Annotated in this window: 91 protein-coding genes, 6 tRNA genes and 1 pseudogene (2 of these 98 cut by a window edge); 41 read left to right on the top strand and 57 right to left on the bottom strand. The window is 52.1% G+C overall.

What is annotated here, in order from left to right; genetic code table 11:
* The 9 genes from murJ to ispG form a co-directional block, all read left to right on the top strand.
* Positions 1–1,005: the 3' portion of a murein biosynthesis integral membrane protein MurJ gene (gene murJ, locus IPQ00_04010; GenBank protein MBL0239723.1), read on the top strand. Its footprint begins 741 nt before the window's first position; only the last 1,005 of its 1,746 coding nucleotides appear in the window; its start codon lies beyond the left edge, outside the window; the stop codon is at positions 1,003–1,005.
* Positions 1,002–1,505: a gamma carbonic anhydrase family protein gene (locus IPQ00_04005; GenBank protein MBL0239722.1), complete on the top strand. Its 504-nt coding sequence runs from the start codon at positions 1,002–1,004 to the stop codon at positions 1,503–1,505. Before murJ ends, IPQ00_04005 begins: the two co-directional genes overlap by 4 nt.
* 151 nt (positions 1,506–1,656) lie before the next feature.
* Positions 1,657–2,991 carry a histidine--tRNA ligase gene (gene hisS, locus IPQ00_04000; protein ID MBL0239721.1) on the top strand — a complete coding sequence of 445 codons (1,335 nt, stop codon included), beginning with the start codon at positions 1,657–1,659 and terminating at the stop codon, positions 2,989–2,991.
* Complete coding sequence (locus tag IPQ00_03995; protein MBL0239720.1) at positions 2,988–3,542, top strand: tyrosine-protein phosphatase; 555 nt, start codon at positions 2,988–2,990, stop codon at positions 3,540–3,542. The genes hisS and IPQ00_03995 overlap by 4 nt, the downstream gene beginning before the upstream one ends.
* Positions 3,543–3,566: 24 nt before the next feature.
* Entirely contained in the window at positions 3,567–5,249 is a 1,683-nt protein-coding gene (gene sulP, locus IPQ00_03990; protein MBL0239719.1) for a sulfate permease, read from the top strand.
* 16 nt (positions 5,250–5,265) lie between these two features.
* Complete coding sequence (locus IPQ00_03985) at positions 5,266–5,874, top strand: DUF1572 family protein (protein ID MBL0239718.1); 609 nt, start codon at positions 5,266–5,268, stop codon at positions 5,872–5,874.
* A 52-nt stretch (positions 5,875–5,926) separates the two neighbouring features.
* Positions 5,927–7,105, top strand: coding sequence for a 1-deoxy-D-xylulose-5-phosphate reductoisomerase (locus IPQ00_03980; protein MBL0239717.1), 1,179 nt, complete (start codon positions 5,927–5,929; stop codon positions 7,103–7,105).
* Between the two features lie 83 nt (positions 7,106–7,188).
* Positions 7,189–8,613, top strand: a complete 1,425-nt coding sequence (gene rseP, locus IPQ00_03975; protein ID MBL0239716.1) for an RIP metalloprotease RseP — start codon at positions 7,189–7,191, stop codon at positions 8,611–8,613.
* A gap of 5 nt (positions 8,614–8,618) precedes the next feature.
* The gene (ispG, locus tag IPQ00_03970; GenBank protein MBL0239715.1) at positions 8,619–9,728 is read left to right on the top strand and encodes a flavodoxin-dependent (E)-4-hydroxy-3-methylbut-2-enyl-diphosphate synthase; all 1,110 of its coding nucleotides are present in this window, start codon (positions 8,619–8,621) and stop codon (positions 9,726–9,728) included.
* Between the two features lie 91 nt (positions 9,729–9,819).
* Here ispG and IPQ00_03965 read toward each other — a convergent pair whose 3' ends face one another.
* The 5 genes from IPQ00_03965 to miaA form a co-directional block, all read right to left on the bottom strand.
* A complete protein-coding gene (locus tag IPQ00_03965; protein ID MBL0239714.1) occupies positions 9,820–10,260 on the bottom strand; it encodes a DUF2752 domain-containing protein in 441 nt (146 codons plus the stop codon).
* A gap of 32 nt (positions 10,261–10,292) precedes the next feature.
* Positions 10,293–11,324, bottom strand: a complete 1,032-nt coding sequence (locus tag IPQ00_03960) for a hypothetical protein (protein MBL0239713.1) — start codon at positions 11,322–11,324, stop codon at positions 10,293–10,295.
* A 35-nt stretch (positions 11,325–11,359) separates the two neighbouring features.
* Complete coding sequence (tmk, locus tag IPQ00_03955) at positions 11,360–12,037, bottom strand: dTMP kinase (protein MBL0239712.1); 678 nt, start codon at positions 12,035–12,037, stop codon at positions 11,360–11,362.
* Complete coding sequence (hfq, locus tag IPQ00_03950) at positions 11,992–12,225, bottom strand: RNA chaperone Hfq (protein MBL0239711.1); 234 nt, start codon at positions 12,223–12,225, stop codon at positions 11,992–11,994. The genes tmk and hfq overlap by 46 nt, the downstream gene beginning before the upstream one ends.
* An 85-nt stretch (positions 12,226–12,310) precedes the next feature.
* Positions 12,311–13,264, bottom strand: coding sequence for a tRNA (adenosine(37)-N6)-dimethylallyltransferase MiaA (gene miaA / locus IPQ00_03945; protein ID MBL0239710.1), 954 nt, complete (start codon positions 13,262–13,264; stop codon positions 12,311–12,313).
* Positions 13,265–13,298: 34 nt separating this feature from the next.
* On the opposite strand from miaA, the gene IPQ00_03940 reads away from it, so the two are divergent.
* The 12 genes from IPQ00_03940 (at position 13,299) to IPQ00_03885 (ending at position 25,762) form a co-directional block, all read left to right on the top strand.
* On the top strand, positions 13,299–13,952 hold the full coding sequence (locus tag IPQ00_03940; GenBank protein ID MBL0239709.1) for a lysoplasmalogenase: 654 nt from the start codon (positions 13,299–13,301) through the stop codon (positions 13,950–13,952).
* 65 nt (positions 13,953–14,017) lie between these two features.
* Entirely contained in the window at positions 14,018–16,348 is a 2,331-nt protein-coding gene (locus IPQ00_03935) for a GH92 family glycosyl hydrolase (GenBank protein MBL0239708.1), read from the top strand.
* 15 nt (positions 16,349–16,363) lie between these two features.
* Positions 16,364–16,876, top strand: a complete 513-nt coding sequence (locus IPQ00_03930) for a barstar family protein (protein ID MBL0239707.1) — start codon at positions 16,364–16,366, stop codon at positions 16,874–16,876.
* A gap of 596 nt (positions 16,877–17,472) precedes the next feature.
* Positions 17,473–18,792: a DUF389 domain-containing protein gene (locus IPQ00_03925; protein ID MBL0239706.1), complete on the top strand. Its 1,320-nt coding sequence runs from the start codon at positions 17,473–17,475 to the stop codon at positions 18,790–18,792.
* 51 nt (positions 18,793–18,843) lie between these two features.
* Positions 18,844–19,515 carry a response regulator gene (locus IPQ00_03920; GenBank protein MBL0239705.1) on the top strand — a complete coding sequence of 224 codons (672 nt, stop codon included), beginning with the start codon at positions 18,844–18,846 and terminating at the stop codon, positions 19,513–19,515.
* Positions 19,508–20,887, top strand: coding sequence for a HAMP domain-containing protein (locus IPQ00_03915; protein ID MBL0239704.1), 1,380 nt, complete (start codon positions 19,508–19,510; stop codon positions 20,885–20,887). Before IPQ00_03920 ends, IPQ00_03915 begins: the two co-directional genes overlap by 8 nt.
* Positions 20,888–20,985: 98 nt before the next feature.
* Positions 20,986–22,386, top strand: coding sequence for a glycosyltransferase (locus IPQ00_03910; GenBank protein ID MBL0239703.1), 1,401 nt, complete (start codon positions 20,986–20,988; stop codon positions 22,384–22,386).
* A gap of 94 nt (positions 22,387–22,480) precedes the next feature.
* The gene (locus tag IPQ00_03905) at positions 22,481–22,858 is read left to right on the top strand and encodes a PepSY domain-containing protein (protein ID MBL0239702.1); all 378 of its coding nucleotides are present in this window, start codon (positions 22,481–22,483) and stop codon (positions 22,856–22,858) included.
* A 93-nt stretch (positions 22,859–22,951) separates the two neighbouring features.
* Positions 22,952–23,719: a hypothetical protein gene (locus tag IPQ00_03900; protein MBL0239701.1), complete on the top strand. Its 768-nt coding sequence runs from the start codon at positions 22,952–22,954 to the stop codon at positions 23,717–23,719.
* A gap of 29 nt (positions 23,720–23,748) precedes the next feature.
* Positions 23,749–24,534 carry a hypothetical protein gene (locus IPQ00_03895; protein MBL0239700.1) on the top strand — a complete coding sequence of 262 codons (786 nt, stop codon included), beginning with the start codon at positions 23,749–23,751 and terminating at the stop codon, positions 24,532–24,534.
* Between the two features lie 184 nt (positions 24,535–24,718).
* Positions 24,719–25,144: an OsmC family protein gene (locus tag IPQ00_03890; GenBank protein MBL0239699.1), complete on the top strand. Its 426-nt coding sequence runs from the start codon at positions 24,719–24,721 to the stop codon at positions 25,142–25,144.
* Between the two features lie 222 nt (positions 25,145–25,366).
* Positions 25,367–25,762: a DUF3224 domain-containing protein gene (locus tag IPQ00_03885; protein MBL0239698.1), complete on the top strand. Its 396-nt coding sequence runs from the start codon at positions 25,367–25,369 to the stop codon at positions 25,760–25,762.
* 8 nt (positions 25,763–25,770) lie between these two features.
* On the opposite strand, the gene IPQ00_03880 is transcribed toward IPQ00_03885, so the two are convergent.
* The 3 genes from IPQ00_03880 to IPQ00_03870 form a co-directional block, all read right to left on the bottom strand.
* Positions 25,771–26,628, bottom strand: a complete 858-nt coding sequence (locus IPQ00_03880) for a type II restriction endonuclease (GenBank protein MBL0239697.1) — start codon at positions 26,626–26,628, stop codon at positions 25,771–25,773.
* Positions 26,629–26,802: 174 nt separating this feature from the next.
* On the bottom strand, positions 26,803–29,130 hold the full coding sequence (locus IPQ00_03875) for a SpoIID/LytB domain-containing protein (protein ID MBL0239696.1): 2,328 nt from the start codon (positions 29,128–29,130) through the stop codon (positions 26,803–26,805).
* A gap of 34 nt (positions 29,131–29,164) precedes the next feature.
* Positions 29,165–31,582, bottom strand: a complete 2,418-nt coding sequence (locus IPQ00_03870) for a hypothetical protein (protein ID MBL0239695.1) — start codon at positions 31,580–31,582, stop codon at positions 29,165–29,167.
* Positions 31,583–31,606: 24 nt separating this feature from the next.
* Between IPQ00_03870 and IPQ00_03865 the strand changes: the two genes are divergently transcribed.
* Entirely contained in the window at positions 31,607–32,440 is an 834-nt protein-coding gene (locus IPQ00_03865) for a 1-acyl-sn-glycerol-3-phosphate acyltransferase (GenBank protein MBL0239694.1), read from the top strand.
* 12 nt (positions 32,441–32,452) lie between these two features.
* Here the strand turns inward: IPQ00_03865 and IPQ00_03860 are convergent, their stop codons facing one another.
* Positions 32,453–33,271 (bottom strand): hypothetical protein, encoded by an 819-nt coding sequence (locus tag IPQ00_03860; GenBank protein ID MBL0239693.1) that lies wholly within the window; start codon positions 33,269–33,271, stop codon positions 32,453–32,455.
* 344 nt (positions 33,272–33,615) lie between these two features.
* On the opposite strand from IPQ00_03860, the gene IPQ00_03855 reads away from it, so the two are divergent.
* From IPQ00_03855 to IPQ00_03835, 5 genes are all read left to right on the top strand, one after another.
* Positions 33,616–36,021: a 3-hydroxyacyl-CoA dehydrogenase/enoyl-CoA hydratase family protein gene (locus IPQ00_03855; GenBank protein MBL0239692.1), complete on the top strand. Its 2,406-nt coding sequence runs from the start codon at positions 33,616–33,618 to the stop codon at positions 36,019–36,021.
* A gap of 66 nt (positions 36,022–36,087) precedes the next feature.
* Positions 36,088–36,651: a DNA-3-methyladenine glycosylase I gene (locus IPQ00_03850; GenBank protein ID MBL0239691.1), complete on the top strand. Its 564-nt coding sequence runs from the start codon at positions 36,088–36,090 to the stop codon at positions 36,649–36,651.
* A gap of 19 nt (positions 36,652–36,670) precedes the next feature.
* The gene (gene ybaK, locus IPQ00_03845; protein MBL0239690.1) at positions 36,671–37,156 is read left to right on the top strand and encodes a Cys-tRNA(Pro) deacylase; all 486 of its coding nucleotides are present in this window, start codon (positions 36,671–36,673) and stop codon (positions 37,154–37,156) included.
* A 77-nt stretch (positions 37,157–37,233) separates the two neighbouring features.
* Complete coding sequence (locus IPQ00_03840; GenBank protein MBL0239689.1) at positions 37,234–38,412, top strand: acetyl-CoA C-acyltransferase; 1,179 nt, start codon at positions 37,234–37,236, stop codon at positions 38,410–38,412.
* Between the two features lie 156 nt (positions 38,413–38,568).
* Positions 38,569–40,338, top strand: coding sequence for an acyl-CoA dehydrogenase family protein (locus tag IPQ00_03835; protein MBL0239688.1), 1,770 nt, complete (start codon positions 38,569–38,571; stop codon positions 40,336–40,338).
* A 76-nt stretch (positions 40,339–40,414) separates the two neighbouring features.
* Here the strand turns inward: IPQ00_03835 and IPQ00_03830 are convergent, their stop codons facing one another.
* Positions 40,415–40,744 carry a hypothetical protein gene (locus IPQ00_03830; protein MBL0239687.1) on the bottom strand — a complete coding sequence of 110 codons (330 nt, stop codon included), beginning with the start codon at positions 40,742–40,744 and terminating at the stop codon, positions 40,415–40,417.
* A gap of 338 nt (positions 40,745–41,082) precedes the next feature.
* Here IPQ00_03830 and IPQ00_03825 point away from each other — a divergent pair, with 338 nt between their 5' ends.
* The 5 genes from IPQ00_03825 to IPQ00_03805 all read left to right on the top strand — a co-directional run bounded on the left by IPQ00_03825 (position 41,083) and on the right by IPQ00_03805 (position 45,851).
* Positions 41,083–42,240: a chorismate mutase gene (locus tag IPQ00_03825; protein ID MBL0239686.1), complete on the top strand. Its 1,158-nt coding sequence runs from the start codon at positions 41,083–41,085 to the stop codon at positions 42,238–42,240.
* 19 nt (positions 42,241–42,259) lie between these two features.
* Positions 42,260–43,369, top strand: coding sequence for a 3-deoxy-7-phosphoheptulonate synthase (locus tag IPQ00_03820; protein MBL0239685.1), 1,110 nt, complete (start codon positions 42,260–42,262; stop codon positions 43,367–43,369).
* A gap of 198 nt (positions 43,370–43,567) precedes the next feature.
* Complete coding sequence (locus IPQ00_03815) at positions 43,568–44,419, top strand: 3'-5' exonuclease (GenBank protein ID MBL0239684.1); 852 nt, start codon at positions 43,568–43,570, stop codon at positions 44,417–44,419.
* Entirely contained in the window at positions 44,416–45,216 is an 801-nt protein-coding gene (locus IPQ00_03810) for a site-specific DNA-methyltransferase (GenBank protein MBL0239683.1), read from the top strand. Before IPQ00_03815 ends, IPQ00_03810 begins: the two co-directional genes overlap by 4 nt.
* Positions 45,217–45,299: 83 nt before the next feature.
* Positions 45,300–45,851, top strand: coding sequence for a hypothetical protein (locus IPQ00_03805; GenBank protein MBL0239682.1), 552 nt, complete (start codon positions 45,300–45,302; stop codon positions 45,849–45,851).
* Here the strand turns inward: IPQ00_03805 and IPQ00_03800 are convergent.
* The 12 genes from IPQ00_03800 to rpiB all read right to left on the bottom strand — a co-directional run bounded on the left by IPQ00_03800 (position 45,844) and on the right by rpiB (position 54,747).
* The gene (locus tag IPQ00_03800; GenBank protein ID MBL0239681.1) at positions 45,844–46,566 is read right to left on the bottom strand and encodes a 16S rRNA (uracil(1498)-N(3))-methyltransferase; all 723 of its coding nucleotides are present in this window, start codon (positions 46,564–46,566) and stop codon (positions 45,844–45,846) included. The genes IPQ00_03805 and IPQ00_03800 overlap by 8 nt on opposite strands.
* The gene (locus IPQ00_03795) at positions 46,566–47,144 is read right to left on the bottom strand and encodes a hypothetical protein (protein ID MBL0239680.1); all 579 of its coding nucleotides are present in this window, start codon (positions 47,142–47,144) and stop codon (positions 46,566–46,568) included. Before IPQ00_03795 ends, IPQ00_03800 begins: the two co-directional genes overlap by 1 nt.
* Positions 47,145–47,177: 33 nt before the next feature.
* Entirely contained in the window at positions 47,178–47,663 is a 486-nt protein-coding gene (locus tag IPQ00_03790; protein ID MBL0239679.1) for an adenylyltransferase/cytidyltransferase family protein, read from the bottom strand.
* A 13-nt stretch (positions 47,664–47,676) separates the two neighbouring features.
* Positions 47,677–48,663, bottom strand: coding sequence for a hypothetical protein (locus tag IPQ00_03785; GenBank protein ID MBL0239678.1), 987 nt, complete (start codon positions 48,661–48,663; stop codon positions 47,677–47,679).
* A 95-nt stretch (positions 48,664–48,758) separates the two neighbouring features.
* Positions 48,759–49,733 carry a VCBS repeat-containing protein gene (locus tag IPQ00_03780; GenBank protein MBL0239677.1) on the bottom strand — a complete coding sequence of 325 codons (975 nt, stop codon included), beginning with the start codon at positions 49,731–49,733 and terminating at the stop codon, positions 48,759–48,761.
* Between the two features lie 219 nt (positions 49,734–49,952).
* Positions 49,953–51,518, bottom strand: coding sequence for a S8 family serine peptidase (locus tag IPQ00_03775; protein MBL0239676.1), 1,566 nt, complete (start codon positions 51,516–51,518; stop codon positions 49,953–49,955).
* Positions 51,519–51,620: 102 nt separating this feature from the next.
* Positions 51,621–51,696 (bottom strand) — tRNA-His (locus IPQ00_03770).
* A 54-nt stretch (positions 51,697–51,750) separates the two neighbouring features.
* Positions 51,751–51,824 (bottom strand) — tRNA-Arg (locus tag IPQ00_03765).
* Positions 51,825–51,876: 52 nt separating this feature from the next.
* A complete protein-coding gene (locus tag IPQ00_03760) occupies positions 51,877–52,554 on the bottom strand; it encodes a (d)CMP kinase (GenBank protein MBL0239675.1) in 678 nt (225 codons plus the stop codon).
* Positions 52,555–52,683: 129 nt separating this feature from the next.
* On the bottom strand, positions 52,684–53,715 hold the full coding sequence (locus tag IPQ00_03755) for a low specificity L-threonine aldolase (protein ID MBL0239674.1): 1,032 nt from the start codon (positions 53,713–53,715) through the stop codon (positions 52,684–52,686).
* Between the two features lie 11 nt (positions 53,716–53,726).
* Positions 53,727–54,296, bottom strand: a complete 570-nt coding sequence (locus tag IPQ00_03750) for an NAD(P)H-dependent oxidoreductase (protein ID MBL0239673.1) — start codon at positions 54,294–54,296, stop codon at positions 53,727–53,729.
* A 1-nt stretch (position 54,297) separates the two neighbouring features.
* Positions 54,298–54,747, bottom strand: a complete 450-nt coding sequence (gene rpiB, locus IPQ00_03745; protein MBL0239672.1) for a ribose 5-phosphate isomerase B — start codon at positions 54,745–54,747, stop codon at positions 54,298–54,300.
* 309 nt (positions 54,748–55,056) lie between these two features.
* Between rpiB and IPQ00_03740 the strand changes: the two genes are divergently transcribed.
* Positions 55,057–56,463: a trypsin-like peptidase domain-containing protein gene (locus IPQ00_03740; protein ID MBL0239671.1), complete on the top strand. Its 1,407-nt coding sequence runs from the start codon at positions 55,057–55,059 to the stop codon at positions 56,461–56,463.
* Between the two features lie 20 nt (positions 56,464–56,483).
* On the opposite strand, the gene dnaJ is transcribed toward IPQ00_03740, so the two are convergent.
* The 5 genes from dnaJ to IPQ00_03715 all read right to left on the bottom strand — a co-directional run bounded on the left by dnaJ (position 56,484) and on the right by IPQ00_03715 (position 69,372).
* Positions 56,484–57,590, bottom strand: coding sequence for a molecular chaperone DnaJ (gene dnaJ / locus IPQ00_03735; GenBank protein MBL0239670.1), 1,107 nt, complete (start codon positions 57,588–57,590; stop codon positions 56,484–56,486).
* 268 nt (positions 57,591–57,858) lie between these two features.
* Positions 57,859–62,157 carry a DNA-directed RNA polymerase subunit beta' gene (gene rpoC, locus IPQ00_03730; GenBank protein MBL0239669.1) on the bottom strand — a complete coding sequence of 1,433 codons (4,299 nt, stop codon included), beginning with the start codon at positions 62,155–62,157 and terminating at the stop codon, positions 57,859–57,861.
* A 23-nt stretch (positions 62,158–62,180) separates the two neighbouring features.
* Positions 62,181–62,831: a hypothetical protein gene (locus IPQ00_03725; GenBank protein MBL0239668.1), complete on the bottom strand. Its 651-nt coding sequence runs from the start codon at positions 62,829–62,831 to the stop codon at positions 62,181–62,183.
* An 8-nt stretch (positions 62,832–62,839) separates the two neighbouring features.
* Positions 62,840–68,161, bottom strand: a complete 5,322-nt coding sequence (locus IPQ00_03720; GenBank protein MBL0239667.1) for an RHS repeat-associated core domain-containing protein — start codon at positions 68,159–68,161, stop codon at positions 62,840–62,842.
* A gap of 50 nt (positions 68,162–68,211) precedes the next feature.
* A complete protein-coding gene (locus IPQ00_03715) occupies positions 68,212–69,372 on the bottom strand; it encodes a VCBS repeat-containing protein (GenBank protein MBL0239666.1) in 1,161 nt (386 codons plus the stop codon).
* A 108-nt stretch (positions 69,373–69,480) separates the two neighbouring features.
* On the opposite strand from IPQ00_03715, the gene IPQ00_03710 reads away from it, so the two are divergent.
* Entirely contained in the window at positions 69,481–70,212 is a 732-nt protein-coding gene (locus IPQ00_03710) for a hypothetical protein (GenBank protein ID MBL0239665.1), read from the top strand.
* 194 nt (positions 70,213–70,406) lie between these two features.
* Here IPQ00_03710 and rpoB read toward each other — a convergent pair whose 3' ends face one another.
* From rpoB to ettA, 21 genes and pseudogenes are all read right to left on the bottom strand, one after another.
* Positions 70,407–74,855 (bottom strand): DNA-directed RNA polymerase subunit beta, encoded by a 4,449-nt coding sequence (rpoB, locus tag IPQ00_03705; GenBank protein MBL0239664.1) that lies wholly within the window; start codon positions 74,853–74,855, stop codon positions 70,407–70,409.
* Between the two features lie 399 nt (positions 74,856–75,254).
* Positions 75,255–75,641, bottom strand: a complete 387-nt coding sequence (gene rplL, locus IPQ00_03700) for a 50S ribosomal protein L7/L12 (GenBank protein ID MBL0239663.1) — start codon at positions 75,639–75,641, stop codon at positions 75,255–75,257.
* 252 nt (positions 75,642–75,893) lie between these two features.
* Positions 75,894–76,631, bottom strand: a complete 738-nt coding sequence (locus IPQ00_03695) for a 50S ribosomal protein L10 (GenBank protein MBL0239662.1) — start codon at positions 76,629–76,631, stop codon at positions 75,894–75,896.
* 22 nt (positions 76,632–76,653) lie between these two features.
* Positions 76,654–77,346, bottom strand: a complete 693-nt coding sequence (locus IPQ00_03690) for a 50S ribosomal protein L1 (GenBank protein MBL0239661.1) — start codon at positions 77,344–77,346, stop codon at positions 76,654–76,656.
* A gap of 107 nt (positions 77,347–77,453) precedes the next feature.
* Positions 77,454–77,879 (bottom strand): 50S ribosomal protein L11, encoded by a 426-nt coding sequence (gene rplK, locus IPQ00_03685; GenBank protein MBL0239660.1) that lies wholly within the window; start codon positions 77,877–77,879, stop codon positions 77,454–77,456.
* 49 nt (positions 77,880–77,928) lie between these two features.
* Positions 77,929–78,489, bottom strand: a complete 561-nt coding sequence (nusG, locus tag IPQ00_03680; protein MBL0239659.1) for a transcription termination/antitermination protein NusG — start codon at positions 78,487–78,489, stop codon at positions 77,929–77,931.
* A 19-nt stretch (positions 78,490–78,508) separates the two neighbouring features.
* Positions 78,509–78,751 carry a preprotein translocase subunit SecE gene (gene secE, locus IPQ00_03675; protein ID MBL0239658.1) on the bottom strand — a complete coding sequence of 81 codons (243 nt, stop codon included), beginning with the start codon at positions 78,749–78,751 and terminating at the stop codon, positions 78,509–78,511.
* A gap of 24 nt (positions 78,752–78,775) precedes the next feature.
* Positions 78,776–78,851 (bottom strand) — tRNA-Trp (locus IPQ00_03670).
* Between the two features lie 84 nt (positions 78,852–78,935).
* Positions 78,936–79,088, bottom strand: coding sequence for a 50S ribosomal protein L33 (gene rpmG, locus IPQ00_03665; protein ID MBL0239657.1), 153 nt, complete (start codon positions 79,086–79,088; stop codon positions 78,936–78,938).
* Between the two features lie 70 nt (positions 79,089–79,158).
* Complete coding sequence (gene tuf, locus IPQ00_03660; protein MBL0239656.1) at positions 79,159–80,346, bottom strand: elongation factor Tu; 1,188 nt, start codon at positions 80,344–80,346, stop codon at positions 79,159–79,161.
* A gap of 45 nt (positions 80,347–80,391) precedes the next feature.
* Positions 80,392–80,466: transfer RNA gene (locus IPQ00_03655), tRNA-Thr, on the bottom strand.
* Positions 80,467–80,483: 17 nt separating this feature from the next.
* Positions 80,484–80,559: transfer RNA gene (locus IPQ00_03650), tRNA-Gly, on the bottom strand.
* A 45-nt stretch (positions 80,560–80,604) separates the two neighbouring features.
* A tRNA-Tyr gene (locus tag IPQ00_03645) sits at positions 80,605–80,692 on the bottom strand.
* A 107-nt stretch (positions 80,693–80,799) separates the two neighbouring features.
* Positions 80,800–81,687 (bottom strand): site-specific tyrosine recombinase XerD, encoded by an 888-nt coding sequence (xerD, locus tag IPQ00_03640; GenBank protein ID MBL0239655.1) that lies wholly within the window; start codon positions 81,685–81,687, stop codon positions 80,800–80,802.
* 21 nt (positions 81,688–81,708) lie between these two features.
* Entirely contained in the window at positions 81,709–83,469 is a 1,761-nt protein-coding gene (locus IPQ00_03635) for a DUF4173 domain-containing protein (protein ID MBL0239654.1), read from the bottom strand.
* A 301-nt stretch (positions 83,470–83,770) separates the two neighbouring features.
* Positions 83,771–84,151 (bottom strand): transcriptional regulator, encoded by a 381-nt coding sequence (locus IPQ00_03630; GenBank protein MBL0239653.1) that lies wholly within the window; start codon positions 84,149–84,151, stop codon positions 83,771–83,773.
* Between the two features lie 102 nt (positions 84,152–84,253).
* The gene (locus tag IPQ00_03625; GenBank protein MBL0239652.1) at positions 84,254–84,877 is read right to left on the bottom strand and encodes a hypothetical protein; all 624 of its coding nucleotides are present in this window, start codon (positions 84,875–84,877) and stop codon (positions 84,254–84,256) included.
* Positions 84,878–85,005: 128 nt separating this feature from the next.
* Positions 85,006–86,040: a cytochrome d ubiquinol oxidase subunit II gene (gene cydB / locus IPQ00_03620; protein MBL0239651.1), complete on the bottom strand. Its 1,035-nt coding sequence runs from the start codon at positions 86,038–86,040 to the stop codon at positions 85,006–85,008.
* A 13-nt stretch (positions 86,041–86,053) separates the two neighbouring features.
* On the bottom strand, positions 86,054–87,412 hold the full coding sequence (locus IPQ00_03615) for a cytochrome ubiquinol oxidase subunit I (protein ID MBL0239650.1): 1,359 nt from the start codon (positions 87,410–87,412) through the stop codon (positions 86,054–86,056).
* Positions 87,413–87,824: 412 nt separating this feature from the next.
* Complete coding sequence (locus IPQ00_03610; GenBank protein MBL0239649.1) at positions 87,825–88,667, bottom strand: hypothetical protein; 843 nt, start codon at positions 88,665–88,667, stop codon at positions 87,825–87,827.
* A 33-nt stretch (positions 88,668–88,700) separates the two neighbouring features.
* Positions 88,701–90,387, bottom strand: a pseudogene (gene ettA / locus IPQ00_03605) (energy-dependent translational throttle protein EttA).
* A gap of 144 nt (positions 90,388–90,531) precedes the next feature.
* Here ettA and IPQ00_03600 point away from each other — a divergent pair.
* Positions 90,532–92,343, top strand: coding sequence for an SLC13 family permease (locus tag IPQ00_03600; protein MBL0239648.1), 1,812 nt, complete (start codon positions 90,532–90,534; stop codon positions 92,341–92,343).
* Positions 92,344–92,421: 78 nt separating this feature from the next.
* Here the strand turns inward: IPQ00_03600 and IPQ00_03595 are convergent, their stop codons facing one another.
* From IPQ00_03595 to IPQ00_03560, 8 genes are all read right to left on the bottom strand, one after another.
* Complete coding sequence (locus IPQ00_03595) at positions 92,422–92,994, bottom strand: hypothetical protein (GenBank protein MBL0239647.1); 573 nt, start codon at positions 92,992–92,994, stop codon at positions 92,422–92,424.
* A gap of 14 nt (positions 92,995–93,008) precedes the next feature.
* Positions 93,009–94,121 carry an o-succinylbenzoate synthase gene (menC, locus tag IPQ00_03590; GenBank protein ID MBL0239646.1) on the bottom strand — a complete coding sequence of 371 codons (1,113 nt, stop codon included), beginning with the start codon at positions 94,119–94,121 and terminating at the stop codon, positions 93,009–93,011.
* Between the two features lie 558 nt (positions 94,122–94,679).
* A complete protein-coding gene (locus tag IPQ00_03585; protein ID MBL0239645.1) occupies positions 94,680–96,404 on the bottom strand; it encodes a hypothetical protein in 1,725 nt (574 codons plus the stop codon).
* Positions 96,405–97,031: 627 nt separating this feature from the next.
* A complete protein-coding gene (locus tag IPQ00_03580) occupies positions 97,032–97,538 on the bottom strand; it encodes a hypothetical protein (protein ID MBL0239644.1) in 507 nt (168 codons plus the stop codon).
* A 139-nt stretch (positions 97,539–97,677) separates the two neighbouring features.
* Entirely contained in the window at positions 97,678–98,034 is a 357-nt protein-coding gene (locus tag IPQ00_03575) for a helix-turn-helix transcriptional regulator (GenBank protein ID MBL0239643.1), read from the bottom strand.
* Between the two features lie 147 nt (positions 98,035–98,181).
* Entirely contained in the window at positions 98,182–100,335 is a 2,154-nt protein-coding gene (locus IPQ00_03570; protein ID MBL0239642.1) for a VWA domain-containing protein, read from the bottom strand.
* A gap of 56 nt (positions 100,336–100,391) precedes the next feature.
* Positions 100,392–102,467, bottom strand: a complete 2,076-nt coding sequence (locus IPQ00_03565) for a VWA domain-containing protein (GenBank protein MBL0239641.1) — start codon at positions 102,465–102,467, stop codon at positions 100,392–100,394.
* Between the two features lie 136 nt (positions 102,468–102,603).
* Positions 102,604–102,756 (bottom strand): hypothetical protein, encoded by a 153-nt coding sequence (locus IPQ00_03560; GenBank protein ID MBL0239640.1) that lies wholly within the window; start codon positions 102,754–102,756, stop codon positions 102,604–102,606.
* A gap of 147 nt (positions 102,757–102,903) precedes the next feature.
* Between IPQ00_03560 and IPQ00_03555 the strand changes: the two genes are divergently transcribed.
* The 6 genes from IPQ00_03555 to IPQ00_03530 all read left to right on the top strand — a co-directional run bounded on the left by IPQ00_03555 (position 102,904) and on the right by IPQ00_03530 (position 110,109).
* A complete protein-coding gene (locus IPQ00_03555) occupies positions 102,904–105,204 on the top strand; it encodes a transglycosylase SLT domain-containing protein (protein MBL0239639.1) in 2,301 nt (766 codons plus the stop codon).
* A 106-nt stretch (positions 105,205–105,310) separates the two neighbouring features.
* The gene (locus tag IPQ00_03550) at positions 105,311–105,769 is read left to right on the top strand and encodes a (2Fe-2S)-binding protein (GenBank protein ID MBL0239638.1); all 459 of its coding nucleotides are present in this window, start codon (positions 105,311–105,313) and stop codon (positions 105,767–105,769) included.
* 1 nt (position 105,770) lies between these two features.
* Positions 105,771–107,951, top strand: a complete 2,181-nt coding sequence (locus IPQ00_03545; protein MBL0239637.1) for a xanthine dehydrogenase family protein molybdopterin-binding subunit — start codon at positions 105,771–105,773, stop codon at positions 107,949–107,951.
* Between the two features lie 27 nt (positions 107,952–107,978).
* Positions 107,979–108,611 carry a hypothetical protein gene (locus tag IPQ00_03540; GenBank protein MBL0239636.1) on the top strand — a complete coding sequence of 211 codons (633 nt, stop codon included), beginning with the start codon at positions 107,979–107,981 and terminating at the stop codon, positions 108,609–108,611.
* Positions 108,612–109,517: an XdhC family protein gene (locus IPQ00_03535; GenBank protein MBL0239635.1), complete on the top strand. Its 906-nt coding sequence runs from the start codon at positions 108,612–108,614 to the stop codon at positions 109,515–109,517. It begins immediately after the preceding gene.
* The gene (locus tag IPQ00_03530; protein MBL0239634.1) at positions 109,504–110,109 is read left to right on the top strand and encodes a nucleotidyltransferase family protein; all 606 of its coding nucleotides are present in this window, start codon (positions 109,504–109,506) and stop codon (positions 110,107–110,109) included. The genes IPQ00_03535 and IPQ00_03530 overlap by 14 nt, the downstream gene beginning before the upstream one ends.
* Here the strand turns inward: IPQ00_03530 and IPQ00_03525 are convergent.
* Positions 110,096–115,343, bottom strand: partial view of a carboxypeptidase regulatory-like domain-containing protein gene (locus IPQ00_03525; GenBank protein MBL0239633.1) — the 3' portion only. The gene runs 467 nt beyond the window's last position; the window shows 5,248 of its 5,715 coding nt (coding positions 468–5,715); the start codon falls outside the window, past its right edge; its stop codon occupies positions 110,096–110,098. The genes IPQ00_03530 and IPQ00_03525 overlap by 14 nt on opposite strands.

The following is a 115,343-nucleotide window of genomic DNA, read 5'->3' as shown; positions in this document are numbered from 1 at the left end:
GGCGGAGCTCAATTGGCGATGCAGATACCGTCATTGCTGAAGATCGGGTTCCGGTTCTCGCCTGTAATGAGCTTTGCGGACGAAGGTCTCCGCAGAGTCGCAATGCTGATGGGGCCGGCTATCATCGGCACGTCTGCGGTCCAGATCAACGTGATGATCAATACGTCACTTGTATCTGGCATCGACGGTGCTCAGGGATGGCTGAACTACGCATTTCGGCTAATGCAATTCCCAATCGGCCTTTTTGGCGTAGCTGTGGGAACGGCGGCGATTCCGGTGATGTCGCGTCTTGCGAGCGAAGGAAGAACTAAGGACCTTCGTGATACGATTTCTTCGTCGCTAAACCTCGTATTCCTAATGACGCTACCATCGGCGTGCGGTCTAATCGTGCTTGGCGAGCCGATCATAAGACTCATTTACGAGCGGGGCGCTTTCAAACCTCTCAGCACTCCGATGACCGCGTACGCACTTGCGGGCTATGCGATCGGCCTGACGGGTTACGCAGCAATCAAGATCCTCTCGCCCGCTTTCTATGCCCTCAACGATGCAAAAACGCCGATGATGATCGCTATAGCATCCATCGCAGTGAACTTCTTCGGCGGCTACATCTTGCGCGAGTGGTTCTCGCATTACGGCGTGACGCCGGAAACTCCGCACGGTTACGGCCACGTCGGCGTGGCCCTTGCGACGTCGATCGTCGCTCTTGTTAACTTCTTCGCCCTCGCCCTGCTGATGCGAAAGCGGATCCAGCGTCTCAATGGCCGCCATATTTTCACTTCGTTCCTCAAGATCGCGGCGGCTTCGACGGTGCTGTCGGTAGTCTGCTACTTCAGCTACCATTTCATCTTTGATCGGTACGGAACAGGGACGTTCTCGATCAAGCTCGCCGAGGCGTTTATCCCGATCGGGCTTGGTGGCATCGCATTCGTCATTGCGGCCAAGTTGCTGCGTGTAGCCGAACTCGAGCAGGCGTTCGGAATGTTGCGGAGGAAACTGGGCCGATGATATACGGATTCAATGATACGTATCCTAAGATCCACGGGTCCGCACACATAACACCCGACGCGATCGTCATCGGCGATGTGGAGATCGGCGAAGATTCAAGCGTTTGGTTTGGTTCGGTCATCCGCGGTGATGTAAATTACATCCGCATCGGTGCCCGGACGAACGTACAGGATATGACGATGATCCACGTCAGTTCGAAAACGCACTGCACCATCGTCGAGGACGAGGTAACGATCGGCCATCGCGTCACTCTGCACGGCTGCCACATAGAGAGTGGCTGCCTGATCGGCATCGGAGCGATTCTAATGGACGGCGTTCGCGTCGGTGCCAATTCTCTGGTCGGTGCCGGATCCTTACTGACCCCGGGCACTCAAATACCGCCCAATTCCCTTGTTATCGGCTCGCCCGCCCGCGTAAAACGCGAACTTACGCCCGACGAAATCGGATTCCTCGATCGATCGTGGCGAAATTACGTGGAACTCAAAGAGCATTACAAATAAAGCTAATAGAAATAATCTCCCGTAGAGAATTGCCGATCAGCGTAGACTTAGAAACCCTCAGTACTTGTTTTTGTGAGTCATCCGCGTTTAATTGCGACTATTTCCCAATTCTACTCTCCGCGTCTAAGCATCTGTGCGGTAAAATAATCAAATGGCAAGTACCAAACCAGCCCGCGGAATGCGCGATTTTCTGCCGTCGGACGTTAGAAAACGCAATTACGTAATCGGAATCATCCGAGAAGTTTACGAATCCTACGGATTTGAGCCGCTCGAAACGCCGTCGATCGAAAATATCGAAACGCTAATGGGCAAGTATGGCGAGGAGGGCAATCAACTCGTATTTAAGATACTCAAGCGCGGCGAAAAGCTCGATATTGCCGGCGGCGAAGCCGGACTGGCGGACCTCGCCCTGCGTTACGACCTGACTGTTCCGCTGGCTCGCGTCGTAGCTAACAATAAAAACGATTTGCCGAAATTTTTCAAACGCTATCAGATACAGCCTGTGTGGCGTGCCGACCGTCCGGCACGTGGGCGATTTCGGGAGTTTTACCAGTGTGACGTTGACGCGATCGGTTCGGCATCGATGGTCGTCGAAGGCGAGATTTTATCTGCCGTTAGTGATATTCTCACTCGACTCGGATTCGAAGATTTCACAATCAGGCTTAATCATCGCCAGGTGCTGACCGATATTTTAGACACAGCGGGCGTACCAGCCGAATTACACACGGACGCTCTAGTCGCGATCGATAAGCTCGACAAGATCGGCACCGAAGGCGTTGCCAAAGAGCTATTGGATCGCGGAATTTCAGACAGCGCCTCAGAAATGCTGATCGGGATATTTGAAAAGACGACGGAGATCCTCAATCAGGAGCACGATATCAACCGCACGATCGTCGCCAACCTTATAAATATTGTCAGTAACGAGTTGCTTACCGAGGTCGGACTGATTCTCAAATATGCCGAAAAGGCTCCCATCGTCATCGATCCGAGCCTTGCCCGCGGCCTTTCTTACTACACCGGAGCGATAATGGAGATCACCGTACCCGACCTCGCCGGCAGTCTCGGCGGCGGCGGCCGATATGACGGGCTGATCGGAATGTTCGGCAAAGAGCAGATCCCTGCGTGCGGCTTTTCGCTCGGGCTCGAGCGCATCCTTGTCGTGATGGAGGAAAAAGGAATGTTTCCGGCTGAGATCGCCGCGTCGCGTGCCGCCGATGTGATGGTCACGATCTGGGACGAAGATTCGGTCGCCGATTCGCTAAAGCTAGCTCGACAACTTAGGAAGCAAGGCCTTAGCGTTACGGTTTACCCCGAGGCCGACAAACTTGGCAAGCAGTTCAAATATGCCGATGCGATCGGTGTCCCTTTTATATGTATGATCGGCGACGAAGAGCGAAGTTCTCGGAAAGTTAAACTTAAGAATATGCAAAGCGGCGAGGAATGGACACTGAAGGCCGCCGAGATCGGAGCGATAATTGCACTATGAACGCCGTATTGAAGCACATAATGCTCGCCGTGATAGTGTCCTTCGCAATTACTCTGTCTGCCTACAGCCAGTCGAATCTTAAATCCAAAGATCTTCCAAATCTATACAAGGTCAACGAGACGCTCTATCGTGGCGGCCAACCGACAGAGGCAGGGATCGATCAGCTTAAGTCGATGGGCATTCGGACGGTTATCGACCTCCGCGATAGCGACGAGCGTGCAACCAACGAAAGCTTATGGGCGAAAGCCGCGGGCCTGACATTTATCAATATTCCGCTGAGCAACTGGTTACGTCCGGGGGACAAAAAGATCGACGCCGTCCTCAAACAAATTGCCCTCGCAGGCAATCAACCGACTTTTGTCCACTGCAAACGTGGATCCGACCGTACCGGAACGGTCATCGCCGCATTTCGCATCTCAAATGATGGTTGGACCGCCGACCAAGCGACCGCCGAAGCAAAAAAGTTCGGCATTGGATGGTGGCAATTCTGGATGAAAGACTTTATTGGCGATTACTATCGCGAGCATAAAAGTAGCCAACCGGTAAAATAGTCCCGCACCTCGTCTAACGAAACAATGCATCGCAAACTCCAACCCAAACTGCTCTCTATCCTTCGCGAAGGCTACACTAGAAAGCAGTTTCAGGGCGACTTGCTGGGTGGTTTGACGGTCGGCGTTGTGGCTCTACCACTAGCGATTGCTTTTGCCATTGCATCGGGCGTGAAGCCCGAGCAAGGACTCTACACAGCGATATTCGCGGGTTTTGTGATCGCTGTACTTGGCGGTTCACGGGCACAGATCAGCGGACCGACAGGTGCGTTCATCGTAATAATTTACGGCATTGTTCAGAAATACGGCTACGACGGCCTCGTCGTCGCCACGCTGATCGCCGGCGTTATACTGATAATAATGGGTCTTGCCCGAATGGGGGCATTCCTCAAGTTTGTACCGTATCCGGTCGTCGTCGGCTTTACGTCGGCGATCGCTATAATTATTTTCTCGTCGCAGTTGAGCGACTTTCTCGGTCTCAAGATCGACAAGGTGCCGGCGGATTTCGTTTCTAAATGGATCGCGTATTTTCAGAATATAGGCACTGTCGACCCGTACACGATCGCAGTAGGAGCGGCATCGCTTGCTATAATCCTGCTCTGGCCGTTCGTCACGCACCGCGTGCCCGGACAACTTATCGCGATCCTGGTGCTTACCGCGGTCGTTCACTATTTAGGTCTTCCGGTCGACACTATTGCCTCGCGGTTCGGCGGCGTGCCGAGTGCCCTGCCGACTCCGCATCTGCCGGTCGTCACGTGGGAGTTGGTCCAACAGATGTTCTCGCCGGCACTGACGATCGCCATCCTCGCCGCTCTCGAATCACTGCTCTCGGCAGTTGTCGCAGACGGTATGACCGGCACGCGGCATCGCTCGAATATGGAGTTGGTCGCTCAAGGTGCCGGTAATATTGTATCTGTCATATTCGGCGGTATTCCCGCAACGGGAGCGATCGCCCGAACGGCTACAAATATCAAAAGCGGCGGAACGACGCCGGTCGCAGCAATCGTTCACTGTGTATTTCTTCTGCTTGTACTGCTGTTAGTCGGCAAATGGGCGGCGATGATCCCGATGGCGACATTAGCGGCGGTGTTGATCGTGGTCGCTTATAATATGAGCGAGTGGCGTCAGTTCGTTCACTTGCTCAAAAGCCCGAGAGGCGATCTCGCCGTATTGATGGCGACGTTTTTGCTGACACTGTTTATCGATCTGACGATGGCGATACAGGTCGGCATTCTGCTCGCGGGATTCTTGTTCCTTCAGAAGATGTCGACCCAGACGCACGTTGATCTGATCACCGAAAACCTTCGCGATGAAGAGGGCGTTCACGAAACGCGCGATATGTCTCGGGTCGAGATTCCCAGCGGCATCGAGGTCTTTGAGATCTACGGCTCACTATTTTTTGGCGCGGTCAGCCAGTTTAAGGAATCGATCCGCATTATCGCCAAAAAGCCAAAGGTGCTCATACTCCGAATGCGCTATGTCCCGACGATCGACGCGAGCGGCATTCACATTCTCGAGGAGTTGGCCGAGGAGGCCCGGGACAATGGTTATGTGATCGTCTTTTCCGCAGTTTCACGCAGCGTTTATCGCGTGATGCGAAAAAGCGGGTTTGTTGACGCCATCGGGCGCAAGAATTTCGGCGGCGACATCTACGCGGCTATAGAGATCGCCCGGGATTATCTCGGCAAGGACGAATCTGACGCGCTGTAGAATATATAATAAGGCAATGAGCGAAGCGAATTTCAGAATCTACTTATCCGACGCCGTCCGGTCGTTCCGTAATTATAAGGAGATGGCTGAGCGTGCGATCGAGCAGATCGATGACGAGGAGTTTTTCAGGCAGATAGACCCCGAGGCAAATTCGATAGGGGTCATCGTCAAGCATATCGCCGGAAACCTGCGTTCGCGTTGGACTGATTTTTTAACAACTGACGGCGAAAAGGATTTTCGCGACCGGGACTCGGAGTTTGAGGCGATAGGCGACACGCGTGAATCTCTGATGGCCGATTGGGAGTTGGGTTGGCTCACGCTTTTCGAGTCTATCGAACCGCTCACAATTGACGATCTCGTCCGATCGGTAACCATCCGCGGCGAACCGCATTCGATCATCGAGGCGATCAATCGCCAGTTGACGCATTACGCCTATCACGTCGGCCAGATCGCTTTTCTCGCAAAGCATTTTAGGTCTGCGGAATGGAAAACGCTGAGCGTGCCGCGAAATAGATCCGCCGAGTTTAACCGGTATCTCGCCGATCAGCAGGCGGCCGGCCGCGACAAGACCGACCGTTTCGAAGCTCCGATCGAATTCATCAACAAAAGCTCTGGCAATAAGTAATTGAAGGCGGACAAAAACGCCCCTTCAAATATGCTAATCTATTAGTTTGCTTATGAAGCATATCTCAATCCTCGGCTCGACCGGTTCGATCGGCTGCAACACATTAAAGGTTGTCGAGCATCTCGGCGATATTCGCGTTGCCGCAATGGCGGCGGGGCGAAATATTACCCTATTCACCGAGCAGGTCGCGGCCTTCCAACCCGAACTCGCCGCCTGTGCTGACGACAGTGGTGCCGAGCAACTCGAACGCGGACTTCACTCGCTTGGATCATTCAAACCACGGATCTTGGTCGGCGAAGAAGGTTTGAACGCGGTCGCAACCCACGAACGCGCCGAAACGGTCGTCTCGGCGACGGTGGGTGCGGTCGGATTTGTCCCGACGCTCCGAGCGATAGAAGCAGGCAAACGCGTCGCACTTGCTAACAAAGAAACACTTGTGATGGCCGGCGAACTGATGACGGCGGCCGCGGCCGCGTCCGGTGCCGAGATCTTACCGGTGGACAGTGAGCATAACGCCATTCACCAATGCCTCAGAGGCGAACGCCCGAACGAAGTTCGAAGGGTGATCCTGACCGCCTCAGGCGGGCCGTTTCGCACTTGGACACGTGAAAGGATCGCAGCAGCGACCCGAACTGAGGCACTTAATCATCCAAACTGGAGTATGGGGGACAAGATCACGATCGACTCCGCCACACTGATGAACAAAGGTCTCGAGGTGATCGAGGCAAAATGGCTATTCGGCTTGGATGCCGACCGGATCTCGGTCATTGTTCATCCTCAGTCGGTGGTCCACTCAATGGTCGAAATGGTCGATGGCTCGCTCATTGCTCAAATGGGTGTGACCGATATGAAGCACGCAATTCAATACGCATTGACCTACCCGGATCGGATGCCCAACTGCCTGCCTCCGCTTGATCTGGCCGCGATCGGCAAGCTAGATTTCGAAGACCCTGATACGGAGAAATTCCCCTGTCTCGCGTTGGCATTTGAGGCGATGCGAGTGGGCGGCACGATGCCCACTGCATTGAATGCCGCTAACGAAGTGAGCGTGGACGCATTTCTTGGAGGGAAAATTTCGATTGACCGGATCGCCGAGATAAACCGTAAGGTTATGGATCTGCACAGTGTCAGCCAAGCGAACGGTTTGGACGTCGTGTTGGGCGTAGATAAGTGGGCGCGTGAGACAGCTCGTTTGTCGCTTTCCGCGACGACATCGACGGCATCGAACTGAAATTAGGTTGACTCACCGGCAGTGCCCCTCTAAACTTTTACTTACAACGCTCGCCGAGGCGGTTGAATCGAATCGGCTATATTATGGAAGGGATTTTAATTACAGCTTTTTACTACGTCCTGGTACCGCTCGCGATTCTGGGGATCGCGATCAACATTCACGAATTTGGCCACTTTATCGTCGCCAAGTTTTTCGGAATGCGGGTCGAGGCTTATTCGTTTTTTGGTCTCGGGCCTCGAATATGGGGATTTAAGCGCGGCCATACGGATTACCGCATTAGCGCCATCCCTCTCGGAGCTTATGTAAAACTATACGGTGACGAAGCGACCGGCCCGCTCGAGGGCAAAGACGATACGACTGAGAAGGTGCCGGAGTCGGAACTCTACGAGCTTCGCCCACGCTGGCAAAAGTTTTTGGTAATGCTGGGCGGGCCGTTTATGAATCTCGTACTGGCATTCTCGATCCCGTTCGGTATGGCTTTGGTTCAGGGAATCCCGTCTGTTCCGGCTCCGGTGATCGGATCGGTCAGGGCCGAAGGTGCGGCGGCAACCGCCGGAATTCAGGTCGGCGATCGTATCGTATCTTTCAACGGCGTGGAAAATCCGACGTGGCGAAACATATCGGTCGAGGCCGGGATCAATCCCGACCGCAGTCTTCCGCTAGTCGTACAACGTAATGGCCAGCGAATTGAGCTTGCGATCACACCGCGTAAAGAAGATGTTTTTGCCGGCCAAAAGGCGGGTATGCTCGACGCCGAACCGGATATGGGCGCAGTGCCCGTCGTAGTCGGCCTCGTCCAACCGGGCACGCCGGCCGATGAAGCAGGACTGAAGCCGGGCGACCGCATCGTGTCTTTTAACGGAGAATCTATCCGTAATAATCAGCAGGCGAGTACGCTGGTTCAAAAATACAAATCTGCTCCAATTAGCATTCTTATAGAGCGCGAGGGGAATCCACTGACATTGACGGCGACTGTTCGAAAGCTCGAAGATGGCACGGAACGTCTCGGCTTCGGCTTTACACGGCCAGACCTACCGCTCGAAAAGGCATCTGTCTCGATGGCGGTCGAACACGCCTTCGGAACTAATTGGGAAAACCTTAAGGCTACGGGATCCGTGCTCGGCCAGGTCTTTTCCGGCAACCGCTCGGTCAAGGATTCTGGACTGGGAGGCCCGGTCGGCATTTTTCAGCAATCGGCCGAGGCAACGCGCTTGATGGGAGCCGAGGGGTTTTTCCTTATCCTAACGGTCATCAGCCTCAGTTTGGGTATCTTCAATTTGCTGCCCATACCGATGCTGGACGGTGGCCAAATAATGGTCCTCGCTATCGACAAGGTAATGTCCTGGTTCGGTAAAACGCTTTCGATGGTGGCCAAAGAGCGAATACAGTTGACCGGACTCGCAATGATCCTCGTGCTGATGGCATTTGTGTTTTTCCTCGATTTTTCGCGAATTGCGTCAAACTGGGGCACATCTTCGGATAAGCCGGCAGCTGAACAGAAAAAGTAGAATTTATGCCTAGAATTACCAGAGCCGTCAAGGTTCGAGATATCCAGATCGGCGGCGGCGCACCGGTCGTCGTTCAATCGATGACCAAGACCGACACGACCGATGTTGACGGCACGCTTCGCCAGATCGACGAGATGGTCGAGGCGGGATGCGAGATCGTCCGGATCGCTGTGCCTGACGACGATGCCGCGGCGGCGATGTACGAGATCCGCAAACGCACCAACGTACCGATCGTCGCTGACATTCACTTTCATTACAAACTCGCCCTCAAGGCTCTGGACGCAGGCATCGACAAACTCCGAATTAATCCCGGCAATATCGGGCATATCGACCGCGTCCGTGAGGTGGTCCGAGCGGCTGAGGCTCAAAAGGTCCCTATCCGTATCGGCGTCAATGGCGGGTCGCTCGAAAAGGACCTTTTGAAAAAATACGGTTCTGCAACGCCGGAAGCCATAGTGGAAAGTGGTCTGCGGCATATACGAATACTCGAAGACCTAGGCTTTGACAACACGATCATTTCGCTCAAGGCGTCCGATGTCAACCGTATGGTGGCGGCCTATCGGATGATGGCCGCGCAGGTGGATTATCCGCTTCATCTAGGCGTGACCGAGGCCGGAACCCCGTTCGGCGGCACGATCAAATCCGCGATCGGACTGGGAATTTTACTTAACGAAGGCATCGGTGACACGATCCGCGTATCGCTCGCTGCCGAACCGCACGAAGAAGTGCGTGTCGGATGGGAAATTCTAAAATCACTCGAACTCCGCAAACGCGGCGTCACGGTCGTCGCCTGTCCGACGTGCGGACGACTCGACGTCGATAATTTCGTCGAGATCGTCACCGAGGTCGAGCGCCGTCTGGCTCACGTCGAGGAACCGCTACATCTGTCAATAATGGGCTGCGCTGTTAACGGTCCGGGCGAAGCTCACGATTCACAGCTCGGTATAACTTTTGGGCGACAGGTCGGAATGATATTTAAGGACGGCGTCCCAATGAGAAAGGTATCAGGTGCGGACATCGTCGAAGAGTTTGTTAAAGAGGTCGAATTACTGCGAAAGGAAGGCGCAAACGCCAAACCGCTCGGAGCTGACAAACCGCTTGTTCAAATAAATTAGTGTCCGGATACGTAAATTAGCGAGTTTTTATCAAAATGATGAAAACTCGGTTCTGATCGGCTACATTGCGGCCGTATTTATGCTTTTGTGATCACGGAAACAAGAAAGTCAGTGGATAAACGGGAATATTTCGTAAAATACCGAATATAACGAGTACGATCAGGAATCCCCAGAGAAACTTTGGGTCCGTCACCCACATCCGCAAGCCGCGACCCCGAATCGATAAAAGCGATAACGATAGTACAACGTAAGCAAAGATCACTGCCCAGACCGGCACCAGCAAATTAAAGTCTATTGCCGAAATTATATCGCCGTGAAATAGCGCGTGAAAACCACGTGTTAAGCCGCAGCCCGGGCAGGCGATGCCCGTAACCGAAAATAGTGGACAAATGGGAAGCACCGAGATCTTTGTCGGGTCAAAATAGGCGACGAGTGCCGAACCCACGGCGATAGCCGACGCCCCAGCGCCCGCCAGAATACGCTCCGACAGCGGCGAAATGGCGAATCCCGGCAAGTTGATCTCAGTTCGCATTATTTACAATCTCGCACTCTTGAAAAAGGATTTCAACCTGCCATCGACATAAAAAGAGCATCGGTCGCAACTTTTCTATTAATATTGACTGCCAGTTCCTGACGGAGTTTTTCAGTCATTTCCAGCCAGCCAGCCAAATCTTCCGGTGCTTTTTCAGCCAGATTCGTAATCTCGTCGAGTTGGTCAGTATTCACTAATTTGCCGGCATCTCCACTCATCTTCAATATCCAAATATCGTGGATCAGTGTCTCAAGTATCTCGAGGTTCTCTTCAAACGTCTCTTTATTCTTAGCATCCTGCAATTCTTCGGAGGTACGTAAAAGCTCAGTCCGATCAATATTGCCGATCGAGCTTTTCAAAACCGTGAGCATTCGTTCGCGGCGTGCTCGAAACTTTTCTACATTGATCGAAACAGCCCGTCCGATGCTGCCCCTCGAGAGTTTGGCTGCGATGTGCGCCTCGTCGTGCGTGAAAGCTCGCTCGTCGATCAGATATCGTTCGACCTTGTCTATTTCGACCGGTGCAAACCGCAACATCTGACATCGCGATCTGATCGTCGGCAGCAACGAATCGGGCCGTGACGTGATCAGAAAAATATGCGTGGTCGGCGGCGGTTCTTCAAGCGTTTTCAACAGCGCATTCGCTGCCGGATCAGCCATCTTCTCCGCAGCATCTACAATAAAGAATCGTGCCTTAGCCTCAAACGGATTGTAGTTAGCCTCGCGCTCCAGAGCACGTATACTGCCGATCCGGACGTTTCGTTTGAATGGCACGACGGTGCCGACGTCCGGATGGTCTGAAAAAAAGACCCGGTCGTAGTCATCACCTTTTTCGCTCGGCGGTATAACAAATTTATCCACTCGCCGACACGCTGAACATACGCGACACGCCGTAGCATCATTCGGTTCGGTGCAAACAAACGAACGGGCGATCTCGATCGCGAACTGCCGCTTACCGACACCCTCGTCACCGGCGAACAGGAGCGAATTAGGCACACGCCCACCCGCCATCAAACGTCGAATGATAGCTTTGACTTGATCGTTTCCGACGAGTGTGTCAAACATTTGAAGTTAATTGATCTGATCGAAAGGCCGAGCTGTCAATTGTTTCCCAAAAGGCCCATCACCGCCTGTGTTACATCGTGCTGGATCTCAGTCTTAGACCGGGCGGCATCGATCACTATAAATCGCTCAGGCTCACGCTTTGCGATGGCGAAATACTCGTCACGCACCCGTTGGTAAAACTCTGCCTTTTCCAGATCCATTCGATTCCGTTTACCGCCCGAGGCGTCACGGGCAGTCATTCGTCCAAACGCGTCGTCAACCGAGATATCGAAAAATAACGTAAGATCAGGTTTGAGTCCACCGGTTGCGAGATCTATCACTTGTCGGATCGTCTCACTCGGAAAACCCCGCCCCGCGCCCTGATATGCCTCGGTTGCGTCAGCATATCGGTCTGAAATCACCACGCGACCTCCTGCTATCGACGGTCGAATTAAGAATTCAACGTGTTGCGCCCGGTCTGCGGCAAATAGCAAGAGCTCGGCCAGCGGTGCTACGGTTTCCTCGGTTTCCAAAAACGCCGAACGAAGGTGCTTGCCGAGCGGCGTTCCGCCCGGTTCGCAAGTAGTGATCACATCGATGCCGCGCTCACGCAGAATGGCGGCGAGCATTCTCAACTGTGTTGATTTTCCGCTACCGTCGATTCCCTCAAAGGTTATAAATCTTCCTTTCAAGAAGCCTGAACAGGCTGTGGACGCCTCTCCTGTGAAATGGATGAAATCGCGTGTTTGAAGATCAAAACGTCCGGCCCGCCAACATCGAGCAACACCGAAAACTTATCAAAACTCTTGATACGGCCGGATACGGTCGATCCCGGAAGCAGATGTACAACTACGGTGATCCGTTCACGCCTTGCCGAATTCAAAAATGCGTCCTGAATATTTTGAGCAGCCTGCTTTTCCATAGCTTATTCCTCGTTGCGCCTAAATGACCACCGTTAACGCCGAAATTATCGTCTAGTATAACAAATTCCGATACCCTCAGTTATTTCATTTCCCGATCGACAAAATCGGGTCATCTGTCAATATCCGATCAACCATTCCGCCAGCCGAGCCAAATCCGTCCAGCCAAATAACGCCTGGCTCCCGGCGAAACCAGGTCAACTGCCGCTTGGCATAGTTTCGGACATCTTGCTGCGATCTTTCGATCGCTTCACTGAGTGTTCGTTCGCCCCTCAGATATTCACATACGCGCCGATACGCGTGGGCACCGAGTGCGTTCGTATTGTCTTTAACGCCCCCCACGCGCAATTGTTTCACCTCGTCGATCAAACCCGATGCGAAATGCTGCTCGGTCCGGACATTTATCTTTTCATAAAGATGTTTGCGATCGGGATTGAGAACAAACAGACGAATTCGCTTCGCAAATTCCGGCGGCTCTTCGCGGTTTGGCTGATGCTCGGAAATAGGTTTTCCGGTCTGATAATAAACCTCAAGACCACGCATCGAGCGGGCATAATCACGCTCAGGGATTTTCGCCGCGGCTTCCGGGTCAAGCTTTGCGAGCATTTGATGAAGGTATTCCGGCCCGTGCTCTTTATGCTCTGCACGCAGCTTTTCACGCAACGCCGCGTCGGTTTTTGGGCTGTCGAACAAAGGCTGACGCAGCGTCCGCAAATAAAATCCGGTGCCGCCAACTAGTATCGGCACATTGCCACGACCCTCGATCTCAACGATCTTTGCCGAAGCATCGCTCGCCCAATCTGCAGCCGTGTAGTTCACATTCGGATCGACGTAATCGATCAGATGATGCGGCACACCACGCATTTCTTCGGTGGATGGTTTTGCCGTGGCGAGTTTAATGCCCTTGTAGATCTGGACCGAATCGAAGTTGACGACCTCGCCGCCGATCCTTAACGCCAATTCGACCCCAAGAGCGGTCTTCCCAGACGCCGTCGGACCTGCGATCGCATAAATTGAACTCCGCTCTGTTCTCTCTTTCACAACTGAGCCTATAATATCACGGGACGAAATGACGATGATCAACGCTGAAGTCACAATAATTTTAGTTGCAGTGTGCCTGATCGGTTCGGTCGTTTCGGTATTTGGACAATGGCGACGGTCGCACTTGACTCGAGCAACCGCCAAGGTCGTGGCGAGCACGGCATTTATATTGACCGCCGTCGTGAATGGTGCCGGGACAACATTTTATGGCCGAGCTATTCTGGCTGCACTTATCTTCAGTTGGGTCGGTGACGTCCTGCTGCTTTCGGCACGAAGTGTATTTTTGACCGCTGGGATCGCCGCATTTCTGCTTGCACATATTGGCTTTGTAGTGGCTTTTGCCTTTCAGAATATCGACCTCGCCGCGATGGGCGTCGCACTTGTCTTAATGACGGCATTTGGGGCATTGATGCTACGTTGGTTATGGCCGCATCTGGACGGGTTTTACAAGGTCGCGGTGCCGATATATATCGCTGCGATCGTTTTAATGACGTCGCTTGCGGCGGCGGTTAGTGCGGCTTCCGGCTCATATATTGCCATCATTGCGGCGGTAGCTTTTACAGTTTCTGATATTTCGGTTGCACGCGATCGGTTTGTAGAGCGGAGTATCGTCAACAGTATCTGGGGATTGCCGCTGTACTTTGCTGCTCAGATCCTGTTTGCATTCTCCGTGTTCTACTTCAAGTAATTCATTATTCTTGTTGTAATAATCTTCACAATGATCTTTGTCGACCATCAAAAGGGATCTAAATAATGAAAATCATCACGCACGTCGTTTTAATTGCCTTGCTGTACCTTTCAGTTCCGGCACAGCGTTCCGAAAATTACGTGCGCTACGTCAACCCGCTTATCGGCACGCAGAAAATGGGACACACGTATCCCGGTGCGACCGTCCCGTTTGGCTCTGTGCAATTGTCGCCGGACACAGACGAGCAGCCGTATTTGATAGGCGGCAAATATAATAAAGACACCTACAAATATTGCTCCGGTTACAACTACGACGACAGCGAGATCGTCGGGTTTTCGCACACGCATTTTAGCGGAACTGGCCACTCCGACCTTGGCGATTTTCTGGTAATGCCGACCGTCGGCGAACTCCAAATGACGCCCGGCGTAAAGGGCGACCCGAAGAGCGGTTTTCGTTCGGCGTTCTCACACGCGAACGAGACCGCCGAGGCCGACTATTATAAAGTCCTGCTCGAGGACGACAACATATTGGCCGAAATGACCTCGACAACGCGCGTCGGCTTTCACCAATACACTTTCCCCAAATCGGACAACGCCCACATCATCCTTGATCTGATGCACGGCATCTACAATTACGACGACAAAAACGTCTGGACGTACGCCCGCGTCGAAAACGATCATACGATCGTCGGTTATCGTCAGACTAACGGCTGGGCCCGCACGCGGACCGTCTATTTCGCGATGGAATTTTCCAAACCGTTCACGAGCTACGGCGTCAAAAATTTCGGCAAAGAAGACTACAAAGGTTTCTGGCGAAAATTTGACCAGACCAAAAACTTCCCCGAAATGGCGGGCAAACAGCTGCGTGCGTATTTCGATTTCAAGACCGAAAAGGACGAAAAGATCAAAGTAAAATTCGCCCTCTCACCTGTCTCAACCGAAGGAGCGAAAGCGAATATGGCCGCCGAGATCCCGCACTGGGATTTCGAACGCGTAAAATCCGAAGGCCAGGCTGCCTGGAACCGTGAGCTGAGCAAGATCGCCGTCACCACAATCGACAAAGGCGAGATGACCAATTTCTACACGGCAATGTATCACGCGTTCATTTCGCCTACGGTTTACATGGACACCGACGGCCAATACAAAGGCCTGGACCAAAACGTCCATAACTCTTTGCGGAAGCCCGCACGAAGTAAGGGCGTTCTTTCGAACGACGACTCATTCACCAATTACACCACTTTCTCGCTCTGGGATACTTACCGTGCCTTGCACCCGCTGTTCAACATAATTCAGCCAACACGAAACCGCGATATGGTGCGCTCGATGATGGCCCATTACGACCAAAGCGCCGAACATATGCTGCCCATTTGGTCGCATTATGCTAACGAAAACTGGTGCATGATCGGATACCACAGCGTGTCGGTCGTCGCCGATTCGATCATCACGGGTAATTTGACAGGGACTGAGGCAAACAAAGCTCTCGACGCTGCCGTCCAGACGGCGAAGACCAGATACTACGACGGCCTCGGCTACTACATTGACCTCGGCTACGTGCCCGAGGACAAAAACGGCTCGTCCGTCTCGAAAACTCTCGAATACGCCTACGACGATTGGGCGATCGCTCAGGCGGCGAAAAAGCTTAACCGCAATGACATCTACAACGAGTTCATCAAACGCTCGGAGAATTGGAAAAACGTTTACGACACCTCAAGCGGGTTCACACGGCCGAAAACGACCGACGGCAAATTCTATGAAAAGTTCGATCCGCTCAAGACCGAAGGCCAGGGCTTTATCGAGGGCAACGCCTGGAACTACAGCCTCTACGTCCCGCACGACCCTGACCAGATGATCAAGATGATGGGCGGCCGTGCAAAATTCTCCGCTCACCTCGACGAGCTTTTCACGATGCACCTGCCCGACTCGTTCTTCGCCGAAACCGAAGACATCACCCGCGAAGGCATCATCGGCGGCTACATCCACGGCAACGAACCCTCGCACCACGTCGCCTATCTCTACAACTGGACAGACACACCGTGGAAAACGCAGGAACGCGTCCGCATGATCCTAAAAAATCAATACCACCCTACGCCAGACGGACTCGGCGGCAACGACGACTGCGGTCAGATGTCCGCATGGTATCTGTTCTCCGCCCTCGGCTTCTACCCCGTCGCCCCCGCGTCCGACCAATACCAACTCGGCTCCCCCGCCATAAAAACCGCCACCCTCCACCTAGAAAACGGCAAAAGCCTCTCCATCGAGGCCCGCAACCAATCCGACAAAAACGTCTACGTCTCCAAAGTCGAACTAAACGGCAAACCCCTCAACCGCCGCTACATAACCTACGCCGACATCACAAACGGCGGAAAACTAGTGTTTTTTATGGATGATACGCACTGATACGTTTGAGGCTGTATGGAAATTTTTGCAGATATTCCTGAGTACTGGCAAAGGATCGATTACGCGCTAATGCAAAACGGCCCGATGAATCTCTATTATCGCAATGAGATTCTCGATTCAGATATCGATTCTCTAAAAGGGCTCGGTTATTTGATTGAAATATTTGACTGCTCGAAATGGGAGAACAATGGTTTGATGTATGATGCTTTCGCTGAGCAACTGAAATTTCCAGATTACTTTGGGAGAAATCTCGCTGCTTTAAATGACTGCTTGTGCGACCTTGAAATGCCCGAAGAAGGTGGACGAGCTTTGGTTTTTAAGAACTACGATCAGTTCGCAAAAATCGATGGGGAAATTGCCCAAATCGTCCTTGACATCATTCATTCGAGGTCATACAGCTATCTATTGACGGGACACCGACTTATTGGATTAGTTCAATCAAACGATCCGTGCATATCCTTTGAGGTAGGTTCCCAAGGTGTCCAATGGAACCACAGAGAATGGCTAAAAAGCAGCAGAGGATTGTAATTTCGTTTCGCTAAAATAAACACTTCGGTTTTCAAACAAAACCTTCCGGCAACTCAACAAAACACATCGGCACTTCATAAAAACCTGTCGGCGCGTCGTCAGAACACTTCTACGCGGAGATAAAACACTTCGGTAACTCGTCTAAACATGTCGGTAAGTCATCTACGCGCCTCCGTAAGTCATCTCAACACGTCGGTAAGTCATCTGCGCACATCGGTAACTCGTCTCAACCCTTCGTTAAGTCTCTAGGACTCATCGGTAATTTATCTCAACACGTCCGCAGGTGATCTGCACACGTCCGCAAGTCATCACAACACGTGGGCACGTCTAAATAATGCGGAGTGCAGCAGTTATTACTAACAACAAGAGCAGCACAACGGCTCCGATGATCTGGCTTCGCGAAAATCTCATTTTGCGTCAAAGAGCAGCGCGGGATTGATCTTGAATTGGAGCATTTTGGCGGTATCGCGGCCTGTGGCAACCTCGTATTCTTCGTGAACAATGCCCGCTCGAAGCACGGAGTTTTGACGGAACATTGGTATTATCGGATGATAGCGTTGGACCGATAGCGGGTTTATTGGCAATCCGGTAACCGTATGAATCGAATATTGAGAGCATTTAGCCTGAGGCACGAAAAAGAAGATTTCGACGTTGTCATTGAGAACGTCGAAATAGGAGTTGCCTTTAGCGGCACTAATCTGTGGATCCTCGTTTTTGCGATCTTTATAGCGTCGCTCGGCCTAAACGTAAACTCAACTGCGGTCGTCATCGGCGCGATGCTCGTATCGCCTTTGATGGGGCCTATAATGGGCCTCGGAATGGGGATGGCGATCAATGACCTTCAGCTACTGAAAAAAGCCATTTTCAATTATGGATTTGCACTCATCGTCGGTCTGGTTACCTCGACGATCTATTTTTTGCTGTCGCCGATCAACGACGCTTCGTCCGAGATACTTGCCCGAACATCGCCTAACATCTATGACGTTCTGATAGCCCTGTTTGGCGGGTTGGCCGGTATTTTGGCGATGTCGAGTAAGCAAAAGGGTAACGTAATCCCCGGCGTCGCTATCGCAACCGCGCTGATGCCGCCGCTCTGCACTGCCGGATATGGTGTGGCGAATTGGAATTTCGCCTATTTTACCGGTGCACTCTATTTGTTCGTTATCAACACAGTATTTATCGCACTTGCGACGCTCGTGACGACTCGATTTTTACAATTCCCGCGCAAGCATCTCGAAAACGCCGGCGACGAAGTGATGGCCAAACGCATCGTTTACGGCGTCGTCCTTTTGACACTGCTGCCAAGCATCTATTTTGGATACGACATCGTTCAACAAAATCGTTTTCGCCAACGAGCAGATCAATTCATTGAAAAGGAAGCTATATTTCCTAATGACTATTTGCTAAAGAAATCAATCGATTACAAATCTCAAACGATTCTGCTGACATATGGCGGCGAGATCATTTCGGAGAGTGCGATCGACGAATTGCGTTCAAAACTCGAAAAGTACGACCTGACATCTACTAAGCTGGAGATAAAACAGGGATTTGCGATCCTCAATGGCACAAAAGATGATGAGCGATCAAAGCAATTCGAAGCCGTGTTGAACGAAAAGGAAAAGGAACTCAAGTCCCTAAAGGATAAGGCAGCGTCGATCGACACCGAGAGATCGCTCGGCAAACAGATATTTGACGAGTTGAAAGCACAATATCCGTCCATAAGTTCGTGTGCAGTGCAACGAGTCGTCCAAAACAGCGACTCCGAACAAACTCCGGTGTGGATCGCGATCATCACGTCAACGGCAAAGATCGAGCCGGCCGACCGAACCCGCATCACCGAATTTCTTAAGGCCCGGGTGAGTGCTCCGCAAATATTTCTCTCTTTTGAGATCGCTGCTCCGCCCGCGCCCAACTAAACGATCGTATTTTCATCTTCTGTTAATCTAGGTTACTGTAGGCTGAAGACGATGCGTGTACTTTTGGTCGAGGATGATTTTCGAATCGCTGGTTTTGTTGCTAAGGGTTTGCGTGAAAGTGCGTATGCCGTCGATGTTGCAGGAGATGGTGAGGACGGACTATATCAAGCCGAAATAAACGATTACGACCTGATCATCCTCGATGTAAATCTCCCACGTAAGGACGGTTTCGATGTGTGTCGACAATTGAGAGAAACTGGCAACCGGGCACCCATTTTGATGCTCACGGCACGCGACGCGGTCGATGATAAGATCATCGGGCTCGATCACGGTGCGGACGATTACCTTACCAAGCCCTTTGAATTTCGCGAATTGCTTGCTCGTCTCCGAGCCTTGTCGCGACGGCATAGTGAGATCAGATCACCCAAGATCGTTGTCGCTGATCTTGAGATCGACACAATATCACAACGAGTTTGTCGATGCGGAACACGGATCGAGTTGACGTCGAAAGAGTACGCACTTCTCGAATTTCTTGCTATTAACAGAGGAAAAGTTGTTGGACGCGAAGCGATTTCGACACACGTTTGGGACGATAATTTTGACGCCTTTTCAAATCTGATAGAGGTTTATGTCAAACGCCTGCGAACAAAAATGGACGAAGGTTTTCCGATTCAATTGATCCGCACACGACGCGGCGCCGGTTACATACTTGACGATGTTTAGTTCTATCAGAGTCAAGCTGACGCTGTGGTACACATTCGCCTTGGCTCTGGTGATCATCGCCTTCAGCGCGCTCGTGTATTTGTCATTTGTCCGTGCTTTGCGCTCAGACACCGATGCCAATTTGGTTGAGATGGCTAAGAATTTTGTCATCGGGGTCGATGCCGAACAAAGCGACGAAGAACGGAAGCAACAGCCGTCAGAGAGTATTGCTGAGGCAATGGACGCATTCCGCTTTCGCGACTACCGATTCGCGGTTATATCGAGCAACGAAAAACTAATTGGTAAGACTATCGACTTCGACTTTCCGAACGACTTGAAAAGCGGAATGCCTGAATCATTCGTGGATCACGTAATAAAGGATGAGCCTTATCGTGTTTTTCAACACTCGTTTCAGATCGATGGAAACACTTTTCACCTATTTGTTTTTCACCCGTTAGGCGATAGCCTCGAGCTCGAAGCCCGCCTCAGATACACGCTATTGATCGTTGCCCCGATTGCTCTTTTGTTAGCTGGAATCGGCGGGTATTTTGTCGCTCGCCGCAGTTTTCGCCCAATTCAGCAAATGAGTGCTCGAGCCAATTTGATAACATCGCAGAATTTACACGAGCGATTACCGGTCATAAATAGAAAAGATGAACTCGGCAATCTCGCCACCGTATTTAATGATCTGTTAGATCGTTTGGACAAGTCTTTTGAGCAGCAGCGGCGATTTATGGCGGATGCCTCACACGAGTTGCGAACTCCCCTTGCCATCGTTCGAGGTGAATCTGAAGTTGCCCTTAGCAAGTCCGAGAGAACCGCTGCAGAGTATCAGGAATCTCTATCGATCGTACACGATGAGAGCAAGCGTTTGACACGTATCGTCGAAGATCTATTCACACTTGCCCGGGCAGATTCGGGAAATTTCGCGGTAAATTTTTCGGAAGTCTATCTCGACGAAATTGCCGGCGAATGTGTACATTCGATCCGAACCCTGGCAGACAAGCGAAATATCGGAATCGAATTTGTTGCCAACGAAATGCTCGTAACGGGTGACGAATCGCTGCTTCGACGGCTGTTGATAAACCTTCTCGACAATGCCGTCAAGTATAACCACGATAATGGCCGCATTTCTATAACGACCAAGGATCAACATCTAACCGTTACCAACACCGGCCCGCAAATTCCCGCCGATGAGCAAGCTGAGATCTTCGGACGTTTCTATCGCGCCGATAAGGGAAGGCAGCGAGGCAACGAATCTTCGACCAGCGGTGCCGGACTCGGACTGGCCATTTCAAAGTGGATCAGCGAGATACACGATGCCGAATTGGTTCTGGAACGATCGGACAAGTCCGGCACGTCATTTACTGTCCGATTCCCACAAGCAAAATAAAATAGCCAGAGCCGACCTTGTTAATCATAAGTTCATCTTTACTCTGCTAATGTGATGATGGATCGTCAGTTTAAGACCGTCGGAGCAAGGAAACCATTATGGTTGAAAGATCGCCAAAGTCTGTCCATATTACAAATTACTATCATAAAGATTCGGGCGGTATCAGCACCTTTTACAACAAGCTACTTGAGGCCGCTAACCGGCACCATCGATGTGTTCGGCTAATCGTCCCGGGCGAGAACAGTACCGTCGAGGAGGTCGGTGATTTCGGGCGCATATATTATGTAAAGGCCTTCAAATCACCTGTAATTGATAACCGGTACCGATTACTCACCCCGCTAAACTATCTTCAGACGGGAACCCCGATCCGCGAAATACTCTCAGCCGAGAAGCCGGACATAATCGAGATCGGCGAAAAGTATCTGCTTTCTCTGCTCGCGGGTGTCATAAGGACGGGCCATTTCAAAGAAGTCGGCAGGCCGGTGCTGATCCATTTCTCGCACGAGCGTATGGACGACAATCTTCGTGCGTTCGTCTCAAAGGGTAAATTTTTCAATTGGTTTTCGCGTCAGTTGGTACGAAATTATATTCTGCCGATGTTCGACTACCATATCGCAAACTCCAATTATACCGCGGGTGAGCTAACTGCCGGATTAACGCCGAGTCCGAGTCCGCTGTCGTATGCCGAGGTCTTCTCGAACTTTTGTTCGCGAAAGCTGAATGCAGGAGCACTTCGCTCGACGGGCGACGTCAAAGTCAGCAATTGTGGGGCAGATTTTCAATTTTACAACTCATATCAGCGAAACGACAAAGTTCGCCGACAGCTGCTTATCGATGCCGGTTTCCCGGAGGACGCCAGGGTCATTCTATACGCAGGGCGAATATCTCCGGAGAAAAACATATCGTTAATTCCGACCATCTTTCAACTACTTCAGGGCTCCGATCTGTGTTCGGCCAATCAGGGTAAATACCGGCTATTGATATTGGGAAGCGGCCCGCTCTCCGACTGGCTCGAAGATGAGCTAAACAGGCTCACGCCCGGACAATTCAAGATGATGGGCCATTTGGCTGACAAAACTAAACTGGCCGAGGTCTACGCAAATAGCGATGCATTTTTTCATCCAAACCCTTGTGAGCCTTTTGGGATCGGCCCGCTTGAGGCGATGGCGGCTAACTTGCCGGTCGTTCTGCCAAACACCGGCGGCGTAATGTCATACGCGAGTTCTGACAACGCCTGGCTGGTCGGCCCGGCTCCGGAACAATACGTGACGGCAATTCAGGAGATTCTATGCAACGATGCGGAACGAACCCGCCGCACAGAAAACGCCGTAACTACCGCAAGAGACAATTCGTGGGGACTTGCCACAGACCGATTGTTTGCACTATATGACGAAATGATCGCTGAGTTCGAAGAGCGGAATGGAGAGCAGTCTGAAGGTGCCGATCGCCCCATTATCCGGACTTTTTCGGATCAGGCCTCGGATCGCATAGTTCGCTAAGGGGGTTTAATCCTACGTTCATCTTGCACTTGTTAACCTGTCTGTGGACTCGCGGAAATCAGCCGTGAGCGAGAATACAAATAGGAGAATTTTTATGAAATTTAATACGAAAGCTCTAGCACAATTAACTCTCTCACTGACACTTTTGGCCGGTATCGTCGTCGTTTCGACGACGACCACCTTTGCACAGGAGAAAGAGGAAAAGACGAGTACGAAGCACGCAAAGAAAGCAAAAATAAGCCTTGCGGCGGCCAGAGCAACGGCGTTGCAAAAAGCTCCGGGAAAAGTCGAGGGTGAGGAACTCGAAAAGGAAAAAGGCAAGCTCGTCTATTCCTTCGACATACGGAACGACCGAGGAACGATCAGCGAGGTTTGGGTCGATGCAAAAACCGGCAAGGTCATAAAGGTCGAAGAAGAAAACGCTGCTGCTGAGGCTAAAGAGAAGAAAGAAGACGCGAAAAAGAAGCCCTAGGCATTTCATTTATTTGCGGTTCGTGGTTCCTCACAATGGAACCGCGAACCCTTCACTCACTATCAATCAACCTCAAAATTAAGGGAGCAATCCGTGGACGAGACAAAATCGAATGTTCTCAGCAAGGTTCCGGCCGTCACCCTCGGCTTCTGGATAATTAAACTATTCGCAACTACACTCGGCGAGATTGGCGGCAATGCTTTTTCGATGTCCTTGAACTGGGGCTATTTGGCGAGTACGGCGATTCTCGCAGTCATATTCGTAATTTCGGTCATTGCTCAAATAAAGGCGACAAAGTTCCATCCCGCTTTGTATTGGTTTGCGATCATCGCTTCGACTACCGTCGGAACCACGACGGCGGATCTAGTGACCCGTGATCTCGGAATTGGCTACTCAGGCGGCTCGGTGCTACTACTATTTGCAGTATTGGCGACGCTGGCAATCTGGCGTTTCTCAACCGGAACGATTTCTATCGGGAGCGTTTCGTCCGTAAAGACGGAGTTATTCTATTGGTTGACTATAACCTTTTCACAGACCTTAGGAACCGCCCTCGGCGACTGGTTTGCGGACACCGCCGGCTTTGGTTACCTCGGCTCCGCTTTCATATTCGCAATCGCACTCTTGGTGCTTTACGCTCTACATCGCTTTAGCGGCCTTTCACGCCCGGGGATATTCTGGGCAGCCTTTATCCTCACCCGACCATTCGGGGCGGTGGTGGGGAATCTTTTAGACAAGTCGCCAGCCGCCGGAGGTATGGAGATCAACCGATTTGCGGCTTCAGGTGTATTTCTCGTATTGATCGCCGTGATGATCTTGGTATTTCCGCAATCTCCTGCAATTGGTGACGATACCGGACAATAATTGGTTCTTTGGAAACGAGGGGAACAGCAATGGACAATACAAGGTCAGAGATTATCAGCAAGGTTCCGCAGGTAACGCTATTATTCTGGATCATAAAGATCCTCGCGACGACGCTAGGCGAAACCGGCGGCGATGCCGTAACAATGTCTTGGCTTGGCGAAACGACCGCCGAAGCAAGCGGCTTTGGCTACCTTATCGGCACCGCGATCTTTGGTGCCACTTTTATCGTCCTGGTCATAATCCAGATCAAGGCAAAAAGATTCCACCCCTTCCTTTACTGGCTTACGATCGTCGCTACGACCACGGTTGGCACAACACTCGCCGATTATGTGACGCGGTCAATCGGCATCGGGTACACCGGCGGTTCCACAATATTGTTGACTCTCGTTGTTGCGTCGCTGTTGACGTGGCGCCGGGCCACCGGCAGCATCTCCGTCGACACGGTGAATACGCCAAAGGTCGAAATCTTCTATTGGGTAACGATTATGTTTTCGCAAACGCTTGGAACCGCACTCGGTGATTGGTTTGCCGACACCGCCGATCTCGGATATCTTGGTGCCGCAGCCGTTTTTGGCGGTGCATTGGCGATCCTTGTCGCATTGTATTTTTGGACCAACGTGTCGCGAACTATTTTGTTTTGGATCGCCTTTATTCTGACAAGGCCGCTCGGCGCGGTCGTCGGCGATTTCCTCGATAAACCACTCGACCACGGCGGACTCGAGCTAAGCCGATACACTGCCTCAATAATGCTGTTGGTAATCATCGCTGCGCTAATTCTAATATTTCGGCCGGCCGCCGCCGAAGAAGCTCATTGACTCACCTCGTTTATCTACTTCGCACTTGGCCCACATCACTTATCAAGGCCCACAGGGGCCTTGATCCTTATTGTTCTTCAGTCCATAAATTGCCCCTCCCACTCGCAACATTTCGGGCAACCTCTCCGTAGCCCGCGGTTTCGTGCTAAAATTAACAAATACAACAAATTGCAAGGAGAAACTTATGTTAAGAAAAGCATCGGCGGAGTGGAGTGGCGGGATCAAGGACGGTGTTGGCAAGATCTCGACCGAAAGTGGTGTGCTCAAGGACACACAGTATTCATTTAGTACTCGATTTGAGGATGGAGCCGGGACCAACCCCGAGGAGTTGATCGCGGCGGCCCACGCGGGTTGTTTCTCGATGGCTCTGTCGGGGCAATTGGGTGCGGCCGGACTGACGGCAGACAGCATCAGTACCACCTCGTCAGTACGGATCGAAAAACTCGATTCCGGGTTCACGATCACAAAGATCCATCTCGACGTGACCGCCAAGATTCCCGGCGCCGATGATGCCGCGTTCCAGACTGCTGCGGAAAATGCCAAGTCAGGCTGCCCCGTGTCAAAGCTCTTCAACGCCGAGATCACGATGGATGCCAAACTCGACAATTAGATCAAGTATGTTCTGATCAATGCAAGGGCCAGTATTATCGCGAGCACGATCGTAGCTCCGGTGATCTGGCTCTTTGTAAATTTCATAGAGAACCTCTAGGTGAATCATATTCTAAATTCATTGGTGGATATATTGAAATTGATATTGATGACGGTCGCGCTTTCTATATTTGCCGCAACCGCAGTCTGGCCGCAATCTGTTAAACATATTAAGCCCAAAACTATGACAGCGAAAGGTACCTTTGATGTAAAAGCTATTCCTCAGCCGGTGGACGACGCGGCCGCCGGTCCATTCGGGAGACTGTTTCTGGACAAGAAATATCAAGGCGACATCGACGCAGTCAGTCTGGGGCAAATGATGGGAGCACAAACCGAAACGGAAGGCTCGGGTGCTTATGTCGCTCTCGAAAAGGTAACGGGCAAGCTCGATGGCAAGAAGGGAAGCTTTATGCTGATGCACAGCGGCACGATGCAAAAGGGCGGTGTTTACGTCCTAAATGTGGAAGTCGTTCCTGATTCGGGCACGGATGAACTGGTTGGTCTTGCCGGAAAGATGAAGATCATCATCGAGGGCGGCAAGCACCTTTACGAATTCATCTATTCATTCGAAAAGAAGTAGATCGAACGCTATTTTCCTTCAAATAGCAACGCCGGATTGATCTTGAATTGGAGCATCTTGGCAGAATCGCGGCCGCCGTCGCCGCCTTTGCGTTGGACGGTGATACGCCCGATCTTAAGGTTGCCGTTTCGCGTCATTTCAACAGGGCCCGAACTAAAGAATTTCATCGCGTATTCATCATTTCGCAAAACCCAACGTGGTTTTTCGCTCGATTTTAAGGCAACCATCATCCACCCCGCGGCGTGAATGCCGTCACCTGAGAACAGGTCTGAGACGATCATATCTTTGTTAGCCGTAAAGAAATCAATGACGGCTTTTTGTGTTGCGGCGTCTAGTTCGTTTAAGAACATTCGGTCGGCCGATCGTCCTGCCTTTGTCGGCGGCGTTTCACCTACAAATAGTTTTAGAGCGGCTTCGACATCTGCGGGTATCTTCCACATTTTCACGTAATGTGCGAGCCAGCGTTTGTCGATCTGGTTAAAGCCGTTGGGGCTCGAGACAAGTTTGATAGAAATGCCCTCTTTTCGTTCGCCGGTCTTGGTTGTCACCACGATCTCTACGTCTGCTTTTTCGCCGTGGGGTTTGGTGGCTGCGACGGCTTCAACCTCGGTCAGCTTAAAGCCCATTGCCCCGAGCCAGATCCGTGCTTCACTGTCCGTTTTCCAATTATTGAACTTGTCGCGGATCTCGTCTTCGTTCTTAAAGCCGTTCTTGGCAGTGTTCGATCCGAGTTCGACCTTTTCAGCACGCGACGTCTGGCTAAACGAATTGAAAGACAGAGCTGTAAATATAACCGCAATGGCAAGTAAGAACCGCATTTGCCAAATATAGTCGCTGGCCGCGAGCAATTCAAATCTGGGTCTCATAGTTGGTGGCAAATGCCGCTGGCAACCGCGACCGGGAATACATCCTAATTTGCAGCTATTTCGGACTCGGTAAGGCGATGCGGCAAGAGTGGGCTCGGGCGTAATTGCATTTCACACGTCTTTGGGGCTATCAGGGTCTCGAATTAGATCTGAATTTACTCCCTTTCCGTCGGTTTAGTACGATCTGGTCAGTTCGACGCCCGTGTAGTAATGCTTGATGATCTCATCGTACTTAACGCCCATTTTCGCCAGGCCAAATGCTCCGAATTGGCACATACCGACACCGTGACCCCAACCTCGTCCGGTGAACGTATAGCTCGCAACCGTGCTGCCTGAATATCGTTTGTTCATCACAAAAAGCTGTTCAGGTAGACGCAGTGCTGATCGTATCTTGCCGCCTTTGAGTGTTTTGATACCATTTGAACCGACTATCTCAAGTTCGATCGGACGGCGGGAGTAGCCGACTTTTTTGATATTCACATCGTATAAAGTGCCGATACCTCGGACATAGCGCGAGAGGCGGGATTGAACATCGCCTGCGGATGCGGATTTGTTCCAGAGCGTCCAGGGTGACATTCGCTCGGCGGTCGTCGGGCTGTCCGTCGGTTCGACCTCCAGATACTTAACGGCGCCGAGAGCATCCAATTGGTAACTCAATTTCTCACCGCCGAGCAGTGCGACCTCGCGAACGGGATAAAATGTGCCCCCAAAGCCTCGAAACAGAAATATATCCGGCCGAATTGCCAGCGGACGATCGGTCTTACCGCTACGAAGCATCAGTTTACCGTCAACGCTGGTGCCGGCAGTTGCGGTCTGCATTTCCGGCATCCATTTTTTCTTTTCGTATATCTTGCGAATAAGGCGCAGCACTCGGCCCCGCGTCAGAGGCATATTCGGGCGAAACGTAAGGTCAGGATTAAGCGAAAAATATCCGTCGCGAAGCAACAACGCGATCTCAGCCCGGCGTTCGCGAGGTATTTCAGCCGCATCAACGATCGCGAGGTTATAATTGATGTCCGATTCGGTCAGCATCGTATCCGCATAGCCAGGCGCGTATATCAGGCCGGCCAGGGCCTTGGCCAGTTCAGCCGGCTTAGCGGTTTCGCGGTTTACGATTGGACTCGGTTTACCGAATTTAACTGCTAGGTTACCAAGCCAATTCGACATCTCACTTTCGGTCGGAACACTATCAAACCAATCGTCGGTCATCTGACCGGCCGAAAGTTGAAAGCCGTTTACAGCCAATTTTGACATCAGGCGTACAAGTTCCAGGTTTCCTTCGTCGCGAATATCAGACAAAGCTCGGTTCGTTTTGATCAAAAACGGCTCGAAATGCCGATGGCCCTCGAGCGAGCATTCGACACCGACTAAATAAGGTTCGGCGTGATCGAAAATATTCTCACTACTCTCAGTACGGCCGCCGCAAGTCGATGTGTAATAGGCCATTATCGGCTTGCCCTGATATGTCGCCACCATTCCGCGGGTCTCCCTAACGGCCTGCGTGCCCATCTTGGTTTCGATGGAAACGCCCTTATAGACCTGAGACGAGATCGTCGGCACCATATCAAAGCCTTGCTTGCCGTAGCCGCCGATATTGGCGACCGCATAGGTTCGGGCAGCGACAGCCTGAGCCTTTTGAGCCTCGATCGCCGGCAATCCCAGTTCACTAGGCACCACGCCGAGCAGATATTCTTCGAGCGGTACAACGTTGACCACGGTGAGGCCGCCCTTTGCATTGACAAAAACCTCGATCTTTCCTCGATAAGCCTTGCCGTTGAGCCGAACGGGATTAGCACGTTCATTCAGCGAACCGAAGGCCACGGATTTCAGCGAACGGAAACTTGCTGCAGCTACCGGTGTATTGACGATGACCTCGCGCAGATTCGGATCGACACTTCCCGTAACCATCGGGTTCGCCGAACCCGTAGTCTTGATCAAACTTCGGACCTCACTCGCTCCCTGTGTCTTTATTTGTTGAGACAGAGCAATGGCATCAGATGACACGGCCGTCTTTTTCTCGGTTATCGTAACTGCGTCATCAAATCCGTTTTCCGCTAGTTTGGCCTTTAGTTCGTCGGCATCGATGATCGAATCTTTGATCGATCCGACCCATACCTTCCAAGTATTGGTCGGCGTGTCGATACTCGCAAACGCGGTCTCGCCCGTAGCATCGCGTATTTCTCTGGCAAGTGTTGTCGCTTCGTTCTGCGTCGGCAGATTTTGGAATTCGATACGATAATTCTCGATCTCCGGCGCTCGGTACGCTCTTGCAGAAACAGTCACTCGATTAGTCGCCAAAAACTTGCTCTGTTCGTCGGGGCTGACGGAGACCAACGACGAGTCGGCCGTTGTGATCGTTACCGACCCCGAATTTGTCGAAAGGCCGATCCGTATCAGCGGTTCACCCGCCAACTTGAACAACTCAGATTCACCCGATGCCATCACGGTTGAACTCAATACCGCTGTCCAAAACACCAATAGCGACTTGCGAAAATACTTCATAGACTAATCTTACCAAAACTCTATTCGTACGAACTTACTTTTCCAATGCGTTAAAGATGAACGGAAATGTTGCCCAGGACTGTCCGCGATGCTGCGGTCGAAATGCGAATAGCACGATCTTGCCCTTTCCAACTGTGACCTCGACCAGGGCGGCCTTGTCATTCAAGAATTTTTCACCGAGCATCCATCCAGACAAAAGAGCGTCCTTCGAGGCATATCGGGCGACGATCGTGGCACCCGCATCGGATGCAACCTCGTATGCAGAACTGTTTGAGAAATACGCGGCTACCTCAGTACCGAACCCATTGCCGAGCTTGCTTTTGTTGTCAACCGCAAGCTGTACGATCGATCCGGGATTATAAAATTCGCTCCGCTTTAGTCCGCTGAGGACGTTTTTGATCGGCAATCCAAATGTCTTGATGACCAAGTCACACGAGTCGTCAAAACAGATCAGTTTACCTCCTTCAGTGACGTATTTCTTGAGGTTATCGACGCCCTCATCGCCTATGCCGCCCGCAAATTCGGCGGGATATCTCTCCGGACTCAATCCCTTGACGATAGTGTTTCCACTGTCGGCCGGCAAGATCACAGCGTCGCAGTTTACCCCGCCGCCGGAGGACATCGTCTGCCCACAGACAAAATTGCCGGACCGGGCATCGGCGTCAGACAACCGGCGATAAGCAATGCCAAAAGTGTCGAGCATCAGTCTTGTCCAACCTTCGTCCATCGAGCCCGTCGATCCGCGGTACAGAGCGATCTGCGGTGTGCTTCTGAGCGGATATTTGACGCCCTTGAATGGCGTGCCGGTTTGATTTAGCCCCAATGCGGCTCGAGCCTGATTGATATTGGTTAGTCGCTTGAGCGTCGCGGTGTCTTTTTCCATATCGCGAATGTCCCACGCCGCGTCATACGCCACGCCCATCTGCAGCGGCAGAGTCCATCCCGCGACATCATACGGAGGCTCAGCTTCGCCGTTAGGCAACAGTCGATGCGGATAGACTTGTTTCTCAAACAAACTAAGAATATTGTTTTTTTGAGGCTGATTGACGAATACTAGATATCCGCCAAGTGGAGTTTCGTGAAAATCGACGTTCGGCGTTACCTTCACCCACAGTTCCTTTGTCATCTGATAGACATCGACGCCCTGAGCCATCAGGATCTCGATCAATCGGGCGACGGCCTCGGCATTTGGCTGGCCCGCCGAGATAATATAGGCCTGCGGTTCATCGGGCTGCTTTACTAAATTGGCTTTTCCGTAATCGTAAAAATTACGTAAATATCGCGGCCGAAATTTTGCCGCCATCTGCAGCAAACTCCGTGATGCCGTCATTTCGATATTGGCAATATCGACGGGACGCCACAGTCCGCCTTCCCACGTTTCAGGATAATTGGTGGCGGTTTCTAAGAGGTTGGGCAATCCGCGCGTAAATCGATTTCGCGCAAGATCTTCCTTTTTGACGGTTATCGGCGTCATCAGGCTAACGCTTGCGGCCTCCGATAAAATTCCGATCGAATTGTGGTAATAAGGGGCCGAACGAAATCCGCCGTGCCACCACGTATCATATGTCGAATTTGTCGCGACACCAGCGACGCCATTGGCCTGCAGGTCAGCGGCCATTTTATATCCGACCAGGCCGACCTCGCGGAGGATCGACGGCGAAACTCTCGGATTTGGCGGGTCGAAAAATGGCGGGATGATGAATCTAGAAGCATTTTGCCCCTGCTGATGTACGTCATACACAAATTGCGGAAACCATTGCTGCCAGTAAAGCTTGGTGATGGCTTGTGTCTCGACCAGATTGAGCATAAACCAATCGCGATTGTTGTCGTGGCCGGCATAATGGTGGTACAACTCCGGCGGCGATGTTCCCTCGCTCTTGGTGCCGAGCGTCTTTCGATACCAATCGGCAACGATCTTAACGCCGTCCGGATTGGAGGACGGTATAAGTAAAAGTATCGTGTCATCGAGTATTTCCTTGGTCTCGGCGTCTGTTGCGGTCGCAAGTTGGTAGGCGAGATTCATCGACATTTGCGATGCGACGATCTCGGTCGAGTGTATCGAACACGATATCGACACAACGGTCTTACCGTCGCGTATCAGGCCTGCAAGTTCCGACTCGCCTTTGATCGTGCGCGGATCCGCAAGTTTCGCGTTGATCCGGCGGTACTTTTCAAGGTTTCTGATATTGTCCGCTGACGAGATGAATGCCACGATCAGCGGACTCCCATTGGTCGATCTACCGACCTCACGGACCTCCACCTTTGGGCTCGCCTTGCCGAGTTTTCCAAAATAGTCGACTATCTGGCTCCAATCGGCGATCGTTTTGTCGTCTGTAGGCTCAAAGCCAAGGACCGACTTCGGACTGGGTATCTGAGCGACAATTGAGAGCGAAAATAGTAAAATCAGACCGCTGAGTCGCAGAAACCTAGAGCTAGTAAACACGATTTTCATATTTTTGAACTTTGAATAACACCGATGACCGAAACTCCGGCCAAAACACGAATGGCCCGCGAGAATATCTCCGCGGAACTCGAGAAAGCTATAATCGATAATAAAAAATTGTCGTTTCCCATCAAAGATTCTAACAAATCGCGCCTGTCCGGGAAAATAAGATATTGGTGGAGTTGGTTCGTCGCCGGCACGCTCTTACTATTGATCGCCACGCCGGTGATGTTATTTCTGTTTATCATTGATCGCCGCATCTGGTTTTACCCGTTCACGGCTTGGGGGGCTCGGACTTGGCTCAGAGCGTGCGGAGCAAAGGTCAAGGTTCGCGGTAGCGAAAATCTCGACGGCGACAGAAATTACGTTTTCGTTTCAAATCACCGCTCCTATCTCGACACCGCCACACTCTTCTTTTTTGCCGGGAGGAAGATGGGTCTTGTTGCCAAACGCGAATTGCTCAAAGTGCCGGTGCTCGGTCAGGGTATGAACTTTGTGAATATTATCGCAATTGACCGTTCGAATGCCGAGCGAGCGATGCGGTCGATGGAAAAGGCTCGCCGGGTAATGGCTGACGGCTATTCTTTCGGTGTATTTGTCGAAGGCACGAGGGCAATGCCGGGTGAGTTACTGCCATTTAAGAAAGGTGCATTTCACCTTGCACTGCAAACCAACTCGCCGATCATTCCGGTTGCGATCAAAAATACTGACTGGATGATGGGCAAAAAAACCGGCGTAGCCTACGCCGGCGAAATAGAGATGGTGCTGCTTCCCGCCATCGAAACTGACGGCCTAGACGCCGATGCGATCCCGGAACTCATTAAGGCAACGAGATCGTCCATCGCTCACGAGCTCGCGAAGCCGTAGTATATCGGCAACCTATCCAGGCTTCTTTAGAATCGGCGATAAGATCGGTTTTGTTTCCGGATCAGCAACATCGTCGAGGATCCTGACATCAGTGCGGCCAACCTTGTAATCCGAGTATTTTACCCGCATCCGGAGTTTGACCACCTGCCCGCTGTCAAAAACGAGATCATCATCCGATCTGGCGTCCACCGGAAACCAGTATTTGCCGTCTATCTGCTCACGGGTCGTCTCAACTATCGGAAATTTGTTTTGTTTGGTTTCCGGTACGGCTTTACCCTTCGACTTCAAGATCATAAGATCCTGAATATCGACCCAAATGCGGCCGACGAACAGTCGCTGTTTGGACTTTTTTGGATCGGGGATCACCTTAGGGGCGACATCAAAAACATATAGGTCATAATCGTCTATACGTTCAACGCCTTGAAAATTAAAATTGTATTGAGGGATCGCGTATGGTTCAAGAGCAAAGGGATTAACACCGCCGAGGTCCTCAAGATCCTCCGGGGTAACGGTCATTTCCGTAAGTGTCGAGATCGGGGCAAACAATATCTTTTCGAATCGTCCGCCGTCCGCATTGAAAGTCATAAACGAATCTCGCCGATAAGTGCCGGTGACCTGCCCACCGAGACCAATATTACTCATCGATGCCCGCCTCGTGAATACATAATCCTTGAGAGCCTCACGAAATGCAGATTCGTTTTCCGACACTTTCTTGATAATGCGTGCTATCTCGGCCGGGGCCAATTCCTTCCGGACAATCGTCGTCCCTTGTCCCACAGTGAAGACGGCCGTCACCGCGATCAAAAACAAACTAAAAACAGATCTCTTCATAGCTTTCCTCAACTCGTAGCTCTCAGAAAATAGATGCCGCTGATACACAATTGGTTGACATTATACTCTGCATACTTCGTTTGAGCTCAGCAATACTAGGGCGATTAGCTGACTTTTCTGTTTAAGTTGTGTCGCAATGTATAGGTGTACGCCCAATCAGTTGCCCACATCATTTGATCAAAAGGGTTCAGTTCTCGCTGTCGATATGGCCGCGGGGCGTTTTGTCAGCGGGTGATCGCCGGAAATTGAGAGCTACCCTACCAATTTGCGCTTGCTGAATGAACGTTCATTCAGTTATAATAAATAGAATTTGGATCGTCAGACTTAAAAGGTCATTTATTATTATGAATATCGCAAAAGCCGCCGTTTTAGGCGCGGGAACAATGGGAGCGGGCATTGCCGCACATCTTTCGAATGCGGGTATCCCGACGCTGCTTCTTGATATCGCCCCGCAGGAGTTGACTGCCGATGAGGAGAAAAAGGGCTTGACACTCGAGTCGCCGCAGGTGCGCAATCGTATTGTCGATTCCCTGTTTGCAGCTGCCAAAAAGCTCAAGCCGGCTCCGTTTATGCTCGACGATAATGCCAAGTTGATTACCACGGGCAACTTTACCGATGATCTGGTAAAGCTCAAAGACTGTGACTTTGTCATCGAGGCGGTTGTCGAGAATCTAGATATTAAACACAAGCTTTTTGCGGAAGTCGATAAGTATCGAAAGCCCGGTGCCGTGATCGCTTCAAACACAAGCGGCATCCCGATCGACTCGATCGCCGAGCCATTTTCGGATGATTTCAAAGCCCATTTCGTCGGCATCCACTTCTTTAACCCACCTCGATATATGAAGCTCGTCGAGGTTATTCCCGGCTCAAAGACCAGCGGTGAGATCGCCTGTGGGATCACGGGATTCTTAGATCAGCGGTTGGGGAAAGGCGTTGTGCCGGCAAAGGATCGGCCAAATTTTATTGCTAACCGCATCGGTGTTTTTGGGATGATGGCGACCATCCACGAGATGATCGCCGGCGGTTGGACACCGACCGAGATTGACCAGATGACCGGCAAAGCGATCGGCCACGCATCATCGGCAACGTTCCGCACCTCGGACCTGGTCGGTCTCGATGTTACGGCTCACGTCACCAACAACTTGTATCCCGCCGTGCCCGACGACGAGGACCGCGAAGTCTTTCGCCTGCCGGAACTGATCCAGACATTGCTCGACAAAAAACTACTTGGTGATAAGACCGGCGGCGGATTTTACAAAAAATCGAAAGACGCTGACGGCAAACGAATTATTCTCGAACTCGACCTGGCCACCTTCGAGTACAAACCGCAGGTTAAGACGAAATTTCCGTCGCTCGATGCCGCCAAGTCCATTGATGATCGGGCAAAGCGCGTTAAGGCACTCGTGTGGGGTAAGGATCGCGTCGGCGAATTCCTCTGGAAAACAACCTCGCGCATCTCGCGGTATGCTGCCAATCGAATCCCGGAGATCGCCGACACGATCGTCGAGATCGATAACGCGATCAAGTGGGGATTTGGCTGGGAGATCGGAGTTTTTGAGGCTTGGGACGCTATAGGTGTCGTTGAGTCTGTAGAACGAATGCGCTCTGAGGGTCAGGCTATTCCCGCGAACGTCGAAAAAATGCTGGCCTCCGGTGCAACGACATTCTATAAGAATGACGGCGGCCATCACTCTTACTACGATTTCGTTACCGATACGTACAAACCTATGCCCGTTCGGCCCGGCGTTCTGATCCTAAAGGACATCAAGGAACAGACCGGCGTCATCAAATCTAACCCTGGAGCTTCATTTATCGATATCGGCGATGGCGTCGCGTGTCTCGAATTTCACTCCAAGATGAATTCGATCGGCGGCGACACGGTAGCGATGATGAATTTTGCACTCGATGAAGTTGAAAAGAATTTCAAGGGTCTCGTCGTCGGCAATCAGGGCGGAAATTTCTCGGCCGGTGCGAACATTATGATGCTCCTGCTTGCCGCTCAGGAAGAGGAGTGGGAAGACATCCAGATGATGGTTCGAGCATTGCAAAACACAGTGATGCGTCTCCGATATTCCTCCAAACCGGTTGTTACTGCACCCTACGGACTGACACTCGGCGGTGGATGTGAGATCGCAATGCACGGCAACAAAGTGCGGGCGGCGGCTGAAACGTATATCGGCCTGGTCGAAGTGGGCGTCGGCCTGATCCCTGCCGGATGCGGCACCAAGGAGATGACGATGCGGGCAATGGACGCTGCGGCAAAGACCCCCGACGCTGATCCGCTCGCATTCCTCAAGAAAACTTTCGAAACGATCGGAATGGGCAAAGTCGCCACGTCAGCCCGCGAGGCTCAGTCAGCAGGATTCTTGCGGGACTCGGATGCGATCTCGATGAATGGTGACCGGCTGATCCAAGATGCGAAACAAGAGGTGCTGAATCTCGATGCGGCAGGCTTTGTCGCTCCGGTCGAGCGGACCGACATTTTGGTGCTTGGTGAATCGGCCCAAGCCGCGATAAAACTCGCTCTTCACACTATGAAACAGGGCGGTTTTGTTTCTGATCACGATGTCCTGATCGGGAAAAAGCTCGCCAAGATCCTTTGCGGCGGCGATATGAATCACAAAGCGTACGTTTCGGAGCGTTACCTGCTCGATCTGGAACTCGAGGCATTTGTCTCGCTGTGCGGCGAACGCAAGACCCAGGAACGCATTGCGGCGATGCTAAAGACCGGTAAACCGTTGAGAAACTAGCAGTGGATGCAGATCTAGCTAGTCTGATCGGAGCGAGGGCCGTGGGTTAAGTCGGCACCTAAAATTATGAATCGATGCTCTTGGGCGACAAATGAGCTGAACATTCCGTATCACGATACCGAATGGGGCGTTCCGGTGCACGATGATCGCTTGTTCTTTGAATTTTTGATACTGGAAGGTGCCCAGGCAGGTTTGAGTTGGAACACGGTTCTGCGGAAACGCGACGCATACCGCGAGGCGTTCGATAATTTTGACCCTGCAAAGGTCGCCAAGTACACCGACGCACAGTGTGCGAAATTGATGCTAAACCAGGGCATTATTCGCAATCGTTTGAAGATCGCTTCTGCGGTAAGAAACGCGAAAGCCTTTCTTTCTGTGCAAAAAGAATTTGGCTCTTTCGACAAATACATCTGGAACTTTGTCGGCGGCAAACCGGTCGTTAATAAGCTAAAGAGGCACGGCGATGTTCCCGCCAAGACCGAGATTTCGGACGCTATGTCGAAAGATCTGAAAAAACGCGGATTCAATTTTGTCGGCTCAACCATTATGTACGCTTTTATGCAGGCGACCGGAATGGTCAATGACCATTTGACAAGCTGTTTTAGATATAAGGAATGCCAAAACCGTTAGAGGCAGCCAATAGGTTTCTATGAGCGTCGATTTTCCGGTGACATCGGCAGTCAGGTTTTTGAGAGAAAACAAGGTGGAGTTTGCACCTCGGCTTTACGACTATGTTGAGAAGGGCGGAACGCAGGAGTCGGCAAAGCACTTAGGCGTGAACGAACACGCGGTCGTTAAGACGTTGATATTTGAAACGAACGAGAAGAAGCCTTTGATCGTGCTGATGCACGGCGACCGTCAGGTTTCTACAAAGAACTTGGCACGACACATCGGCGTCAAGTCGGTCGAACCGGCGTCGCCCGATCAAGCAACTAAACATACAGGCTATCTCGTCGGCGGCACATCACCATTTGGCACGCGGATCACGATGCCTGTTTACGCCGAAAAAACGATATTCGATCTGCGAGAGATATACATCAACGGTGGCAAACGCGGCTTTTTGGTGGAGATCGATCCGGCGATATTGAAAAGGGTTTTGAGGGTCGAAGAAGTTGAAGTTGGAATTGAGAATTAAGATTTAGCCACGAATAGCGCGAATTACGCAAATGTATTTATTCGTGACATTCGTGTAATTCGTGGCAACAGAAAATTATGAAAGAAGCAGTAATAGTATCGGCCGTGCGAACGGCGGTAGGTAAGGCACCAAAAGGAACACTCAAAAATACGCGTCCCGACGATCTTGGGGCGGCGGCTATCAAAGAGGCGATCGTGCGGGCCGGCGTTGATGTTTCGTTGATAGACGACGTCATTATGGGCTGCGCATTTCCCGAGGCTGAGCAAGGGATGAACGTCGCCCGGACGGCGATGATCGCGGCGGGGTTACCCGTCGAGATCTCGGCGATGACGGTCAATCGTTATTGCTCGTCGGGATTGCAGACGATCGCACTTGCTGCCGACCGTATTCGTACGGGCGGCGCGGATGTTATTGTCGCGGGCGGTTTGGAAACGATGTCGATGATACCTATGGGCGGCAACGTGATCCGGCCCAATCCGGCGATCGTGGACAGCTATCCTGATTATTACCTCAATATGGGCCTCACCGCTGAGAACCTCGCCCGAAAATACGAGATCACGCGTCAACAGGCTGACGAATTTTCTTATAATTCGCACCGAAAGGCTCTCGCCGCCATCGCTGAAGGCAGATTTAAGGATGAAATAGTTCCGATGAACGTCTTCGTCGACGAATTCGACGAAAAAGGCCGTGTACGCCGAAAGGAGGTCGTTTTCGCACAGGACGAAGGCCCGCGTGCCGATACATCCGTCGAAGGCCTCGCAAAACTCCGTGCCGTATTTCACGTAAATGGCACTGTCACGGCGGGTAACTCGTCGCAGATGTCCGACGGTGCCGCTGCGACGGTCGTTATGTCGGCCGATAAGGCCGCGGAACTTGGACTGACACCGCTCGCGAGATTCATCTCGTTCGCGACCGCTGGATGTCTGCCGGAGGAAATGGGCATCGGACCGGTCTATGCGATACCTAAGGCTTTGAAATTGGCGGGCCTGACGCTCGACCAGATCGACGTCATCGAACTCAACGAAGCTTTCGCAGCCCAAGGATTGTCGGTGATGAAGGTTCTCGAGATGGATCCGTCTAAGGTCAACTTAAATGGCGGTGCGGTCGCCCTCGGACATCCGCTCGGATGCACCGGTGCAAAATTGACCGCGACCGTTTTGCACGAACTTAAACGAACGGGCAAACGATACGGCATGGTAACAATGTGCGTCGGCGGCGGTATGGGTGCGGCAGGAATATTTGAAAGATTGGACTAAGAAATTTACTACAGTGACACAGAGAACACGGAGGACGATAATATTAGCCGCAGATCGACGCGGATGACGCAGATAAGATTGAAAAATACTTTCAAAGCAACTCTGTGTACTCCGTGTCTCCGTGGTGAAATGATCTGAAAAATTATGGAAGCACAAATGGAAAGAGAATATGTAAAGGGCGGCGAGTTTCTGATCGCTGATTCGAACACGGCCGGGGTTTTTACGCCGGAGGATTTTACTGATGAGCATCGAATGATCGGTGAGACCTGTAAGGAATACATCGACAATGAAGTTGCTCCGAATATCGACGCTCTCGAAAAACACGAGTGGAATATCGCACGCGACCTGCTAAAAAAAGCGGGCGACCTTGGCCTGCTCGGCGCCAATATTCCTGAGGAGCTTGGCGGTATGGCACTCGATCAGACATCCGGCGTGATCATCGCCGAAATGGTCGGCCGTGGCGGAGGTTTTGGTTCGACCTACGGTGCCCAGACCTCGATCGGCTTGCTTCCCATTCTCTATTGGGGCAGCGATGAGCTCAAAAATGAATGGATACCAAAGATAATCTCGGGCGAAGCGGTCTCCGCATACTGCCTGACCGAGTCTAGTTCGGGTTCGGACGCCCTGGGTGCAAAGTGCGTCGCCAAACTTAGCGATGACGGTCAGACATGGACGCTCAACGGCGAAAAAATGTGGATCACGAACGGCGGCTTTGCCGATGTATTCCTTGTTTTTGCTAAGGTGGACGGTGAGAAGGAAAAATTCTCGTGCTTCCTGGTGCCGCAGAGCGAAAGCTGTCGTGCCGGGGCTGAAGAGCACAAACTCGGCATCAAATCGTCCTCGACGACTGCCGTAATTCTGTCAGACTGCAAGATCCCTGCCGGCAACTTGATCGGCAACGTCGGCGACGGTGCCAAGATCGCATTTAACGTACTTAACGTCGGACGCTTCAAGCTTGGTGCATCTGTGACGGGCGGTGCCAAACTCGCCATCCACGAGGCAGTTAGGTATGCCAACGAGCGGCATCAGTTCAACAAACCGATCTCGTCGTTCGGTGCGATCAAACATAAGCTTGCCGAAATGGCGATCCGCACTTGGGTCTCTGAGGCTATCACATATCGGACGGTCGGGATGATCGATCACCTCATCGGCGACGGTGCTGACAACGCGACCAAATTGCAGTCGATCGAAGAGTATGCCGTCGAATCGTCGATCAACAAGGTCGCGTGCAGCGAGTCTTTGGATTATGTCGTGGATGAGATGGTGCAGATATATGGCGGATACGGCTATTCGGCTGATTATCCGGCGGAAAAAGCCTATCGCGATTCGCGCATTAACCGGATCTTTGAGGGAACGAATGAGATCAACCGTATGCTCATCCCCGGCCAGTTGATGAAACGTGCGATCAAGGGCAGACTTGGACTGCTTCAGGCAGCCAAAGCCCTTATGGATGAGATCCTCAATCCGCAGATGTCGTTTGACGAAGACACGAGTCTGCTCGCGGCAGAGACAAAACTTGCCCAAAACGCTAAGAAGATCGCACTAATGACGCTCGGGACCGCTGCCCAGAAATATATGATGGAACTCAGCGAGCAGCAAGAGGTTTTGATCAATTGTGCCGACATCATTATGGACGCATACCAGATGGAAACAGCTATCTTGCGTGCCAAGAAGTTTGCTGAAAAGAATGGCGAGGAGTCAGCGGGTCGCTATATCGATATGGCGTCAGTCTTCTGCAACGACGCAATTCAGCGGATCGACGCCAAAGCTAAAAACACGATCGCCGCGATCGCTGAGGGTGACGAAGGACGCACCTTGCTTGTAGCATTAAAGCGGTTTACGAAAAATAATTCGCCGGTCAACACCATTGCTGCACGCCAACGCATTGCAGATACGATGATCCAAGCTAACACCTACGTTTACTAGGCTGTCGTCAACGAAAAAAAGGCCGCGTCTCTTCTATGAGACGCGGCCTTTTTGATTCTCGCTTGATCGGCGATCATTATCTCTGATAATACTGAGCCTGATAACGACGCTTTTTGGGCTTGAGTTTGTATGTGTAAAGTGCCGAACCGCCGGCACCGGCGATCGCGCCGATTCCCGCACCACGCTTACCACCGATGAGTCCGCCCACTATGGCTCCGGCACCGGTTCCTATGGCTATATTAATAAGATTGCGATGCCGTCGATAAACGCTCGGCTTTTTGTAGCCTGACGAATAGCGTCGTTCATTGCCGAAATATCGTTTCTGTGCGGCAGCGGTCGATGCAAAGGCCGGCACCATAACAGCCAGTAACATCGCCATAAGGCCTACGCTAATTAGTTTTCTCATAATTTTATTTCTCCCGTTTAGCTTTCGGGGCTGTCGCCCGTTTCGACTTGAATAGTGGCAAGCACCGTGCCACACACGGTAACACACTGTTAACATTAGACTTAGTGCGTCTCAGCCCGCTTCTGTTTAGGCTCGCGGTGAAGCATATCGAATAAATATTGACGGTATGGTGCATTGAAATATCTGCCACTTCCCTATCTCCTGCCTGTGCGGGAGACCTGCCTGTTGCAGTGGCAAATCGTGATGACCCGGCGGCATCGGCGGTTATCCAATGTAAATAACGCAATAATCAGGCTGACGGTTGTGACCGACTGCCGGGAGCGTATATCATTTGGGAAATGGGAGAGGGCAAGATAGACAATCCGCGAAGCGAGATCGATGCGATCGACGAAGAATTGCTGAGACTCTTAAACAAACGGGCAGAAATTGCCCTGCGCGTCGGTGCCGCAAAAACGAACGTCGAGACATCGCTGTGTGACCCGACCCGCGAACTCGAAGTCTTGGCCCGAATGCGTGCAGAAAACCCGGGCCCTTTTGCCGAACATAATATCGACAGCATTTTTCAGCGGATCATCGACGAATCGCTCCAACTGCAACAAGATAGATTTGGCCGAAAGTTGTCAGATCAGCAGCGCACGGAGCAACTCGCGGCAAAGGTCGGCGGCCGTTCGCGTGTCGCATTCTTAGGCGAACGCGGAACATTTAGTGAAGAGGCAGCACTTAGCCTCTTAGGTGATGAAAGCGAAACGGTGTCGATGCCGACTTTCGACGAATTATTTTTGGCTATCGAAAGCGGCAAGGCCGACTATATCCTTACACCGCTCGAAAATAGCCTTATTGGGTCGGTCCATAGGTGCGTGGACCTTCTGTTGCGGAGTTCGCTTCATATCGTGGCCGAACTCGTTTTGCCGGTTTCACACTATCTGGTGGCGTGCGAAGGAGCAACGATCGAAACGGTCCGCACCGTTGAATCACATCCGGCGGCACTTGCCCAATGCACCGCGTTTTTCGCGGCGCATCCTGAATTTAAGCGTGTTCCGGCGGACGACACCGCCGGCAGTGTCCGGCGGGCCGTCGAGAGTGGCGATATTACCCGTGCCGGGATCGGCGGTAAGCGAACGGCCGAGATCTACGGCGGAAAGATATTGCTCGAGCATCTCGAAGATAATCGTGAAAATTACACCCGCTTTGCACTTCTCTCGGCGGTTGCCGACCGCTCCGAAACGGGCACTAAGATCTCGCTCGTAATGCGTCTCAAGAATCGCCCCGGTTCGCTGCACGGTGCCTTGCGGCCATTTGTTCGCCGGGGTGTCGATCTGCTCAAGATCGAGAGTCTGCCGATCCGCGATTCGCCTGACGAGTACAATTTCTATCTAGACGTGCTAGTGCCTGCCAATCCCGGCGAAATGAGCGGTGCCCTCGACGAGGTCCGCGAACTTGCCGTGGATGTCCGGGTACTCGGACGTTACTCGTCGACCATATTGGGGTCGGCGTAACAATAGCTATTTTATATATATGATCATCGTTCTTAAACCCGATCTCGATATCGACAGTCGCGAATATCGGCGTATCGAATCTCATATTAACAATTTTCAAAACGTCGAAATACTTGTCCACAATATTCAGGGAAAGCAGCAATTGTTGACCGAACTGTATCTGATCGGTAACACTGCTGCCCTGTCGCTCGACGAGATGAAGAGTTTTCCGGGTGTCGAGCACGTTATACGCGTATCCGAGGTATATCGCGTTCTCGGCCGTCATAAGGACGACAACCGTCCAAACAACTTCACCTACAACGGCGTTACCTTTAGCCAGGACAACTTGAATGTTTTTGCCGGCTTGTGTGCTGTCGATTCGCCGGGGAGCGTCGACGCAATGATGAAGGCATTGCAAAGCAATGGCCAGGTCTGCACCCGGATGGGAGCTTATAAGCCGCGGACGAGCCCATATTCGTTTCAGGGTCACGGTCCCAATTGTCTGCCATACGTTTTCGAGTTGGCCGGAAAATACGGAATAAAGGTCATCGCGATGGAGGTCACGCACGAATCGCACGTCGACGAGATCAGTAAAGCTCTGACCGCAACTGGCAATGCGACCGGTGTGATGTTGCAGATCGGGACCCGAAATACGCAAAATTTCGAATTACTCAAGAGCGTCGGCCGCCAGCAGGAGTTTCCGGTTTTACTCAAACGCGGATTTGGCATAACGCTGGATGAGTCGCTCCACGCGGCCGAGTATCTGGCGAGCGAGGGCAATCAAAAGGTCATCTTTGGCCTGCGCGGAATGAAGACAAATATCGGCGATCCGCATCGAAACCTTGTTGATTTTGCCCACGTGCCGGTCGTCAAGAGACTGACCCGAATGCCGGTATGCATCGATCCATCACATTCCGTCGGGGGCCGATTCCGCGGTTCAGATAATATACTCGATATAATGCACATAACGGCCCAGGGGATCATCGCGGGTGCCAATATGGTGCTCGTCGATTTTCATCCCGACCCAAGCAAGGCACTCGTTGACGGCCCGCAGGCATTGCGTATGGATGAACTTCCACATTTTCTCGAAGACGTACGGATCGTGCGAAACGCATATGAGCAACGCGTCGCCCTATACGAGCAGAACTGACCTGCCGTTGGGTAGCGATCATCATTCGCGATGGCATTTTGGGCGGGGATGCCGAGCACCGTGTAAGTGCCGGGCTCAGCCTCGGTATTGCGGATTCGATTCAGTGGTGAGCCTGTGCTAGAATTCAGCTGTTCGCATCGTCTAAACACAAGCAAACATTGATTATTTTTTGAAGTCCGCGTTTACCTGATTTACGCAATGCTGAAATCTCCGATCCACGAACTCGCACTTTTTTACGACCTCGAATGGGTTCCCGATGCAAACGGTGCTCGGCGGCTTTTTGATCTACCGGACGAGACCACCGAGCTCGAAGCAATGCAGCGTCTGTGGGAACATTCGCCGCAGTATGACGCCGACAAAAATCCGCGGCCATTCCTCAAGTATATGTTTTCGCGTGTGGTCTCGATCGCGTTTCTATCGCGAAAATCGGTGTATCGCGACGGTGAACGAACCATTGAGTTCTCACTCAATTCACTGCCGAAACTCCCGATCGAAACGGACGACGTCGATGAGGCGGCCATAATTGAACGATTTCTATACATTGTCGGCGAACGAAAGCCGCAGCTTGTTGGATTTAATTCGAGCGAATCTGACCTACAAGTGTTGATCCAACGCGGCATCATAAACGAGATCACCGCACCCGCGTTTAATCAGCGCCCAAATAAACCGTGGGAAGGCGAGGACTATTTCGATTCACGCAACAGCGAAGCGCACCTCGATCTGCTCACCCGATTTTCGAATCGCGGCGGAATGTCTCCGCGTCTGGATGAGCTAGCCAAACTGTGCGGTTATCCTGGCAAGATCGACGTCAAAGGCGATCAGGTAACTGATCTTTGGCTGCAACGCGAGATCACCAAGATCGTCGAATACAATCAGATAGACACGCTGAACACATACCTCGTATGGCTGAGAGTCGTCTATTTTTGCGGAAAGATGAACGAGGAAGAGTACTTTATCGAACTCGAACAGTTCCGCGAGTTCCTTGAATTCGAATCTGAAAAAGAGGATAAGCAGTTTGTCGGGGATTTTCTGTCACACTGGCCATTATGAGTATCGAAATCAGCAAGATCTATAATGAAAACTGCATCGAGACGCTCGCCCGAATGCCGGGCGATTGGCTGGATATGACGATCACCAGTCCGCCGTACGACGACCTCCGCGATTATAACGGCTACCATTTCCCGGTCGAAGAGATCGCCGCCGGGCTATTTGCCAAGACCAAACCGGGCGGTGTAGTGATCTGGGTAGTCGGCGACCGCACGATCGGCGGAGATGAAACACTTACTAGCTTTCGCCACGCGATCACATTTCAAGACGCGGGATTTCGTGTTCACGATACGATGATCTACGCCAAGAATAATCCGATCCCGAGCGACTGCGGCAAGCGATACCGTCAGGCATTTGAGTATATGTTTTGCTTTAGCAAAGGCCAGCCCGCCAAGTTTGATCCGATAATGCAGGCAATAAAGCAGGAAAAGGCATTCAAATCATTTCGTATCACAAAGGTTGGACGCAATGACCTCGCTCACGATCACATAGCCCCAAAGGAACGCAAGGTCAATAATATTTTCTACTACAATGTCGGCACATCAAGCTCGAAGGACAAGATAGCATTCAAGCATCCGGCGATCTTTCCGGAACAATTGGCTGAGGATCAGATATTGACCTGGACTGAGCCCGGCGATCTTGTTTACGACTGCTTTATGGGCAGTGGAACGACCGCTAAGGCCGCGATGCTCAATGATCGGCGTTGGCTAGGTTCCGAGATCTCAAGCGAATATGTCGCCATTGCTGAGGAACGCATTGCCACCCATTCTCGAACTCACAAAATGACCGCGGCCAAATAACAACCAATTGGCCTCGGCAAGCGTCTATTAGAGAAATGCCGGAGTTTTTCCAATAGATTCGCGGATATAGGGTTTGTTCACCAATGAGATATTTCATACTGATCGCCGTCTTGATATTTACATATTCTATTGCCGTTCAGGCCCAACCGCGTCCGATCGGCACCTCCACGGCGACGGCCAAAGCCGCACCTGCCCCGGAATCGTTTGGAGCCAAGTACGAAGGTGGCCTTTTCGGATTCAATAATAAGCAGATCGGCACGCTCAAGTTCGATGACGCGAATGACCGATTAGTATTTTTTGGAAATGAACAGAAGGAACTGTTTGGAATCCCCTATGACGCACTATTGGTCATTTATCCGCAGTCGAAGTCTGTCACGTCAACGACCGGCAATGTCCTCCGTAACATTCCATTGCCCGGTGCCGCTCTTGCGGGTTTCATCAAGGAGAAACGCAGTTACCTGATCATCCAGTGCGATGATCCGGACATTGACGTAAAGGGCGTAGTTAACTTTAAGCTTGAGAGCAAGGAACTGCTTGACGCGGTACTACGTTCGCTCGCCGATCGGGCACATTTGACCCAGCGGGGCGATGCATTTTACCGACCAAAGGCGGCCAAGTCCACCGACCCTAATTAATATCGCCAAATAGATTTTGAACGATAGCGGTGATCGCGATAGCCGCCGTCTCTGCCCTTAGGATTCGACCGCCCAGTGTTATCACGCGGCAGCCCGATCGTTGGGCGGCCGCCATCTCCGCATCGCTCCATCCGCCCTCAGGGCCGATCACAATTGTCTTGATGACCTGCCCGCTGACGTGGTCGAGTCGTGTGCCATCCCTTTCTGCAAAGAGTGCCACCTCCGACGGATCCGCCAATTTCGCGAGCAGATCGCGAAATTTCAAAGGCTCGGAGATCTTCATCAGCGTCGCCCGCCCGCATTGTTTCGATGCGTCCAGGATGATCCGCTGCAATCGCAGCATTCTCTTTTCGCTAGCCTTAGTGTTGGCTTCCGCTCGATCGGTGATCAGCGGAATGATCTCAGCAACTCCCAATTCGACCGCCTTTTGAACGACCAACTCAAATTTGTCCGCTTTGAGCAAGGCCGCCGCCAGCGTGATCCGAACCGGTGATTCCGGTGACCTTGCTTGAATCTCTCTGAGGATCTCAAGTTCCGCCGCCGAGCGTTCGATAGACCGGATGCGGCAGACATACTCGTGTCCGACCCCATCAAAAACCGATACTTCGTCGCCGACCCTCAAACGCAGAACGTCGCGCAGGTGATGAGCCTCGTCAGCACCAAGCTTGACCGAGTGGTCTTCAAACGTTTCGGGCGGTGAATAAAATCGTCGCATTATTGTTCGTCGGAATTCCGGATCTGCCCGAATGTCTTGCGAAATTCGGGGGACCGCTGTCGGAGTTCGACCCAATCGTTAAACAAATTGGGTGTCTGAAGCCAGAGCGAAAGCCACTCAGTAATTTCGATCTTCATCCTGCGGATCGATCCATCCGTTCGTGGATCGTCGATCACCGCTTTTAGGTTTCGTTTGGCGTCGAGTGCAAACTGGCGTGTCAGGCGGACTCCTTCGCGGTCATTTGCGGCGACATATTTTCGCCGCAAACTGTTCAGAGACAATATCGACCGTCGGGCAGAGAGCAGGCTCTCGAGATCTAATAAATTGCGAAACGCCGCGTCATACGGACGATTCGACGCCCTCTCCACATACAAACGCATGATCTCAGCATGCCGTAATTCCGCTCCCTCGTCGGCAAGAAGTCTCGCAATTATCATCGGCGAATCGACCGCGGCCTGCCCGTATTCCGCTGCGACTGCGATCTCGATCGCCTCGATCTCGGTCGAGCCGACGTTTTCACAATCGAGCTTTTCCCATACTTCGATGATCAGCTCATTCTTGGTTCTTGCGTGCCACATCTGATATGCAGGATACGACGATCCATACGGCCTCTATTTGTCGGCGGTATTTACGGTTTTGATCAACTCGGTGGACGAGTGATCTTTGGGATCACCAACTATGGCGACTCGTCCGCCGTACGATCGGACTATTTCGCGCTCCGGCACGCTGTCCACGGTGTAGTCGGTACCTTTAGCGTGAATGTCGGGGTGGATCGCCTGAATTAGTTCGGTTACTGTCGGTTCGTCAAAGATCGTGACAAAATCGACCCCTTTAAGGGCACCAACGACCTCAGCTCGCTCATTTTCGGGCATAAATGGCCGACCGGGACCTTTTAACGATCGGGTTTGGCGGTCGGAGTTGATCCCCACGACCAAAACATCGCCAAGCTCTGCCGCCCCTTGCAAATAGCGAACGTGGCCGACGTGAAAAAGGTCGAAACAACCGTTTGCGAGTACAATGACCTTACCCTCGCTCCGAACTGATTTCAGAACGTCGATCAAATCGTCTCGTCCGAGAATAGGAGTTTTAATTAGCATTTCACGATCAAATTTACCGGTTCGCGATCGCATTGATCGAGCCTATCAACTCGTCCGGAGCGACGGTGGCCGTGCCCTTCTTCATAACAACGATGCCCCCGGCGTGATTTGCGAGCCTGGCTGCCTCCGAATAGCTCAAACCCGATGCAAGCCCCAATGCAAAAGTCGCGATAACCGTGTCGCCCGCTCCCGTTACATCGACCGCTTGGTCGGAGCCGACGGCGTCGATCTGGTGCGGTGGACAGTCTTTTTCGATCAGGGTCATTCCCTTGTTGCCATTGGTAACAAGTAGACTATCAAGTCCGAGTTCCTCTCTAAGCCGTTCGCACGCGTCGTCACCAAATCCCGGCCCGAGAATCTGCTCGACCTCGTCCTGATTAGGTGTAGCAGATGATGCTCCGCAAAAAACCTTAAGTCTAAATCGCGAATCAACGAGCAATGGAATTCGCCGCTCCGTTGCGATCTTCTTGATAGCCGCAAACGTCTCCGCATCTGCGGCACCGTAGTTATAGTCAGAAAAAATAATCGCGTCGGCCGAACAGGCAACCGCAATTGCGTTATCGATCACTTTTCGTCGGCCGGCATCGGTATACGGCGAACTATTTTCGTAATCAACGCGGATAACCTGTTGTCGGGCAGCGTGTTGCTGGCCGGCCAAGATTCGAACCTTGGTGGTCGTAGATGCTGCAGGATCAACAACTACATAAGAAACATCAACTCCCGTCCGGGTCATTCCGTCCAACAGCAATTTCCCGTTTACGTCGTTACCGATCACGCCGACGATGCACGCCTGACCGCCCAGTGAAGCGACGTTAGCCGCCGCGTTCGCGGCCGCGCCGGGCAACGTCGTCGTTTGGTCGTGGCGAAGAATAAATACCGGAGCTTCTCGCGAAACCCGCGAGATCGTGCCGTTAAGGTATTGATCCGCGACAATGTCGCCGATTATCGCGACTTTGGCAGATGGAAATGCCGTTGTGATCGTTTCTGCTAAATTGACCATTAGAGACGACAAGATTATTGCAAATCGTCGGCTTAAAGAAAAATGGTTGAAGGCATTTCGCCTTCAACCATTACGCCGTAGACGTATAACTTGAATTAGTGGGTATCGTAACCCGCAACCGGAAAGTCGTTGCTGGCTCCCCATTGAGATTGAATCGAATTTTGGAAATTGCTCGAGCTGGTCAGTACGTAGAAAACGCCGGTTGTGTCACGCCAGATGGCAATGTCGCACATACCGTCGCCGTCATAGTCGTTCTGAGCACTGAGATCGGACCCTGTAAGTCCGAAACTAGTTGCGATAAAGGTCCCATTCGAACTGCGCAGAATGTACCAGATCAAATTCGCGCTCGCGGTCGAGCCTTCGCGTACGACCGCAAGATCAGTCTTGCCGTCGCCGTCGTAGTCACCTGGGACGACGAGGTCATTGCTCAAGCCCCAGTTAGCTACCGTCAAGCCGGCATCGCCGCTGCGTAGTATATAAAACGTCGACTGACTAGCCGGGGTCGCTCCCGGACGCTGAACAGCGAGGTCAAATTTGCCATCGCCATCATAGTCGCCAGGGGCCGTGTAATCCGTCGAGAGTCCGAATTGTGATGCTTGAAAGCCTGCGTCCGAACTTCGGATAACATACCAGATCATCGCACCGTTCGATCGTCGAACGACCGCAATGTCCGTCTTTCCATCGCCGTCAAAATCGCGTGCCACCGGCTCATCCCCACTCAGGCCAAAGGTCTGAGCGACAAATGTGCCGTCTGAGCTATTAAGCCGATACCAAACGCCCGTCGTGTCACGCCAGACCGAGAGATCACCCTTGCCGTCTCCGTCAAAGTCGCCTGGGATGGTATAGTCTTCATTGGCGAGGCCAAACTGCTGTATAGCAAAACCGCCGCCGCTGCGACTGGTGTACCAAACATTATTGGCGGGCCTGAAGACCGTGTAATCGGCCTTGCCGTCACCGTCACTATCCAACGCCTTTCGCAAACTAGCCTGTGAAAACGCCGACACGGCCAACAACGTCAAAACTGCTGCCATTGTGGCAAATTTGCGGCTCACGGCCAAAGATCTATTCATTATCGTCTACCTTTTAATAAAATTCTTACGACGGATCAGGCCAGATATGCAAAATGACCAGTCCAACAATTGTACTACCTGAGGGCTAAATTGCGCAAGATAGATAATCCGTACACAATTCCCTGCAAAGTTCTTTATTTTCAACGGCTTTCTAGCGGTTCACGTCCTTAGACGCATTCTGTGTACCGATAGTTGGAATAGCCAAAAAGAAATTATTGACTAATTTCGCTTCTGTATAATCGTCAGATCTTGTCCGCCGATGGATATGGTGCCGGTTCGACTGATCACCGGATTAAATCGGACGCGAAATGTCACCGACCCGTTACCCGAAAGTTCGGGTTCGGAGGTCACACGTATCCACGACGAATTGCTCTTAACCGTGTAATCGCAATTTGTGCCCGGCGTGAGATTCACCGTAAATATTCCGCCCTTTGTGGGAACGGTCATTGATCCGCTTCCGATCATAAAATTGCACACCGTTTGATTTCGCAATGCACTGTCAATGTTGAGTCTTCCGCCCGTCTTAACGAACGAAGTCCATCCGGCAAGGACGTCAACGGTGTTCATCAGCGTCGCCTTTAATGACGGCACCGACAACGCCGGATTGTACGCCGACAACAACGCCGCCGCCCCGGCCACGTGCGGCGTCGCCATTGACGTGCCGCTCATTGTACCGTAGCTGGAATTTGTTGCCCACGTAGTGCTGTAAATGCCAGAACCCGGGGCTGCAAGATCGACTGTCTGGACCCCGTAGTTAGAAAAACCGGAGCGTGCATCCGTGTTGGTTGACGAGGCAACGCCTAAAATACTCGGTGACGTGTAGCTGACCGGATAAGATGGAACGGCATCATTGTTGCTATTATCGTTGCCTGCCGCGAATACATTTAAGATGCCCGCATTGCCGAGTGCGTCAATGCCGTCCTTGGTCGCCTGATCATAGCTGCAAGCCTCGTCGCACCCGCCGTACGAATTATTAGTTACGCGGATGTTAATGCCGCGATCCTTCATCTGCTTGATATAACTATATGCGTTCACGAGCATAGCCGATGTCGTGCCGTAACCATCGCTGTCGTAGATCTTGATGGCCATTATTTTGACCGACCAATTTACGCCGACTACGCCGAGCAGATTGTTACCCATCGCACCGATAGTGCCGGCCGTGTGCGTTCCGTGACCGTGTTCGTCAGCCGGATTACTATCGTTGTAATAGAAATCCGCTCCATAGATATCATCTACAAAGCCGTTTGCATCATCATCAACGCCGTTGCCGGCGATCTCGCCCGGATTTATCCAGGCATTTCCCGCAATATCCTCGTGCGTATATTTCAAGCCAGTGTCGATATCGGCGACGACGACCGCAGAACTTCCGGTCGAAAGATCCCACGCCGACGGCGCCGCGATCTTGGTCAGGCCGTACAGCCCTGTGTTGCTAAATTGAGCATCATTAGGCGTCGCCAGCAATCGATAATAAAAATTGGGTTGTACTGACAGGACCGCGTTTGACCGGCTCAATTCTTTAAGGGCCGACTCGACCATCACACCGGGCGAAAGCCGTACCCTTTGCCATTCGGTATTGCCCAACCTCTCGCCCAATTGTCCGCCCGCGGAGCGTACCGCCGCTTTTGACACAACATTATCCGCGGGGAGCGCGAATCGCACCAACAACTCATCCGGCACGTACGAACCGGGCTTAAAACTTTGTGCTGCTGTTCCCGCGGCGACGATCAAAATAGCCGCGACGACCATCGAAAAAGCTGGCAATATAGATATCGATTTTCGGTCCATATTTAAGATTTCCGAGGCGATCAGATCAAATACCAAATTATAAGTCCGCAATGGCAGAAAATACAATTTTTATTTTATGGGAGACGAAATATAGAAAGTAAGTGGGGCGGCTAGAGGGATTCGAACCCTCGACATCCTGAACCACAATCAGGCGCTCTAACCGCTGAACTATAGCCGCCACAAACTTTGATCGGACACAATAGGTAATCGTCCGAAATTTCAATGAAGGATTTACCCCCGGCACGACTTGAACGTGCGACCCACAGCTTAGAAGGCTGTTGCTCTATCCAACTGAGCTACGGGAGCATAAGTTCGAGCAACTTTCAATCTTAACTTTTGGCCGCGATCTAGTCAACCATTATCCGGCAGTCGGAAACTTTTCGTCGATCTTGGCAAGCATTTGTTCAAACACTTCGGTCAGGTCGAGTTCGCTGGTATCGATCACCACGGCATCGTCGGAGATCGTAAGCGGTGAATCTTCGCGGGAAACATCTCGCTGATCACGTTCATTGATCTCTGAAAGCGTTTGTTCGTATGACGTTAAACGCCCCTTAGACTGATCCTCAGTGTGTCGGCGGCGGGCCCGTGCTTCGGGCTTTGCCGTTAAAAAAAACTTGATATCAGCGTTTGGGAAAACAACGCTGCCGATATCACGCCCTTCGAGCACACAACCCTTTGCAGCCGACATCCCGATCTGCCGCTGATGTTCGACCATTATTTTTCGCACCTCGGAGATCGTCGAAACGATCGATGCCGCCTGTGCCGCCCCGAGAGTGCGAATATCGATCGAAACATCGTCGCCGTCGAGAATTATCTTCAGAGCATCAGGCTCGCCCACCAGATCGATCCTCGCATTCTCAGCGATCTCAGCTACCTTTTCAGTCTCGTCAAATCCAATTCCTGCACGGTCAACCGCCAGAGCAACGGCGCGATACATTGCTCCGGTGTCCAGATAAAGAAGATTCAGTTTTTTGGCAAGCATCTTGCCTAGCGTTGATTTGCCTGCCCCCGAAGGGCCGTCGATTGCAATGATCATCTTGTCAGGAAAGACTCGTTTTAACCTCGGGAGGTAGTGTATCAAAAACCGACAGGTATGACTTCCCGGCCTGTGCTTTTCGTGGCTATGGGACACCAAACTTAATTATGCGAGCGGGATCGGCGATCACTATCCACAAATTTGCCTTTTAACCGCGAGCGCATCCCGAATATGCCGTTCAGTCACATCGCAATGGGTCACCATTCTGACCTTTGTTCCAAACCCGATAGCCAAAACGCCCTTTTCTCTCAGCTTTTCGCAGATCTCGGCGGACGTGCTTCCGGTACCGGCGATATCAAAGATAACAATGTTCGTGACAACCTGTTCGGCGTCGATCGAAATGCCTCGAAGTTCGGCAAGGCCGTTGGCCAGCATTTTGGCATTTGCGTGGTCGTGGTGCAGACGGTTCGGTGATTCTTCAAGAGCGATCAGTCCGGCAGCGGCTAAAATGCCCGCCTGACGCATCCCGCCGCCGAGTCGTTTCCGCCAAATACGGGCTTCGTCGATAAACGGTTTCGAGCCTACCAAAACCGACCCGACCGGTGCACCGAGTCCTTTTGACAGACAAAACTGCACCGAATCACACTCACGCGTCAGTTCGGCGACCGACTGTCCCGATGCAACTGCCGCATTGAATATCCGTGCTCCGTCCATATGCACCGGCACACCCGATGCGTGTGCTTTCGAACAAAGTTCGGCGCAATGCTCAGCCGTCATTACGGTTCCGCCGGCAAGATTGTTGGTATTTTCAAGACACAAAAGCCCGGTCTGCGTGTGATCGTAGATACCGTCAGTATGCAGCACCTCCGCGATCTCAGCCCACGTCAACATCCCGGAACCGTCGATGTTTTTTACGGGCCGAATGGTGACTCCGGCAAATATGGCGGACGCACCGAGTTCGTAATTCAGGATGTGGCCGCGTTCCTCGATCACGATTTCCTGACCCGGTTTTGTATGTACCTTTACCGCGATCTGATTGCCCATCGTCCCGCTGGGCACAAAAAGTGCGGCTTCCTTTTCAAACAACTCGGCAGACAATTTCTGCAGACGGTTGACGGACGGGTCTTCGCCGTACACGTCGTCGCCGACCTCGGCAGACGCCATTGCCCGACGCATTTCGTCCGTCGGTTTGGTAACTGTATCGCTACGCAGGTCGATCATAAATGCAAACTTTACTTACGGCTTAGTGCTTTTACAAGTGCCGCACCGTGCGCTTTGAGTGTCGTCCTCATACGTTCATCAGTCATCTCGCCGCCTTCGCCTGCAAACATTTCGGCAACACCGCTAACTGAGACCTCTGATGGCAAAACCACGATGCCCATCTGAGTCAAGATCCCCCTCAGATGCCCGAGGCCTCGAATACCGCCAAATCGGCCGGTCGAAGACGAGATGATCGCCGCCGTCCGATCCTTAAAAACACTGTACGTTTTATATCTATCGTTTGCCCGGGATGCCCAATCGATCGCGTTCTTAAATCCGCCGGGCACACTGGCGTTGTATTCCGGCGTCGAGATCAGAAAACCGTCGGCCTCGTTGAGTGCGTCCTGCAATCGATATGCATTCTCCGGAAAGCCGTCTGAATTGACATCGTCTTCGTTAAAGATCGGCAGGGGATAGTCATTCAGGTCGAGCACAGTGACATCGGCACCGGCCTCGCGCGCACCTTCGACGGCGACGGTAAGTACACGTTTGCTAAATGAATGTTTGCGGTAACTCCCCGCGAAAGCCAGTATTTTCGGCATATTAGCAAAGGTCGTCCTTTTCGATCTGCGAGATCTTGTCCACGCGGTCCGCGTGGCGTCCGCCTTCAAAATCAGCAGAAAACCACGCTTTTACGATTTCCGGGATCGTACCTTCAGGTGAGGTTCTGGCACCGATCGCCAACACGTTTGCATTATTATGCCGACGAGCAAGGCTTGCGGTCTCCGCGTTCCAGGCAACGGCGGCACGTATCCCTTTCACCTTGTTCGCCGATATCGCCATTCCGGTTCCCGAACCGCATACCAGCAATCCTTGCGGATATTCACCTCTCGCCACGGCCTCGGACACTTTTCGTGCGTAGTCGGGATAATCCACCGAATCCTCCGAAAACGTCCCCATATCGTCGTATTCGACGCCTAGTTCATCCAGAGTTTCCTTGATAAGTCCCTTACCTTCAAAGCCGGCATGGTCTGCTGCGATCGCTATCTTCATATATTTAGTTTAGCTAGAAATTAAAGTTTATCGCTTTCTCTACGCTCCGTAAAACGAAAACGCATTACTCGTCAAAGCCTAAAGGGCTCGATCGCACTCGGCAAGAACCAAAGGCACTAATGGCGGACGGCCGCTGAAATTGGCGTCGGACTGTTTTGAGCACCGAGTCGGAGCGTAACGCCGCTTTGTCTGTTCAGGATCGGTCACGCACCTTTTTGTGTCAAAAACTTTGTTGCCGCACGCGAAAGAACATATAATCGACTCTCAACGTGTGAAATGCCCAAAAGTCGCTATAGATCGATATTGTTTATGTTTGTCCTCTTCGCAAGTTTCGCGGGGACAGCACTTGCTCAGGATTTCCTGCCGGAGCTCGTCAAACGCATCAAGCCGTCTGCGGTCGCCATCGAGACCTTTGACGCAAAGGACAACACACTTGCCCGCGGTAGTGGATTTTTTATCGCCGCTGACCGCGTGATAACCAATCGTCACGTTATCGAACGTGCTGCAAGGGTCGAGATACATCTTCTCGACGGTAAAAAATATCCCGTCCGCGGTGTACTGGCGATAGATGGCGAGGGCGATCTCGCACTGCTGCAGGTCGACGTGCCCCGCGGCCAGGCGATCCCTCTGCCGATAGTACGTGCCGTGCCGCAGGAGGGCGAATCGATCGTCGTGATCGGCAATCCCTATGGCCTCGAGGGCAGCGTTTCAAATGGCATCGTGTCGGCCGTGCGTGAGATATCGGGGTACGGCAAGATCATCCAGATCACCGCATCGATCTCACCGGGGTCGTCCGGTTCGCCGGTCGTAAATATGGCGGGGCAGGTTATCGGCATTGCGACGCTCCAGGCCGCCGAAGGACAAAATTTGAATTTCGCGGTTCCTTCCGAACGGATTTCACAACTCAAGGTCAGCGAGGTTCAGACCTTTTCGTCGCTCGCATCCGAAACGCAAAAAAATAAACGATCAGCCGCCGAGAGAATGTATTCTCAGGGCCTCGCTCAACTGTCGCGGGACGATTTTGCACGTGCCGCAGGTTATTTTGAAAAGGCAGTCGAGACCGATCCTAATTATGCGGAGGCGTGGTATCAGGCAGGATATTGCTATGGGGTGCTCGGGCGCCATACCGACGCTCTCCGGGCATCGCGTCAGGCCGCCAGACTTCGCCCCGAATGGTCGGCGACTTATGTGAACATCGGCGCGTCGAGCTACGCACTTGGTCAGTTTAAGGAGGCGGTAGATGCTTACCGCCAGGCGGCCCGCTTTGACGAAAACGATCCTGAGACGCAATACGCGCTCGGCCTGACACTTGGCAAACTGAGCCGGACTGACGAAGAGATACTCGCCTATAGACGGGCGATCGCTATCAAGCTAGACCACGTCAACGCAATCGAACGCCTCGGCGTTGCCCTTGCCAAACAGCGTCGAAATACCGAGGCCGCCGCCGCCTTTGAACAACTTAAGATCTATCGCCCCGATGCCAAAACGTACAACTATCTTGGCGAAACGTATTTCGAATTAGGCAAGATGGACGTGTGCATTGAGGCTCTCAATAGCGCTCTCGGCTACAACCCTGATTTTCAAAAGGCCCGATACAATCTCGGCCGTGCTTACCTCAAAAGCGGTGACCGCGATATGGCTCAGGTCCAGTACGAGATCCTCAAGAACTCTCGTTCCGACTGGGCCGACCGTCTGCTCGTACTTCTAAATCCGTAAACCACCGGCCGATGTCTGAATCAACCAAAGATATTCCGCACCTTATCGAGGAATGACTCATCCGTAAAATCGACATCCTCGATCTCGGCAAGCTGTTCGAGTAGTTTTCGCTGCTCTTTAGTGAGTGATTTGGGTGTGATAAGAGTTACGGCCACAAACATATCGCCCTTGCCGCGGCCGCCGAGAGCCGGCATTCCGTGTGACTTTAGCCGAAAGACAGTTCCGGTCTGCGTTCCGGCGGGGATCTTTAGTTCCTCTTCGCCGTTAAGTGTCGGCACCGTGATCTCGGCGCCGAGCGCGGCCTGGGCAAACGTCACCGGCACGGCCGAATAGAGGTTCGCTCCCTGACGCTCAAACCGCTCGTGCTCCTTGACGTGCAGTACGACGAATAGATCGCCCGACGGGCCGCCGCTCACGCCCGCCTCGCCCTCACCCGCGATGCGTAACCGCGAACCGGTTTCGACGCCGGCCGGTATCTTGAGCTCGATCGTCTTTTCGCGTTCGACACGGCCCTGGCCGCGACAGCCTTTGCAGGGCGATTTGACGATTCGCCCGCTGCCCGAACAATTGGGGCACGTACGCATTACGCTGAAAAATCCCTGCTGATAGCGTGTCTGTCCGGCTCCACCGCACGTCACACAGGTTTCAGGCTTAGTTCCCTTTTCGGCACCGCTACCCTCACACTCGTCGCATTTCTCAAGACGCGGGATACGGAGCTTTTCGTCCTTGCCGGTCGCCGCGTCCTCGAGTGATATTTCAAGGTCGTATCTGAGGTCCGAACCACGTTGGACGGTCGAGCGTCCGCCGCCGCCGCGTTGGCCGAACATATCGCCGAAACCGAACATATCGAAAATATCCTCGATATTCGAAAATCCGTTCGGGTCGAATCCCTGGCCGCCCATTCCGCCGGCCGAGTGGCCAAAGCGGTCATATGCTGCCCGCTTTTGCGCGTCGGAAAGCACGGCGTACGCCTCTGCGGCTTCCTTAAACTTTTCTTCAGCGTGCGGGTCTCCCGGATTTTTGTCCGGGTGATGCTGGATCGCAAGTGCACGATAGGCTTTCTTGATGTCGGCATCGCCGGCGGTTTTGGCGACGCCCAGTACTTCGTAATAATCTCGCTTGGACATAGTTCTCTTTTCGTTGTCAGCTGATGGCCGTCAACAGGCCTTCACCGCCGAACCCACAATAGTACAGCGCCAGCTCAAATCCATTGAACTGACGCTCAATTTATTTTGCGACAACGGCCACAATTCTTCAAGCCTGACATCGCAACGCTCAGATAGAATCGCATACCTTTTGGTCATAGTTCGCCAACAAACCGAAAAGGGTGTTACACGCAAAAACGAGTGCAACACCCTCACTTAAGACTCGGGACCATTCCCGATGATCCACAAACTAGATCTCGTCGTCGGCGTCGATATCGATCTTCATAGCCTCGTCGATGTCGAAGACCTCCTCGGTCCCGGCATCGATATCTTCCATTCCGATCGCTTCATCGTCGTCGAAATCTTCGGGTTCAATTCCGGGGATATCGATGGGCATCGGTATTTCGATCCCGCCGCGGATGTCCGCCAGTTCGTCAAACTCATCGTGCTGTTTCTGATTCTCGGTCGGATCGTAAGCGACTTTGACGTTGCGGTAGTATTTCATACCGGTTCCGGCCGGGATCAGACGTCCCATAATGACGTTTTCCTTGAGGCCGCGCAGATAATCGACGCGTCCTGAGATAGCGGCTTCGGTAAGCACGCGAGTCGTTTCCTGGAAGCTGGCCGCCGAGATGAACGAGTCAGTAGAAAGCGATGCTTTAGTAATACCGAGCAACAGCGGTTCACCGACCGATGTCTGGCCTTTCTCGTCCTGAACACGACGGTTCTCATCCTCATAGCGGAATCGATCGACCTGCTCCTCAAGCAAAAATTCGGTATCGCCGACTTCCTTGATCTTGACCCAGCGCAGCATCTGACGAACGATCACCTCGATATGCTTATCGTTGATGTTAACGCCCTGCAGACGATAGACCTCCTGGATCTCGTTGACCAGGTAGTTCTGCAACGCCTCCATTCCTAAGACACGCAGGATGTCGTGCGGGTTGAGCGGTCCGTCCATAAGCGGTTCACCCGAACGGACGTGGTCGCCTTCCTGCACGTTGATGTGCGTACCACGCGGAATGTCGTATTCCCTCTGGCTGCCGTCGTCACCGGTCACGATCAGTTTACGTTTTCCCTTCGAGATCGGGCCAAACTCAATATGTCCGTTGATCTCGGACATAACCGCAGTTTCACCCGGCCGACGTGCTTCGAAAAGCTCAACGACACGCGGCAGACCACCGACGATGTCCTTGGTCTTGGTCGTTTCACGCGGGATCTTAGCAATGATGTCACCGGCCTGCACTACATCGCCGTCTTCGACGTGAAGATTGGCTCGGATCGGCATCTGGTAAGTTTTGAGAACCTTATTGCCGTTGCGGATCTCGAGACGCGGCTGATTTTTTTCATCCGAATCTTTGACCACAAGACGTTTCTGTCCGGTAACCTTATCGATCTCTTCTTCGACCGTTTTGCCCTCGCGGAGGTCCTGGTACTTGATCGTTCCATCAACTTCCGAAAGAATAGCGAAGGTAAACGGATCCCACGTAACGAGGATCTCGTCTTCCTTGACCTTCTGTCCGTCTTTGACGTGGATCTGTGCACCGTAAACGATCTTGTAATGAGCAACTTCGCGGCCGCGTTCATCGACGAGAGCGATCTCAGACTGACGCTTGAGCGAAACAAATTCGCCCTCGCGGTTCTTAATGACCTTCATATCGCCGAGGTACCTGACCGTGCCGTTCATTGCGGCAGCGTGCTTGGTCTCTTGTTCGAGCCGAGCAGTACCACCGACGTGGAATGTTCTCATCGTAAGCTGTGTGCCGGGTTCGCCGATCGACTGAGCAGCGATGACACCGACGGCTTCTCCGATCTCGACCGTGTTGCCGGTGGCGAGGTTGCGGCCATAGCACTTGACGCAGATGCCGCGACGCGATTCGCAGGTCAGAGCCGAGCGAATACGAACCTTTTGCAATCCGGAAAGCTGCACCGATGAACCGAGGTCTTCGTCGATCTCAGCGTTTGCTTCGACGATGATCGATCCGTCGACCGGGTCGATGATGTCATCAAGCGACGTGCAACCCACGATGCGGTCACGAAGCGATTCGACCTCTTCGCCGTTACGGATAATCGCCTCAGCCCAAACGCCGCGCATCGTGCCACAGTCCTGTTCGGAAACGATCACGTCCTGAGCAACGTCGACCAGACGACGGGTCAGATAACCCGAGTCCGCCGTCTTAAGTGCGGTGTCAGCCAGTCCCTTTCGGGCACCGTGCGTCGAAATAAAGTACTGAAGAACATCAAGGCCTTCGCGGAAATTGGCAAGGATCGGGTTTTCGATGATCTCACCGGACGGCTTTGCCATCAGGCCGCGCATACCGGCAAGCTGTCGGATCTGAGCCTCAGAACCTCGAGCACCGGAATCGGCCATAACGAGGATCGGGTTAAGTTCCTTTCGCTCAATTTCACGCGTGTGCATCGCCTTGAACATCTCTTTGGCGACGTGGTCTGTAACATCTGACCAAATGGCCGTAACCTTATTGGTACGTTCCATATCGGTCATCGTCGCGTCTTCGTACTGCTTGCGAAGCTTCTCGACCTCTTTCAGGGCCTTTTCGATGATGCCCTTTTTGCTGGGAGGCGTGACCATATCGTCGATACCGATCGACACGCCCGCCTTGGTCGCATAAAGGAAGCCCATCGTTTTAAGGTCGTCTAGCAACGCAACCGTCTGATCGTGGCCGAGACGTAGATGGCAGAATGTGACAAGTGCCTGCAGGCCTTTCTTTTTGAGCGTGCCGTTGACGAAAGGCAGTCCGTCACGCGTCAGGCGTTCGTTAAAGATAACGCGGCCTGCCGTCGTTTCGATGATCATATCGACCTTTTCGCGAACATTGGCACGCATCACGTCCTGATTGTTGTGCTCAAGCGACAGATCCATAAGATCACCGCGCCAACGCAGGCGGATCTTTGACTGTGTCTCGATAACACCGGCGTCGAGAGCAAGCAATGCGTCCTCGATCGAATTAAATGCCTTGTTCTCGCCCTTAAGTTCGTCACGGCCGAGCGTCAGATAGTAGCAACCGAGAACGATATCCTGCGACGGCACCGTGATCGGCTGTCCGCTGGCCGGGCTGAGGAGGTTGTTCGACGCAAGCATCAAAACGCTCGCTTCGATCTGTGCCTCAGGCGACAGCGGGATGTGAACGGCCATCTGGTCACCGTCGAAGTCGGCGTTGAATGCCGTACAAACGAGCGGATGGATCTTGATGGCTTTGCCTTCGACCAGAACCGGCTCAAAAGCCTGAATGCCGAGACGGTGAAGCGTCGGAGCACGGTTTAGCAAAACCGGATGCTCACGAATGACTTCCTCAAGGATGTCCCAGACGATCGGCTCTTGGCGCTCGACCATTTCGCGGGCCTGTTTGATGGTCGCGGCGTGGGCATCCTTTTCAAGTTTGTTGTAGATAAACGGCTTGAACAGCTCCAATGCCATTTTCTTGGGCAAACCGCACTGGTGGAGTTTCAGTTCCGGACCGACCACGATCACCGAACGTCCCGAGTAATCGACACGTTTTCCGAGCAGATTCTGACGGAAACGTCCCTGTTTACCTTTGAGTGTTCCGGACAGCGATTTGAGCGGGCGATTGTTCGCACCACGCAGCACGCGGCCGCGGCGTCCGTTGTCGAACAACGCGTCAACTGCCTCTTGCAGCATACGTTTTTCGTTACGGACGATAACCTCAGGAGCACGAAGCTCGATGAGCTTTTTCAAACGGTTATTGCGATTGATAACGCGGCGATAGAGATCGTTAAGATCTGAGGTCGCGAAACGTCCGCCGTCGAGAGGCACCAACGGACGAAGCTCGGGCGGAATGACCGGAATAACGTCGAGGATCATCCAGTCGGGATGATTTCCCGAGCGAAGGAACGAATTCGAAACCTTCAGCCGCTTGGAATACTTGAGCTTTTTCTGCTGCGACGTTTCGACCTTCATCTTGGCACGAAGCTCTTCGACAAGCTCGGCAATGTCGATCGTCTGGAGCAGATCCTTGATCGCTTCGGCACCCATTTTGGCGACGAATTGATTAGGATAATCACGTGACAATTCGCGGAAACGCTCGTCGTTGAGCAATTCCTTGGGCTTGAGATCAGGCACGTCGCCTTCGTCAACGACGATGTACGTCTCGAAATAAAGGATCTTTTCGAGATCGCGCAAAGTGATGTCGAGCAGATGGCCGATTCGCGATGGCAATCCTTTAAAGAACCAGACATGCGAACAAGGCGAAGCGAGCTCGATGTGGCCGAGGCGTTCGCGACGGACCTTCGACTGCGTGACCTCGACGCCGCACTTGTCGCAGATGACGCCGCGATGCTTCATGCGTTTGTACTTTCCGCACAGACATTCCCAATCAGAGACCGGGCCGAAGATGCGGGCGCAAAACAGGCCGTCGCGTTCCGGTTTGAACGTTCGGTAGTTGATCGTTTCCGGCTTCGTCACCTCACCATGCGACCACGAACGGATCTTATCCGGCGAAGCCAGCGAAATGCGGATCGCTTCGTAATTGGTGGTCAATTGTGTTTTGCTCTCGTTATTAAATCTAAACATAATCTTTACCTTCCTTCACATTACTACGCCGTTTTATTTCCAAACCTCTGTTCCAACTTGTTAGCAAACTCCAGAAATACCTCTATATTGGAATTTGGAATTGGTACCAAATAATTGGTCATTTCATTGACTATTTCGTGAAATTCATCTTCCTTGCCTAATAGGAATGCCAGACCTATGGCGTTTGTTGCCTGTTTGTCTGGAAACCCTGTAAGTAGGTTCGCTTCCGGGTTAACTGTTGAGATAACTCTAAACGCTAAATGCAGATCGGAATACCTTTCCAAATACGGCATTCCGACCGTCAGAAACGTTTCAACCATTTTTGTCGCCACGGTTTGTACATCACCTATGTCAGCTATAGTCCACCTTACTTGTCCTTCGCCGATAATATGACCCAAATTTGAACCAAAACTAAAGGTATTTCTTGCTAAGGTCGGATTAAAAAACAATCCCGGGATATGCTCGTGCACCAAATCCTCTAGGGCGTCAAATCGAATGGCGACATCCGCCGTTACATCCATATCCGACGAATGGGGAATGAAGGACAAATGGAAAGATTGCTTGCCGAAAGACGTCTTCCGATAAAACCCCTGACGGCCAACGTTCAACGTAAACCCTAGATCCTTAACCCTCACTCCGATTTCTTTGAGCAATTCTGTTTTTAGTTCTCTCAAATTTTGCACTATTTTATCTTCACTTCTACTGTCCGTATCTTCCTCGTCGTGTCCAGTAAATTGTCCGGCGCATTTTTGCCAATGATCTTCCCACCAACTGTTTCCATAATATTGTCTTTTCCCATTTGGGCAGCATTCCTCGTTCCGCCGCCTGATTTTACTTCGTAGGCGACGATCTCGCCGGCTGGTGTTTGAACCAAGTGATCAACAAATCTAAGCCCCTTAGGACCATCGGCCACTCTTACCGCGACCTTACTGCCTAGTACCGTAAACCCTTCTTTTTGCAACAGTTCTTTGACCAGTCTTTCGGCAGCCTCGCCCACTATTCCGTTAACAGCCAGTTTAGTGACCGCTTTTCCTGCCGCTTTAAGTTCTTTCTCGGCCGCCTCTCGAAGCAATGCAACACTGCTCTTCTCGATCAATAACTCCCCACCCTCCTTAACAAGCTTCTTAATTCCGTGCCTTAAACCGAGCCTTATTGTTCCGCCCCCGAGTGAAACAACGTCGAAAACATCCATCATCTCATTCACGCCATCGAACAAGCTGTAATCCGATGGTTGATCATAGAACGTTAGAGCATCTTCCCTTTCTTCAAAATACCCCTGCCAATGATTACTGTTATAATCAAGAACGACCCAGCCATATCCTTCCCCTGCCCAATATATATGCGGAGCTTTTTCGTACTCATCGCCTGGATCCTTATCAAACCATTCGGGCTGATTAGAACCTTTCTTCATGTACCACTCCAAACCAGTCGGATCAATGATATTGACGGGATTATTTCCCACATAGACATATCGATTATATGTTTGCGGGTTGGCCGACTGGCCGCTCGCTATAAGTGGATCAACGGCTGTAAATCTTCCATGAGTGTTGCTGTAATATCTAGCCTCGGCAAAATCTAGGCCTGTTTCACTGTCCTTTTCGTATCCGGTGAAGCGTTGCCTTACATTGTCGATTCCACTCAGGGAGTACTTTTGACCCGTAGTGCGGTTGCCAATTCCCGCCCCAAGTTCCTCGCCAAAAGGCATAAAGTCTCTACGCGAAGATACTTGTCCGTAGGCATCGGTGATTATTCTCGGACTGCCAAGATGATCGGTTGTCGTATAAGAGATTGTCGGATTTTGAACTGGTTGGGTCGAATATTCAGCAATCAGCTTGCCTGCCGCATAAACAAAGATCGTTGTCTCCAAATTGGTAACTTTCTTAACACGTTTACCCTCTCCATCGTAAAAATATTCCCCAATAACACTATTTTGCGAGTCCATTACCTTGACTTGCTTGTTATCCCCGTTAAAAGTAAATTGCCTTCCCTCAACGTCCCGAATCACATTACCGCTTAGATCGTAAATAAATCCTTGACCAGCTACGAAGCGATTCGTACTCTGATCAATTGTCGGTGTTAGATTCTGCGAAATTTGACCTATTAATTGATTGAAAGTATTGCGGTTTCCATAACGATCATAGCCAAATTGTTGTATCCAACTCTGTTGATTGTTTGTTTTTTCTTCCGCTTCGACCAGTCGGTCGAGCGAATCGTACTTGAAAGTTTGAACAATGGGATTCACCACTCCCGGCAGAGAAAGAGTTTGCTTGCCTATGTTACCCGTATTTTTACTACCATCGACAGTACCGTTGGATTGTACGTCACCGTATTCGAAATTGGTTCTCCATATACTTGCATCTGTGGAACTGTTCCCCAACCCCAATTCCGTTACTTGATTGCGATTATTAAACTTCGCTGTTTCCCATTTGCCATTTCCCAGCCGTAATCGCTGGACGGAACCAGAAGCGTCAAAAGAAAATGAGTTCGCATAGGTCTGTTGGGTCGGCCCATTTTGGCCCGAAACCCTAGACAAATCCCCGTCAACATTAAATTCATAACTGACTTGCCGACCCGACGGATATGTTTCCGAAGTTAAGACACCGAACGCATTATATTGAAAACCGGACGTAAAAGTTTGGTTGTCGGTTATCTGTTGGTAAGTAAGCACATCGCCAAGACTGTTGAACTGAGTGCTCTTGCTGCTCGAAACCGAGCTACTAACTTCAATTAGCTTACCCTTTGCGAATTGGAGGTTGTCATACTTAAAACTTACAGGCGGAGTTGAGTCGGTGTAAGTTCGTGTCTGGACACGACTTAGGTTGTCAAAGCTGGAAAGTACCGATACGTTGTTCGTGTCAGTTGACGTCAACATATTCCCATTGTCGTCGTATGTAAACCCTGCTGACCAAACATTGTTATCAGGATTACCACTTGTTGTCAGCGATGCATTTGTACCTTGTTCCGGCTGTCGAATCCTCAATAGGCGCCCAAGCGAGTCGTACAAAAAGTACCGGTTCTGGATACCCTGTTGTACGTGGGTCATTTTGCCAATGCCGTTGTACTTGTAAAAAGTTGGCTGCGAGGGATTATCGAGATTTCCCAATTGGTTTGAGAGATCGGGCTCATCGACTCGTGTCAGCTGCCCCAATACGTTGTTTATAGAACGAAGTTGTTTGCCGGCTTGGTCCATAACTGTAACTACGGTGCCAATCTGACTTCCACTGATTGCGACGGAATAGTTCGTTTGGATTTTCGTACCATCTGGGGCAATGACTTCCTTTACGCGACCGGCTTCATCGTAAACATTTGTAGTCCAATTCTTTACCTCTTGATTTCTGAACGGGCTGGTCACCCGCTTGACACGTCCTTCCGAATCGAATTCCTTTTCAACAAAAATATTGCCATTGCTATCGGCTTGCTCGGATTTCCAAGCACGGCGCAGGCCGTCAAAATAGGTTATTGTCTGGGTCCAATCGCTTGACGTGATTTGGGTGCGATTCTTTATCCAGATATTTCCTGGTTCATCGTTGTAAGATACTTCGGACGTCCCGCCTATTTGAATCCCAGAATGATAGTACTTCGTCCTGAGTAAACGCAGCGTCACCGGGTCATATTCAATGCGAGTTTCTCGACCATTTGCGTCGGTGGTTGAGATTGGTAGACCGGTTGCGAAATCATATTTCACCGTCGTTTCAAATGCAGTAATTGATCCGTATGTTCCGGAAGGATCGGGAATTGCCGAGATCGTCTTTGTAGGAAAAGCAAAGGAGTTTCGGACTATGCCATCCGAAAAATTATCCGAATACTCGGTTCTACTTACATTTCCCCTTGCATCCGTCGTTTCGACTTGATTACCATAGCTATCGAACTTGGCATGAGTGGATATGTACGAATCTGGATTTGTTGACGCACCCTTAGTGCTGTCCCAAACTCTAGCCGTCGTCGGGTTGCCTCGTCCAATCTCTGGGGACAATGCTCCGTCGTCATACTTGGTTTCTGTACGAGCTACAATAGTGTTGTCAGCTCCCCGTACCACCGATGCCACGGAAAGTCCAACGATGTTTTTAGACTTATAAATTTCTCGTACCCACGCCGGGAAATTTGCAGAGTCGTTTATCAAGTATGTCAACTCTGAAGAGCGAACTGGGGTAAGGGACGCTGGGTTAGGTGTCGGAATAGGCGTTGGGTTTGGCTCTGGCGGTTCGCCTGGAGCGAACGATTCTCCACCGAAATTACTACTTCCCTGAATCGGAACAAATGCATATTGGGTGGTTTTGTTGATCAAGAGCGGCGTTTCTCTTTGGTTCAGATCTCCTTCAAATTCGTATTTCGTTGTTGTCGATACGCCGTTTCCATTTGAATCGTAAATGACCGATTCTTCGTGATCGACACGTGGATGCCAATCGGCGGTTACGAGCCCACTTGAGAACGTCTTTTTTATCCAACGCGTCAGTTTGCGGGAAACTAGTCGGGCGGGACTTGCACTATCAAACGCGAGTTCTTCATACGGCATTCCGGCAAGCCCATTTTCATAACCAAAGGTACCGTTTGAGCATCCAATACATGACCCATATCCCTGATAAAGCAACTTTTCGCTGACCGTTTGGTCCGGTGAAATGACACTCACTTTATAACCAGACGGCGCAACATGTGTCGCGGTGTAATTCCATTCGTAGGTAGTTCCCAATCCAGAAGTTTCATAAACCTTCCTATTAGTCACACCAAAATTCGTTTGATCTGTAACGTTTTCCGGGCCACCTGATGTCAGTGGGGCAACAGTGTTGTGGACAAAACTCTCCGAGCCACCGGTCGGATAAGTTATTCGTTCGATCAAACCAAAGATATTGTAGGTAAACTTATATTTCTGTCCGGTCGGAAGTTCAATTTCTGTGAGAACAACAGGATTAAAAAGATTGTTTCCTGAACGCACGAACGATCCCCATTCTGAATGAAAAAGGTAAGTTCCGGCGGCTCTTGATGTCCAGTTACCATTGGTAGTCTGTGCAATCTTGTCTCCAGGATATTTTAAATCCTGATTAAAATCCGTTAAGGCGCTTTCGGCTGCCGATTCACCCTTAAGGTGTTTCCAGCTAAACTTGTAACTTCCAGTCATTCCCGGCAAAGTGTAGACGACAGGATTACCCACTGGCGTCGGCCCAGTCGGAGCAGTTGGAGTAATTGGAGGTGTTAGTAACCGACCCAGCGTATCTGTCACAGTTCCCGCCTGACTGTCGTAAGTTGTGAGATTTCCATTTCGATCCGTAAGTTTTGTCGCCTTTCGAACGGTGGCCTCTTCTATCGAGTCCAATGATTCGGAAAAATCATAGCTCGATCCGTCCGGCATCAAGAGACGATAGGTCGCCGGCGTCGTTGTCGAATCCTCGATATATCTAATATTCGAACCATCAACTGCCCAATAGGTCCGGTCCCAATTGTGTTGTTGCCACGGGGAATATGAATCGGTGCCACTGCGGTCGAAGGTAATCGGTGTGTCATCAGCCCTTAACTCGTGAGTTCCACCGCTTGGCACATGAATCAACAGTCGTCGAATGTACGTAGCATAATTATTATTTGGGGTTGGCTCGTTAACACAAAGCCCGCTGGCCAATGGAAAGCCTTCTGTAGTGAAGAGATTGTCCTTGCCAACATATTCGATATATGGAACTGCGAGGCTTGTCGTCCAGCCGGACGCTGAATTCTTTGCGTATACAGGATCGCTAAATGATCGGCAGCCGCCAGAAACGATTCCACCGTCGATCAAGCCAAGGGATTTCATGCCCCAAACTTTTGACGAGTAACTCAAGGAGATTGGTACATTTATACCCCGACCCGGAAAATTGCCAAGGGGGATATTAATCTCCATGCCTAGAGTAGACGGGTTTACCCTCCCAGAACCTCGCAATGCATCATCAGCCGTGTCTGTCGAGTTTTGAGTGCCCTGCCCAAATCCTCCGGCCGCTGCAATTAAAATCAAAAGTGTGGAAATAACAAAGTGCTTGTTCATGCTGATTTTTTCTCTTCTTCGATCCCAAACCGCGATATTTTGACTTTCAACTATCGGCGGTAATATGCGGCAACCGGAATATCTCCCGATATTCCCCATGCTTCTTGGCGGAGCGCGTTGCTCGAACCGCTTTTGCGTATGTACCAGTTGCCGTTTGAGTCGCGCCACACCGCGATATCGACTTTACCATCGCCATCGTAATCATTTTGGACAGGAATATCGCTCGATTGGTCGTTTGATGGTGTTGTTGGGGTGATGACGGATCGAGCAGTATTCGCGATATGCCACGTGGCACCGTTTCTAACGGCGTAATTCGCTTTGCCATCGCCATCGTAATCAGCACTTACAGGCTGTGTCCCGCCCGTTCCCATCCCCACAGTTTGAACCACGGAGTCGGAACTGTTTTTTGAATAAAATGTTGTACTGGAATTTCGCCAGACAGCTATATCGGCTTTGCCATCGCCATCGTAATCAGCTGGTGCCGGAATATCTCCCGGAGAGCCGAAGGTTAGATAAATCGATACCTCGTCAGAACTCCGAACGATGTACCACATTCCAGTTGTAGGCCGCCAGATGGCCCTATCGGTTTTGCCGTCGCCATCGTAATCCGCCGGAACGCGAATGTCGGACTCAAGTCCCCACTGCCAAACTGACCAGTAACCCGTACTGCTGTTGATGACGTACCATTCACCAGTTGTCGGTCTGAAAACCGAAAAATCTGTCTTGCCGTCACCATCGAAATCGCCGGGTACAGGCTTATCGGTGCTAAGTCCCCAGCCGAATGTGGTTGAGGCCGATCCCGGTACACCTCCAAGAACAAACCAAGTCCCAGTCACTGGTCGCCAGACAGCTAAATCAGTAGGCGGCGCCACATTTGCATTTACATCCTCGACCGCCAGAAGTCTTGATCCAGCGTAGACATATTCTTTGCTCAATTGCGGGGTTACACTTGGCAACGGTGCCGCGAACGGATTCCAACTGCTCGATGCATTCTTTGGAAGTTCTCTCCCGAACCAACCAGTCTTCTTTCCCGTCATCGCATCCGTATTAGGAAACCACCCATTTTTTGCAAACGCTCCAACGCCAATCATTAGAAGCAAAGCAGTCGCTCCACCGATCCAGAACTTACGGTTTCGGCGATTCTGATTCGACATTGAAGCATCTTTTACGATGACCGAATCGATTTTTTCTTCTTTAGTTCTTTTCGACATACTTCTTTACTTCTCTTTCGGGCTTTCCCGTCGTTTGACATCTTAAACGGTCGGGTCTGTATTTCTCTCGTCAAACTAAAATCACGTTGATGAAGGAGATTCGGCCATATGCCCAATAATGAACAAACCCATGCCAAAAACCTCGATAATCTGCGTACCGCAATTTCAATCGGTCAGAGTATCGGAGGTATCTATAAACCGTCCAAAACGCTGATTGAGATCGCCAGCCTCCAAACATACGAAGCGGCAATTTCCGTCGTGATGCAGGGCGTCAACAATGTTCTGCCAGCCGAAGAAAACGCTGTCGGTGCTCGAATGGCGGCCTTCAAACTCGTTCCAAAACGCGTCACCAAAATTCTCAATGCCGCCAAAGGTCAGGGTCTGACAACCGAATTCATTAGCGACATTCGAACAACCGCAAACGCGATTCGCGGCGTTCGTGTTTCGGCGAAAACTCCCGACGATCCGTTAACCGCAATCGACGAATCGAAAAAGAGCGTTTCATCTTCAAACCGCAGTTTCGCGGGACAACTCGAATCAATCGATCTGTTCGTCGAGCAACTTAAGTCGAATCCCGATTACAGCCCGACCGAGGCTGAATATCAGACCCCAACACTCGACGCGTGGCTTGGCGACCTAAACACGCTAAATCAAACAGCTATCGACGCAAAAGGCCCGACTCGCACGGCTCGAAATGAACGCAACGCCGTAATGTACAACAACAAGGACGGCCTCATTGTCAGAGCACAAATGATGAAACAGTATGTTCGTTCGATCCTCGACACTTCCGATACGCGTTTCATTCAGCTCAATCGCCTCAAATTCGTTGACTTAGGTTAGTCGATCTCTAACACTACCGAGTTAATCGTTCACACGAGCGAGTAGATCGTTCACACAGCCAACATTTTCATTCACACAAGGAGCTTGTCATTTCACACAAGCTCCTTTTTCTTTCACACTTTGTATCAATTCAATCGCAATCGATACCTAAACATTCGCACAAGCAAATTATTCGTTCACACGAGGCATTCGCATTAATCCACGCCTACGAGAGCGTCAACGCCGGCGACAATTTCCTCGGGGTCGATCTCGTCTTCCTGGATCAGTTCGACGTCGAGACACAAGCTCTGCAGCTCGCGCACCAGGACGTTGAACGATTCGGGAATGCCCGGCTCGAAGTTCGAAACGCCCTTGACGATCGTTTCGTAGATCTTCGAACGTCCGGCGACATCGTCGGATTTGCATGTGAGCAATTCCTGCAGAATATGTGCCGCACCGTAGGCTTCGAGTGCCCAAACTTCCATTTCGCCGAAACGCTGGCCGCCGAACTGAGCTTTACCGCCCAGAGGCTGCTGCGTGATGAGGCTGTACGGCCCGATCGAGCGTGCGTGGATCTTGTCATCGACCAGATGTGAGAGTTTCAACATATAGATAAAACCGACGCACACCTTCTGCTCGAACTGTTCGCCCGTCATACCGTCATAAAGCCGAGTCTTGCCCGACGGTCCGACCGATGCCGGAATGCCGAGTTCGTCGTACTTCTGATTGGCCTGCGTGATATAGCCCTTGATCTCTTCTTCGCTGGCACCGTCAAAAACGGGCGTTGCAAAGTGGAGTCCGAGGATCTTACCGGCCCATCCCAAATGCGTTTCGAGGATCTGTCCGACGTTCATACGCGACGGCACGCCGAGCGGATTCAAGACGATCTCGACCGGAGTTCCATCCGGAAGATACGGCATATCTTCCTCAGGCAGGATGCGTGCGATGACGCCCTTGTTACCGTGGCGTCCGGCCATTTTGTCACCGACCGAAAGCTTACGCTTCATCGCGACAAAGACTTTGACCATCTTGATCACGCCCGGAGGCAGTTCGTCGCCCTGCTTGAGCTTGGTGATCTTTTCGTCGTAGATGTCTCGCAGAATATTGATCTGGCGTTCAGTACGCTGTTCGTATTCCTTGACTTCAGCAATAACGTCGACCGATCCCGAAGCAACCTCAGACTTACGGAGAAGTTTGATCTCGATGCCTCTGAGCATTTCGCGGTTGAGCGTTTCTCCCTTTTTGAGGAGAACGTCCTTGCCGTCCACAAGATCTTTGGTCAACTTGCGTCCGTCAAAAAGTTCATAGATACGTTCGTCACGCTGCTCCTGCAAGATACGGATCTCATCATCAAGGTCGCGGTGAAGATCGTCTTCTTCCATTCCCTCGATATCTAGGCTGCGGTCGTCCTTATCCTGTCCCTTACGCGTAAAGATCTGAACGTCGACAACCGTACCGTCGATTCCCGGCGGGCAGTTGAGCGAAGCGTCTTTAACGTCGCCCGCCTTTTCGCCAAAGATGGCTCGAAGCAGTTTTTCTTCGGCCGTCAGCTGAGTTTCGCCCTTAGGCGTGACCTTGCCGACCAGAACCGATCCGGGTTTTACCTGTGCACCGATGCGGATGATGCCGGATTCGTCGAGGTCGCGGAGCATATTTTCGCCGATATTCGGAATATCGCGAGTGATCTCTTCCGGTCCGAGTTTGGTATCGCGAGCCTCGATCTCGAGTTCCTCGATGTGGATCGACGTGTAGTAATCGTCTTTGACGAGCCGCTCTGAAACCAGAATAGCGTCCTCAAAGTTGTATCCGCGCCAAGGCATAAATGCCACGAGCACGTTGCGGCCGAGAGCGAGTTCGCCGCGGTCGGTGCACGGGCCATCGGCGATGACCATTCCCTTTTTGACGCGTTCGCCTACCTCAACGATCGGACGCTGATTGATACAGGTGTTCTGATTAGAACGCTTGAATTTGACCAACGAGTAGATGTCGGCAGTAACTTCGCGTGAGATCGTGCCGTCGACCTGATGGTCGGCCTTGACGATGATTCGCTCGGAGTCAACATAATCCACGACGCCGTCGCGTTTGGCGATGACCACCGCTCCGGAATCGCGGGCAGCGATCTTTTCCATACCGGTGCCGACGTACGGCGATTCGGCACAGAGCAGCGGGACCGACTGACGTTGCATATTCGATCCCATCAGGGCTCGGTTAGCATCGTCGTTCTCTAGGAACGGGATCAACGACGCTGCCACCGAAACAAGCTGTTTCGGCGAGACGTCCATATACTGTGTGTCGGCACGGTCGGCCACGATGAACTCACCCTTTTGACGGGCAGCATTACGCTCGTTGACGATATTGCCCTTTTCATCAAGCTCGATATTGGCCTGACCGATGATCCACTTGTCCTCTTCCCACGCGGTGAGATAGAACGGAAACGGCTCAAACTCAGCCGTTTTGCCGCCTTTCAGCTTCGTATTTGCAGCCTCGACATCCTCCAGCGGCACGTGTTCGCCGGGCTTGAAGCTGGTGTTGCCGCCATTCTGGATCTTGACGTATTCGATCACGCGGCCATCGACCACGCGGCGGTACGGCGATTCGATAAATCCGAATTCGTTGATCCGCGCAAAACACGACAGCGACGAGATCAAACCGATGTTCGGGCCTTCAGGCGTCTCGATCGGACAGATACGGCCGTAGTGTGTCGGGTGAACGTCGCGAACTTCAAATCCTGCACGTTCACGCGAGAGTCCGCCCGGTCCAAGCGCCGAAAGGCGGCGTTTGTGCGTAATTTCTGAAAGCGGATTCGTTTGATCCATAAACTGTGACAGTTGCGACGAACCAAAAAATTCGCGAACCGCCGCCGTCACAGGCTTTGCGTTTACCAGATCGCGGGGCATCGTGGTGAACATATCCTGTTGGATCGACATCTTTTCCTTGATCGCGCGTTCCATACGCTCAAGGCCGATGCGAAACTGATTTTCGAGCAATTCGCCTACCGCACGGACGCGTCGGTTGCCGAGGTGATCGATATCATCCTGACTGAAATGCTCGCTATCCCTCTTCATTCGTAGAAGGTAATTGACGACCTCGACAAAATCACCGGCCTTGAGCAGCGGATTAGTAATATCATCGCGCTCAGGGCGTCCCATCTTGATATTAAATTTGAGCCGTCCGACACGGGATAGATCAAACCGGCGGGCATCGAAGAACATACCTTCGAGCAGGCGGTAAGCAGTCGGAACCGTCGGCGGGTCGCCCGGACGCATTTTGCGGTAGATCTCGAGCAGTGCATCGACCGGCTTGCCGATCGCATCTTTCCTCAAAGTTGCCGAAATGACCTCTCCGATCACATCACGTTTGGGAAAGAAGACCTCGAGGCTCGCGACGCCTTCTTCGATGATCTGTTGTAACTTTGCCGCCGGGATCTCGGTATTTGATTCGACAATTACCTCGCCGGTCTCAGTATTAACGACATCCTCAAGCGCGTACGCACCTTCAAAATCAGCAATGGCAACTTCAACACGCTCTTTGCCCATTCTGCGAAGATCGGCAATTGCGGACTTGGTAACCTTTTTGCCGACGCGGACGACATCCTCGCTCTTGTCCTTGATGTCCTGCTCAGACCTCATCCCAACAAGATGTGTATCGCCTTCGGTCTTGACACGCAGGCCGAGCTTACCCTTTTCGACAGATATCTCGTCCGTCACATAGAAGAGCCTCAGTATGCTGGCGTTGGAGTACTCCGCACTCTTGACGACCTCTTCCAGGATATTGTCCGAAACGGTCTTCATATCGATCTGCGGATTTAACCACAGCCCGAGAGCCCGCAGGAATATCGTCGCAATGATCTTGCGTTTCCCGAGGCGGGCGTGAAGAATGCCCTTCTGGTCGTATTCGAATTCGACCCACGATCCGCGATAAGGAATGATCTTGGCCAGATACTCGTCACGATCGCCCTTAAAGAATACGCCCGGGCTACGATGCAGCTGCGAAACGATCACTCGCTCGGTGCCGTTGATGATAAACGTACCGTTGTCGGTCATCAGCGGAATTTCGCCAAAGAATACATCCTCTTCTTTAATGTCGCGAATGGTCGACGTGCCGGTTTCAGGATCCTTGTCATAGACCGTTAAACGGATCTTGACCTTGAGCGGCACGCTATACGACATTCCGCGTTCCTGACACTCCTGCTGATCGTGCTTATGCTTCAGGCCGACCGGTTCGCCGCAGTTGTTGCAGAGATTCGGGCGAACTGCGTTAAATGTGCCGCAATTTTTACAGAGGACTTCGGCCGGATTGAACGGATCCACCTTGATCTTCGCACTACAGTTTTTACAATTTGCCCTGAGATGCTCGAGGCCTTCGAGGTTACCGCACTTACACTGCCAGTTGCCGATCTGATACTCAACGTACTCAAGCGTCGCGGTCTCGCGGAAATCCGAGACCGGGAAGATCGAGGAAAATACCGACTGGAGACCGATGTAATCGCGCTCTTCCGGGATCAGATCCATTTGCAGGAATCGGTTGTACGATTCACGCTGGACCTCGATCAAATTCGGGATTTGGGCTGTCGTGTAGATCTTGGAAAAATCTACGCGTTCGGGCGACTTACTGGTTCGCCGTCCCAAGCCTGTTGATTTATTCTGTAGCGGATTGTTGATCATATTATTAATAGCGGGCTATCAAAAACCTGTTGATTCCTGACGCTAGACCTGTTACGCTTTCGCTGGGTCGAAATCGCGTCAAATACCTTTTGGAAAAGACACCAAATGCGGTCGAGGGTAAAGTTTTCCCTGACCGCTTTTCAGCAGCTTTTCGCTGTTAAATGAATTTTTCGAGAGTGCCGAAACGTGACACCAACTCTCCAATTTTTCTGCGACGTTGTCGCCCCTAAATCCACGAACACTCCATAAATACAAGGTATTCGTATTGCTCCTCCAAAGTTCGCGATCGACAGGAATATCTTATGTCAGCCGCGAATCATTCAGTTTAGCATCAATTAAGCCAAATTCCAAATATCGGGACGCCCGTCATTGACCGGCGTCCCGCTATTTTAGATGCAATTATTTGACTTCAACAGTAGCACCGGCTTCGGTCAATTTGGTCTTGATCTCGTCGGCTTCTGCCTGCGAAACGCCTTCCTTGATCGCCTTCGGAGCACCATCAACGAGATCCTTCGCTTCCTTGAGGCCCAAGCCTGCAACGACTTCACGAACGATCTTGATGACAGCGATCTTGTTGCCGCCGGCAGCAGTAAGGACAACGTCAAACGCATCCTTCTCTTCGGCAGCAGCGGTTTCACCACCGGCCGGAGCGGCCATCATCATCGGAGCTGCAGCAGCAGCGGCCGAAACACCAAAAACTTCTTCAAGTTCCTTAACCAATTCCGACGCTTCGAGAAGCGACACACCTTTCAAATACTCAATAACGTCTGCTTTTGTAGTTGCCATGACTTTTATCTATTCCTCCAATAGGGTTCTTTGTTTATTTGTAAATCGTGAATTGTAATAATCAGCTCGAATTTCGAGTCGATCTTACCATTCACGGCTTGTTTGTCAGCCGCGAGAACCCACGGGACTTGGCGGACCGGGTTGCATCACCTTTCCGTTTCCGTCCGACGCAAAGCGATCTGACCATCGCTTCGCTCGCTTTCCTTGAGTACGGCTTTGTGTTTCAGACTTTCGCCCGAAACAAAACTTTAACTATTCGCCTGCTTCTTCAGCCGGAGCCTCTTCAGCTACTGGAGCGGCTTCGTCTGCTGCGGCCACTTCGACCGCCGCATCGTCTGCCGGAGCAGCTTCCGCCTCGGCTCCCGGAGCTTCCTCAGCATTCTGAGTCTCCTCCGCCGCAGGAGCCTCTTCAGCTTCAGCAGCCGGAGTCTCAGCCTTGGCTTCGACCACCGGAGTAGCCGATGCGTCAACCGGCTTAGCGTCACCGATCTGCTTGATCACGATCGCCAGGTCACGCGGTACCGCGTTGATAACTGTAACGATACGTTGAGCTCCGCTATTAATAACGAAGAGCAGTTTCGCGATAAGCTCGTCTTTCGACGGCAGATTTGCGATCGTCGTCAATTGCTGCAGATCGACCAGTTTGCCGTCTACCACGCCCGATTTGAACGTGTAGATATCAGCATTCTCCTTCATGAACTTCGAAATTGCTTTCGAGAGTACAACCGGATCATTCTCGGTCCAAGCTATAGCAGTAACGCCCTTGAACGCTCCTGAAGCGTCTTCAAACTGGGTACCTTTCACCGCAATGCGGGCCAAGGTGTTTTTCACTACTTGGTACTCTGCACCGGCTTCACGCAAGCTCTTTCTAAGCTCCTGATCCTTCGAAACGGTCAGCTTTGTAAAGCTTACGACCATTGCGGATGTGGAATTGGAAAGCGACTCAGTGAGGGCGGTCAGATCTTTCTGTTTTGTTTCTCTAGTTTTCATTTCCCTTTTCGCTCCTCACGTACTATGCGTATGCGAGCTCATCGAGCAATACGCCCGGGCTCATCGTTGCCGCAAGATTGATCTTCTTCAGGTAACGGCCTTTGGCAGTGGTCGGTTTTGCCTTCATCACTGCTCCGATCAGGACCCTCGTGTTCTCGGCCAATTTGGCATCGTCAAACGACACCTTGCCGACCGGCGAGTGAATAACGCCCGTCTTATCGACGCGATATTCGACCTTGCCGGCCTTGGTCTCTTCGATGGCGGTCTTGACATCCATCGTAACTGTACCTGTTTTTGGATTGGGCATCAGGCCTCGAGGACCGAGGACCTTACCTAATTGACCGACCTTACCCATCATATCGGGGGTCGCGATCAATGCGTCAAAGTCGAGCCAGCCGCCTTTGATCTTTTCGAGGATCTCATCGCCACCGGCCATATCTGCACCGGCTTCTTCTGCTTCACGCACCTTGTCACCCTGAGCAATAACAACGATCTTCTTGGCGGCTCCGCCAAGTCCGTGCGGCAGAACGATCGTTCCGCGAACGAGCTGATCTGCCTTTCGCGGATCAACGCCAAGCCACATCGTAAGTTCGACTGTCTCGTCAAACTTGGCAAATGCGACCTCTTTCAGTTTTGCAACCGCTTCCTCAAGCGTATGCTTCTTATGCAGCTCTATCTTTTCGAGAGCCGCAAGATATTTCTTGCCTCTTTTCATTTTACCTCCAGGTGTTAGCGGGCAATTTTGTTGCCCTCCCTGTGATAGGTTTCGGGATGGAGATCGCAGAGCAAAGCCTGCCACCTTTCACCTTTCACTTCTCACTATTAATCGACCGAGATTCCCATCGATTTCGCAGTTCCCTCGATCGTCTTCATTGCCGACTCGAGATTCGACGTGTTGAGATCGGCCATTTTTAACTTGGCGATCTCTTCGATCTTCGCACGCGTTACCGAGCCGACCTTTTCTCTATTCGGTTTACCCGAACCCTTTGCAACTCCCGCTGCCTTTCTAAGGAGATCGGCTGCCGGCGGCGTTTTCGTTTCGAACGAGAACGAACGGTCAGCGTAGACCGTGATCACGACCGGTATTTTCATATCCGGATCGTCGTTTTGCGTTTTGGCGTTAAACGCCTTGCAAAACTCCATAATGTTAACGCCGTGCTGACCAAGTGCCGGGCCGATCGGCGGCGCCGGATTCGCCTTGCCGGCGGGGATCTGCAACTTAATGTAGCCTGATATCTTCTTTGCCATAACTGTTTTCGATTAACGATCCTGCACATCCGTACAGGAATGTCCTCATCTATTCTTCTTCTGCAAAAGTAACCTTTTCGACTTCGAGGAAGCTAAGTTCGTATGGAGTCGATCGTCCAAAGATCGTTATCGACACCTTCAAGGTAGCCTTGTCCTCATTGACCTCTTCGACCTTGCCGGTAAAGCTGGCAAACGGGCCGGATTTGATCCTGACGACCTCACCAACCTCATACGAAAACTTCGGCTTCGGCTTTTCGGTCGCGACATCTATATTGTGGAGGATCTGATCGACCTCCAATTGGGTCAGCGGTGTCGGAGCTTTGCCGCCCAGAAATCCGGTGACTTTCGGCGTCGCTTTGATCACGTGAAATACGTTGTCAGGGATCTTGCCCTTTTCGTCACACTCGATCTGAACCAGCACATAACCGGGATAGAACATTCGTTCAGAGACATATTCCTTGTTGCCACGCATCTCGACGACTTTTTCTTTTGGTAATAGAACGCCCGTGATCTGCTCGGCGAGTTCCATATCGCGAATGCGTGCCTCCAGACTCTCGCGAACCTTGTTCTCGTGCCCGGAATATGTGTGGATAAAAAACCACTGATTCATCTCAGATATCCTTTATGTACTAAACGCCGGCAAGTTTATTTACCAGCCAAGTCAACCCTTCGAGAAGATATGTCCAGCCGTGATCGACGAGGAAGAGATACGCCGCAAAAAATAACACGCTCACGATCACGATGATCGTGGTGTTCTTGATATCTTCGGATGCCGGAAACGACGTTTTGTCGAGTTCAGCCCGCGTATGCTTGACGAAATCGCCAATGCCCTCTTTATGTTTTCCTTCGATCGGAGCTACAGCTTCTGACACATTAATTCTCCCAATAAAATTCAATGGCAGGGGTACCAGGACTCGAACCCGGACCTAAGGTTTTGGAGACCTCCATGCTAACCATTGACACCATACCCCTATAAAATAGTCCAAAAGTATAGAGCGGAAAGTGGAAAGTGAAGAAATTCGCCCTCACTTTCCACTATCAACCTTCCACGTTGAACTACTTATTCTCTCTGTGCAGCGTATGGCAACGGCAACGGCGGCAGAACTTTTTGAACTCCAGCCTGTTCGGCGTGTTCTTTTTGTTCTTGGTCGTCGCGTAGTTGCGTTCTTTGCACTCAGTGCACTGCAAAATAATATTATCTCTCGGCATTTCCTTGTCCTTCGTCGTTTGCCCTTGGCCCTCAGCAAATCGCCAAGGGCCGTGGGTTTTCGACTAATTGTTATTCCACGATATCCGAAACGGTACCGGCACCGACCGTGCGGCCACCTTCGCGAATAGCGAAGCGGAGGCCCTTTTCCATTGCGATCGGAGCGATCAGCGTGATCTCCATCTGGATGTTGTCACCCGGCATCACCATCTCGACTCCGGCCGGAAGGTCTGCAACGCCGGTCACGTCCGTTGTTCTGAAGTAGAACTGCGGGCGATATCCCGTAAAGAACGGGGTGTGGCGTCCGCCTTCTTCTTTGGTGAGGACGTATGCCTCAGCCTTGAACTTCGTGTGCGGTGTGATGGAACCCGGCTTGGCGATTACCTGTCCGCGTTCGATCTCCTTTCGCTCAACTCCGCGGAGCAGCAGTCCGACGTTGTCGCCTGCCATTCCGCTGTCGAGAAGCTTCTTGAACATCTCAACGCCGGTCACGACCGAATTCCTCGTATCCTTGATACCGACGATCTCGACCGGTTCGTTGACGTTGATCTGTCCACGCTCGATTCGGCCCGTTGCCACTGTTCCACGACCCTGGATCGTAAAGATGTCTTCCACAGGCATCAGGAACGGCTTGTCCGTCTCGCGGGCAGGTGTCGGGATAAAATCATCTACCGCCTGCATCAACTCGTCGATCTTTGCTTCCCACGCCGGGTCGCCTTCGAGTGCCTTAAGTGCTGAACCCTGAATGATCGGTGTGTCGTCGCCCGGGAATTCATAGCTTGTCAGCAGCTCGCGGATCTCCATGTCGACCAGCTCGAGCATTTCTTCGTCGTCGACCATGTCAACTTTGTTCATGAACACGACCATCGTCGGGATACCGACCTGGCGTCCCAACAGGATGTGCTCACGGGTCTGAGGCATAGGGCCGTCAGTCGCTGCAACCACAAGGATAGCTCCGTCCATCTGTGCCGCTCCCGTGATCATGTTCTTAACATAATCAGCGTGGCCCGGACAGTCGACGTGGGCGTAGTGACGATTGGCCGTCTCATACTCCACGTGCGAAGTAGCAATTGTAATTCCTCGTGCCTTCTCCTCAGGTGCATTGTCGATCGAATCGAACGAGCGAAACGTCATCTTTGCATTGTGCTTCGACATCACTTTCGTGATCGCTGCCGTCAATGTCGTCTTGCCGTGATCCACGTGTCCGATCGTTCCAATGTTTACGTGCGGCTTGCTGCGGTCAAATTTTTCCTTACTCATCTCTTTAGTCGTCCTCTTTTAATAATCCAATAAAACAGTAGAGCCTGGAGCCCAAGGCGGGATTCGAACCCGCGACCTCATCCTTACCAAGGATGCGCTCTACCCCTGAGCTACTTGGGCCCATTCGTAAAAACTTTTGGAGCGGGAGACGAGACTCGAACTCGCGACATTCAGCTTGGAAGGCTGACGCTCTACCAACTGAGCTACTCCCGCCCGCTCCAATTGAATCCTCTTAAGAGGCTTCAATTCTATAACTAATGGTGCATGGGGTAGGATTTGAACCTACGTAGGAAATTAATCCGTCGGGTTTACAGCCCGATGCCTTTGACCGCTCGACCACCCATGCAAAACCTTTTCTTGTCACAGCCAACGGCTATTTGAGCCAATTAGCAAATTTCCAATGATAGCGGAGACTTTGACACTATGCAAGCGCGAAAGTGCTTGTTTTTCGCGCTATTTGGCGCGCGAGCGTGGATGGAAGCGTTCGTAGTTTCGTTTGAGCTGGGCGCTGGTGATGTGTGTGTAGATCTGCGTCGTCGAAATGTCGGCGTGCCCGAGCATTTGTTGCACGGAGCGGATATCCGCATTATTTTGTACCAGATGTGTGGCAAACGAATGCCTCAATGTGTGCGGTGATACGCCGACAAAACCGCATTTTTCGGCGTAGCTCTTGATCACAAGATGGATCGCCTGACGTGTGAGCGGCGAACCGTTAAGGTTGATAAAGAGTCGATCAATATCAATATTTTCGATCTTTCGCCGAGCTGCAATGTATGTTTTGACCCATTCGATCGCACTCGATCCGACCGGAACCCTTCGCGTTTTTGACCCTTTCCCCGTGCAAGTCAAAATGCCTCCGTCCAAATCGAGGTCCTGCAATTTCAGATCAACCACCTCGGATACACGCAACCCACACGCGTACATCAACTCCAGTAACGCTCGGTCCCGGAGCCCTGTCGGGGTCGACACATCCGGAAATTCCAACAGTGTCTCTATCTCGTTTTGATTAAGAAATCGCGGCAGATAGAATCCCTTTTGAGGTGCAGCCAAGTCTTCGGCAGGATTTTTCGTGACGTGTCCCTCGAACATCAGGAACTTATAGAAACCACGAACGGCACTGATCATTCGCCGCTTGGAGTTCTCAGACAATTTCACTGCCCCGAGATCGATCAGCCATTCACGCAGATCGCGGCGGTCCAAGTGCAAAAGGTCGTGCCCGTTCTTGTCCGCCCACTCGCTCAGACGCGACAGATCATTCTCGTAACTCGCGATCGAGTTTGCCGCCAAGCCCTTTTCGACCCGACAGTAACTTAAATATTCACGGACAAGGTCACGTTTCACCGGATGATTTTACCATTGAAATCACTCTGGGGGCGAGGTGGCGGGTTTATCGTTTTTGAAGCTCTCGTCACAACCATCGGTTTGATGCAGCATCGGGTCGTTTGCGACCAAGAGTCTATAGGCGTTGCCGCTCGAACGGTTATACGACCGGACGTCGAACGATTTACCGAGTTGTCGATAGCGATAATGAAGTCCGGAGCCTACCTCACAACGATCATCGAGCGACATCAGCGACAAGTTTTCCAACAACACCGGGATCGCATCATCGCTAAGACTTGAGTTGTAAAAGGCATCAAAGTCTCGCCCCTGCTGCATTAGTGCTATGTTCGTCTTAACGATAAATGCGTCCGGATTCAGTATGTGTGTCGCACCGAGTATTAAGAATGCTGACCAAAGTGCTCCCCAGGCGAAATGCTGTCTGGCTCCGCGAAGCACCGTTGCTGCGAACCATACGAATACGATCGCCAGCCAGATCATAAAGATCATCGGGTACAATCTAACGGTTGTCATACCGTAGCCGAGGTTGCCAGTTAATAACACAAGTCGCTGAACGGCCGACGCCATTATCACGAAGAGAAGAGCGATCTGGATGCCCGCAAGCACCCGAAATAGCTTAATTGCCGCCGAGCTTTCCTTCTTCAAAAGCCAATGAGAAACTAGCAGCATCGGCAGGACAAGGGCCGCGACCGTGACGAGTTCGCCAAAACCTCTTCGAGCGTATTCCGCAAGCTTGAAATCCGGAGTATTCTGCACCATTTCCATACCACCAAAAAGGTACGGGACCTGAAAGATAACAAAGCTGATAAAGAGCAGGTTGACAAGACCGAGTATCACGCCGACCTCGACCGGGCCGAGCGTAAATCCGGGGACGATCGAGTTATCGATATTCGCCCAGGACCATGCAGGTTGTTTTGGTCCGGCAGCTTCAGACGCCTCCGACTGTAGTTCTCCCGCCGCGTGCTCATCTGTCGTGTTTATATGTTCGACCACCGTTTTACCGTCCGGCAAAACGACCGGGTACTCACCTGATTCGGCACGAAAACGGTCAACCTTGCTTTCGCTTCGCGCCGATGCCGCGGGCTGTAAGATCGAAAGCGAGGTTTCCGGGGCGGCTGCTACTCCCGCAAAAAGAGCTCCGCGAAAATAGCCCGCTGTTAGCCAGGTGAATAGAGTGAACATTATCCCGTGCGAAAATAGTGTGGTGAGGTCGACATTGAGCGTGGTGCGAACCCATCCGTCATAGACTGCGTCCGCCGCCATAAACAGAGCTCCGAAAATAAGAATGAGCGGGGCCGCGATCAATACGCCGCGCGCTACAGATACAAAGTATTTTTTTCGGCCGTCGATCTGCAGGTCGTTCCAACTGATATCGCTACCCAGCAAAACGCCGGTCGCGAAAAACGCGTTAATGCCCGCCCACAGCACACCGATCACATATTGGAAAACGCCCGCCACCCTGGCCGGGATCTTTAGGGTAGGCAAAAACATTACGCCAAGGATCGTGATGATGGCAAACGTATCAGCAATTCGCAACTCGGTCGCATCACGCCAGACGAACATCGATGCAAAGAACACCTGTGCCCCGAGCAGTGCATAAGTTTGAGCCGTAAGCCGCTCAGGTGCGTGACGGCGAAGCAATAGGAACAGGCTCGCGGCGAACGCGAGATTAAAAAGTAATACGTTCAAGCCCCAGGGCGTCTGCCGCAGGAGAACGTCGCCAAGTATCCCTAGGACAACTGCAACCTGGATGATCGCCAGGCCCGATCTAGTACGTTTGTTCATCTTTTTCTAAAGCCATTGCGAGCTTTGTTAATGAAATACCAACTTATAAAGCCGAAGATAATTGCGGCGAGCGGAAAGGCGATTGCCCCGATCAGCATTCCAAACGAGCGGTAAGCTGCTGCATCCTCCCTCGTGAGATTCAGCCAGATCAGCCGTACTGTGTACCAGGTAAAAAAAAGACAAGGCGGGACGAAGGCGAGGCCGCAGATCGCGAATAGGACGCTGTTTATTCTTGGTGTAGTTGTTTCCATTAGCGTATATGCATTCGTCAGTGTCGCGGATCATTCCGAAACACCGATCGCTACCGTTCGCGGCTCTTACCTTTCGTCGATTTAATAAGAGCTTCCATATGATCGAGATATCGTTCGAGGGCCCTACGGCCGTCACTCGTTATTGCGTATTCGGTCAGCGGGATGCGGCCGCGGAACGATTTTTCTAGTGTGACGTAGCCGGCCTCTTCGAGTTTGCGGGCGTGGACGCTGATGTTACCGTCACTTGTCGCGAGCAGGTTTTTTAGCTCGGTAAAGCTCAACTTGTCATTTGCCGCCAAGGCGCTAATGATGCCGAGCCGCATTCGTTCGTGAATGACCTTATCGAGGTCGTTCGAAACATCTCCGGCGGCCTTTTCGATCCGCAGCCCCTGAGGTCCGTCATTATTTTTCAACGCTAAATTCTTTGCCATATCTTTCCGTCTCATCGCAGGCAGCCTGCCTGCACCGCCACTTTCGGCGTAATAGGAGCTACTGATTCTCACGCTTTCGAATGTGCGGCGCGCGTTTCAGAACTATCCCCCGTAACGCCTAGCGATGATCGCCCCAAAAACAATATGTAGCAGGCCAAAGCTAGCTCCCATCATTAAGTTTCCGTAACTCGTCGGCAGAACGAACGCGACCGCACCCATAACGATAAAGCACCAGCCCATCATCGGCACGACCCGAACCGAAAACGCTCCTCCGCAGACAACCGCCGCTCCGTACGCGAGCATACTGACGGGAGCCATTTCGTAGTAATGTCCAAAACGCCAGAGCCCTAGAACAATAATCACGCCGACGATCAGCGGAGGCGCAAAACTCATCGCGAACTTTTTCGCCGGTGCCGACAGAAGTGATGTCTTGTCAATCCTCGATTTTTGCCACATTGCCAGCAATCCGATCGAAAAACCAAGTCCTGCCTCAACAAACCAAGTCCAAAGCGAGTCAACCAAATAGACCTGCGTACCGGCAATATACGCGGCGACAAGCGCCGTAGCCCCCATAAGCATTCCGCCATAGCCCGGAACTGCCGTGAAGGCGGTCGAGCGTTCCATCGCTTCGCGAATATAGGCGAGATTGTCTATCGCTCGGTCACTGATATTAACGGTGCCGCTCGCAGGCGTTTTGTCGACCGATATAGCTTTTAGTTTTGCCATAGTAGACGCAGAATATTCCAAGTAGTTGCATCTGTCAAGTACTTTATATAATAAAGTACTAATGCGATCAAAAAAAAGAGCGGCCCAAGCGGACCGCCCTTTTAGTGACGATGGAGCCTTACTTGCTCTCAATGCGTATCATCCATAGCGACTTTGCCCTTGAATGTGCGGAAGAGAAATGTGAAATAGCCGAGGGCGATGATGATGCCGATCGGCCACCATATTAATCCAACGGTCAGGCCGTAATTGCCCGCCTTGGAGTTCATTATCGTGAGACTGTGCTGAGGGTCGATCGCCGGCAACACATTGGGGTACAGGCCGTAAACGGCACCGCCTAGCATCATCGCGAGGTAAACGGACGATGCAAGGAACGCAAACTTGTCATTGCCTTTTCCGCTAAAGTATTTCATTGCCCCGAGCGACGCGGCTACCAGTAACGGGATCAGCCAACCGATCGGCAAGGCGTAATAATTATCAAGTATTTCGGGCCGAACGTACATAACTGCCACGAGACTGCAAATTGTAACGAGAACGAGTACGTACCATCCGAGCGACACCACCCGGCGGGCCCGCTCGTTCATTTCGTTCTCGGTTTTGAGAGCGACGTAATTTGCACCGTGAACTGCGAGTGCCACGAAGGCGACGACGCCTGAAAGGACTGTGAACCAATCGAGAATACCGGTCGAACCGGTCGTACTCCAATCGGTAAAGAGCGGTTCAAAGAAATAACCCGTAGCGTCCAGAGGGACACCGCGTATCACATTGCCGAGGGCTGCACCAAAGAATATTGCGAGCAGAATGCTGGCCATTGAAAATATAAAATCCCAAAAACTCGTCCACAAAGGATTGTCGAGTTGATGCCGCAGTTCGATCCCGGCGGCACGCAATATCAGCAGCCACAGGACCATAATCAGCGGCAGATAAAACCCACTGAAACCGGCCGCATAGAGCTGCGGAAAAGCGAAGTAGAGTGTGCCGCCGGTAGCGAGCAGCCAAACCTCGTTGCCGTCCCACACCGGGCCGATCGAGCGAATGACCGCGGCACGCTCGCGCTCATCGCGGCCGACAAAAAAGTGTATGATCCCGGCGCCGATGTCAAAACCGTCGAGGATGACGTAGCAGACCAACATAAAAGCAACGATCATGAACCAAATGGTTTCCATTTCCCCTTCCTCCTTAGTAGCCGGCCGATCCGGCTTCAGCCTTAGCGGTTGTGCCCAATTCGTCGACTCCGTGTTCGATCCGGCGAAGGATCAGAAATATGTATAGCAATGACAGGATCGTGTACATACCGAGAAAACCCAGTAGCGTAAAGAGAACATTTCCCGATGAGACCAACGGTGAATGGCCGTGTTCGGTGCGGAAAAGCCCATAAACCAGCCACGGTTGCCGACCGAGTTCCGCAACCATCCAACCGACGGTATTCGCGATGAAAGGCAGCGGAAAACTGAGCATCAGTATCCACAACAGCCAATTCGCATCAAAGAGCCAACCGCGCCACATCCAAAACGCTGACAGCACCATCACCCCGATAAATAGAGTGCCTAGGCCGACCATTATGTGAAAGCTGTAATACAGCAGAGGAATATTGTCCGGATGCTGGTCTTTAGGAAACTCGTTGAGGCCGCGGACCTTTGCATCCCAGCTTTGGTAAGTGATGAAGCTGAGCATATTTGGGATATGGATCGCATTATCGAGGCGTTGCTTTTCCATATCCGGTTGGCCGATCAGCACGAGCGGTGCTCCGTGTTGGGTGTCAAACAATCCCTCCATAGCGGCGAGCGTGACCGGTTGGTGCTCGGCGATCATTCTGCCCTGCAGATCGCCTGACGGAAACAGCATCCAGATACTCGCCACCACACCTGCTGTAACACCAACTTTTAGAAACATCTTGCCGTATTCGGCCTTTTTCTTAGAAAGAATGTAAAAGGCTCCGAGGGCGGACACCGCGAATGCTCCAACGACCAGAGCTCCGCCCATATTGTGCATATACTCATAGACCGCCCATTTGTTTAGCAAAAGTGCCCAGAAATCAGTAAGTTGGACCGAACCGTCGGGAGCGATCTCGTAACCGACCGGATGCTGCATCCAGGCATTGGTCGCGATTATAAACCAACCCGAGAGCCAGGTGCCGCAAAATAGCAGAAACGCCGCAAGCCAATGCCCGGCCTGGCCAAGTCGCTTTTCGCCAAATAGAAATAAACCGATAAACGCTGATTCGAGAAAGAACGCAAATGTCCCTTCCATCGCGAGTGTCTGGCCGATAACGCCGCCCGCAAATTTGGAGAACGCGGCCCAATTCGTGCCGAACTGAAACTCCATCGGTATGCCGGTCACGACTCCGAATAGAAAAGTAATGCCGAATATCTTTCCCCAAAACCGGGCTACCTCATTCCACTTTTCGTCCTTTTTATAAATAGCGAGTGTCTTAAAAATAACGATAAGCGGAGCGAGGCCCATCGTCAGCATCGGAAATAGATAGTGATATGTGATCGTGAATGTAAACTGTATTCGATCGAGAAAATTAGCTTCCATTTTTGCCCTCCAATCCTTTAATTGAGCAACCCGCGTGCCTAAAGTCGATTGAATGTGAAAAAGTCGGTGACGAACCTCGGTTGATCAGCATTTAATTTGCCGTACGAAGATAGTGTTCTTATTTTACCAATTTTAGAAGGCGTATGCAGGTAAGGAACGAGCGCGAATTATTTCGCATTTTGCTGATCTTGGAATGCTCGAATTTCCGCGTCCGGGGACTCGGTCGAGATCGAAGTATGCGACCCCGGACGAGCGTCTTTAGCGAAAGCTAAGCGAGAAGGAATTGTAAAGGGATGGTGGCCGCAGCACGGAACTTATCCGATGTTATCGGTTCATTGGCCGAAAGATATTATCGGAAGATCACCGAAAACACATTGCATTGTCGATGACTGCCAGAACCAGTCTAAAGCGACTACTTTTTAGCATTAGCTTTAGCTTTTGCGTTGACGATATCGGCCATATTCTCGATCGGCGGTGAGTTTGGGTCGGCAACGCTAAATGTCAGACGCTTTCCCTGCATCAAAAATGACGTGCCATTCCACTTATAACTCGAGCGGCTAAAGTGAGTCGGGCAACAGAGTTGTTCGATGTCATCACCGATCTTGCCGGTCTCGGTCTCGCCGAGCACGAATCGGTCCTGGCCGTAGAGCTCGATAACAAACAATCCGTTTTCAACTCGCAGATCTTTCAACCCGCCGTCGGCCCGGTCGCCCGTACGAAATGTCCAGATCAGATCCGGTTTTTCGTCTTTCCACGAATAGACGTAGACGACTTGCGGAATCGCCGACCCGGCAGTTTCGATCTTAAGTATAACGAGGGCTTCGTCCACACCATCGTTATTTACGTCCAGGAATTTTGTGGTAACGTACGTCATTCCAATACGTCGTTCGGCCTTAGCGACCATTCGCTGCTCGTCTGTCGGTTCGGCACCGACGTCTACAACGACGGGTTGTCGCCGGCCATTGACCAACGTGATGTCGCTGCCGTCCGGGTTTTGCCAACCTCGCGGAAGCGGATATGAGAAGTTTTTAAAATCAAACTTGCCGAGTGGCGATTCGGTAGTCTTGTTGCGGCCGTCCAGAAGTTCGGCCCGAAGATCCGGGATCGCGGGCTTTGGTGTGGGCTGTGGGCTCGGTTCCGGCGTTTGGGCGGCTGTCGCGGCATCCGGTTGGGCCTTAGGTGCCTCGACATTTGACGCGCAGGATGTACCCCACGCGGCCAGACAAAGACATAAACAATAAAAGCTTAGCTTCATTCAACTTTGGCTCGTTCGACGCGGCCCGCCATATCAGGCACGCGTCAAATTCCGGTACTTGATCCGGTGCGGTTGATCGGCATCGTGGCCGAGACGGCGTTTACGGTCCGCTTCGTACTCGCTGTAATTGCCGTCAAAATACTCAACGTGGCTGTCACCCTCAAAGGCGAGGATGTGCGTCGCAATGCGATCCAGAAACCAACGGTCATGACTTATTACGACCGCGCAGCCCGCAAAGTTTTCGAGGGCTTCCTCGAGAGCTCGCATTGTGTTGACGTCGATATCGTTGGTCGGCTCATCAAGTAGCAGGACATTTGCACCGGTCTTGAGCATTTTCGCAAGATGCACGCGGTTGCGTTCGCCGCCTGAGAGCTGGCCGACAAACTTTTGTTGATCGGCACCGGAGAAATTAAATTTTGAGACGTATGTCCTGGCGTTCATCACACGTGTCCCAAGGGTTACGTTGTCCAGCCCGTCGGATATTTCGTCAAAGACGTTCTTTTCGGCATTTAGGCTGTCGCGTGACTGATCGACGTAGCCAAGTTTGACGGTCTCACCAACCTTAAAGGTCCCGGAATCGGGCGTTTCCTGACCCGTGATCAGGCGAAACAATGTTGTTTTACCCGCACCATTCGGGCCGATGACGCCGACAATACCGCCTTTCGGCAAGGTGAATTCGAGATTTTCAAACAAAACCGTGTCGCCATACGCCTTTGATACCTTGTGAGCCTCAATGACCACGTCACCAAGCCGCGGGCCCGGCGGAATGTATATTTCGAGGTCATCTGCGTGTTTCTCTGACTCGCTTGCCACCATCGCCTCGTAGTCATTAATACGGGCCTTGGACTTGGCGTGTCGGCCCTTCGGCGACATTCGGATCCATTCCAATTCACGCTCGAGCGTTTTTTGCAGCTTGTCTTCCTTTCGCTCTTCCTGAGCGAGCCGAGTGCTCTTTTGTTCAAGCCACGACGAATAATTCCCTTCGTACGGGATTCCTTGGCCGCGGTCGAGTTCGAGGATCCATCCGGCAATGTTGTCGAGGAAATATCGATCGTGCGTCACGGCAATGATCGTTCCCTCGTACTTTTGCAAGTGCATTTCGAGCCAGCCCACGCTTTCGGCGTCGAGATGGTTGGTCGGTTCGTCGAGCAGAAGGATATCCGGCTTTTGCAGCAGCAGACGGCACAGAGCAACGCGGCTTTTCACCGCCCGACAGATTTTTGACGATCGTGTCCGCCGGAGGACAGCGAAGTGCTTCCATCGCCATCTCAAGCCTCGAGTCCAGGTCCCAGGCGTCAGCGTGATCGAGTGCTTCCTGCACCTCGCCCTGACGCTCGATCAATGCGTTCATCGCATCATCGTCCATCGGTTCGGCAAATTTGCCATTGATCTCCTCAAATTCCTTAAGAAGATCGACCGTAGATTGGACGGCTTCTTCGACGATCTGCTGGACCGTTTTTGATTCATCCAGATTCGGTTCCTGTTGGAGATAGCCGACAGAATAACCTTTCGAAAACACGATCTCGCCGTTAAAATCCTTGTCCGTTCCCGCGATTATGCGCAGCAGCGAGGATTTACCCGCTCCATTCAGCCCGAGGACGCCGATCTTCGCTCCGTAAAAGAACGAGAGATAGATGTCCTTGAGGACCGCCTTTTTGTCGTATAACTTTGATACCTTGACCATCGAAAAGATGATCTTATTTGTTTCCGGATTGCTCATATTTTGATCGTCGTAACAGAACGATTCGACTGAAAAAGTCAAAACCTAGATTGTAGCGTAAATTGCGATGCAGTAAAAGAACGCGGCTATGATTGCCGACTTTGATTACTTCAATCGCGAACGTATAATCGTGTATTTGGGGCAATGACCTACCAACTCGAAATTACTCTCATCATCCTCGCCGTCTCGCTGGTGCTCTTCATTACCGACCTGATAGCGCCCGACCTCGTGGCATTGCTTGTAGTCGTGGCACTCGGGATCACGGGGGTTCTGACGCCGCAAGAGGCGTTTTCCGGTTTTAGCCGATCGGCCGTCATCACGATCCTCGCAATATTTATACTCGCGGCCGCCCTGCAGCGAACCGGCGTGACCGAACAGGTCGGCAATCTCCTGCTCAAATTCGGGGGCAAGAGTGAGTTGCGGCTTACGGTATTGGTAATGCTGGCATCCGCGTTTCTATCGCTGTTTATGAACAACATCGCCGCGGCCGCCGTTCTGCTCCCGGCGGTATCGGGTTCGGCCAAAAAGGCGTCGGTGCGGACATCAAAATTGATGATGCCGCTCGCCTTCGGCACGATTCTCGGCGGCACGGCGACGCTGCTCACGACCGCCAATATCATCATCAATTCAGTTCTCCACGATAACAATATCGAAGGCTTTAGCCTGATGGATTTTGCTCCGATCGGGATACCGATCGTACTGGTCGGCATCGCCTATATGGTGTTCGTCGGAAGACGTCTGCTGCCCGGCGAATCAATGATCGAAAAGTCGATGGCTCCCAATCGGGAAGAGGCAAACGACCTCATCTCCGCCTATAACCTCGGCGCAAACCTGTTCCGGGCTAAAGTGCCGGATAATTCAGTTCTGATCGGCAAATCGCTGAACGAAAGCGCTCTCCGGCAGGATTTCGGAGTCAGCGTAGTCGGGATCGAGCGCCGCAAAAAGCGCCTCTTGGCACTGACGCCCGAAACCGAAATAGAAAAAGGCGACACGCTCCTGCTCGAGGGAAATGAATCCGATTTTCGAAATCGTGATGTTGAGCCGCTAATGGAATTTGTGCCGAAAGCTCAGTGGACCGAGCACGACCTCGAATCGCGAACGGTAGAAGTCGTCGAGGCGATGCTCAGTCCGCGTTCGCGGTTGATCGGCGAAACGCTGCAGTCGACCCATTTTCGTGACAAATACGGCGTCTCAGTGCTAGCGATATGGCGCGGCACTCACCAGATCGTAGTGGACCTTGCCAATGTCCAACTGGCATTTGGCGATGCTCTGCTGCTGCAGGGAACGCGAGACCGCTTGGCGGTGCTGGCCGGCGACCCTGACATTATTTTATTTATCGATGGACCGGAACGCGAGATCACGGTTCCCGGCAAGGGCCGTGCGGCCCTGATGATCTTTGTGGCCACATTGATCCTGGCCATCGCGTTTCCGGATATCGTCGGAGCAGTGATGCTGGGCGGAGCTCTGATGATGATGCTGACCCGCATCCTGACGACCGATCAAGCGTATAGCTCGATCAGTTGGAGAACGATCTTTCTGGTCGCCGGTATGCTGCCGATGGGCGTCGCACTTACTAAGTCCAATGCCGCCGCTCTAATGGCTCAGCAGATCGTGTCCACCCTCGGCGACAGCGGCCCTATGCTGCTGCTCGCGGGGCTATTCATCACGACCGTTGCACTTGTGCAAGTGATCAATGGAGCCGTGGTCGCTGCGATAGTCGGCCCGATGGCGATAAACATCGCTTTGCAAATGCACACCGACCCGCGAGCAATGGCAATGGGAGTTGCCCTTGCAACCTCAATGGCATTCATTACGCCGCTCGGCCATCCGGTCAATGTCCTCGTTATGAGCCCCGGCGGTTATAATTTTCGAGATTTTGTAAAAGTAGGATTGCCGCTGACAGTGATCCTATTTTTCGTTGTAATGCTGTTGATGCCGATCTTCTGGCCAATGTAAGTGCTTCCAACAGCAACTCTTAAGATCCACCAAAACTAACCATCGAAAAGATGATCTTGTTTGGTTCTGAATTGCCCATTATTTATTGTCTTTTAACCACTTCGTCCACCAACGTTGCAGTACTTTCCGATTCTTTGCTTCTGAAACGTAATTGAAATACGCGTAGATGCCGTTAGTTTTCCACTCTTCGCTGTATTTCGCGGAAAGCATTTCTTTCATTAGTTTTTCCCAACGCAAATCGTCGCCCCCCGCGATGATACGGAGCAATATGAAAACGGCGGTGTCGCCTATCGCGTAGTGTTGCCAGTGCGGGACTGAATACCTCGGGTCGGGTATCTTCCGCTTATCGGAAATCCGTTCAATAAGACACGGAATTGCACTGTTGCCCTTAGAGATTAGAGCTTCGTAGATCGGATCGGTAATCGTTGGATCTTTGGTCGGTAATATCTTTATGTCTGCCAATCGATCGCAAAGTTGAAGTGCGGATAAACGGGCAATCTCAATCGGAATTGGTGGTTTCGTTGGTTCCGGCTCCGGCGTCGGTTGAGATTCCGGCTGCAGAGATGGCCTACTATTATTCTCTGCAAGGGAATATCCACAGCTAAGCGCCGAGACCACAAACACAGCAACCATTAAAGCGACTAACTTCATAATAAATGCTCGACTCAGCTCAATTTGACCCGTCGGACTGCCAATTTTTCTATTTTCTCCCGCCTAATTTCAAATCCAATCCCCGGCGCATCAGACGCGGTGATCGTTCCGTTCGCCGAAACCTCGACCGCCGGTTCGATGATATCTTCGTGCCAGTAGCGTTTTGAGGCGGAGACGTCGCCGGGCATTGTGTAGCCGGCGAGGGTTGAGATGGCGACGTTGTGGGCGCGGCCGATACCGCTCTCGAGCATACCGCCGCACCAGACGGGCATTCCGGCTTCGCGGCAGACTTTTTCGACGAGCTTTGACTGCGTGTGGCCGCCGACTCGGCCGTTTTTGAGATTGATGATCTTGCCGGAACCGAGTTCGATGGCTTTGCGTGCGTCGTCAGGTGATTTGATGGGTTCGTCGAGGCAGATCGGAGTTTTTAATTGTGCCTGCAATTTTGCGTGATCGACGATGTCGTCGTACCCAAGTGGCTGCTCGAGCATCATCAGGTTAAATTCGTCGAGGCTCTTGAGCAGATCGATATCCGCGAGCGTGTATGCCGAGTTCGCATCGCCCATCAACAAAATATCGCCAAATTCCGCACGGACGGCCTTGATCACATCATAATCCCAACGCGGACTGATCTTGATCTTGATGCGTTTGTAGCCCGCGTCGACTTCGACTCGGATCTTTTCTAAAAGCTGGGCAACCGAGTCTTGAATACCGATCGACACGCCACATTCGATGGTTTGATTGACGCCGCCGAGATGCCGCCAGAGCGGGACTCCGAGCTTTTTTGCTTCGAGGTCCCAGCAGGCCGTTTCGATACCGGACTTTGCCATTCGATGCCCGCGAACCCATTTCATAAGGTTCCAGACGTCTGCCGCCGACTCAACTTCGTTGCCGACCACCAACGGCGCAAGTATCTTCTCGGCCGTGACCCAAGCGGAATCAGTCCATTCATCCGAATATCCCGGCGACTCGCCGCAAGTGACCTCACCCCAACCCTCTCCGCCTTCCGCATCTTCGACACGGACCAAAATGATACGGCGTTCATACGTTCGGCCAAAGCTTGTCTCAAAAAAATGGACCATCGGAAGATTGATCTCGATAAGTTCGACGTTTTTGATCTTTAACATAGCCGGAAAGCTACTAGGTTAGTGATTGCCGCGGGAAAATGCAATCGTAAGTTTTAGAGCATCCAAAGACCCCTTAAATCATGCCCCCCCTAATTTCCTCTGAAAATCGACGAGAACTAATTTCGTTTCTCAAGAATGTGAAAGTCTTCGTACTCAAATGCCACTTAATCAATACTGTGCGAACCCGAGACAAATAATGGATGAAGTTCAGCGGCGAGAATTCACCCACTAATAAAATTAGGCCCCATTTGAGCACGATTATACCTTCCGCGACATTCACCTGTAGCCGACGAATGCCGGACAAAATGCGTTGAATAAAGCGCTTTCAAGTACTCACAATCGAGACAATCAGCGAAGCAATTGGCTTAAATTAATATGTGCGATCTATCGAGTTTAAGTCTAGGAAAGCCGCCTAAACTCGCGTGAGGATTCTACAGTTAATGATGGGCGTTTCTATAGGCAAGCGAATGCCTACCACACCTGAATGAAATTCGAGAAATTAGTCTCAGTATATGACGTCTAAGAACCAACACCGAGCATCCGAGCCAGAACACTTGATTACAAATCTTTTTTTTGTTTATTCAGGGTTTCGAACGTCTTCTTAGCGTCAACATATTTTTTTAGACTCGATTCAAGAAGGCCAAGCTTTAGTCTGACGCGGCTGCGACGCGAGCTTAAGTTATTGAGTGAACTTGAAATGCTCGATTCGTCGAAATCCAGCAATTCGGCGGACATCGGTACATAGTCCATCCACGGGGCCCAGTCCTTATCGTTCTCGAAATCAGGATTGTCGCCATCGGCCTTGTTTATGAACTTCACGGCGTTGCGAAACATCGCTTCGGATTCGGTCGGCCTAACTTTGAAGTAGAGTTCAGCGAGTATTCGGTAAAACCGAGCCGCATCCTTGTCCGCCTGCTCGATAGAGCCTATCTCTTTCTGCAACTCATCCAGGTTTTCCACATAAAACTGGTCAGTGCCCGAAGGCATTAACTTCCTGGCAATACGCAATCGCAGCTCCGAGCGTATCACCTTCGGAGTCCGGTCGATGATACGGTAGGCCGTAGCCATGTCTTTTGCATCCACCGATACGATAACCGCTTCAAAAGCTGCACCGATCCGCCAGTCATTCCAAACGACTGGGGCCACTGCTTTAAGGTCATCCCCGTCAATTCCGTCGAGCAGCGACATTATCTCGGAATATTTCTTCTCATTTTCGAGTCGTGACAGTGCATCGCGCCAATACCGGACCTTGAGGATCTTATCATTCGTGACTTTCGCCGCCCGCACTAACTCGTCTACACTGTTTGGCTGATCGACGTTTGTTTCCCCGCGGGCCAACGCCTGGTACGTTTCGGATATGTACGGAATGCATGTCTGGATGTTCTGTCTGAAGGTAATCGAAAGCCCCGGCCAATATTCGTCAACTCGAGAAACTATCGACGGAGCAAAGTTCGCGATCCAACAGCGAACCGGTCGTTCGGATTCGTCGATCGCGGCGGCCGCGACGTGATCGGCATATCTTGAGAGCAAGTCTTTCTTAAGTGACTCTGAGAACCCCTTCGGGCCATACACGTCAAACATGTACTTGGCGATGTTGGCCTCAAACAGGATTGCCGTGTGCGAGAAGTTCCCACGTGCCTTCACCATAGCTCGACTATAGAGAACACCAGACTTAGACGGATCTAGAATATTCAGTTCTGCGATCAATTGCGGCAACGCTCCGGCAAATCCATATTTGAGCGAATCGATGCCACACGCCAACGCAATGTCCGGTTTTATCGAGATTATCTGAAGCCCGAGAGCGACATATAGCTCCGCCATTTCCGGATCTTCTTTTCCCCCTTGCACGTTCGAATCATTATCAACTACCTTTGCGATCTGCACGACTAGTTCTTGAGTGAGTTTCTCATCGAGCTTACTTAGTATCTCGACGGTCCTTTGGGCGAGTTTGACTTTCTTTGCGATGTCAGCCTTGTCGTCAGAGCGTAACCCGCTAAGCAATTTGTCCACCGCCTTCTTAAAATAAACTCGGGCCTCACTTTCATCTGCCTTCCACCAGATCTTCGCAAGCGTAGCAAAATAGAGCGACCGCTCATTTTCAGAAACGGCCGACGACTCGCTGACAATCTCTTTCGAAAGGCCGTCTACGCGTGTCTTCCACTTAAGAAACTGTACTTGAGCTAGTTCTCTATTCGTCGATTGTGCAGAAAGGTCGCCAGGGGAAACAAATATAGCAAGTAAGAGTGCACTCAGAAAGACATAATCTCGAATTTTCCATTTCATTTTGAAACCTTCCCCGCCAATATCATAGCTACGTCTGGCAAATGCTAGTCCCCAAATTTCGTAAGTCAAACGTCACCGAGTATACCTAAAAATTATACGCCTAGTGATCTTCGCAATGTAAATCTCCAGCGATTTACTCCCAATCGCGTATATTTATTGCGAAAAAGCCGGCCACCTTATCGGCCGCCGGCGTCGATCTATTCGCGAATTACATGCAAACAGCAGTGTTGAGATTTCGCTATCTGGCGTATGCGAACCTCTTTCTAAGGACAATTTCACTGATCGTGTGTGACCATATGGGACTCAATTGATCAGTCTTACCTCAAATCTGACGAAATCTGACCGTCAGCGCGTCGCACAATGGTTGGAACCGTTGCAATACCCGCTTATACAATGATTCTCAGAGCAACATGGGCAACCATCTGGTCGGGCGGCGTGTTTGGGACAATGCCCATTGTCATCGCCTTGGTCAACACAGGCCGGCTCGTTTGCCTTGAACGACGATAGTCCGCCCGTTAACAACATAATCAAAACTACTAATCTAAGTTTCTTCATATTTTGCTTTTTCTCCTGATCTAACGTTTAAGTTTTTCCACTCTAACAACATGTAAAATGTCATTGCAGTGTTTAGGAATTTAGGAAGGCAATGACCTCCTTCTCTTTTTCCTTTGATAGCTTTCCGACCCACGATTTTGTAACTATTCCACTCTCATCTGTGACAATTATTGTCGGTGTACCCTGAACGTCTACTCCCGAAAGCTCTGAATACCTAACGTCCATGCCCGTAATTCCGTACTGGATCAAATAGCCATCCAAATCTTCGCCGTTCGGTGGAAATACAGCGATGAATCTGACACCAGTTCCGCGATATTGCTCAAGCAGGCTTCGGTAAAAAACCATACTCTCTTCACAAAATCGGCAACCCTTCATCATAACAAGTAGGACGTTTCTATTGCTCGCGGTCGGGTCGAAATTTTCGAAGGTAATAGCCCTGCCGGGTGGCGGGGCTTTTAAGCTCGTTTCAGCTGGAAGGGCGTACCTTTGAACTGCCATCGCGATGAATACAACGGCGACAATGATCGTCAATATATTGGTAATTAAATCGAGCCTGTTTCTTCCGTTTTCGAATACCATAGCTAATCAACCTAATCGATTCAGATGTCGATCGAATTGCGAGTGTTTATACAAACAAAGTCTGGCTTTTCAAACGAGGTGAGTCAACGATTATTTGTTGTCGATAACTATCATTAAATGCGGAAAACTATCATTGGTGTCATTCCGGCGGCGTGGACTGATGAATTTCCGAATGACGTTTTCGAAATTCGGTTGGGGTCTCCCCAAATTTCGTCTTAAAGTCCTTGGTGAAATAGCTGTTGTTTGTCAGACCAACATGGTAGCCGATTTCTTGAATTTGTAGGAAGCAGTTCGAATCAGCAAGCATTTCGCCAGCCCTTTCTAACCGCCGTTCATTGAGAAAGGCCATTGGAGTGACACCGTCATTCGCCTGTTTGAAAAGTCGATGAAGATTGGTGGCCGACATTCTAACCTCTGCAGCCATGTCCTCGACCGACCACGAGCGGCCCAAGTCTTGGGAGAGCAAGTTTTTGATGTGGAAAATCCGTCTGTCCATTAATATTGATAGCAATCCGATTGGAAATCTATGACCAGAATACTCCCCCCCCCCCGGAAAATTGTCAATCGCGTTTCGGAATCCCAAAAATCCCGCTTACATTCCTGACGTTGATCAATCCTTCATCTGTGACATTGAAGAAAAAAGCTAGAGCTCGACCTCAAACTGAATATATTGAGTCGCGAGCCGCCGATTCTGCGGTGCAAGATTATCCGTTACGATCACCTGCAAAATGTAGTCGCCGGGCAGCATCTTTCCGCCGAGGCTCAATGCACCCGATGCTTTCAAACGCTCCATTTCGGTCTGACCCTGCAGATCGAGCGCAAGTTGTTGGCCGTCCAGCACCAGTTTGCCATCACGAAAAACACGTATTTTGATCTGTATGTTGGGGTGTTTCGACCCGTCAAGCCGAGCGTTGTAGATCTCGTAACCGTACCTCAAAACCGTATTTAGCTTGACACGGCGGATCGCGGTGTCAGTCATCGCATCGGCCTGCACAATGCCGCCGTTTGGATCTGCCAGTTTCTGCCACTCGGCGACTGTCAGACTCTCGAGGACGAGGCTTGAAAGGGTGACGCGATTCTTTTTCAGGTTTGGAACCTCGATGAACTGGCTCGCCGAGCCGATCTTTTCGCCCTGAGTATCACGGATCGCCACTCGGTATTGGTATGCCCCGGGCTTCTTTACAGGAAAAGTAAAGTGATAGACAAAGCCTTCGCCGATCATTTTCTTATATGTTTCGGGTTTTACGATCAGGGTGTACGACTTGCCGATCTGATCGACGGGTTGGCCGTTGTCACCGAAACTTGCGGCCCAAACGTCAAAGATAGCTTTCTTTGTACCGTCTTTTTCATCGGTAAATTTCAGGTCTTTTCCATCTATATGCAGCAGCGAACGGACATATGGCCCGGCCTTTGCATCGAAACCGAAGAGGGCGTTCAGCCTGAGCGATATGCCGTTTACTGCAAATGGTGACGTCAAAGCGGACTGCAGTTGCACAAGCGGAGTCTGACTGACAGGCGTATTTGACACCACCTTGTCCGCGACATTAAAGAAACCGCTGCGATATCGTGCCGTGAGTCCGTTTCTGAGGACTTTGACCTCGATCTTGTTGTATTTACGCTTGGTTGCGTCAAAGGTGTCGGTGTCCGGTTCGTACGCGATCAGATAGTAACTCTGGTCGTCGAGCACCCGACTGACCCCGCCCGACAGATCGTTATTGTTCTTGATCGCAATTCCGCCCGTTTCCTCGGCGAGGTAAGCGAGGCCGGCCTGCGTATCGGATAAAAGCTCGCGCCGGGCCGCCATTTTGGCATTCATCGATTCGGCACTCGTGTCAGTGATCTGGTCGGCGGCGGTAAAACCCGTGTACTGCAGGCCCCGAGCATCTATCGTATAAAAAACGACCGACGACCGATTGGCGACATCCACGAGTTCCTGCAGAAACTCAGCCACACGCCCACCCTGAGTAAAGCCGTGCTCATCCTGCTCAAAGATCTTGAATCCGTCCGAAAACAAAATGACCGATTTGCGTCCGGGCAATTCCGACATTCCCTGGACGATATACTTGAGTGCCCCGAGCGTGCCCGTAGCAAAAACACTACTTTGAAAATCATCAAAAGCTCGTTGGGTATTTGCTGCGTTACCGGCCTCCTCGGAGTCGGGTTCATCGCCCGCCGCCGCCGAAGTCATCTCGGCAAATGTCGGTTCGATGGGTGCAAACGCACTGATCCCGCCATTGCCGACCGGATTCCACTTAACGCGCTCGATCGCGGCATAGAGGATGCGTTTATCCGACGTAAATTGCTGCAGTGCCCCGACGCCTGCACCGGTCCGTATGATCGCAACCAGGTCGCCGTCGAGCATTTGCTCATCGACAAACTTTTTCAATGCCCGACGCGTCTGATACGCACTCTCAAATGACAGCGACAGGTCATCGACAACCAGTGCAAAGGTTCGCCTGATCTGTTCAGGCCGAAGCACCGCTTGAGGTATCGGCACCGCGTTCTTGTCGATCATTATAGGTTTCTGCACGGTCGATCTGATCGACGATACGAACGAAAAGTTAGTGATCTTCTGCTTTTCGCCGTTCTCGAATATCTCGACCTCATTCGGCCTGAGATCGCTGACCACTTTGCCTCGGCCGTCGATGACCGTTACATCCAGTTGGATCAACGCCGTCGATATCTTGACGACGTCGCCGTCCGCTGGTGGCGTCGGGGACGGAGTTGGTCCGGCGCCCTGGGAAAACACTCCGACCGACGAGCCGAATATAAATGTAGCGAGCAGAAGTTTTCTCATTTTTCTAACAGCCAAGATACAAATCTTCGCTTTGGATGCTTTCTTACTGTAAAAATCTATTCAACAATATCAAATTGTAGAAATTGGATGGCCGGTTTCGGCTTGTTACCAGATAGGGCGTCGATCAACTCGATCTGCAACAAATAGTCGCCTTGGGGCAAATCTTTGTTAAGACGCACCGACCCCTTCGAAGAAAAGATGCCATTGCTCTCATCAACCAGATCCGCGGCTGGGACGAGTCCGCCATCGCTTATGATTTTTCCGTCGCGGTAAAGTTTTAGTTTCACCCCGAGATCTGTCCGTCGAGCCTTGTCGATTCTCGCATTGAAGATCTGATATCCAAAATTCAGGACAGAACCTGCTTTGAATTGTCTGAGAGACGTATCTCTCAGAGCCTCAGAGGTTCCACCTGCCGATGACAACTCATCGCTGCCAGACGCACTGAGCACTAGGCCAGATAAGGCAAGTTTCTTATTGTTAAGGTCGGGAATTTCAACAAACTGGCTAGCCGACCCTACTTTCTCCGACGAAACATCCCGAACCGCAAGCCTGACCTGAAACCCGCCTGGGCCTGGAATTGGCACGAGAAACGTCGTTATAAGTCCGCGTTCCAGAATATTTGTATGTTCCTGTTCCCCGAGCGTCAGCGTGTAATTTTTGGGTCGTTCATCGAGCAAACGGCCTCTCGCATCAACCGTTATCGCAACAATATCAAACGAAGTCTTGTATCTATTATCCGGTAGCTTTTCAAATGTAAGATCGGACCCGTTGACCGTAACAAATGTCTTCACATACGATTTACGATCCCCATCAGCAGCGTAAACAGCATGCATTCTCACAAAAATCTCGTTCTTTGCAAACGGTAACAGAAGAGCATCAAGCAGCGACGAGTTTTGAGGTAATTTTGGTTTCTCCGTCGCATCATCGGTATAGCCGAAAAAGCCGCTCCGCGACCGGACTTTTACGCCAGGACGCGAAACTTTGACCTCAACTCTATTGAAACGTCGTTGTTTTGGATCAAATGTTTCTTCATCCGGCTCGTAAGCGACCAAATAATAACTTTGGTCATCGAGAATCCGACGAATGCTTTTCGCTATATCGTTGTTAACGATCACTCGTCCACCCGTATCTTCGGCAAGAATGGTTAACGGTCGTTGGCGTTCAGATGTACAGGCCAGCCGGGTCCATAAAATCGAATCGGTTTCGCCGGGCCCCACCGTTGGACTACGAATAACATCAGCCGCCGTAACGCCGGGCGATTCCACACCGGCGGCCTGAATCGTATTGATCACGACCGACGAACGATTGGCAAACGCGATCACATTTTGTTGGGCTCGTTCGTATTCGCTTGACGAAAAGGTCACCTTTTGTTTGCCGCATCCGCCGGGTGGCATGAAACCGTCGGAAATAAAGGCGATCGACTTCCGACCCGGCATCTGGTTCAATCCGGCAATAACGTATGCAAGCGAATAAAACGCTCCGAAAGAATAATATTCGTTACGGAAGGATTGAAGCTTTTCTTCCTCTGGAGTTGGCGAGGAGCCAAAAATATCCCAACCACCTAGTTGCGGATAAAACTTAATGTTCTCAACCGCCGCCCTGAGCAACCGCTTATCGGTTGTAAACTGCTGCAAAGCACCTATCCCGCCGACGGTTCTAATCAAAGCGACGAGGTCGCCGTCCTGCACCTGTTCATCGACATATTTTCGTAAGGCTTTCTTTACAAAAAAGGCGCTCGACCATGAGAGATGTCCGTCATCAACGACGATTGCGATGGTCCGTCTTACTTGAGCGGGTAAAATCGACGTTGTTGGCGGCAGAAGTGGGTTGGGGGACGAAGATTTCTCTGCGATCTCATTATCCGGGGGAGGCTTTGAACCCGGGACAAAGGAGAGACTGCTTATCTTTTGGAGTTTGCCGTTCTCGTAGATCTTTATTTCGTCACGCGAAAGGTCGCTGATGGGTTTGCCGCTTTTGCCGGTGACGGTCACATCGAGCTGGATCAGATTGGTCGAAATACGAACTACGTCGTCGCTAGTCGCCGACGAAGGAGTTGGTGATTGTTGGGGCGTTTGTGCATTTGCTGCAGTCAGCAAACTGAGAACGAAGACGAAGAGAGAAGACCGCTTCATAATTTGCCTCCTTGGGAACCGGACTGGCTAAAAATTATCAATGTTAGCTTTAGATCATTTATTACCTTCTATTCCACAACTTCAAATTGAATGAACTGCGATGCTGAACAGCCATTATTCCCAGCCGAGTTTTCGGTCACGACGATCTGCATAATGTTTGTCGGCGGGCATATCGCGTCCCAAATACTACATCATCTGTATCGGGCGTTGCGGTGGATACAGCGGTTTGAGCAAAAATATCCACGGTGCCAAAGAAGGTCGCAGCGAGTAAAAATACGCAAATTTTCATATTGATCAGTCCTTGAGGAGAGCCAAACACCGTAGATTTGTGCAATATCGTATAATAGAATTTCGTGTTTGGAAAGTTTTTTTGCCGCCATTGGCCACCGCCGCTTTCCGCTTTTTCATATACCTCTTTGGAGACCACGTTATTAAAATGCAGAATCACAAGTCATTCCCCGTTATCCTACTTTCAATATTTTTTATTTTCACGCTCTTTGTTTCAGCGTGCTCGGCCCAGCAGACCGAGGAGCAGGCTCTGGCAAACTTGCGGCAAATGGCAAGCAGCGGCAAGCTTCCGCCCGAGGGTGTTGTAGCGGACATCGAGTCTCGCTTTGCCGGCAAGCGGACGGGTGCACTTGCGAGATTCCTTCGAGCGCGGATCAGATTTGAAGCAAATGATTTTGCCGGAGCTGCCACGCTGCTCGATTCGGATGTTTTCAGGAAGAAAACCAAGATCGCCGACCAGGCTCTTTGGCTACGCGGTAGATCGCTTCAGAACGCAGGCAGCCATACCGAGGCGATGTCCGTTCTGGCTCAGTTGATCAAGGATTTTCCGGATTCGATCCGCATTCGGGACGCCAGACTGCTCTGGGCGGCATCCGCGATCGCCGCGGGTCGTGCTGTCGAAGTGCCGCCGTTCCTGATCCAATTGAGCGAAAAGGATGACGCAGACGCTCTGCTCCTGACCGCAAAGGCGTATGAAGCACAAAGTTCGCCGGCCGAAGCGGTGAAATATTACCGCCGGACATATTTCTACGCTGCGGGTTCGGCCGCCGCAAAAGAGGCAGAGGCCAAGCTAACCGCATTGTCTCAACCATTGACGCCCGTTGATGCCGATGAGTTGACCTCACGGACAGAACGCCTGATGTCGACCAAGTCGTTCCCCGATGCGGTGTCGGCATTTGCCGATCTCGCCACACGTTATCCAGGCGCTTATTCAACAAAGATGGCGGTGCGTCGTATCGAAGCGATCGCTCAAACGGGGAAAATGGCGGACGCGCAGAGCGTATTCGCCGCGATCGCTCTCACGGCAAAGGAGCGTGAGGATGCCTATCGCCAACTTGCTCTCGGCTATGCCAAGGCAAAGATGTGGCCGCAGCTCAGATCGACTGTCGATGCGATGAAGCAGAATTATCCGTCGGGAACGCTTGTCGCAAAAACGTTGATCGATGCCGGATTGGCTGCCCGCGACGCTCGAAATCGGACCGACGAGGGCTATTATTTCAACACTGCGGTCGCTGCATTTCCAAATGCCATCGAGGTTGCCACCGCACAATTTGAGGCGGGATGGTTTCAGCACGAGAGCGGCAATTTCGCCATATCTTCGCAGATGTTCATCGACCACCTGGCACGCTACGCTGACAAGGATACGACCAATCGCGGCAAGGCCGGATATTGGGCCGCACGCGACTCGGAACGCCTTGGGAAGTTAGCCGAGGCGTGCTCGCTCTATGATGGCGTAAGCTATCGTTACTCGGCAAATTGGTACGGCTATCTGGCACTCGGCCGATTGTCATCGATGAAGGCGCAAGGCAACTGCCGCACGACTGTCGCTCCAAATGAGTTGATAGCTCGTGCTGTTGCGAATCTTAAGACAGTCACCGTTGCCGGGGAAACCGCCGCAGCGAAGGCCGTCGCACTGGCCGACAAGAGCGATGAGCTTAGTTCGGTAGGGATTTTTGACTGGGCATTTGACGAGCTCCAAGAGGCCAAAAAGTCCGCCGGAAATAGCCCACGGATCAATATGGCCCTCGCTCGTCATTTCCGATCTAAGGGCGATAATACGGCAGCGTTTCTTGCTCTGCGGGCAAGTTATCCCGATTACGCTCAGATGTTCCCCGAGGAGATGGGCCGCGAAGAGTGGGCGATATTCTATCCGCTGGTCAATTGGAGCGAGATCAAATACTGGGCGGGCGAACGCGGCCTTGACGCATTTCAGGTCGCCGGCTTGATCCGTCAGGAATCGGTTTTCACGCCGAATGCGAAATCGCCGGCAAACGCGTTTGGACTGATGCAGTTGTTGGTTCCTACGGCTCAAACGATGGCTCGGAAATACGTCTCAAAGACCGCACAGGTGACCGCAACATCACTCTACCAACCGCAGCTTAATATTCAGCTCGGGACGGCGTATATGAAGGATCAGTTCGTTAAATTTGGCCGGATCGAGTACGTCGCCGTCGCCTACAATGCCGGCCCGGGCCGCGTTCCTCAGTGGCGAGCGACACTGCCCGCCGAGATGGACGAATTTGTCGAAGCGATCCCTTTTAAGGAAACAAAAGGCTACGTCCAGGGCGTCATCCGCAACTCCGCCCAATATCGCCGGCTATATGACGACGCGGGCAACTTCCGCTCAAACGTCGGCACTCGTCCGGTGCGTGGCGAGATCGATTCGCTACCGCGTGACCAGTTTAATGCCGAGTTTTCTGAGATCGTCATTGACGACTCAGCGGAATAATAGTGCGGTATTTTGAATAATTTCGTCACGAAAATGATAAAATTCTATTCATCTCAAATTTCGAATAAGATGCGGATAGTTTACAGACCGATGTGAGGCTAATTCTATGACAAAGATCACCGTAAATAAGAAGGTGTATGAGACCGATCTGGATCCGAGCACTCCGATGTTATGGGTGTTGCGTGACGATTTCGGATTGACGGGCACTAAGTTCGGCTGCGGCATCGCTCAGTGTGGTTCGTGCACGATCCACGTCGATGGCGAGGCGAGACGGTCGTGCGTGACACCCATAAGTTCGGTTGTCGGTAAGGAAGTTACGACGATCGAGGGGTTGTCGCCCGACTCGAGCCATCCGCTGCAAAAAGCGTGGATCGAGACCGATGCACCGCAATGCGGCTACTGTCAGTCCGGCCAGATAATGGCCGCTGCGGCGATGCTCAAGAAAACACCTAAGCCCACCGACGCCGATATCGATCAGGCGATGAACGGCATTATTTGCCGCTGTGGTACTTATAATCGTGTCCGTGCCGCTATCAAGCTAGCCGCGATCAACGGAGGTAAATAAGATGACCACCAAACAAGAGCTCGATAGGCGTTCATTCTTAAAGGCAACCATCGTAGCCGGCGGAGCCTTGGTCTTCGGCATAAGTATGCCGAACCGAACCAAGGCAGAGGAGCGATTTGGCTTGCCCGCCGCACCCGCGGCTGATTTTAAGCCGAACGCATTTATCAAGATCGCAAAGGATGGCAAAGTGACCGTGGTCGTCGGGCAGTCCGAAATGGGACAGGGCGTGATGACCAGCCTTCCGATGATCGTCGCCGACGAACTTGAAGTTGACTGGGCAAATGTGTCGTTCGAGCACGGCCCGGCCGACAAGGCGTTTTTCAATCCTGCGATGGGAATGCAGGGTACGGGCGGCAGTTCCAGCGTAAAGGGATTTTTTGCACCGCTCCGAAAAGCGGCTGCTCAGGTCCGAGAGATGCTAGTTGCGGCTGCCGCCGCGTCGTGGGGCGTCGCCGCCGACACTTGCACTGCTGAGAATGGCAAGGTCATCCACGCCGCCTCAAAACGAAGCGTTCCCTACGGTGAACTGCTCGAGGCTGCCGCCAAGATCTCGCCATCCGACAAACCCAAACTAAAAGACCCGAAGGACTTCAAGTACATCGGCAAGGCGGTCAAGCGGCTTGATTCACCGGCGAAGGTCAACGGAACTGCGATTTTCGGCATCGACGTAAAGGTGCCCGGAATGCTGTACGCGACTGTGCTCCGCTCGCCGGTGATCGGCGGAACCGTCAAGACGGTTGACGACGCTGCCGCCAAGGCCGTCAAGGGCGTGACGCACGTCGTACCGCTCGGTTACGGCGTCGGTGTGATCGCCGATTCGTTCGTCGCGGCACGAAAAGGACGCACCGCGCTCAAGGTAACGTGGGATGACGGTCCGATGTCGGCCGTGTCGAGCGATACGATAATGAGATCGTTTATCGATGCTGAGGCAAATAAGAAAGGACTTGAGGCGAAAAAGGTCGGCGATGTCGTCGCCGGACGTTCGAAGGCCGCAAAGTCGATCGACGCCGTTTACTACGCTCCGTTCCTTGCCCACGCAACGATGGAGCCGATGAACTTTACGGCTGATGTTCGTTCGGATGGGGCTGAGGTTTGGGGTGGGGTACAGGCCCAGATGATCGTTCAAGGAACTGTCGCAAAGACTGCCGGGTTGCCGGTCGAAAAGGTCAAGGTCAACACGACAATGCTCGGGGGCGGCTTTGGCCGGCGTTTCGAGGTTGACTACGTCATTGACGCCACCTTGCTTTCAAAGGCGGCCGGCAAGCCGGTCAAAGTGGTCTGGACCCGCGAGGACGATACGCAGAATGATGTGTATCGACCGGCAGTCTACAACAAAATGGCAGCCGGCATCGATGCGGCCGGGAAACCTGTTTTCTGGCACCATCGACTTGCGACCGACGCAATTATGGCCCGGGCCGGCAAGGCGTTCGGGTTTAACCTTAAGGACGATCAACTCGACGATTCGTCGTTCGAGGGAGCACACAATCTTGATTACAAGATCCCGAATTTTCAATGTGACTGGATCCGTGTCGATACCGGCGTTCCGGTCGGGTTCTGGCGCTCCGTCGGTAGTTCGCACACGGGCTTTTCGGTCGAGTGCTTTATGGACGAACTAGCCGCTTTGGCTGGCAAGGACCCACTCGAATATCGTCTGTCGTTACTCGAACCAAATTCGCGTCACGCCGGAGTCTTAAAGCTCGCCGCTGAAAAAGCCGGCTGGGGTAGTAAGTTGCCGGCTGGTTCGGGCCGCGGCATCGCCGTAGCTGAGAGTTTTGGAAGCTACGTCGCTCAGGTCGCTGAGGTGACCGTCGGCTCTGACGGCAAGGTTAAGGTCGATCGCGTCATCTGTGCCGCCGACTGCGGCCAGATCGTCAATCCGGATACCGTTGCCGCCCAGATGGAAGGCTCGATCGTTTACGGACTTTCGGCCGCTCTATACGGCGAGATCACGATCAAGAACGGACGGGTCGTCCAAACAAATTTCAACAACTACAAGCCGCTCAGGATGAACGAAATGCCAAAAGTCGACGTCCACCTTGTTCCGAGTACGGCACCGCACGGCGGCGTGGGTGAACCGGGCACTCCACCGATCGCACCGGCGGTCGTCAACGCGATATTTGCCGCAACCGGCAAGCGTATCCGGAGTCTGCCGATCAAACCGGACGAGCTTAAAAAGTCATAAGTGAAGATTCCATTTCCGGAGCTTAGTGTGGATAGAAAGACCCTGAAGATCACAATTATCGCAGCGGCGATATTTTCCGTCACCGCATATGCGTCGCTGGGCCGCTCGGGACGCATCGAGCGCGTCGAGGCGTCAACTGTCATTGAGACAAATACTGCCTCTGCCGATGATCCGATCAAGGCTCGTGCGGCATTCAACGAGGCGGTCAAGGTCTTTTTCTCCGCACGCTGCTCTAACTGCCATCCCGCGGGTGATGGCCCGACGCAGGGCGACGAACATCGTATCCACGATCAGGATGTAAAGCGCGGGACTGACGGAAAGGGCGTCGCCGGAATGGAGTGCGCCACCTGCCATCAGGCCGAGAATATGGACGGGGACGGTCTGCCGCCGGGCGCCCCCAATTGGCATATGCCGCCCGCCGATACAAAAATGGTGTTTCAGGGGATCACCGCCGCCGGACTCTGTCAACAGTTGAAAGATCCGGCCCGTAACGGAAATCGCAAAACTCTCAAAGAGTCGATACAGCACATTGAGACCGACCCGCTCGTCGGTTGGTCCTGGGATCCGGGCAACGGCCGCTCGACACCTCCGCTCAGTAAGGCTGATTTCTTAAAGAAGTTGAATGAATGGATCGACGCCGGTGCTGCGTGTCCCGAATAAATGAAAGAGATCCGCGATATTTTAGACCGCGTTGCCGCGTTTGAATCGGGACAGCGCGCCGTACTTGCGACCGTGATCGAGGTAATCGGGTCGGGGTACCGTCTGCCGGGAGCGAGAATGCTCATTTTGCCCGACGGCGGCACAGCCGGCACGGTCTCGGGCGGTTGCCTTGAGGCCGACGTCCTCGAGCGTGCAAAACTCGTCCTCGAAACAGGCCAATCTGAGATCTTCACCTACGACACGACCGAAAACGAGGCCTCGGTCTTCAGCCTCAATATGGGCTGTCGCGGCGTGGTCCGGATCAAACTCGAGTTGATCGGCAAGGACAGTGAAATAATCGCCGCGATGAAGGCGGCGTATCAAGGCCGCGTCGCCTCCGAAGATCTCTTGCCGCCGATAGCTCTTTTGCTCTTCGGTGCCGGAACGGACGCGATACCGCTTGTCCGGATCGCAGCGGAACTGGGCTGGCAAGTTACGGTTTACGATCACCGGCCCGCATTTTTGACCGCCGAGAGATTCCCAAAGGCTCAAATACTCGTTGAGCAACAGCCGGACCGATCGCCCGTCATAACCGCTGACGCACTTACGGCCGCCGTAATAATGACGCACAATTACAGCCGCGACCGCTTGATACTGCCGGCATTGCTTAGGTCGAGCGCATTTTACGTCGGAACCCTTGGCCCAAAACGCCGAACTGAACAGTTACTTGAGGAACTCGCCGCCGCCGGCGAGATTTTTACCCAAGACCAGCTTGCGAGGCTATACGCTCCGGTCGGGCTCGACATCGGTGCCGACACGCCCGAGGCCATCGCACTCTCGATCGCCGCCGAGATTCAGAGTGTTTTGAAAAAAAGAGGCGGCAGTCACCTGCGCGACCGAAAGGGCTCGATCTATGATCGACAATAGCGAGTTAAAGATCGGAGCGATGTTGCTTGCCGCCGGTGGGTCGAGCCGTCTTGGGCAGCCCAAACAGCTTCTGCGGTTTCACGGCACAACGCTGCTCAGGCACACGGCCGAAATGCTCACCAAGACCTCTTGCTGGTCCATTGTCGTCGTGCTCGGTGCCGACTTCGAAGCGGCGAACGCTGAACTTGCGGGCCTCGAGATCCACACGGCAATCAACGAAAATTGGCAGACGGGAATGAGTTCGTCGATAAAGTGTGGACTGACAAGTTTGATAAATACCGAGCCGGAATTGGACGGCGTCGTCATCGCGCTTTGCGATCAACCATTCGTCACCGCCGAACACATCGACCGGCTCGTCCGCGGCTTTACTCTCCACCGCTCGCCGATCACCGCCGCGAAATACGATCAAACTGCCGGCGTCCCCGCCCTTTTCGCCCGCGAACTGTTTGGCGAACTGCGGCAACTTAGCGGCGACAAAGGTGCTCGCCTGCTCATCCGAAATCACCCCGACCAAGTGCACTCTGTCACGATCGAGGAAGCTGCGTTCGACATCGATACGCCCGGCGACGTGTTACGGCTCACTTCACCGTAAATCGGAGTGGCGGAGCCACGGCCTGAGCCTCCGGGTTATAGTAATCATAGATCGTTGATGCCGGAGTTTTTGCATTCACACCATAACGCGGCTTGAACTTGAAGTTGATGTTCGTTCCGCCGGCCCGCGACCACATATAGATCACGATGCGGTCGGGCAACACATCGTAGCGGCTTATCGATCCGTCGGCGGCGATGGCCTTTTCCAGCGACTCCCGGCTGACGTCCGCTCCCGGCGGGGTCCCGATCTCGGCCAGCAGCATTCCGTAACCCTGAAAACCGACGCGTTCCGCGCGGACCGTGCAATTCACCTCCTGCATTATCGCCGGAGCCTGTTTATCGCATTGGTAGTCGAGTTTCAACGCCCTTGACTGGTTAACGCTACGGGCTGAGAGATCCGCGTCTTTCCATTCGATATAGTGCGTCGCGACCGTCTGCGTCATCATCGGGGCAGATGCGGTCGTGCGGACCTCGATCGCGTTTGTTGCCGAGTCGAGCTTGCCGGTCAGATCAAAAATTACGGGTTCGATGCGATCGGCGGCGACATCGACGGTTTTGAACGGCTGGCCGTTGAGTGTGATCTCGAGTCGTTGTGCCTGAATTGTTTTCGCGTCGCCGATCGCCGCCAAAAACGCGTCGAGCACGTTGATCGTCGTCTGCGTCGAGTACCACACGCCGTACCGATCCTTATTTTTGAGCAGAAATATCGTACCCTTGCTGATCAGTTCCGCCGTTCGCTCTGTCGGCTTGTCTTTCCGCACTTTGATCAAAAGCTGCGTGACCAGAGCCGTAGTCTCGATCCGCCCGGCAGTTCCCCAACCATAGAATGGCGTGTTGGTCTCGAGTTTCCAATAGACGCCGTCGCCCTCGCTGATCGCCATCGATTCGAGCCGTGAAGCGACATCTTCGGCCGCCGCACGATCGCCCGAGTCGAGCGATGCAAGCCCGTACAATGCCAGTGCGTACGGTTCGTCGATCTCGTTATTGCGTGCCCGCAGATAGTCGAGTGCCGGCTTGAGCACCGACTTGTCGGCGTCCTTGTTCATCGCCAGGCTGCGAGCGATGTAGGTCGTGATCATCTTGGTCCGGCCGGTATCTTCGGCGGTCTCCCAATTGTACCTTTTCGCCCAACTCCCGTCCGCACGCTGCTGCTTTATCAGCCACGTCGAAGCGCGTTTTATCACATCATCGTCAACCGTTATCTGCGATCCAGCGTCATTCAAAAATCGAATTGCGTACGCCGTCAGGGCGACATCCGACGTGTCTTTGCCGCCCCAGTACGTAAATCCGCCATCTGCGGCCTGATAGCCGAGCAATCGCTCGTAGCCCTTTTGCAGGTAGTTTTGCGCTTTGACGGCGATCGGCGAACCGGGCTTTGCAAATTTGAGCAACATTAGATTGGGGTATGTCGATGATACAGTCTGCTCACCGCACCCGTACGGACGTTCGAGCAACCCCTCGACCGACTCGGCCACGTGCGAATAGAGATTTGGATAGACCTTTAACTCTGCTTTTTGCGTGGCCGTTATCGCGTTGCTTGGAAATGTGAGGTCGAATCGCTGCGTTCCGCTCGCGATCTTAGAATCGGTCCGGACTATCTCCTGACCGTCGGGCCTGACGGTGACCGGTCGTTCGATGGCGTCGGCGTCGCTCGCTGCAGTTGCGGTCACACGCTGCTTGCCGCCATTGACAGGTATGTTTGCCCTAAAGCCGAATACCGCATTTTTCGACTCGCCCGCGCCGACCTCGATCTGCTGGGTTCCGGCACCGAGCGATGTGAACCAGTTCGCCGCATCCATTTTGACCCCGACCCGCTGTTTGGTCTGTGTATAGTTTCGGACCTGTGTCGGCAGAAATATCTCGTCTCCGACAGTCAAGAATTTTGGCGGGTCGAGATCGACAAAGAACGATTGAAACGCGGTCACGGAACTCTCCGCGACGCCGATCTTGCCATTTTTTGTCGATGCGATCACGTACATCTTCCACGTAGTAATGTTGTCCGCCATTTTGAATTTGAGCGCAGCCTTACCGTTGCTGTCAGTCAAAAGTTCCGGTTGCCAGACAAGTGTTTCCGGAAAATACTCACGCAACCGCGGGGTCGACGATTCTTTGGCGGTCTGCACAGTGCCGGGCTTCAGTTTAAGTAGAGCGGAGAAGTTAAGTGTGCTGCCCTGTGCTCCGTCGACCGTAGTGGATACCGCCGAACTGGATGTCTCCATCATCAGATCGCCGCCGGACGTCACATCAACGGCCGAACTGACCGACCCGACTTCGAGCGTTACGTCCACTTTTGCCGTCGCGTTAGCCTTGACCGGAATATTTTCGATCACCGAGTCCTTAAAACCGTCGAATGAAACGCGTAATTTATAGGTACCGGCATCAAGGCTGGTTATAAGATAGTTGCCCTCCGCATTCGAGGTGCCGGAGCGATCTATGCTCGTGGCGACATTAGTGACCTTTATTTTCGCGGACGCGATAACAGCACCGTTCGAATCGGTCACTGTACCCGCGATCGATCCCGTCGATGCCGTGTAGGCGATCGGGCGAATGATCGATATCGGCTTCGGATCATCCTTTCCCTGCTCGGACAAGACGTGGACGATCTGCATTAGCGTCAGGTCGTCATACGTCCCTTGCTTCCGGTCCGGGCCGTTGCTCCTGATCGTAAACTCAATGACCTGTTGCGTCACAGGCGTCACCTTTCGTCGATCCGTTTTTGTGTCTTCGCCGTAGTTCTGTACCGATTCGGTAGTAACCTTGTCCCAATAACGTGATCTCTGCTGAGTCACAATATAGAGTGGATCGCCAAACCCGTCACGCAGTCCGCCAAAATCGATCCCGCCGGCCAAAAGGGTTGAGCGGAGATCGGTCTCATTCATCGGTATCACACGCAGCGAACGCTGGATATCGGCGATCTTGGTTTCTGTGTCGACGAAATAGTCGATCAGATTGGTCCAAACCGTGAAATCGTCGCCGCCCCAATCATATTTCTCAAATTTGCCGTCACTGCCGCCGCTCCGGATCTGAAAACGGTAGAAACGCCGCTCGGCATCGAAAGTTATCCGATATGGCCTGCCGAATCTATCCGCAAGGCCGGAAACTCCGAGTTCGGCGAACAACGTCTTTTCGTCACGAATAAAACTGCCGGTCCGCGCCTTTTCTACCGAGAATTTAGCACGGTACGCGACACCCCACGGGTCGAGCATCTGACCAAAACGAATGTCGCTCTCCAGAAGTATGGCCTCGAAACTCTCGAGATCTACCGCGTGCCGATAGTTCGCAGTTTCATATGTGAGTTTCAAGGCCGCACCGACGGGCTCGAACTGCTTTGTGATGCGATCGCTGAAGACGCTTTTGGCCTCGTCGAAATAGCTATTGCTGTGAAAAACATTCGGCTTGTAATAGCTGTCGTGCAGGATCACCTCGGCAACCAATTGCAGATCGTCCGTGATCGGCTTGGTCAGATCAAGTTCGTTAAGGTCCTTGACGTTTACTGCCCCCAGTCCGCTGCCATACCCGAGCCAGCCTGCGTAGTTACTCCAGATTCCGCCAAATTCTGAGTCCGTCCGTGCACGTTCCTCAACCGCCCGGTCGATAATTGTGACGCCGAGGGCAGACTCGACTGCTGTGCCGAGGCGGTCGAGGACTCCGTAACTGATCGTCGCCTCTTCGCCCGGTTTGTAGATATCCTTATCAAATGTCGCTTCGACGCTAATACCCTCGCGAATGGGGAAAATGACTCCTCGTGAACCGCTCACGACGTCGTCATCTGTATCCTCGGCAAAAGCGACGATCTTCAACTCGCCTTTGAACTTATCGCTGTACGGTATCTGCAACTCCACACGTCCGTCTTTGAGGTGAGCAAAGCGCGACTCGACCACCGACCAACCGTTAACGATATCGACATATAATGGTCCCGTCTTCAGCGTCGAACTGACGTTTACCGACATCGTCTCACCCGGCTTGTAAATCGCTTTGTCGGTCTCGAGACGGATCGCGGCTTCGTCTTCGTCAAATGAAATGTCGTCTTTGGCGGTCCCCTGGCGGCCGTCCTTATCCTTGGCGATCAACTTGTACTCAAGATCATCATCGGGATCACCGATCTTCGGACGGTCCATCGTGATCTTGCCGACTCCGTATGAATTAGTGCGTATGCGCTCGACCGTTTTCGGATTACCCTTGTCCTCGACGCCCATCTTGACCTCGACATCACACTCGGCGGGCGTGCCATCGGCGTAAAATGTCGAGACATAAGCGTCGATCGGCATTGTCGGGTTCAGATCGTTGGTGGCGCCGATCAAATAGACGTGTATCGGTTCGCGCGAAACGCGTATGTCGAAACGCCGCTGTTCGGTTCGATTGGTGGTCAAGTCCGTAAAATAGGCCGCATAGTTGATGTCCCTGTATTTTCTCCAGTCATCTTCATCGAGACCGTCAAGGGCTTTCTTAACGTCAAATCTCGCCGTAAATTTTCCCTGAGAGTCGGTCGAACCCTGACGGACATCACCCTCGTCGATGTCGTATTTCTGCTCTTTGTAATTCCATTCGCGACTCGTTTCCTCGACGACGCGGACCTTGCCGCCGGTGACCGGTTTGCCAAAAAGATAGTCCGCATTGATCTCGATCTCAGCCTCGCGGTCGCCGGGCAGATAATATGGCTTCGACGGTTTGGCGTTGACCACAAAATTTGGAAGATCGTAGCGCGAGACGCGCACTCGTTGGGCTCCGATCTGTTCACCGCTTTCATCCCTGATCTCGATCTTGTAGTCGCCGAGTTTGGCGTTTGCCGGAATCCGCCAGCTTATCGACGCGATACCAAATGCGGAGGAACGCGTCTTTTCCCGATAGAGAACAGTGTCGTCCTCGTCCAGCACCCTAAATTCGAGTTCGCTGTCGGCAACAACGGTCTTCGACTCGCCGCCCTTCATCAAGATCCCGCGAATATTGATCAACTGTTCCGGCTGATAGATCGATTTGTCCGTCATCGTCAGGAACTGAACATCCTCTTTAAGTGCATTCAGGTTCTCGTTGGCCTCGCGAACGATGCCGTTTTTGAGGCCAATTACCGTTATTTCTCCTTCGCCGGCAAGTTTTGCTTCGGTCGGGATCGCGAGATCGACCACCGCGAAACCGTCCGCGTCGGTCACGGCCGAACCTTTTAGTTCCAACTTTCGCTCGCCCTCGCCCGCCAGTTCAAGAGCGACCGTCGAATCGACCCGAACGCCAACTGCCGGC

Source organism: Chloracidobacterium sp., from assembly GCA_016720705.1.
Taxonomy (GTDB): domain Bacteria; phylum Acidobacteriota; class Blastocatellia; order Pyrinomonadales; family Pyrinomonadaceae; genus OLB17.
This window is presented reverse-complemented; position numbering and strand designations above follow the sequence as displayed.

Coding starts and splice junctions, on each gene's coding strand:
- IPQ00_04005 (MBL0239722.1), top strand. CDS start 1,002: ATGATATACGGATTCAATGATACGTATCCTAAGATCCACGGGTCCGCA.
- hisS (MBL0239721.1), top strand. CDS start 1,657: ATGGCAAGTACCAAACCAGCCCGCGGAATGCGCGATTTTCTGCCGTCG.
- IPQ00_03995 (MBL0239720.1), top strand. CDS start 2,988: ATGAACGCCGTATTGAAGCACATAATGCTCGCCGTGATAGTGTCCTTC.
- sulP (MBL0239719.1), top strand. CDS start 3,567: ATGCATCGCAAACTCCAACCCAAACTGCTCTCTATCCTTCGCGAAGGC.
- IPQ00_03985 (MBL0239718.1), top strand. CDS start 5,266: ATGAGCGAAGCGAATTTCAGAATCTACTTATCCGACGCCGTCCGGTCG.
- IPQ00_03980 (MBL0239717.1), top strand. CDS start 5,927: ATGAAGCATATCTCAATCCTCGGCTCGACCGGTTCGATCGGCTGCAAC.
- rseP (MBL0239716.1), top strand. CDS start 7,189: ATGGAAGGGATTTTAATTACAGCTTTTTACTACGTCCTGGTACCGCTC.
- ispG (MBL0239715.1), top strand. CDS start 8,619: ATGCCTAGAATTACCAGAGCCGTCAAGGTTCGAGATATCCAGATCGGC.
- IPQ00_03965 (MBL0239714.1), bottom strand. CDS start 10,260: ATGCGAACTGAGATCAACTTGCCGGGATTCGCCATTTCGCCGCTGTCG.
- IPQ00_03960 (MBL0239713.1), bottom strand. CDS start 11,324: ATGTTTGACACACTCGTCGGAAACGATCAAGTCAAAGCTATCATTCGA.
- hfq (MBL0239711.1), bottom strand. CDS start 12,225: ATGGAAAAGCAGGCTGCTCAAAATATTCAGGACGCATTTTTGAATTCG.
- IPQ00_03940 (MBL0239709.1), top strand. CDS start 13,299: ATGATCAACGCTGAAGTCACAATAATTTTAGTTGCAGTGTGCCTGATC.
- IPQ00_03935 (MBL0239708.1), top strand. CDS start 14,018: ATGAAAATCATCACGCACGTCGTTTTAATTGCCTTGCTGTACCTTTCA.
- IPQ00_03930 (MBL0239707.1), top strand. CDS start 16,364: ATGGAAATTTTTGCAGATATTCCTGAGTACTGGCAAAGGATCGATTAC.
- IPQ00_03925 (MBL0239706.1), top strand. CDS start 17,473: ATGAATCGAATATTGAGAGCATTTAGCCTGAGGCACGAAAAAGAAGAT.
- IPQ00_03920 (MBL0239705.1), top strand. CDS start 18,844: ATGCGTGTACTTTTGGTCGAGGATGATTTTCGAATCGCTGGTTTTGTT.
- IPQ00_03915 (MBL0239704.1), top strand. CDS start 19,508: ATGTTTAGTTCTATCAGAGTCAAGCTGACGCTGTGGTACACATTCGCC.
- IPQ00_03910 (MBL0239703.1), top strand. CDS start 20,986: ATGGTTGAAAGATCGCCAAAGTCTGTCCATATTACAAATTACTATCAT.
- IPQ00_03905 (MBL0239702.1), top strand. CDS start 22,481: ATGAAATTTAATACGAAAGCTCTAGCACAATTAACTCTCTCACTGACA.
- IPQ00_03895 (MBL0239700.1), top strand. CDS start 23,749: ATGGACAATACAAGGTCAGAGATTATCAGCAAGGTTCCGCAGGTAACG.
- IPQ00_03890 (MBL0239699.1), top strand. CDS start 24,719: ATGTTAAGAAAAGCATCGGCGGAGTGGAGTGGCGGGATCAAGGACGGT.
- IPQ00_03885 (MBL0239698.1), top strand. CDS start 25,367: ATGACAGCGAAAGGTACCTTTGATGTAAAAGCTATTCCTCAGCCGGTG.
- IPQ00_03880 (MBL0239697.1), bottom strand. CDS start 26,628: ATGAGACCCAGATTTGAATTGCTCGCGGCCAGCGACTATATTTGGCAA.
- IPQ00_03875 (MBL0239696.1), bottom strand. CDS start 29,130: ATGAAGTATTTTCGCAAGTCGCTATTGGTGTTTTGGACAGCGGTATTG.
- IPQ00_03870 (MBL0239695.1), bottom strand. CDS start 31,582: ATGAAAATCGTGTTTACTAGCTCTAGGTTTCTGCGACTCAGCGGTCTG.
- IPQ00_03865 (MBL0239694.1), top strand. CDS start 31,607: ATGACCGAAACTCCGGCCAAAACACGAATGGCCCGCGAGAATATCTCC.
- IPQ00_03860 (MBL0239693.1), bottom strand. CDS start 33,271: ATGAAGAGATCTGTTTTTAGTTTGTTTTTGATCGCGGTGACGGCCGTC.
- IPQ00_03855 (MBL0239692.1), top strand. CDS start 33,616: ATGAATATCGCAAAAGCCGCCGTTTTAGGCGCGGGAACAATGGGAGCG.
- IPQ00_03850 (MBL0239691.1), top strand. CDS start 36,088: ATGAATCGATGCTCTTGGGCGACAAATGAGCTGAACATTCCGTATCAC.
- ybaK (MBL0239690.1), top strand. CDS start 36,671: ATGAGCGTCGATTTTCCGGTGACATCGGCAGTCAGGTTTTTGAGAGAA.
- IPQ00_03840 (MBL0239689.1), top strand. CDS start 37,234: ATGAAAGAAGCAGTAATAGTATCGGCCGTGCGAACGGCGGTAGGTAAG.
- IPQ00_03835 (MBL0239688.1), top strand. CDS start 38,569: ATGGAAAGAGAATATGTAAAGGGCGGCGAGTTTCTGATCGCTGATTCG.
- IPQ00_03830 (MBL0239687.1), bottom strand. CDS start 40,744: ATGAGAAAACTAATTAGCGTAGGCCTTATGGCGATGTTACTGGCTGTT.
- IPQ00_03825 (MBL0239686.1), top strand. CDS start 41,083: ATGGGAGAGGGCAAGATAGACAATCCGCGAAGCGAGATCGATGCGATC.
- IPQ00_03820 (MBL0239685.1), top strand. CDS start 42,260: ATGATCATCGTTCTTAAACCCGATCTCGATATCGACAGTCGCGAATAT.
- IPQ00_03815 (MBL0239684.1), top strand. CDS start 43,568: ATGCTGAAATCTCCGATCCACGAACTCGCACTTTTTTACGACCTCGAA.
- IPQ00_03810 (MBL0239683.1), top strand. CDS start 44,416: ATGAGTATCGAAATCAGCAAGATCTATAATGAAAACTGCATCGAGACG.
- IPQ00_03805 (MBL0239682.1), top strand. CDS start 45,300: ATGAGATATTTCATACTGATCGCCGTCTTGATATTTACATATTCTATT.
- IPQ00_03800 (MBL0239681.1), bottom strand. CDS start 46,566: ATGCGACGATTTTATTCACCGCCCGAAACGTTTGAAGACCACTCGGTC.
- IPQ00_03795 (MBL0239680.1), bottom strand. CDS start 47,144: ATGTGGCACGCAAGAACCAAGAATGAGCTGATCATCGAAGTATGGGAA.
- IPQ00_03790 (MBL0239679.1), bottom strand. CDS start 47,663: ATGCTAATTAAAACTCCTATTCTCGGACGAGACGATTTGATCGACGTT.
- IPQ00_03785 (MBL0239678.1), bottom strand. CDS start 48,663: ATGGTCAATTTAGCAGAAACGATCACAACGGCATTTCCATCTGCCAAA.
- IPQ00_03780 (MBL0239677.1), bottom strand. CDS start 49,733: ATGAATAGATCTTTGGCCGTGAGCCGCAAATTTGCCACAATGGCAGCA.
- IPQ00_03775 (MBL0239676.1), bottom strand. CDS start 51,518: ATGGACCGAAAATCGATATCTATATTGCCAGCTTTTTCGATGGTCGTC.
- IPQ00_03760 (MBL0239675.1), bottom strand. CDS start 52,554: ATGATCATTGCAATCGACGGCCCTTCGGGGGCAGGCAAATCAACGCTA.
- IPQ00_03755 (MBL0239674.1), bottom strand. CDS start 53,715: ATGATCGACCTGCGTAGCGATACAGTTACCAAACCGACGGACGAAATG.
- IPQ00_03750 (MBL0239673.1), bottom strand. CDS start 54,296: ATGCCGAAAATACTGGCTTTCGCGGGGAGTTACCGCAAACATTCATTT.
- rpiB (MBL0239672.1), bottom strand. CDS start 54,747: ATGAAGATAGCGATCGCAGCAGACCATGCCGGCTTTGAAGGTAAGGGA.
- IPQ00_03740 (MBL0239671.1), top strand. CDS start 55,057: ATGTTTGTCCTCTTCGCAAGTTTCGCGGGGACAGCACTTGCTCAGGAT.
- dnaJ (MBL0239670.1), bottom strand. CDS start 57,590: ATGTCCAAGCGAGATTATTACGAAGTACTGGGCGTCGCCAAAACCGCC.
- rpoC (MBL0239669.1), bottom strand. CDS start 62,157: ATGTTTAGATTTAATAACGAGAGCAAAACACAATTGACCACCAATTAC.
- IPQ00_03720 (MBL0239667.1), bottom strand. CDS start 68,161: ATGAACAAGCACTTTGTTATTTCCACACTTTTGATTTTAATTGCAGCG.
- IPQ00_03715 (MBL0239666.1), bottom strand. CDS start 69,372: ATGTCGAAAAGAACTAAAGAAGAAAAAATCGATTCGGTCATCGTAAAA.
- IPQ00_03710 (MBL0239665.1), top strand. CDS start 69,481: ATGCCCAATAATGAACAAACCCATGCCAAAAACCTCGATAATCTGCGT.
- rpoB (MBL0239664.1), bottom strand. CDS start 74,855: ATGATCAACAATCCGCTACAGAATAAATCAACAGGCTTGGGACGGCGA.
- rplL (MBL0239663.1), bottom strand. CDS start 75,641: ATGGCAACTACAAAAGCAGACGTTATTGAGTATTTGAAAGGTGTGTCG.
- IPQ00_03695 (MBL0239662.1), bottom strand. CDS start 76,631: ATGAAAACTAGAGAAACAAAACAGAAAGATCTGACCGCCCTCACTGAG.
- IPQ00_03690 (MBL0239661.1), bottom strand. CDS start 77,346: ATGAAAAGAGGCAAGAAATATCTTGCGGCTCTCGAAAAGATAGAGCTG.
- rplK (MBL0239660.1), bottom strand. CDS start 77,879: ATGGCAAAGAAGATATCAGGCTACATTAAGTTGCAGATCCCCGCCGGC.
- nusG (MBL0239659.1), bottom strand. CDS start 78,489: ATGAATCAGTGGTTTTTTATCCACACATATTCCGGGCACGAGAACAAG.
- rpmG (MBL0239657.1), bottom strand. CDS start 79,088: ATGCCGAGAGATAATATTATTTTGCAGTGCACTGAGTGCAAAGAACGC.
- tuf (MBL0239656.1), bottom strand. CDS start 80,346: ATGAGTAAGGAAAAATTTGACCGCAGCAAGCCGCACGTAAACATTGGA.
- IPQ00_03635 (MBL0239654.1), bottom strand. CDS start 83,469: ATGAACAAACGTACTAGATCGGGCCTGGCGATCATCCAGGTTGCAGTT.
- IPQ00_03630 (MBL0239653.1), bottom strand. CDS start 84,151: ATGGCAAAGAATTTAGCGTTGAAAAATAATGACGGACCTCAGGGGCTG.
- IPQ00_03625 (MBL0239652.1), bottom strand. CDS start 84,877: ATGGCAAAACTAAAAGCTATATCGGTCGACAAAACGCCTGCGAGCGGC.
- cydB (MBL0239651.1), bottom strand. CDS start 86,040: ATGGAAACCATTTGGTTCATGATCGTTGCTTTTATGTTGGTCTGCTAC.
- IPQ00_03615 (MBL0239650.1), bottom strand. CDS start 87,412: ATGGAAGCTAATTTTCTCGATCGAATACAGTTTACATTCACGATCACA.
- IPQ00_03610 (MBL0239649.1), bottom strand. CDS start 88,667: ATGAAGCTAAGCTTTTATTGTTTATGTCTTTGTCTGGCCGCGTGGGGT.
- IPQ00_03600 (MBL0239648.1), top strand. CDS start 90,532: ATGACCTACCAACTCGAAATTACTCTCATCATCCTCGCCGTCTCGCTG.
- IPQ00_03595 (MBL0239647.1), bottom strand. CDS start 92,994: ATGAAGTTAGTCGCTTTAATGGTTGCTGTGTTTGTGGTCTCGGCGCTT.
- menC (MBL0239646.1), bottom strand. CDS start 94,121: ATGTTAAAGATCAAAAACGTCGAACTTATCGAGATCAATCTTCCGATG.
- IPQ00_03585 (MBL0239645.1), bottom strand. CDS start 96,404: ATGAAATGGAAAATTCGAGATTATGTCTTTCTGAGTGCACTCTTACTT.
- IPQ00_03580 (MBL0239644.1), bottom strand. CDS start 97,538: ATGGTATTCGAAAACGGAAGAAACAGGCTCGATTTAATTACCAATATA.
- IPQ00_03575 (MBL0239643.1), bottom strand. CDS start 98,034: ATGGACAGACGGATTTTCCACATCAAAAACTTGCTCTCCCAAGACTTG.
- IPQ00_03570 (MBL0239642.1), bottom strand. CDS start 100,335: ATGAGAAAACTTCTGCTCGCTACATTTATATTCGGCTCGTCGGTCGGA.
- IPQ00_03565 (MBL0239641.1), bottom strand. CDS start 102,467: ATGAAGCGGTCTTCTCTCTTCGTCTTCGTTCTCAGTTTGCTGACTGCA.
- IPQ00_03560 (MBL0239640.1), bottom strand. CDS start 102,756: ATGAAAATTTGCGTATTTTTACTCGCTGCGACCTTCTTTGGCACCGTG.
- IPQ00_03555 (MBL0239639.1), top strand. CDS start 102,904: ATGCAGAATCACAAGTCATTCCCCGTTATCCTACTTTCAATATTTTTT.
- IPQ00_03550 (MBL0239638.1), top strand. CDS start 105,311: ATGACAAAGATCACCGTAAATAAGAAGGTGTATGAGACCGATCTGGAT.
- IPQ00_03545 (MBL0239637.1), top strand. CDS start 105,771: ATGACCACCAAACAAGAGCTCGATAGGCGTTCATTCTTAAAGGCAACC.
- IPQ00_03535 (MBL0239635.1), top strand. CDS start 108,612: ATGAAAGAGATCCGCGATATTTTAGACCGCGTTGCCGCGTTTGAATCG.
- IPQ00_03530 (MBL0239634.1), top strand. CDS start 109,504: ATGATCGACAATAGCGAGTTAAAGATCGGAGCGATGTTGCTTGCCGCC.